The 90137-nt window shown below is 42.0% G+C and carries 84 protein-coding genes, 1 tRNA gene, 1 other RNA gene and 2 pseudogenes; 15 read left to right on the top strand and 73 right to left on the bottom strand.

What is annotated here, in order from left to right:
• Positions 1-208 precede the first annotated feature (208 nt).
• The 3 genes from hpf to I2D56_RS08000 all read right to left on the bottom strand — a co-directional run bounded on the left by hpf (position 209) and on the right by I2D56_RS08000 (position 2808).
• Positions 209-754 (bottom strand): ribosome hibernation-promoting factor, HPF/YfiA family, encoded by a 546-nt coding sequence (gene hpf, locus I2D56_RS08010; protein WP_023022375.1) that lies wholly within the window; start codon positions 752-754, stop codon positions 209-211.
• An 87-nt stretch (positions 755-841) separates the two neighbouring features.
• A complete protein-coding gene (locus tag I2D56_RS08005) occupies positions 842-1447 on the bottom strand; it encodes a ComF family protein (RefSeq protein WP_324250354.1) in 606 nt (201 codons plus the stop codon).
• A 62-nt stretch (positions 1448-1509) separates the two neighbouring features.
• Positions 1510-2808 (bottom strand): DEAD/DEAH box helicase, encoded by a 1299-nt coding sequence (locus I2D56_RS08000; RefSeq protein ID WP_195348310.1) that lies wholly within the window; start codon positions 2806-2808, stop codon positions 1510-1512.
• A gap of 55 nt (positions 2809-2863) precedes the next feature.
• Between I2D56_RS08000 and I2D56_RS07995 the strand changes: the two genes are divergently transcribed.
• Both I2D56_RS07995 and cysK read left to right on the top strand, forming a co-directional pair.
• On the top strand, positions 2864-3496 hold the full coding sequence (locus tag I2D56_RS07995) for a YigZ family protein (RefSeq protein WP_195348309.1): 633 nt from the start codon (positions 2864-2866) through the stop codon (positions 3494-3496).
• Between the two features lie 91 nt (positions 3497-3587).
• Entirely contained in the window at positions 3588-4517 is a 930-nt protein-coding gene (gene cysK, locus I2D56_RS07990; RefSeq protein WP_123160906.1) for a cysteine synthase A, read from the top strand.
• Positions 4518-4843: 326 nt separating this feature from the next.
• Here cysK and I2D56_RS07985 read toward each other — a convergent pair whose 3' ends face one another.
• From I2D56_RS07985 to I2D56_RS07925, 13 genes are all read right to left on the bottom strand, one after another.
• Entirely contained in the window at positions 4844-5212 is a 369-nt protein-coding gene (locus I2D56_RS07985; RefSeq protein ID WP_048691913.1) for a S1 RNA-binding domain-containing protein, read from the bottom strand.
• Positions 5209-6615, bottom strand: a complete 1407-nt coding sequence (locus tag I2D56_RS07980) for a bifunctional Cof-type HAD-IIB family hydrolase/peptidylprolyl isomerase (RefSeq protein WP_195348308.1) — start codon at positions 6613-6615, stop codon at positions 5209-5211. Before I2D56_RS07980 ends, I2D56_RS07985 begins: the two co-directional genes overlap by 4 nt.
• A 43-nt stretch (positions 6616-6658) precedes the next feature.
• Entirely contained in the window at positions 6659-7291 is a 633-nt protein-coding gene (locus I2D56_RS07975) for a response regulator transcription factor (RefSeq protein ID WP_048789433.1), read from the bottom strand.
• Complete coding sequence (locus I2D56_RS07970; protein WP_048691922.1) at positions 7269-8288, bottom strand: sensor histidine kinase; 1020 nt, start codon at positions 8286-8288, stop codon at positions 7269-7271. The genes I2D56_RS07975 and I2D56_RS07970 overlap by 23 nt, the downstream gene beginning before the upstream one ends.
• Positions 8285-8980, bottom strand: a complete 696-nt coding sequence (liaF, locus tag I2D56_RS07965) for a cell wall-active antibiotics response protein LiaF (RefSeq protein WP_048691924.1) — start codon at positions 8978-8980, stop codon at positions 8285-8287. Before liaF ends, I2D56_RS07970 begins: the two co-directional genes overlap by 4 nt.
• Before the next feature lie 131 nt (positions 8981-9111).
• Positions 9112-10983: a Stk1 family PASTA domain-containing Ser/Thr kinase gene (gene pknB, locus I2D56_RS07960; RefSeq protein WP_195348307.1), complete on the bottom strand. Its 1872-nt coding sequence runs from the start codon at positions 10981-10983 to the stop codon at positions 9112-9114.
• Positions 10980-11720 carry a Stp1/IreP family PP2C-type Ser/Thr phosphatase gene (locus I2D56_RS07955; protein ID WP_195348306.1) on the bottom strand — a complete coding sequence of 247 codons (741 nt, stop codon included), beginning with the start codon at positions 11718-11720 and terminating at the stop codon, positions 10980-10982. Before I2D56_RS07955 ends, pknB begins: the two co-directional genes overlap by 4 nt.
• A gap of 21 nt (positions 11721-11741) precedes the next feature.
• The gene (gene rsmB, locus I2D56_RS07950) at positions 11742-13055 is read right to left on the bottom strand and encodes a 16S rRNA (cytosine(967)-C(5))-methyltransferase RsmB (RefSeq protein ID WP_154854823.1); all 1314 of its coding nucleotides are present in this window, start codon (positions 13053-13055) and stop codon (positions 11742-11744) included.
• Complete coding sequence (gene fmt, locus I2D56_RS07945) at positions 13045-13980, bottom strand: methionyl-tRNA formyltransferase (RefSeq protein WP_195348305.1); 936 nt, start codon at positions 13978-13980, stop codon at positions 13045-13047. Before fmt ends, rsmB begins: the two co-directional genes overlap by 11 nt.
• 11 nt (positions 13981-13991) lie before the next feature.
• Positions 13992-16382 (bottom strand): primosomal protein N', encoded by a 2391-nt coding sequence (locus I2D56_RS07940; protein WP_195348304.1) that lies wholly within the window; start codon positions 16380-16382, stop codon positions 13992-13994.
• Between the two features lie 62 nt (positions 16383-16444).
• Entirely contained in the window at positions 16445-16759 is a 315-nt protein-coding gene (rpoZ, locus tag I2D56_RS07935) for a DNA-directed RNA polymerase subunit omega (protein WP_006596845.1), read from the bottom strand.
• Positions 16760-16786: 27 nt separating this feature from the next.
• Complete coding sequence (gene gmk, locus I2D56_RS07930) at positions 16787-17416, bottom strand: guanylate kinase (RefSeq protein WP_006596846.1); 630 nt, start codon at positions 17414-17416, stop codon at positions 16787-16789.
• Positions 17417-17626: 210 nt separating this feature from the next.
• A complete protein-coding gene (locus tag I2D56_RS07925; protein ID WP_154854835.1) occupies positions 17627-19234 on the bottom strand; it encodes a ribonuclease Y in 1608 nt (535 codons plus the stop codon).
• Positions 19235-19504: 270 nt separating this feature from the next.
• Between I2D56_RS07925 and I2D56_RS07920 the strand changes: the two genes are divergently transcribed.
• Complete coding sequence (locus I2D56_RS07920) at positions 19505-19987, top strand: S-ribosylhomocysteine lyase (RefSeq protein ID WP_048691946.1); 483 nt, start codon at positions 19505-19507, stop codon at positions 19985-19987.
• Between the two features lie 42 nt (positions 19988-20029).
• On the opposite strand, the gene I2D56_RS07915 is transcribed toward I2D56_RS07920, so the two are convergent.
• The 5 genes from I2D56_RS07915 to I2D56_RS07895 all read right to left on the bottom strand — a co-directional run bounded on the left by I2D56_RS07915 (position 20030) and on the right by I2D56_RS07895 (position 24032).
• Positions 20030-21469: a cell division site-positioning protein MapZ family protein gene (locus I2D56_RS07915; protein ID WP_195214364.1), complete on the bottom strand. Its 1440-nt coding sequence runs from the start codon at positions 21467-21469 to the stop codon at positions 20030-20032.
• Entirely contained in the window at positions 21466-22638 is a 1173-nt protein-coding gene (locus tag I2D56_RS07910) for a THUMP domain-containing class I SAM-dependent RNA methyltransferase (RefSeq protein WP_195348303.1), read from the bottom strand. The genes I2D56_RS07915 and I2D56_RS07910 overlap by 4 nt, the downstream gene beginning before the upstream one ends.
• A gap of 64 nt (positions 22639-22702) precedes the next feature.
• Positions 22703-23068, bottom strand: an RNA gene (rnpB, locus tag I2D56_RS07905) — RNase P RNA component class B.
• 22 nt (positions 23069-23090) lie between these two features.
• Entirely contained in the window at positions 23091-23435 is a 345-nt protein-coding gene (gpsB, locus tag I2D56_RS07900; RefSeq protein WP_195348302.1) for a cell division regulator GpsB, read from the bottom strand.
• Between the two features lie 69 nt (positions 23436-23504).
• Positions 23505-24032 (bottom strand): DUF1273 domain-containing protein, encoded by a 528-nt coding sequence (locus I2D56_RS07895; RefSeq protein ID WP_195348301.1) that lies wholly within the window; start codon positions 24030-24032, stop codon positions 23505-23507.
• A gap of 66 nt (positions 24033-24098) precedes the next feature.
• On the opposite strand from I2D56_RS07895, the gene recU reads away from it, so the two are divergent.
• The gene (recU, locus tag I2D56_RS07890; RefSeq protein ID WP_125336196.1) at positions 24099-24692 is read left to right on the top strand and encodes a Holliday junction resolvase RecU; all 594 of its coding nucleotides are present in this window, start codon (positions 24099-24101) and stop codon (positions 24690-24692) included.
• Positions 24693-26810 carry a penicillin-binding protein PBP1A gene (gene pbp1a, locus I2D56_RS07885; protein ID WP_195348300.1) on the top strand — a complete coding sequence of 706 codons (2118 nt, stop codon included), beginning with the start codon at positions 24693-24695 and terminating at the stop codon, positions 26808-26810.
• A gap of 61 nt (positions 26811-26871) precedes the next feature.
• On the opposite strand, the gene pepC is transcribed toward pbp1a, so the two are convergent.
• The 34 genes and pseudogenes from pepC to I2D56_RS07720 form a co-directional block, all read right to left on the bottom strand.
• Positions 26872-28209 carry an aminopeptidase C gene (gene pepC, locus I2D56_RS07880; protein ID WP_195348299.1) on the bottom strand — a complete coding sequence of 446 codons (1338 nt, stop codon included), beginning with the start codon at positions 28207-28209 and terminating at the stop codon, positions 26872-26874.
• 68 nt (positions 28210-28277) lie between these two features.
• On the bottom strand, positions 28278-28829 hold the full coding sequence (locus I2D56_RS07875; RefSeq protein ID WP_195348298.1) for a GNAT family N-acetyltransferase: 552 nt from the start codon (positions 28827-28829) through the stop codon (positions 28278-28280).
• Positions 28830-28924: 95 nt separating this feature from the next.
• Positions 28925-29647 (bottom strand): PoNe immunity protein domain-containing protein, encoded by a 723-nt coding sequence (locus I2D56_RS07870; RefSeq protein ID WP_195348312.1) that lies wholly within the window; start codon positions 29645-29647, stop codon positions 28925-28927.
• A 144-nt stretch (positions 29648-29791) separates the two neighbouring features.
• A complete protein-coding gene (locus I2D56_RS07865; RefSeq protein WP_195348297.1) occupies positions 29792-30394 on the bottom strand; it encodes a hypothetical protein in 603 nt (200 codons plus the stop codon).
• A gap of 316 nt (positions 30395-30710) precedes the next feature.
• Positions 30711-31535: an ammonia-dependent NAD(+) synthetase gene (nadE, locus tag I2D56_RS07860; RefSeq protein WP_129270655.1), complete on the bottom strand. Its 825-nt coding sequence runs from the start codon at positions 31533-31535 to the stop codon at positions 30711-30713.
• Positions 31532-32989 (bottom strand): nicotinate phosphoribosyltransferase, encoded by a 1458-nt coding sequence (locus I2D56_RS07855; RefSeq protein ID WP_120701198.1) that lies wholly within the window; start codon positions 32987-32989, stop codon positions 31532-31534. Before I2D56_RS07855 ends, nadE begins: the two co-directional genes overlap by 4 nt.
• A gap of 198 nt (positions 32990-33187) precedes the next feature.
• Positions 33188-34102 (bottom strand): thioredoxin-disulfide reductase, encoded by a 915-nt coding sequence (gene trxB / locus I2D56_RS07850; protein ID WP_120701199.1) that lies wholly within the window; start codon positions 34100-34102, stop codon positions 33188-33190.
• Between the two features lie 58 nt (positions 34103-34160).
• The gene (locus I2D56_RS07845) at positions 34161-34388 is read right to left on the bottom strand and encodes a DUF4059 family protein (protein ID WP_120701200.1); all 228 of its coding nucleotides are present in this window, start codon (positions 34386-34388) and stop codon (positions 34161-34163) included.
• Between the two features lie 194 nt (positions 34389-34582).
• Complete coding sequence (locus tag I2D56_RS07840) at positions 34583-35326, bottom strand: amino acid ABC transporter ATP-binding protein (protein WP_120701201.1); 744 nt, start codon at positions 35324-35326, stop codon at positions 34583-34585.
• A complete protein-coding gene (locus I2D56_RS07835) occupies positions 35323-36129 on the bottom strand; it encodes an amino acid ABC transporter permease (protein ID WP_120701202.1) in 807 nt (268 codons plus the stop codon). The genes I2D56_RS07840 and I2D56_RS07835 overlap by 4 nt, the downstream gene beginning before the upstream one ends.
• Positions 36130-36353: 224 nt before the next feature.
• On the bottom strand, positions 36354-37697 hold the full coding sequence (locus tag I2D56_RS07830; protein ID WP_195348296.1) for a DEAD/DEAH box helicase: 1344 nt from the start codon (positions 37695-37697) through the stop codon (positions 36354-36356).
• Positions 37698-37824: 127 nt separating this feature from the next.
• A complete protein-coding gene (mraY, locus tag I2D56_RS07825; RefSeq protein WP_129270649.1) occupies positions 37825-38826 on the bottom strand; it encodes a phospho-N-acetylmuramoyl-pentapeptide-transferase in 1002 nt (333 codons plus the stop codon).
• A 1-nt stretch (position 38827) separates the two neighbouring features.
• Positions 38828-41113: a penicillin-binding protein PBP2X gene (gene pbp2X, locus I2D56_RS07820; protein ID WP_129270647.1), complete on the bottom strand. Its 2286-nt coding sequence runs from the start codon at positions 41111-41113 to the stop codon at positions 38828-38830.
• On the bottom strand, positions 41106-41441 hold the full coding sequence (gene ftsL / locus I2D56_RS07815) for a cell division protein FtsL (RefSeq protein ID WP_195348295.1): 336 nt from the start codon (positions 41439-41441) through the stop codon (positions 41106-41108). The genes pbp2X and ftsL overlap by 8 nt, the downstream gene beginning before the upstream one ends.
• 12 nt (positions 41442-41453) lie before the next feature.
• Positions 41454-42404: a 16S rRNA (cytosine(1402)-N(4))-methyltransferase RsmH gene (gene rsmH, locus I2D56_RS07810; protein WP_195348294.1), complete on the bottom strand. Its 951-nt coding sequence runs from the start codon at positions 42402-42404 to the stop codon at positions 41454-41456.
• Positions 42405-42800: 396 nt separating this feature from the next.
• Complete coding sequence (locus tag I2D56_RS07805; protein ID WP_195348293.1) at positions 42801-43058, bottom strand: DUF896 family protein; 258 nt, start codon at positions 43056-43058, stop codon at positions 42801-42803.
• 33 nt (positions 43059-43091) lie between these two features.
• Positions 43092-45128, bottom strand: coding sequence for a glycine--tRNA ligase subunit beta (gene glyS, locus I2D56_RS07800; protein ID WP_195348292.1), 2037 nt, complete (start codon positions 45126-45128; stop codon positions 43092-43094).
• A 206-nt stretch (positions 45129-45334) separates the two neighbouring features.
• The gene (gene glyQ / locus I2D56_RS07795) at positions 45335-46252 is read right to left on the bottom strand and encodes a glycine--tRNA ligase subunit alpha (protein WP_000038760.1); all 918 of its coding nucleotides are present in this window, start codon (positions 46250-46252) and stop codon (positions 45335-45337) included.
• Positions 46253-46762: 510 nt separating this feature from the next.
• Positions 46763-51253: a S8 family serine peptidase gene (locus I2D56_RS07790; protein ID WP_195348291.1), complete on the bottom strand. Its 4491-nt coding sequence runs from the start codon at positions 51251-51253 to the stop codon at positions 46763-46765.
• A gap of 258 nt (positions 51254-51511) precedes the next feature.
• Entirely contained in the window at positions 51512-52354 is an 843-nt protein-coding gene (locus tag I2D56_RS07785) for an aldo/keto reductase (RefSeq protein ID WP_120701210.1), read from the bottom strand.
• Between the two features lie 11 nt (positions 52355-52365).
• A complete protein-coding gene (locus I2D56_RS07780; RefSeq protein ID WP_042507434.1) occupies positions 52366-52584 on the bottom strand; it encodes a hypothetical protein in 219 nt (72 codons plus the stop codon).
• Between the two features lie 338 nt (positions 52585-52922).
• Positions 52923-54074, bottom strand: a complete 1152-nt coding sequence (gene nagA / locus I2D56_RS07775) for an N-acetylglucosamine-6-phosphate deacetylase (RefSeq protein WP_120701211.1) — start codon at positions 54072-54074, stop codon at positions 52923-52925.
• 579 nt (positions 54075-54653) lie between these two features.
• Entirely contained in the window at positions 54654-56285 is a 1632-nt protein-coding gene (locus I2D56_RS07770; protein ID WP_023022293.1) for a Na/Pi cotransporter family protein, read from the bottom strand.
• Positions 56286-56429: 144 nt separating this feature from the next.
• Positions 56430-56780 (bottom strand): 30S ribosome-binding factor RbfA, encoded by a 351-nt coding sequence (rbfA, locus tag I2D56_RS07765; RefSeq protein ID WP_023022291.1) that lies wholly within the window; start codon positions 56778-56780, stop codon positions 56430-56432.
• A gap of 72 nt (positions 56781-56852) precedes the next feature.
• Positions 56853-59150, bottom strand: a pseudogene (infB, locus tag I2D56_RS07760) (translation initiation factor IF-2); the annotation flags it as partial.
• A 336-nt stretch (positions 59151-59486) separates the two neighbouring features.
• Positions 59487-59561, bottom strand: a pseudogene (locus tag I2D56_RS09930) (hypothetical protein); the annotation flags it as partial.
• A gap of 31 nt (positions 59562-59592) precedes the next feature.
• Entirely contained in the window at positions 59593-59892 is a 300-nt protein-coding gene (locus tag I2D56_RS07755; RefSeq protein ID WP_023022287.1) for a YlxQ-related RNA-binding protein, read from the bottom strand.
• Complete coding sequence (gene rnpM / locus I2D56_RS07750; protein WP_006596879.1) at positions 59885-60181, bottom strand: RNase P modulator RnpM; 297 nt, start codon at positions 60179-60181, stop codon at positions 59885-59887. The genes I2D56_RS07755 and rnpM overlap by 8 nt, the downstream gene beginning before the upstream one ends.
• A gap of 10 nt (positions 60182-60191) precedes the next feature.
• Positions 60192-61337: a transcription termination factor NusA gene (gene nusA, locus I2D56_RS07745; protein WP_023022285.1), complete on the bottom strand. Its 1146-nt coding sequence runs from the start codon at positions 61335-61337 to the stop codon at positions 60192-60194.
• 45 nt (positions 61338-61382) lie between these two features.
• Complete coding sequence (rimP, locus tag I2D56_RS07740) at positions 61383-61871, bottom strand: ribosome maturation factor RimP (protein WP_081698240.1); 489 nt, start codon at positions 61869-61871, stop codon at positions 61383-61385.
• 321 nt (positions 61872-62192) lie between these two features.
• Positions 62193-62828 (bottom strand): tRNA (guanosine(46)-N7)-methyltransferase TrmB, encoded by a 636-nt coding sequence (gene trmB / locus I2D56_RS07735; protein WP_195348290.1) that lies wholly within the window; start codon positions 62826-62828, stop codon positions 62193-62195.
• Positions 62825-63619, bottom strand: a complete 795-nt coding sequence (ccrZ, locus tag I2D56_RS07730) for a cell cycle regulator CcrZ (RefSeq protein WP_195214380.1) — start codon at positions 63617-63619, stop codon at positions 62825-62827. The genes trmB and ccrZ overlap by 4 nt, the downstream gene beginning before the upstream one ends.
• Before the next feature lie 40 nt (positions 63620-63659).
• Positions 63660-64715 (bottom strand): ABC transporter permease, encoded by a 1056-nt coding sequence (locus I2D56_RS07725; protein WP_023027713.1) that lies wholly within the window; start codon positions 64713-64715, stop codon positions 63660-63662.
• Complete coding sequence (locus I2D56_RS07720; protein ID WP_195348289.1) at positions 64712-65443, bottom strand: ABC transporter ATP-binding protein; 732 nt, start codon at positions 65441-65443, stop codon at positions 64712-64714. The genes I2D56_RS07725 and I2D56_RS07720 overlap by 4 nt, the downstream gene beginning before the upstream one ends.
• A gap of 67 nt (positions 65444-65510) precedes the next feature.
• Here I2D56_RS07720 and I2D56_RS07715 point away from each other — a divergent pair, with 67 nt between their 5' ends.
• Together I2D56_RS07715 and I2D56_RS07710 are read left to right on the top strand one after the other, a co-directional pair.
• Positions 65511-65924, top strand: coding sequence for an HIT family protein (locus I2D56_RS07715; RefSeq protein WP_023027711.1), 414 nt, complete (start codon positions 65511-65513; stop codon positions 65922-65924).
• Positions 65925-65937: 13 nt separating this feature from the next.
• Positions 65938-66231, top strand: a complete 294-nt coding sequence (locus tag I2D56_RS07710; protein WP_023022273.1) for a hypothetical protein — start codon at positions 65938-65940, stop codon at positions 66229-66231.
• 59 nt (positions 66232-66290) lie between these two features.
• On the opposite strand, the gene brpA is transcribed toward I2D56_RS07710, so the two are convergent.
• The 4 genes from brpA to I2D56_RS07690 all read right to left on the bottom strand — a co-directional run bounded on the left by brpA (position 66291) and on the right by I2D56_RS07690 (position 69984).
• Entirely contained in the window at positions 66291-67457 is a 1167-nt protein-coding gene (brpA, locus tag I2D56_RS07705) for a biofilm formation/cell division transcriptional regulator BrpA (protein ID WP_195348288.1), read from the bottom strand.
• Positions 67454-67987 (bottom strand): GNAT family N-acetyltransferase, encoded by a 534-nt coding sequence (locus I2D56_RS07700; protein ID WP_195348287.1) that lies wholly within the window; start codon positions 67985-67987, stop codon positions 67454-67456. Before I2D56_RS07700 ends, brpA begins: the two co-directional genes overlap by 4 nt.
• A 2-nt stretch (positions 67988-67989) precedes the next feature.
• Positions 67990-68439 carry a tRNA (adenosine(37)-N6)-threonylcarbamoyltransferase complex ATPase subunit type 1 TsaE gene (gene tsaE, locus I2D56_RS07695; RefSeq protein ID WP_123159665.1) on the bottom strand — a complete coding sequence of 150 codons (450 nt, stop codon included), beginning with the start codon at positions 68437-68439 and terminating at the stop codon, positions 67990-67992.
• A 123-nt stretch (positions 68440-68562) separates the two neighbouring features.
• Positions 68563-69984 (bottom strand): NCS2 family permease, encoded by a 1422-nt coding sequence (locus I2D56_RS07690; RefSeq protein ID WP_195348286.1) that lies wholly within the window; start codon positions 69982-69984, stop codon positions 68563-68565.
• Between the two features lie 253 nt (positions 69985-70237).
• On the opposite strand from I2D56_RS07690, the gene I2D56_RS07685 reads away from it, so the two are divergent.
• The 7 genes from I2D56_RS07685 to serS all read left to right on the top strand — a co-directional run bounded on the left by I2D56_RS07685 (position 70238) and on the right by serS (position 77698).
• Positions 70238-71050, top strand: coding sequence for a Cof-type HAD-IIB family hydrolase (locus I2D56_RS07685; RefSeq protein ID WP_195348285.1), 813 nt, complete (start codon positions 70238-70240; stop codon positions 71048-71050).
• Positions 71051-71341: 291 nt separating this feature from the next.
• Complete coding sequence (adhP, locus tag I2D56_RS07680; RefSeq protein WP_048715224.1) at positions 71342-72364, top strand: alcohol dehydrogenase AdhP; 1023 nt, start codon at positions 71342-71344, stop codon at positions 72362-72364.
• Positions 72365-73004: 640 nt separating this feature from the next.
• Positions 73005-73994 carry a PTS sugar transporter subunit IIB gene (locus I2D56_RS07675; protein WP_120701222.1) on the top strand — a complete coding sequence of 330 codons (990 nt, stop codon included), beginning with the start codon at positions 73005-73007 and terminating at the stop codon, positions 73992-73994.
• A 27-nt stretch (positions 73995-74021) separates the two neighbouring features.
• Positions 74022-74825, top strand: coding sequence for a PTS mannose/fructose/sorbose transporter subunit IIC (locus I2D56_RS07670; RefSeq protein ID WP_023022258.1), 804 nt, complete (start codon positions 74022-74024; stop codon positions 74823-74825).
• 18 nt (positions 74826-74843) lie between these two features.
• On the top strand, positions 74844-75755 hold the full coding sequence (locus I2D56_RS07665; RefSeq protein ID WP_023022256.1) for a PTS system mannose/fructose/sorbose family transporter subunit IID: 912 nt from the start codon (positions 74844-74846) through the stop codon (positions 75753-75755).
• An 80-nt stretch (positions 75756-75835) separates the two neighbouring features.
• Positions 75836-76204: a DUF956 family protein gene (locus I2D56_RS07660; RefSeq protein ID WP_123160934.1), complete on the top strand. Its 369-nt coding sequence runs from the start codon at positions 75836-75838 to the stop codon at positions 76202-76204.
• A gap of 216 nt (positions 76205-76420) precedes the next feature.
• On the top strand, positions 76421-77698 hold the full coding sequence (gene serS, locus I2D56_RS07655; protein ID WP_123160935.1) for a serine--tRNA ligase: 1278 nt from the start codon (positions 76421-76423) through the stop codon (positions 77696-77698).
• Positions 77699-77748: 50 nt separating this feature from the next.
• Here the strand turns inward: serS and I2D56_RS07650 are convergent, their stop codons facing one another.
• The 13 genes from I2D56_RS07650 to I2D56_RS07590 form a co-directional block, all read right to left on the bottom strand.
• Positions 77749-78519 (bottom strand): acetyl-CoA carboxylase carboxyl transferase subunit alpha, encoded by a 771-nt coding sequence (locus I2D56_RS07650; protein ID WP_023022250.1) that lies wholly within the window; start codon positions 78517-78519, stop codon positions 77749-77751.
• On the bottom strand, positions 78519-79379 hold the full coding sequence (gene accD, locus I2D56_RS07645) for an acetyl-CoA carboxylase, carboxyltransferase subunit beta (RefSeq protein WP_042361364.1): 861 nt from the start codon (positions 79377-79379) through the stop codon (positions 78519-78521). The genes I2D56_RS07650 and accD overlap by 1 nt, the downstream gene beginning before the upstream one ends.
• A gap of 88 nt (positions 79380-79467) precedes the next feature.
• Positions 79468-80835 (bottom strand): acetyl-CoA carboxylase biotin carboxylase subunit, encoded by a 1368-nt coding sequence (locus tag I2D56_RS07640; protein ID WP_048715214.1) that lies wholly within the window; start codon positions 80833-80835, stop codon positions 79468-79470.
• Positions 80836-80845: 10 nt separating this feature from the next.
• Positions 80846-81268, bottom strand: coding sequence for a 3-hydroxyacyl-ACP dehydratase FabZ (gene fabZ, locus I2D56_RS07635; RefSeq protein ID WP_006596902.1), 423 nt, complete (start codon positions 81266-81268; stop codon positions 80846-80848).
• Positions 81265-81747, bottom strand: a complete 483-nt coding sequence (accB, locus tag I2D56_RS07630; RefSeq protein ID WP_023027706.1) for an acetyl-CoA carboxylase biotin carboxyl carrier protein — start codon at positions 81745-81747, stop codon at positions 81265-81267. Before accB ends, fabZ begins: the two co-directional genes overlap by 4 nt.
• 1 nt (position 81748) lies before the next feature.
• Entirely contained in the window at positions 81749-82981 is a 1233-nt protein-coding gene (gene fabF / locus I2D56_RS07625; protein WP_195348284.1) for a beta-ketoacyl-ACP synthase II, read from the bottom strand.
• Positions 82982-82999: 18 nt separating this feature from the next.
• On the bottom strand, positions 83000-83734 hold the full coding sequence (gene fabG / locus I2D56_RS07620; RefSeq protein ID WP_006596905.1) for a 3-oxoacyl-[acyl-carrier-protein] reductase: 735 nt from the start codon (positions 83732-83734) through the stop codon (positions 83000-83002).
• A 12-nt stretch (positions 83735-83746) separates the two neighbouring features.
• Positions 83747-84667, bottom strand: a complete 921-nt coding sequence (gene fabD, locus I2D56_RS07615; protein ID WP_023027705.1) for an ACP S-malonyltransferase — start codon at positions 84665-84667, stop codon at positions 83747-83749.
• Between the two features lie 24 nt (positions 84668-84691).
• On the bottom strand, positions 84692-85657 hold the full coding sequence (gene fabK, locus I2D56_RS07610) for an enoyl-[acyl-carrier-protein] reductase FabK (protein ID WP_195348283.1): 966 nt from the start codon (positions 85655-85657) through the stop codon (positions 84692-84694).
• 110 nt (positions 85658-85767) lie between these two features.
• A complete protein-coding gene (locus tag I2D56_RS07605; protein WP_003003892.1) occupies positions 85768-85992 on the bottom strand; it encodes an acyl carrier protein in 225 nt (74 codons plus the stop codon).
• A gap of 55 nt (positions 85993-86047) precedes the next feature.
• Positions 86048-87022 (bottom strand): beta-ketoacyl-ACP synthase III, encoded by a 975-nt coding sequence (locus I2D56_RS07600; protein ID WP_195348282.1) that lies wholly within the window; start codon positions 87020-87022, stop codon positions 86048-86050.
• Entirely contained in the window at positions 87022-87456 is a 435-nt protein-coding gene (locus I2D56_RS07595; protein ID WP_006597415.1) for a MarR family winged helix-turn-helix transcriptional regulator, read from the bottom strand. Before I2D56_RS07595 ends, I2D56_RS07600 begins: the two co-directional genes overlap by 1 nt.
• Positions 87457-87554: 98 nt before the next feature.
• On the bottom strand, positions 87555-88346 hold the full coding sequence (locus I2D56_RS07590) for an enoyl-CoA hydratase (RefSeq protein WP_023027702.1): 792 nt from the start codon (positions 88344-88346) through the stop codon (positions 87555-87557).
• 213 nt (positions 88347-88559) lie between these two features.
• Between I2D56_RS07590 and I2D56_RS07585 the strand changes: the two genes are divergently transcribed.
• Positions 88560-89909: an aspartate kinase gene (locus tag I2D56_RS07585; protein WP_195348281.1), complete on the top strand. Its 1350-nt coding sequence runs from the start codon at positions 88560-88562 to the stop codon at positions 89907-89909.
• Positions 89910-89981: 72 nt separating this feature from the next.
• Here the strand turns inward: I2D56_RS07585 and I2D56_RS07580 are convergent.
• Positions 89982-90055, bottom strand: a tRNA-Asn gene (locus tag I2D56_RS07580).
• Positions 90056-90137 lie beyond the last annotated feature (82 nt).

The following is a 90137-nucleotide window of genomic DNA, read 5'->3' as shown; positions in this document are numbered from 1 at the left end:
GCACATTGGTTCGTCTTGTTCAGTTTTCAAAGGTCTTTGTCGCTCTCGCGCGACAACTATATTAGTATATCACGACCCTCTCTCCTTGTCAATAACTTTTTTCTATTTTTTTATTTTTTTTGTTATTTTTTTTGATTTGCGACTATTTATTTCCTACATATATAGAAAGCTCCTGTATATTCTACAGGAGCTTTCTGACTGTGTTAACTTATTTGTCTTTAACTTCAAGAAGTCCAATATCTCCATCTTCGCGACGGTAAATAACGTTAGTTGTATTGTCTTCCACATCCTTGTAGATGAAGAAGTCATGTCCCAATAGTTCCATTTGAAGAATCGCTTCATCTAATTCCATTGGTTCAATGTCAATCGTTTTTGTACGGACAACTTTTTCCAATGCAACACTTTCTTCTACTAAAGCTTCTGTAAAGATTTTGCTAGTTGCAGATTTACTACGATTTTTCTTTTCAATCTTTGTTTTATTCTTACGAATTTGACGTTCAATCTTGTCAACTACCAAGTCAATAGATCCATACATATCTTGAGAAACATCTTCTGCACGAAGTGTAATAGAACCAAGCGGAATCGTGACTTCAACTTTTGCAGTTTTTTCACGATAAACTTTTAGGTTTACACGTGCATCCAATTCTTGCTCTGCTTGAAAATATTTTTCAATTTTTTCGAGTTTAGAAACGACATAGTCGTGAATGGCTTCTGTTACTTCTAGGTTTTCACCACGGATACTATATTTAATCATATAAGTACCTTCTTTCTAAACGTTTTTCTTTTTATATCTATATTATAACGCTTTCATTTTATTTTTGCAAATATATTTTTGATTATTCTATCTTGCCAATGAAAAAGATCTTATTTCTTTCACCTCGTTTACATGTAACATTTCTTTAGCTCTTTCGATTGTTGCTCCTGTTGTGTAGATATCATCCATTATCATTATTTTCTCCGGCCAGCTTTTGTTTTCAAGCTCTTTTCGTTCAAAGGCTTGTTCTGCTTTTAATCTTTCTTTTTTATTTTTCTGTGATTGGGCTTTTGTATCCTTTTTTATTAATAGGTCTTGATAAGGGATTCCTGCAGCTTCTAAGATTGCTGTTACCTGATTAAATCCTCTCTTCTCATTTCTCTTATCGCTTAAAGGTATTGGAACAATGGTATACCCTTTATACTTTTTTAGTGCTGCCTTTACTTCTTCAGCAAAGAGACCAGCTAACAGTTGATCCCCCTGGAATTTGTATTTCTGAAAGTATTCCTTCATTTCTTCATTATAGTAGTAGAGTGCTTTATGGTTTACACTTTTCCCTTTTCGTTCCCACTCTTGGCAATCTTCACAAGAAATCTCTGAACTTTTTTTACAACAAGTTTTGCAACTAGCTTCACTAACTTGTTCGAACTTATTTTTACAGTTGTTACACATTGTGAGATTCTCTTTTTTCATTAGGATGAGATCCCTTAAGGATTCTTGATTGGATAGCTCTTGATCACATAACAGACAGTTACTCAAAACCCTGCCTCCTGATTCATTTCTTTTATTTCTTTAATAGCTTGTGTCATTTCTTGGCTGGTTCCTTCTGCTAGGAAAAGCAACTCGCCTGTAGGTCTTTCCATACTTCTTCCAACACGACCAGCGATTTGAACCAGGGTGCTCTTAGTGAACAGCCGATGATTGGCCTCAATCACAAACACATCTACTTTAGGGAAGGTAACTCCCCTTTCCAGGATTGTCGTTGAAACAAGGATGGTAATTTCTTGGTTGCGAAATTTTTCTACCAGTTCTAACCTATTTTCTGTTTTAGAGGTCACCAGTTCGATGATTTCATCCTTGAAGTTCTGTCTTAAGAGGTTAAGGAGCTTTTCTCCTAATTCAATCTCTGATACAAATAAGATCAGTGGAAAGCTTGTTTTTCGTTGCTCCTTTATTAGTCTGAGTAACTTCCCTGGTACTTGCTTCTTTTCTACTTTCTTTCGTAGATCTTTTAGCCATACTTTTCTAGGAATTACTAGAGGGTTTCCGTGAAAGCGTCTGGGTAGGCTAACGCGGTTTATTTCCTGTTTTTTGACCTTTTTATCTAACTCTTTTGTTGAGGTAGCTGTCAAATAGATGAGCTTTCCATTCTTGGTTACGGCATTTGAAACGGCATGGTAGAGAACAGGGTTATCAACAAAAGGAAAGGCATCGACTTCATCGATTATGAGGAGGTCAAAAGCTTGATAAAATTTTAGTAGTTGATGTGTGGTGGATATGACGAGAGGCGTTCGGAAATAAGCTTCTGAATCACCGTGCAACAACGAGATGGGGCAGGAAAAGTCCTTTGTCATTCGCTTATATAATTCAATACACACGTCAATCCTTGGTGTAGCAATGCAAACACATCTCCCCTTTTTTATCACTTCCGCCACCACTTGGTACATCATTTCCGTTTTACCTGCTCCTGTAACTGCGTGTACCATCATCGGCTTTCTATCTGTTAAGGATTGAACCAACTCCTGAGAAACCCGACTTTGAAATGGCGTCAGGCTCCCCTGCCATCTTAGGACTTCTTCCTGGGGAAAGGCTTGTTGGGGAAAGTGATAGAGTGTTTGGTCGCTCCTAACTCTCCCTAATTGAATGCAAGCCCTACAATAGTAGCTTTCTATCTGTAGTTTCCATTTGCTTTTATCAATCTTAGTCCCACACCGATTACAAAACAAGCCCGTCTTTTCCTCTACCATAGCTGGCAGTTCTTGGGCTTGTCCAAGCAGTTCCACCCCTAGTTGTTCTTGGGTGAACAACCTTCCATAACAATCTTCAACTTTCATACTTATATATTCGTAAAAACTCGCAGTTTTGCGAGTTTTTTTGTAAAATAAGTGTATGGAATACAAGACATTTAAAGAGGACGGCCTCGTCCAAGAAGAAATTAAAAAATCTCGCTTTCTTTGCCATGTTAAACGGGTCTATACTGAAGAGGAAGCTCGCGACTTTATAGCTGCTGTCAAGAAAGAACATTACAAGGCAACTCACAATTGCTCCGCATTTGTAATAGGCCAACAGTTTGAGATCAAACGGACCAGCGACGACGGAGAACCGAGTGGTACTGCCGGCGTTCCCATGCTAGCTGTGCTAGAAAATCATGAGTTGACCAATGTCTGCTGCGTTGTCACTCGTTATTTTGGTGGGATCAAGCTAGGCGCAGGCGGTCTTATTCGTGCTTATGCCGGTAGCGTCGCTCAGGCTGTGAAAGAAATCGGTCTCGTTGAAATCAAGGAGCAAGTTGGGCTAGGGATTACCTTGACTTATCCCCAATACCAAGAGTTTGTGAACTTTCTATCCGCTCACCAATTAGCAGAATTTCAGACAGACTTCACCGATGCTGTCTTTAGTCTGATTTATGTAGATAAAGAGCAAAAAGAAGATGTGATTGCAGACCTGATTGATTTTTACCATGGAAAAGTTGAGATTAGTGATCAGGGGCTAAAGGAAGTGGAAGTTCCTATCCAGTTATAAAAAAAGGCTATCACATCGATAGCTTTTTTATATTTTACAAACCGGATTACTGGCGGTATACTGGATACACTAACAAAGGAGTGTATATCGTATGCCAATCTATGAAAATATTACAGAATTAATCGGAAAAACACCTATTGTAAAATTGAACCACTTGGTACCTGAAGGGGCTGCTGATGTCTATGTTAAACTAGAAGCCTTCAACCCAGGTTCATCTGTCAAAGACCGGATTGCTCTTAGCATGATTGAAAAAGCAGAACGAGATGGTCTGCTTCAACCTGGTTCTACTATCGTTGAAGCAACCAGCGGAAATACAGGAATTGGTTTATCATGGGTTGGGGCTGCCAAAGGGTATAAAGTCGTCATCGTCATGCCTGAAACCATGAGTGTTGAACGTCGGAAAATCATTCAAGCTTATGGAGCTGAACTGGTCTTAACTCCAGGTAGTGAAGGAATGAAAGGAGCTATCGCTAAAGCAGAAGAAATCGCTGCAGAACGAAACGGTTTCCTTCCCCTCCAATTTAACAACAGCGCCAACCCAGAAGTCCATGAAGCAACAACAGGACAAGAAATTTTAGAAGCTTTTGGGCCAAATGGATTGGATGCCTATGTCAGTGGTGTTGGAACAGGTGGAACTATTTCAGGTGTTTCTCATGCCTTGAAAAAAGTCAACCCAGCTGTCCAAGTCTATGCCGTTGAAGCAGATGAATCAGCGATTCTTTCTGGCGAAAAACCAGGACCTCACAAAATCCAAGGATTGTCAGCAGGTTTCATTCCAGAAACGCTGGATACCAATTCTTATGATGGCGTAATCCGCGTCACTTCTGAACAAGCTTTAGAATTAGGTCGCTACATTGGTGGAAAAGAAGGATTCTTAGTTGGAATTTCATCTGCTGCCGCTATCTATGCAGCAATTGAAGTCGCTAAAGAGCTTGGAGCTGGTAAAAAAGTCTTGGCTTTGGCACCGGATAATGGAGAACGTTACCTTTCAACTACCCTTTACGATTTTGATCAAGAATAAGAAAGAGGCTACATCGTAGCCTCTTTTTGAATGTAGATAAACTATTGTTTTACATAAAACAGCTGGATGATTTTCAAAAAATGACTTTTATTTTTTAGTCATTTAAGAAGATGAAAAACTTTCCGCTGTGAGAAAAGTGCCTGAAACACAGTTGTTTCAGGTACTCGGAATTATTGAGACCTTAGGCTCAATAATTAGTCATGGAACTTCTACGAGGTTCGCTAACGTCCGTACTCACCTAAGGAAAGTTTCTAAAATTACTTTGTCTTTAAACTGAAAGAGGCTACAATGTAGCCTCTTTTTCTTATATCTGTAGAAACAAATTCTTATTTTCCCTGACTGGTGTCACTCAAAAATTCCTTACTTTCTTTAATCCAAATTGGTAATTGCTTGGCTAAAGGAGTAAAACCAATCTTATGGCGATCATTAGAAAAACGATGATGTCGAAACTGCTTTCTGTTCCCAGCTTCTAAGGTACGAAGAGACAAGCTAGCCTTCCCAGAGTATTCATCAATATCGATAACCTGGGTACAAACTTGATCCCCAATTTTTAAGATATCATGAATGTTGTCGATATATCCACTGCGGATTTCAGAAATATGGATTAAACCGGTTACCCCTGTCTCTAATTCAACAAAGGCTCCATAAGGTTGCAACCCTGTCACAACACCCTTCAGTTTATCCCCGATTCTCATGCTTCTCCCTCAATGTCAATTGATTCCATGACCACATCTTCTTTGGGTTTGTCCATGGCACCTGTCTCTACTGCCGCAATTGTATCTAATACTTGATAAGAAGCTTCATCCATCAACTGACCGAACACTGTGTGACGACGGTCCAAATGAGGTGTTCCTCCTTCTTCCGCATAAATTTCTGCGATAGCTTCAGGCCAACCACCACGGGCAATTTCCTTTTTAGAATAAGGAAGGTGTTGGTTTTGAACAATAAAGAATTGACTGCCGTTGGTATTTGGTCCAGCATTGGCCATAGAAAGTGCACCACGGATGTTGTACAATTCTTCAGAGAATTCATCTTCAAAAGATTCTCCATAAATGGATTCCCCACCCATACCTGTTCCAGTTGGATCCCCACCTTGGATCATGAAATCTTTAATGATGCGATGGAAAATCACTCCGTTGTAGTAGCCATCTTTTGCAAGCGCAATAAAGTTTGCTACTGTTTTTGGTGCTTGATCAGGAAAGAGACGAATCTTCAGATCTCCATAGTTGGTATGAATCGTCGCAATTGGTCCTGTTTCTTGATCCATTTTTGTTTGTGGTAAGTGCAATTCTTTTTCAACCATTTTTAACTCCTCTAAGGCATGTAAAATGCCATCTTCTTCTAAGGTTTTTGTGACAAAATCTGCTTTAGCTTTTAATGCATCTTGGGCGTTTCCCATGGCAATCGCTAAACCAGCATAGTCAAATAATTCTATGTCATTCAATCCATCTCCAAACGTTAAGACATTTTCTGGTTTGAGACCTAGTTTTTCGACTATTTTTGAGACACCGTGAGCTTTGGATTGCTGATCCAAGACAACATCTGATGAGATTGGGTGCCAGCGAACCAAACGCAATTCCTGCCCTAAAGCTTCTGGGAGGGCATCGAATGTTTTACCAGTCTCGAATGTCCACATTTGATAAATGGGATGCTTGGTAGCAAAGTCAGGATCTACTGGTAAATTTGGATAGATGGGATCAATGGCCCGGCTCATATCTTCTGTCCGAGCTGAAAGAGCTGCTTGATGACTCCCAACCAAACCATAATGAATCCCTACCTGCTTGGCCCATGCAATAAAGTCCTGAACAAGTGGATTTGGTAATCTTTCTTCATAAATGACATTCTCCTTACGATCAATCACATAGGAACCATTCAGAGTGACGTAGAAATCAGGTCGGAGAGCCTTAATTTCTTCTGGCACTCCAAAAATCCCTCTACCACTAGCAATGGCTGTGTAAATTCCTTTTTCTCGTAATTGTGAAAACACTCTGGTGACTGAAGCTGGAACATAGCCTGTCTCAACATTTCGTAAGGTATCGTCAATATCAAAAAATACTATTTTTATCTTTTTCGCTTTGTAGCGTGTTTTTGCATCCATGTTGTCTCCATTCAGTATGCTGTCTATTATAGCATGTTTTTGACTAAAAATCTTCCTGAGAGACCAAGTGATGTTGGAAGGCATAAACTACTGCTTGGGTACGATCGCTCACTTCTAATTTTGACAAAATATTCGACACGTGCGTCTTGACCGTCTTTAATGAAATGAATAATTCATCAGCTATCCGTTGATTTTCATATCCCTTGGTTAGCAAAGCCAAGATATCTCGTTCACGCGCGGTCAAGTCATCATGGAGTTCCACGTGGTTTTTCCGATACTCTACTTTTTGGCTGACCTCTGTCTCAATTGCCAACTCTCCTTGCTCCACCTTGCGAATGGCCCGTAAAATTTCCTCTGCACTAGAGGTTTTGAGCATATAGCCCTTGGCTCCCGCATCCAAGACAGGATAGATTTTTTCATTGTCCAAATAGGATGTCAGGATTAATATTTTTGCATCTGGCCACTCCTTTAGGATTGCGAGTGTCGCTTCAATCCCGGTCATATGGGGCATGACAATATCCATAATGATGACATCTGGTCGCTCCTTTAGGGCTAACTCAACACCCTCTTGACCATCACTGGCCTCTAGGACTTGATCAATTCCATCTTGCATACTTAAATAGCTTTTCAAGCCTAATCGGACCATTTCATGATCATCTACTAGTAATAATTTCATCATCTTCTCCTTCTACTAATGGCACTTTAATATCAATAGCCACTCCCTTTTTGGGACTGGTCAAAATCTTAATTCTTCCTGCCATGTCATCTACTCGATCCTGAATATTCTTCATACCGTAACTTAGTTCACCCAAAGATTCTGGATCAAATCCCACTCCATCATCTGCTAATTTCAGATGGAGAGATTGTTCTGTTTGCAACAGATAAACATCCAAGCGCTTCGCATGGGCATGTTTTAGTGTATTGCTCACTACTTCTTGTACAATTCGAAAAATATGCTCTTCAATAGTTTTTGGTAACTTTTGAACATCGTGTTCAAAGTATACTTCTAAATTGCTCTTTTCTTGTAGTTCTCTAAAAATCACCTGGAGACCTTCTACCAAGTTTCGACCTTCTAATTCTGTCGGCCGCAAGTGTAACAATAGAATCCGCAAATCGTTTTGAGCAGTATTTAGAATTTCTGTGACCCCCTTCAACTGTTGCCCTACTTTAGGGAGTTGAAGAACTTGATCCTGACTGGCTACACCAGACAAAATCATATTAGCTGCAAATAATTCCTGGCTCACCGTATCATGGAGATCTCGGGCAATTCGCCGTCGCTCTCTTTCGACAATCTCTTCTTCATTTTGCATGACTCGATTTTCTGTTCGTTGCAAATTTTCTGTCAGGCGTTTGAGCTTGCGATCCAAGCGTTGAAACTCTTCATTAATCTCTTTGTTTTCTCCGAGTTTTAGCTTCTTGCCTTCGAGCAAGTTTCTCAGGTTTTTTTGGACGGTGTTCATGATTGTAAATTGAATCAATTTAATCAATAGAATCATCAAAATAGTCAGAGCAACCGTCAAGCCAAAACCAATAAACAGAAAAGCACGCAGTTTGGATAAATCTTCCAATAGATAAGTCCACTGAAAGTCGAAAAGACCAAAAATAGAATGGATAATAACAGCTAGAATTAAGACCGTATAAAGGAAGATTAAAAGATAGTCTGTTCGTTTCATCCTCTGACGACCTCCACATCTCCTACAATCCCCGCAATAACAAGTTTCACTGTTCGATGGGAACTTCGATAATTCGGTGTCTCCATGCTTACTGTCTCATTTCTCAATTTCCTAGGTTTTTGAGAGAAGAGGCGCAATTCTCCATATAAGGTATTCACCTGCAAACTCAGCTCCACATCCACCGGCAAAATAATTTTCGTATTGCCAAACATCTTTCTCATGATGATGACATTGTCATGATTCACAACAATCACTTCGTCTAAATGGATCGTATCCCGCCCCACTAAACGAGTAATCGTTAAATCACGAAAATGGCAGTTTACCTTTGAAAAATGATGCAGATCCCCAATCCAAGGTGTTTTCTCTTGTCGGATTTCTACATCTTCCTCATAATCTATCTTCACTTCTTCATTTTCACGGTAAAAATAGGGATAAGCCACCAGCATGGCATAGACAACGGCAAACAAAAGCGCAGCGATGACGTAAGGATTTAACATGACAATAAAAAACAGCAGAATGCTGGATGCCACTAAAAGAAAATTACTCCGCTGTTTTCCAATGTAATAATACAATAGAAGCAAGCAAAGGACCACGATTAGGACGATACGAGATATATTTCCCGCCAAAATAGTGATTGCAGCCATGGTGAGTAACAAAGCTTCAACAAACACAAACAATTGAATCTTCCACATAATTGAACCTCTCCATTCTATTTTATCAAAATTCCAAGGGATTCGCTTCAGACTCTAGAAGGATTCGTTAACAACTCTCTCTGTACTAAAAAAACCAGACCGATTGGGTCTGGTTTTATAGAGTCATCACGTTACGACTCTGGTTCAGAAGAGGCTGAAGGCTCCGTATTGGAATGGGATTCCACTGTTGTAGAGCTTGAGCTTTCTGATGAACTGCTTGAAGCTTTCGTGCTACTTGATGGTTCCGTCTTCGGTTCGTATATAGTCAAGACAATGCGAGTCTTTTTAATATCAATGCTCGATTGAGCTTCTGGAGTCTGACTCACAATTTGACCTGGTAAGACTTCTACACCAGCCGGAAGATGCGATGTGGTTTTCCGTTCAATATTTGCTTCCTTCACCCCGTAGATTTGAACGAGATTAGAGACAGCAAATTCATAATAAGAACCAACATAACTTGGTAACTCGATCGAATTACTTTCCTTCGATACTTTCAGAACAACCTTGGTATTAGAAGTCAAATCATATTTTTGACCAGCAGCAGGAGATTGCTCAAGCACGATTCCTGGCTCCACTTCATTGGTCTCGACTTCTTCAATCGAAATCAGCTTGCTAGAAAGCTTATAGGTGGTTTTCAGATCGTTTTCCGCATCTTCTCTAGACCTACCAGTATAGTCCGGCATATCAAAGGTGCTTGGCCCTTTCGAGACAACCAAATCAACCTTGCTGTTTTCCTTTTTCTGAGCTCCTGCATTTGGATTGGTACGGATTACATAGCCCTCCAGCACCGAATCACTGTATTCTTCTTTTTCGTCTCCCACTTGAAGATCCTGATCTTCAATGATAGCACGCGCTTCTGCTACCGTTTTTCCAGATACATCCGGAACTGTTTTGTTGGCTGGACTCATATAAAGAAGAAAGGCAAAGGCAGCTAGTACCAAAGCTAGGGCTACAAACAAGACCTTGTAGCGCGTCCGCAAACGACGACGTGGCTTATTTTTTAGAGAAACTGGAGCTGTTCGATCCTCTGAAGCCACTGGTCGGTCCTCATGAACTGTAGGACGAACCTCTGATGTTGGAAGTGGAGCCGGTTTTGGAACCACATTCACCTTTGGTAGGGTCTTAGTATCCGCTTTTGAAGCGTCATCAAAGACTAATTTTTTCTCATTACGGCGTTCATAAGATAGACAACTTGACAAGTCGACATACATTTCAGCTACCGACTTATAGCGATCGGATAGTTTCTTCGCTGTGGCCTTAATCACCACATTTTCCAAAGCCTGCGGAACATTTTTGTTCTCTTCAATGATGGACGGAAGTGGTTTTTGGAAATGTTGCAGCGCAATGGTCACTGCACTATCCCCATCATAAGGGATATGACCCGTCAGCATTTCGTAGAAAATGATCCCCATTGCATAGATATCACTTTGAATAGAAGCTTTCGATCCTCTGGCTTGCTCTGGTGATAAATAATGAACCGAACCCAACATAGAGTTGGTCTGGGTGAGACTGGTCTCTGCAAAGGCTACTGCAATCCCAAAGTCAGATACCTTGGCATTTCCGTCCGATGTTAAAAGGACATTTTGAGGTTTCAAATCACGGTGAATAATGCCTTGCGTGTGCGCCAAGCGCATAGCAAGGAGGATTTGCCCCATCAAGCGAACAGCTTCTTCATTTGAGAGAGGGGCATTTTCTTTGATATAACGTTTCAAGTCCAAACCAGCGACATATTCCATCGCCAAGTATTGCTGGCCATCCTCTTCACCGATATCCGTGATCCGAACGATATTTGGATGATCCAAATCTGCCATCGCTTTGGCCTCTCGTTGAAAGCGTGCAACTGCAATTGGATCTGTTTGGTAATTGGTCCTCAGTACTTTAACTGCAACTTCTTCACCATCTAAGATTAAATCCCGAGCGAGGTAGACATCTGCCATCCCTCCACGCCCGATTTGACGGATTATCTTATATCGTCCGGCAAAAATTTTGCCGATTTGAATCATGCCACATCCTCCTCAGCAAAGCGAATCAGTACAACTGTAATATTGTCCAAACCGCCAGCATTATTCGCAAAGCGAACCAAGGTTTTTGCCTTTTCTTCAACCGATAAATCGCTAACAACGATATCACGGATTTCATCGCCAGAGATCATATTGGTTAATCCATCACTATTAATAACAATGAAATCTCCCGCTTCAACCGTAACCATACCAAAATCCGGTTGCAATTCATCTTTTTGTCCAATGGATTGGGTGATGATATTGCGTTGGGGATGATGAGCTGCCTCTTCTTCCGTAATCTGTCCGGCCTTGAGCAAGGCGTTTACTAAAGAATGGTCACTGGTTAATTGATGGTATTCCCCATTACGCACGAGTCCAATTCGGGAATCCCCTACATGTGCAAATAAGACTTGGTCATCGATAACGGCAACAGCTTCGAGAGTTGTTCCCATTCCTTTATGTTCTTCATCTTGACCAATGCGATGGATCTGCTGGTTTTCTTTTTCCAAATTCTCTGCAAACCACTCTCTGACTTCGTTAATGGTGCTGATTTCAGTCGCTACCCAAGCAGCGCCGAGATCGGTAACAGCCATCTCGCTAGCAATATTACCAGCACGATGCCCCCCCATCCCGTCAGCTAGAAAAACCATGGATTTTCCCGCTTTATTTTTATATTGATTTGCATAGTCTTGGTTATTTGTCCGTCTTTGACCTACATCGGTTAAGATAGAAATTTCCATACTGTCCGTATCCTCCTGAGATTACGATATTCTTCGAAAACGACTAATAAAGAAACCATCGCTTCCATACAATTCTGGTGTAATTAAAATACAGCCATCTTTCAGAATATCTTTTCGTTCATGATCTAATGGCACGAGTTCAAAATTTGGATGGGTTTTTAAAAACTGGTCAACCACATCAAAATTCTCTTCTCCTATAATTGTGCATGTACTGTAGACTATTATACCATCTTTCCGCACACTTTGACAAACTCCATCCAATATTTCCAATTGAATCGCCTGTAGATACGCAAAGTCAGCATTGTCTTTATTGTACTTGATGTCTGGCTTACGGCGGATCAAACCAATCCCAGAGCAAGGGGCGTCTACCAAGATTTTATCAAAAGCATCTGCTCCAAAAGCTTCAAAGACCTGGCTGGCATCCAGTTTTTTTGTCTGAATTTTATCTGCAACTCCCAGACGTTCCGCGTTTTCCTGAATTAATTGGAGCTTATGATCGTACAAGTCCAAGGCTGTGATCTTCCCATCGACTAGATAAGAAGCTAGATGGGTGGTCTTGCCCCCAGGTGCTGCACAGGCATCTAATACCTGGTCTGATGGTTGGACCTCTAAAGCCGGAGCGACCAATTGACTGGTCTCATCTTGAATGGTTAATTTCCCTTGTTTGAAGTAATCAGAGCCTGCAAAATAGCCATTTTCTTTCACAAGAGCTGTTGAGGCCAACAAGGAATCCGATGCCTGCAATTGCTCCTTGATGTCTTCTTTTTGATCCAGATCGACAACACGAACACTGGCCTTGTTGCGAACATAGAGACTCTCAAAAATCGCAATGGCCCGCTGTTCACCATACTCGTCCATCAACTTTTTCACCAACCAAACCGGAAGAGAATAGCGGATTGAAAGTCGTTTGTTGATTCGTTTAATCTGGTCAATTGATGGAAGCTCCTCTCGTAGCATTTTCCGTAAGAGAGCATTGACATATTTTTCACTCCCCTTCTTCCGTTGCTTGGCAAGCTCTACTGCTTCATGGACAACAGCATGGGGAGGAATCTTCTCCAGATAGACGAACTGATAGAGGCTCATCAATAAAAGATGATAGATCCAGGGATCTACCTGGTCTCGATCAACGACAAAGTGCGATAGATACCATTCCAAGGTTAGTTTGCGTGAAACCGTCCCATAGACGATTTCGGTTACTAGACTTTTATCCACATCTGACAAGGTTGCCTTGCCCAAGGATTTTTTGAGGGCGATATTTGAAAAAGCACCGTCCTGGAAAATCTCTCCTAGAGTAGATAGGGCCACCCCTCGTGCAGTCTGCATCTTATTTACCAAATTGATCACCTACTTGCAGTTGTCGCCCCAAACCATTTAAGAAATCTCCGACAGCCATCTTGGGTTTACCAGCTGGCTGAACAAGGGTCAAGGCTAAGGCTCCCTCACCCGTCGCAACAACGATTTCATTTTTATGGAGAGCTAAAATTTCTCCTGGTTCTCCTTGACCTTCACACGGTTTTGCTTGGTATATCTTAAAGCGTTCACCCTTCCATAGAGTATGGGCAACTGGCCAAGGATACATGCCTCGAACTTGGTTAAAGAGTTCACGGTTGGTCCGTGTCCAATCCAGGCGTTCTTCTTCTGGCTTGATATTTGGAGAGAAGGTGACTTGTTGGGGATCCTGCGGTTGTGGCTTAAGCTCTCCCGCAAGGTAAGCTGGCAGAGTTTCTAAAAGAAGATCCCGGCCAACAAGAGCCAATTTCTCAAATAGGGTTCCCACATTGTCTTCCTCTAAAATAGGGATGGCGCGAGAAGAAATCATATCTCCAGCATCCATCTCTTTGACCATTTCCATGATGGTCACACCAGCTTCTTTATCCCCATTCATAATGGCATAATGAATAGGCGCTCCACCACGGTATTTTGGAAGAAGAGAAGCGTGCACATTGACAGAAAACTTCATCGCCTCTAACAAACGACTCGGCAAAAACTGTCCAAAGGCTGCTGTGACAATCCCATCTGCTCCCAAAGCCAATAAGTCTTCTAGTTCTTGGCTTCCAGATAGTTTCTCCGGCTGGTAGATTGGCAAGCCTGCTTCTATAGCCGCTTCTTTTACTGGTGTCATTCGAATTTCTTTTTTCCGGCCAACTGCCCGATCTGGTTGGGTCACAACGGCTAGAATCTCATAGCGTTCATCAGAAATCAAGCCTTTTAAGACTGTAGCTGAGAAATCAGGCGTTCCCATAAATAGTATTTTTGTCATTTTTTCTCCTTCTACATAAAACTTTGCGGTTCATTGTCAATGCTGACTCGAAGATCTTGATTTTCCCGCTCTTGAGTATAGTCCAAAATCTGATTTAAAACCTGTGGTAAGTGGTCTTCAAACCGGTACTTCAACAGAATCTGGTAATGGAATAAATTATGCGTGCGAGCAATCGGTTTTGGCGTTGGTCCCAAGATTTGGACCTGATCGGACAGACCTGATTTCAACAGATCCATCACCTGATAAGCTTTTTTAACCACGACCTCTTCTTTTTTGTGAGAGAGGGTCAAACCTACCGTGTAATAATAAGGTGGATAACCTAACTGGTGGCGCACCTTCATTTCATAGGCATAAAACCCTTCATAATCTTGGCGTTTCGCATATTCAATGGCATAATGATGAGGATTATAGGTCTGGATCAGAACCTGTCCTTCTTTATCCGCACGACCAGCCCGCCCTGCCACCTGGGTTAACAGTTGGAAAGTCCGCTCTGACGAGCGAAAATCAGGCAAATTTAGAGCTGTATCAGCATTGAGGACACCGACTAGCGTTACATTGGGGAAATCCAAGCCCTTGGCAATCATCTGGGTCCCAAGCAAAATATCCACTTGCCCTTGACCGAACTGGTCCAACAAGGCCTCGTGACTCCCTTTTTTCCGAGTAGTATCAACGTCCATCCGCAGAATACGAGCCTCGGGGAAAATTTCTTGCAGCTCATCGTAGGCCTTCTGGGTCCCCGTCCCGTAATAACGAATCGATCGACTTTGACAATTAGGGCAGACTGTTGGAATGGCCTTGTGGTAATTACAATAATGGCAATCCATGGTCTTGGTATCCATGTGAAGGGTCAAGGAAATATCACAATTCGGACAGGTATCTACATGACCGCACTCCCGACACATCACAAAGCTGGAATAACCCCGGCGATTGAGCATGAGGACGACTTGCTCTTTTCGTTGCAGACGTTCTGCTATCGCTTCTAGCAACTTAGGTGTATAGGTTCCGGATTCTTGCTGGCCAATATAATCCCTGAAATCAATCACTTCCACCTCTGGAATACGGGCAAGAGGATTGGCTCGTTGGGTCAATTGAAGAAATTCATAGATTCCTTTTCCTGCACGGGCTCGTGTTTCTAGACTAGGTGTCGCCGACCCCAAGACCAAAACAGCCTGGTGATACTGAGCTCGTAGTAAGGCCACTTCACGCGCATGGTAGCGAGGATTGCTATCTTGTTTATAGGTAGCCTCATGTTCTTCATCGATAATAATGGCCCCTAGGTTCTTCAGAGGTGCAAAGATAGCAGACCGCGCTCCTACGACCACTTGAGCTTCTCCACGTTCAACACGTCTCCACTCATCGTATTTTTCACCGTTGGATAGACCTGAATGAAGGATGGCCACTCGATCCCCAAAGCGAGAAATGAAGCGATCCGTCACTTGAGGCGTCAAGGAAATTTCGGGAACCAACATAATAGCTGTTTTCCCCTTTTCCAGCACCTCTTGGATGATTTGGAGGTAAACTTCCGTCTTTCCACTCCCCGTTACCCCTTCTAGCAAGAAGGGTTTGGAAGGTTGCCCAATTTTGCTGGTTACCGCTTGAACAGCTCGTTCTTGTTCAGCATTTAAAACCAAGGCCTCTGTCGACTCTTTGTCTTTAAAGTAGGCAGCCGCACGATTGACTTCTTTTTCAAAAATAAGCAAGGCACCCTGGTCGATGAAATAGTTCACCACTGGACGAGAGAATTCCGCCAATAAATCACTCAAAGGCGCATCTACTTCTTGACCTTGGACAAAGTCTCGCAAGGCCAAGCGCTTTTTAGCATTCTTAGCGATTTCCAAATTTTCAAGTAGGGGTTGATTTACTCGATACCATTTTTCTGTTTTGATATGTTTACGATCCACTGCTTGGTATTCTACTTCCAACTCTCCTTTACGAGTCAGTCGCATCATTCGTGCTTGTGCATCAATATCCAAAGAAGAAAAGGCCAAGCTGGTCGCTGTTCCAAAAATGTCTTCTCGATCCTCTGGCGATAACAATTCTGTCGGATGGAGAATTTTGTCATAGGAAGAATTTAAAACACTCGGTAACATGGCTTTCAAGAGGGTGATCTTGTAGGCAAAAACCGTCTTTCGCAACTGATCTGCCAGCCAAAATTGCTCCTCTCCTAGAACTGGTTGGTAGTCTAAGACCTCCACGATACTTTTCAATTCTTGGTCTTGAGCTGCTGGAGTGGTCTGTTCAAGGCCAACCACAATCCCTTGAATGAGCCGATTTCCCTTTCCAAAGGGAACATGCACCCGCATTCCTTTTTCCAAGAAAGGAGAAAACTCTTCTGGTACCTGGTAGCTATAGGGCTTGTCTGTTTGCATCAAGGGAACATCAACGATGACTTGTGCTAGCATGCTTCCACCTCCTTCCTGTCCTAGCGCTAAATAGCAAAAAATAAGATTGAGCGAACCCAACCTTAAATTTTTTCACCATCTTCTTTTTCTTTCGCGATTTGTTCTTTAATTTTACGCTCTTCTTCTTCTTTACGCAAGCGTTCTGCTTCGATTCGACGACGAACCGCTTCACGCTTAGCTTCTGGATCTGGGTGAATCACCACATTTCCTGATTCAATCTCTTCCAAGGCACGCAAGGTAGATTTTACTGATTGAAATTCTTGAGTAGGAGTTGCACCACTCTCTAACTCATGAGCTCGTTTGGCTTCAAGAATAACCAAAGAGTATTTTGACGGTACTTTATCCAACAATGTGTCAATAGATGGTTTTAACATCATAATCTTTTTACCTAATTCCTATTCTAATTATCGTACCACTTGAGTGGCTTTGGGAAGCATTTCTTGGTAGTGACCAATGACCCGATCAACACGGAAATGTTCTGCCTCAATCACACGTTTAACACGTTCTGCAGCCAAAGGTACTTGATCGTTGACAATGGCATAGTCATACTCCCGCATGAGGGCAATTTCTTCTTTTGCTTTTTCAATCCGCTGGGCAATGACTTCCGCACTATCTGTGCCGCGTCCAACCAAACGGTCTTGCAATTCATCCAAATCTGGAGGAGTTAAGAAAATGAAGACGGCATCTGGTACCTTTTTCTTGACCTGCAAAGCCCCTTGCACCTCGATTTCAAGGAAAACATCGATCCCTTTATCGAGGGTTTCGTTCACATAGGTCAAGGGAGTCCCATAGTAATTGCCAACATATTCAGCATATTCGAGCATTTGACCTTGACGAATCAATTCCTCAAATTCTTCACGTGTCCGGAAGAAATAATCTACTCCGTCCACTTCACCTGGACGTTGTGCACGTGTTGTCATCGATACTGAGTATTGAAACTGATTATCTGAGCTTTCAAAAATCTCACGTCTAACCGTTCCTTTCCCAACACCTGAGGGCCCTGAGAAAACGATTAATAATCCTCGATCCGCCATTTTATCTCCTTCGCTGTCTTTCTATCTAGTGTAACAAAAATAGAAAGATTTTTCAACAGATTTTTCCTAGAGGCAAGGCCCTAACCACTTCTCTACCAATGAACCATTTCATCTGTGCTAACCCATTTTTAACACGACTCACAAAAAAATAGCCAACTAAGGTTGTTCCACCTTCGCTGACTATCTTTTATATATGGCTTTTAACAAGCTCTATTTTGCATAATCAATGGCACGTAATTCACGAATAACGGTTACCTTGATGTTACCAGGGTACTCCAAGTTGGACTCAATCTTCTCACGGATATCATGAGCCAAGATGGTCAACTTATCATCCTTGACTTCTTCAGGGCTGACCATAATTCGAATTTCACGACCTGCTTGCAAGGCAAAGCTTGTCTTAACTCCCTCAAAGCCATTTGCAATTTCTTCAAGATCTTGCAGGCGTTTGATGTAGCTTTCAAGAGACTCGCTCCGGGCACCTGGACGCGCTGCACTCAAGGCATCTGCTGCTGCAACAATAACTGCGATGACACTTTCTGGTTCAACATCACCATGGTGACTAGCAATCGTATTGACAACAACTGGATGCTCTTTGTATTTACGAGCTAATTCAGTACCAATTTCTACGTGGCTACCTTCTACCTCACGGTCGATGGCTTTACCAATATCATGAAGGAAACCAGCTCGACGAGCCAAGGTAGCATTTTCACCAAGCTCACTAGCAATAATACCAGATAACTTAGCAACCTCAATGGAGTGACGCAAGACGTTCTGTCCATAAGAAGTTCTGAATTGCAAGCGTCCCATAATCTTCATCAAATCAGGATGTAGATTTGGTGCGCCAATTTCATAGGCTGCTGCTTCACCATATTCACGAATCCGTTGGTCAATTTCCAAACGGTTCTTCTCTACCAACTCTTCAATCCGAGCTGGATGGATGCGACCATCTTTCAAGAGACTTTCCATGGTCATTCGTGCGATTTCCCGACGAATCGGATCAAATGCAGACAGGGTGACTACTTCTGGAGTGTCATCAATAATCACATCCACACCTGTCAAGCTTTCGAAGGTTCGGATATTTCGACCTTCGCGACCAATAATCCGGCCCTTCATTCCATCATCTGGTAAATGAACCGTTGAGTTGGTCTGTTCTGCCACAAAATCCCCGGCCATCCGTTGCATGGCTTGAACCAGGATATCTTTTGCAACTTTATCTGAACGTTCTTTCACTTCCACTTCTGCTTCTCGAATTCGAGTCTCAATCTCTTTGGAAAGTCGTTCTTCTGTTTGCGTTAAGATAATATCACGTGCTTCCGATTGAGTCAGAGAAGCAATTTTTTCTAATTCTTCTTCTTTCCTCTTTTCTAGCTCATGTAATTGTTCTTCACGCGCATCAATGTGTTTAGTTCTATCTGAAAGACTTTGCTCTTTTTGTTCAAGAGCTTGCTCTTTGCTCGTAAGATTGTCATCTTTGCGATCAAGATTATTCGAACGTTCCGCTAAGCGGGTTTCTAATTGTTTTAATTCTTGACGCTCTGATTTAAACTCAGCATCGACTTCTTCTCGATATTTTCTGGCTTCTTCCTTTGCCTCCAAAAGTGCTTCTTTTTTAAGTGAACTAGACTCGTGCTTAGCTTCTTTCAAAATCAAATCAGCTTCGCGCTCTGCCTGTCCACGTAAATTCGTTGCTTCTTGTTCAGCATTTAAAAGAGTAAGTTCTGCAGCCTCTTTCGATGCTTTCATCTTGACTGAGATCCCTACATATCCAATGACTAAACCAATGATTGCGGCAAAAACAATTGCAATTCCAAATTCCATGTTTTTACCCCTAATCTAATGAATAGTTGAATTAAAAAATTCTTTATTATTTTATCATATTTTTACAAAATTAACAAACAAATTTTCTAGCGAAAACTAATCTATTTCTGCTATTATTCTAATGCTTCTTTCCTTTGATTCTAACGGAAAAACACCCTAAAAACAAGCTTCTGAATCTTATTTCAACGGCTACTTGCCTCTCTCTTCTCTTATGTTTTCATCCACTGACAATTGTGCTATAATCAAGAAAAAAGAAATTGAGGAAGATACATGACGAAAGAAGTTATTGTGGAAAGTTTTGAATTAGACCACACTGCTGTAAAAGCCCCTTACGTCCGCCTAATCGGAGAGGAAACTGGACCAAAAGGAGATGTCATCTCAAACTACGATATCCGCTTGGTTCAACCAAATGAAGACTCTATCCCGACTGCTGGTTTACATACAATTGAGCATCTATTAGCTATGTTGATCCGTAAACGCATTGATGGAATGATCGATTGTTCCCCATTTGGGTGTCGTACTGGCTTCCATATGATTATGTGGGGACAGCACAATCCAAAAACCATTGCACAAGTCATTAAATCCTCCCTAGAGGAAATTGCTGAAGCGACTAGCTGGGAGGACGTCCCAGGAACGACGATTGAATCTTGCGGAAACTATAAAGATCACAGCCTCTTTTCTGCCAAAGAGTGGTGCAAATTGATTCTCGAACAAGGTATTTCTGACGATCCATTCACACGCCATATCGTATAAAAAACAAAAGACTTCTCTTTCAAAGAGAAGTTTTTTTAATTCTTAATAATCCAATGCATCGGAATGGCCTTTTCCGTTTCCGACAAAGTAGCCTGTTTTAGCATTGATACTAAACAAATAAGTTCCATCTGGCTTAAAGAGGTTGTAATAACCATTGCCGTTGATGATATTCACGCGTTCCAAGATGTATTGATCTCCAACGATATGCCCACGTTCCCGAGCAATCTTCAGAACTTTCTCCAAAATACCAGGGTTAAAGGTCCATGCAGGATTGTTTACATCGTCAAGCGCTGCTTGGTTGTATGGCACCCGGCTCAAGTTTCGTTGAAGTGGCACACCAGTACTTTGAAGGCCAAAGCCAGAATAGCCTGGGTTCACTCCGCCTATCGTGTTGCCTTCAGTAGCTGGGGCTGGTGTAGGAGCTGGACTGGTTACCGTTCCTGAAGAAACTGCATTTCCACCTGTAGCACTGCCACCATCATCTGTCACGGGTGCTGGAGTCGCAACTTGTTGCGAGCGTCCTTGAGAAGCTGCATCCTTCAATAATTGGTTCAATTGTGTATTAGATGTTGACACATCTGAAAAGACTGCATCACTCTTTACCTGCGCCTTGGTATCGATGGCCCCATCCTTAATAACTGGGCTGGTAAACTGAGAGTTTACTGTTTGAATAGCAGAAACCTGCTTCACCAATTCATCGTATTTACTTTTGGCTGCATCGTATTCCTTGGTGTCTTTCAATTTATCTAAACTGGCTTTTAGTTTTTCCAAATTACCAAAAGAATCATTTTTCAATTTCGTCTGCGTGTCATCTGTATAGAAGGCTGCATACTGATCATTAAAGTCCTTCAGCAAAGCCTCTGTATTCGCGCTCGTTGAGGAAGAAGAACTAGAGGACTTCTTGCTAGATGAGCTAGTAGAAGAGACGACTGTCGTTTCCCCTTTAGACTGGTTACGGATCCATTGATAAGACAACCAACTAGCCGTAGCAACTGCTGTCAGAGCTAAAACTGAAAACAAAATTGGTTTGACCCGGCTTTTTTTCGGTTCTTCAGGAATCTCAATTTCTTCATCCACATATGGTTCTGTTGGCTCTGGACCAAACTTAATTTTTGCAGGGCGTTCCCCAGGAATTGGATCTGGAATGCGAGCAGATGCAACCTCTTTTTTAGCTGCTTCTGCTGAGCTTGCTTCTGTTGCAGGTTCTTCATTTGGAATTGACTCTGTTGCTTCCACAGTGACTGCTTCCTCTGCCTCAGCCAACATTTCCTTTTGCATGACGATGGTATCAAACTTGTGAGCTTCGATTTCGTCACGGTGCTGTTTGATGTATTTATCGAGGACATTGTCTGTTTCCTTGACCCCTGCTTCGATTTCTTCAGCTTTGCGGTTCGCTTGGCCAATCGTCATCTCTTTGGCGTCCTTAAAATCAAGAACTGACTCTGCCTCTTGGCCCAACTGCTGTTTATCTTCTTTTGTCATATGTTTCCTTTCTCACTAGTCGCTTGTCGACGTACCCGCTCCCCAAAGAACTGATACAAGTCAACCTTTAAGGTTCCGTTATATAATTTTCTTTTTTTATCCGCTTGTCGCCCAAACTTCTTTTCAAAGTTTTCATCGCTGGTCAGGATAAATTTGCTCCAAGTCTTCAAGGGCTCAAAGACCTCTCCCATTTCAGCGTACAATTTTGTCACCCCTGCATCATCGGATAAGCGTTCACCATACGGCGGATTGGAGATAATGACCCCATTGATCTTATCCGAACGCAAATCTTGGACCCGCATTTGCTTAAAGGTGATATCGCTCGCAACTCCTGCTTTTTGAGCATTTTCTTTAGCAATCTCGACCATCCGCGCATCGATATCCGTCCCCATGATGTCTAGAACGAGATCACGATTTATCTTTTTAGTAGCTTCTGTACGCACTTCTTGAATCAGGCGATCATCTACCCAATTCCATTCTTCAAAAGAGAAGGTCCGTCTCAAGCCTGGCGCTATCTGGCGAGCCATCATAGCCGCTTCGATACAGAAGGTCCCTGATCCACAAGTCGGATCAACCAAGGGCTTATCTGGATACCAATTAGAAAGTTGAAGAATGGCTGCCGCCATATTTTCCTTGATGGGTGCCCCACCCTTTTCAGTCCGATAACCTCGTTTAAACAGGCTACTGCCAGTGGTATCAATTAAAATAGTCGCTTGGTCCTTCAAGATAGAAACTTCAATTTTAAATTCTGCTCCATTTTCGATCAATGGAACGCCTTCCGGACGAGCATAGTGTTTTTGCAACTTTTTAACAACTGCCTTTTTCGAAATAGCTTGTACACTCGGTTCGTTATGCAGTTTGGATTTGACGCATTTTGCTTTTGAGATAGGGAAACGCGCTCCTAAAGGGAGATATTGATCCCAATCCAAGGCAAAAACTCCTTGAAAGAGTTCTTCAAAGGTGCGGGCAGGAAAAGATCCTACGACGATCTTGATTCGGTCAGCAGCACGCAACCAAAGATTGGTTTCGATAATCGCACGAACATCGCCTTTGAAACGAACCCGTCCATTTTCCACTTGGCAATCGTAGCCTAGCTCACGCAATTCACGCCCAACTACTGCTTCTAATCCAGCAGCAGCTGTCGCGATTAATTCAAATTGTTTTTTCATTTATTCCCCATTGTTTAAAAAAGGAGGTTGAGATTTCTCTCCCCCTCGCCACCTATATGCAATTTTCTATAAGCCATGTTTTGTTCCAGAAATGACTAGGTACCATTTCCTTCGATAATCATCTGTCTACTGTTTCCAGTCAGAATGCTATGTTCGTTTCCATGCATCCTATGCCCCGACCAAAGTTTGGGTTGCTAGCTTGAGGGGTTTACCGCGTTCCACTTTTTAGGTTTCCCTAAAAACTACGTCACTGTGGCACTTTCAGAGCTAGTAGAACTTATCCTAAGACTTAGCCCGTTCGCTCGCCGTAACTTGAACATCAAGTCCCTAGGCTTATGGATTCACCTAGCACAAACACTACAGGCATCACAGCCTGTGCTAGCATGGACTTTCCTCATGAGAGAAAGCTCTCACGCGATTATCCAAAAATTGCACGATTCATCTTTTATGTCTTAAAAATCACGATCTATGACTTGTTTCCCGAAGACTTCTTTTTCAAGACGATTTAAGCGTTTCAAAATATCGAAGTTTGTCGTAGTAGTGACCTGAGGAAACTCATGCTTTGGAGCAGATTCAGGAACTGATGGACTCGGAGTTGCTTGGCTCGTTTTCTTCGCTAATTCTTCACGGAGCCGAGCATTTTCTTCTTTCAATTCCTTCACTAAGGCAGCATAGGTTTCATAGTCTTTGATGACATCATCCAAAAACTCATTTACCTCAACTTTACTAAATCCACGAACTTCTTTTTTGAAATCTTGATCAAAAATATCTTTCGCAGTAAAAATAATACTTGCCATCATTCTCTCCGTTCTAGTTAATCATAATCATTATATAAAAAATGAGGAGCAAAAATCAAGGTAAATCACTTATTTTTCGTAAATTTTTTCCGCTACTTCATTTAAGTCATCAAAGTTTAATCTTTTGACATGATACTGATCCATTTCTAGCATCATTTTGTAAAGATATTTGAGATTTGTTTCGTGTTCTGGATCGTAAAATAAATAAGCGCCATCTGTATTTTCTAACAAAAATGTATTGTATTCTTTAAATTGGCCTGGCTGGCTATAAGAGGGATAGGCATACTTGACAAAATCAACCTGCTTAAAGCGACTAAGGAGTTCTTGATTGGCCTCATTCCAGTTCTCTCCTTGGTTTTCAAACATAAAAATCGTGGCCAACTGTATCTCGTATTCTTTTTTTAATTCCTGGGCAACCTCCAAGGCCCAGGCTTCAAAACCTAGATTACCCGTAAAAATCAGCCACTTGACGCCCTCTTCCAAAAAACGGACTAAATCCCTGCGAATCGCCTCTTTAATAATGGGAAGTCTAGGGTCCTTTGCTGTCAGAATTCCCAATTCAAATGCCTTGTAACCTGTAATCAGTAAACTATTCATTATTTCCCCTCCCTTCTTCATTTTGTGATATAATAGAGTGATGTAATTGTACCAATAAGGAGAATTATGGTCAACTATCCTCACAAACTTAGCAAGAAATCTTCTTCGCCCATCCAGAGGAAGCAAAGTGTAAACTTTGCCAATCGGGGGATGACATTTGAAAAAATGATTAATGAGAGCAATCAGTACTACCTTTCTAGAGGGCTAGCGGTGATTCATAAAAAGCCGACACCCATCCAGATTGTAAAGGTGGACTATCCTCATCGCAGTCGGGCAAAGATTGTGGAAGCTTATTTTCGCCAGGCGTCTACCACAGACTATTCTGGTGTTTATAAAGGACACTACATTGATTTTGAAGCAAAAGAGACCCAGCAGAAACAATCCATGCCGATGAAGAACTTTCATCAGCACCAGATTGATCACATGGCTGCGGTCGTCCAACAGGGAGGAATTTGTTTTGTGCTCTTGCATTTTGCAAAGCTCAATGAGACTTATCTACTGCCAGCTCCTTCCTTAATCGACTTTTACAACATCGATCACGGCAGTAAATCTATGCCATTGACCTTTATACAGGAAAATGGTTATCGTATCGAGACAGATCACCTTCCAAGCGTTCCTTATCTCGATATTATCGAACAGAATCTACTAGGCGGTAATTAAATGAACAAACAAACAGTTATCCAGTGGTTAAAATATGCAGCGATTGCGGCTATTTCCTTATTTTTCCTTTTACTTATCCTGGGTGGGTTGGTATTTGGATACTATGCCTCAAAAGCACCGACTCTTTCTGAGAAAGACCTCATCGCAACGACTTCCAGTAAAATCTATGACAATCAAAACAATCTGATTGCCGACTTGGGTGCTGAGAAACGAATCAACGTAAAAACAAATGAAATCCCAATCGACTTGGTCAATGCGATTGTGGCGATTGAAGACCACCGCTTTTTCAATCACAGAGGGGTCGACTTTATTCGTATTGGAGGAGCCTTCTTCAGTAACCTCCGCGGAGGTCGCCAAGGGGGATCCACTCTTACACAGCAATTGATCAAGCTCACTTACTTCTCTACTTCTTCGTCCGACCAAACCCTATCTCGGAAAATCCAAGAAGCTTGGCTTGCGACACAATTAGAACAAAAAGCCACTAAACAAGAGATTTTGACCTACTACATCAACAAAGTCTACATGTCTAACGGAAACTACGGAATGCAAACAGCTGCTCGTAGCTACTATGCAAAAGACTTGAAGGACCTTTCTCTGCCACAAGTGGCCCTATTGGCCGGAATGCCTCAGGCACCCAACCAATACGACCCTTATACCAATCCGGAAGCTGCACTCCAACGCCGTAATCTGGTTCTTAAAGAAATGTTGGACATGAAGTCCATTACAAACGAACAGTACGAAAGTGCCGTCAATACACCTGTTACAGATGGTTTACAAAGTCTGACAGGCTCAAGCAACTATCCTGCTTATATGGATAACTACCTTAAAGAAGTCATCCAACAAGTCGAAGAAGAAACAGGCTACAATGTCTTGACAACTGGTATGGATGTCTACACCAACGTCGATACCGCAGCTCAAAAACGTCTGTGGGATATTTACAACTCTGACGAATATGTCAATTATCCAGATAATGAGTTGCAAGTTGCTTCTACTATCATCGACGTGACAAACGGAAAAGTCATTGCTCAGTTGGGATCCCGTCATCAATCATCTAATGTATCCTTCGGTACCAACCAAGCTGTCGAAACGAACCGAGATTGGGGTTCTACAATGAAACCTATCTCAGATTATGCTCCCGCGATTGAACATGAAGAATATAGCTCCACTGGAATAACCATTCCTGATACACCGTACAACTTCCCTGGTACAAATACGCAAATTTATAACTGGGATAGACAATACTATGGCAATATCAGCATGGTCTATGCTCTCCAACAATCCCGTAACGTTCCTGCGGTCCGGGCCCTTGAAAAAGTTGGTTTGAAGAAGGCTCAGAAATTCTTGAGCAGCATCGGAATCGATTATCCAGAAATGGTATATGCAAATGCCATCTCAAGTAATACCAGCGACTCTAGCAACAAATACGGGGCTAGCAGTGAGAAGATGGCCGCTGCTTATGCAACCTTCGCAAATGGCGGTACCTATTACAAGCCACAATATGTGAATCGGGTTGTCTTTAGCGATGGTACAACGAAGAACTTTGATACCTCTGGAACGCGAGTGATGAAAGAAGCCACAGCTTACATGATGACAGATATGTTGAAATCAGTTATCACAGCTGGTACAGGATACAATGCAAATATCTCTGGTCTTTATCACGCTGGTAAAACAGGTACCTCTAACTATGCCGACAACGAATTAAAAAAACTGACCAAAGACTACAATTACTCAAGTATTGTGACACCTGATGAATTGTTTGTGGGTTACACCACGCAATATTCTATGGCTGTATGGACAGGATATACCAATCGCTTGACTCCAGTCCTAGATGATGGAATCAAAGTCGCGACGGATGTCTACAAACAAATGATGCTGTATTTGTATGAGCAATACGGATCAGGTAGCGAAGACTGGACCCAACCAAGTGGCGTATACCGTAGCGGTTCCTACCTCTATCTCAATAATGGTAAGAACAACTACAATTACTACTATTATGAGCCAAGCTATACAGCTGAAGAAACGAGCGAATCAACAGAAGAAAGCTCAAGTTCATCTAGCTCAGAAGAGAATTCTGAACACACAGAATCATCTTCTAAAGGGAATGAGCAAAATCACTAATTAGACCACACTATATTAATAAAACACGATTGTTCTTAAACAATCGTGTTTTTTATGTATATTATTTAGAAGCCAAAGCCCCCATTGGATCCCAAGGAGCTAGGACAATCGGTTCTGCCTCATAAGCAGCCAATTCTTCCGCCGTCAACAGTTCCTTGCGGACGACGATTTGGTAGGTGTATTCGTCCATCCAAGCGTCAGAAGCTACAAAGTAGCCATCTGTTCCGACTTTCTCTCCCCAAGAATTTTCAACCTTCCATTTAAGAGGACGTCCAGCTTCGTCCAAATCTACACCAGTCAAGACCATGGCATGGGTCATGAGACTTTCCGCATAATCCAAACGCCCTGCCTTATCTTGAGTCAGCTGGATATCCATTCCCGCTTCAAAATCGTAGACATCTGTCGCAAGTATTCCAGCTTTCCGGTTGCTAACTTGGCCGACATCTGATCCAAACCAAACAGTTTCCCCAGCTTTCATTTGGGCAATGGCCAATTCTTTCAAGCGCTCCATCGGAACATTAAGGTAGCGGACTTCACGGCTACCGACCACATTCCCCAGCATCTCAACCGTATAGGACTGACCATAAGGCTTGTCTGCCGTAGGCGCATTAATCACAGAAACGTAATCCTCCAACTGAAGATCTACATATTTTTTGTAAAAGCTTTGAGGTGTCAAGCCAGACTCTGTGTGGAAGTTATTGTCCTTATCGCGATAAGAGAAACTAAATGTACGAGGGGGCAAGCCCAGTGACATAGCTAAGAAATTAAAGATTTCTTGGAGGAGCTCTTCTTTCTTGCTTTGAACCGTCCCTTGATCTGCTCCAGTCGCAAGCAATTCGCGCAGGATCTGCGCATCTTGACGCAACAATTTGTTTAAGTAGGTATTGAGCTCCCGGCTATTGCTAGATGAGATGGATTCTGGATAGACAGACTTGGGTACGACCCCATATTTTTCAAAAAGGGAAACGACCATATCCCATTGACCACCATCTTGTTGAGGGGTTTGAAGGAGGAAGGCCACCTTGCGGCTGGCCAAATCCTGATCCGCTGTCGCAATGATTTGTTCCAAGAACCAGTTGGATTTTTCGTACTTGTCCCAGAAGAAGGTATGAGCTTGAGACAACTCAAAATCCTCTAATTGGAAGCTGGCAATCATTTTATGACGGAAGGTATTCAGAGCCGCAAACATCCAACAACGACCAGAAGCTTTCTGGTCCGTCACCTTATCCTTGGTCAAATCAAGAGAAAAGACGGGTGTATTTTCAACCGCACTTTTGCGTGTCTCTAAAGCCGCATGAATCCCATTGTGGGTGATGGCATTTTCGAGAGCCGCAAATTTCACATTTGCTTGGTAATTCGCATAGAGTTGATCTGTAAACTCTTTTGTTAATTCTGACATAAGATTCTCCTTTGTAAAGCTACTTACCATTATAGACCATTGACCAAAATCTTCAAGTAAAAATTGTTTTAAAGGTCAGAAGAATGGATAGTGTAGATTATTTGATCTCCGGCATAGCCTTTTCTGGCAACAGCATTTGGGAGAGTTTCAAGATATTGCATTCCAGCTTTTGCCATTACCCGTCCCGAAGCAGGGTTCAAACTGACATACTTGGCCTGAACTTCCTTGAATCCCACCTCTACCAACAAAAAGTGTAAAACAGCCTGGAGGGCTTCTGTCATCAGACCTTGACCCCAGAAGTTCTTCCCTAGAATATAGCCGACTTCACACAGTTCTTTTTGTGGATCCTGAGAAACGACGCTGATATCACCTATCACTTGTGAGGGATCATCTTTCTTGCAAATCGCCCATTTGTAGGTGTTTTCCTCTTGGTAATGAAGGAGCCATCTCTCAATTGAAGCTTGAGTCACTTGAGGATTTGGATGGGGATCCCAAGTCACATATTTAAGATTATCTGTATCAGACGCCCAATTTTCAAACATTGCCTTTGCATCCTCTACAACAAAGCGTCTTAGTATTAAACGCTTGGTCCCCAATTCAATAGTACCCAATTTTCTCATCCTCTTTCCTCCTATCCTGTTTTAAAAAAGTCGGCTCAACCGACTTTTCTTTCCTATCAACGCCAGAAGTGTCAAACTTAGAGTTCATCTCACAGCTATTTTTCCGCAACCAAATCATAAGGAAAATATGGAAGTCCTTCTAATTCCTTATAATCCAAGCCCTTAAGCTTGCAGAGAGCCCCCGACTCAAAAGACCAGTAACCATAATAATTATCAATATTCTCTTTATGCAAGTCATACCAACTAGTATCCCGATGTCCAGGATACCATTTCTTAGTTACATATTCTTTGAGCAACTTGAGAGCTTGATTAGAATTATCTTCTTCAATGATTTTTCTAGTAAACCCATAGGGTCTTGGGAAATTATAGTTTATCCGAATCGTCCACTTTGGATGACGTGATTGAATCAAGTAATCTATCAAATAATCCTCTGGATCATCCTTTTTGACTAAGTCTACTAACCGATCAAAAATCCCCTCCTCAATATCTAACAGAATCCCAATAGAAAGAGCCCGAATCATTTGGAGATAGCCAGAATTGCTCTGCCAAACTGGAAGAAGGCTATTAACAAAATTAATGTATTCCTCCTTAAAATCTTCAATAGGATAACCTGCTGTATAGGTAGCTATCATTTTCTTTTCTTGATAAATAGAAATATCTTCTTTAGTTAGCCTAATAACTTCTTCAATTGGACGTTTATAAGGATTAATTCCTTGGTTAAGTTGGTCTAACTCTTGTAACCATTCCTTAATCATCATTTCATTAAATTTAATGAGTTCATTAATTTTCACTTCAATAAAAATAGTATCTCTTTTCATCATTTTTCCTCTTATGGGCAAATGCCACCTGGTTTACTCTAATAACGAATCATGCATCCCCTTTAAATTGTCACTTCCTCTGGGACAGAATATAGAATCATGGCTTCTGTAGCTATCTTCGCAGACACCTCTTTAATCAAATGGTTATTCTCCGCCTCTTAGCCAATTTTCCTGCTGAGCTTTTTCGGCAAAATCATACGCCTTATCGATATCTAGGCTTGACTCCGTAGAACCTTCATTAGACCCACTATTTTCCTGGTCATCTCGACTACCCTCCTCTTCTTTCTCAAGCCCTGAAGAGGATTCGTATTCTTCAGGCTCTTCTGTTCGATGCTCTAAAACTGATTCAACATCTCTGCTATCTTCGATAAGATTTGATTCCGTATCCATTTTTAAGATAGGATGGTAAAAAAAATGAAATCCAACAACTACAAGAGCCAGAGCTAAAAGGGCGATCATATTCCGTTTCCCAGCTTCTTCCTGAGGAATTTCTACTCCCTTTGTTGGTAAAGTCTTCCACTCAGGGTGTTCAAGCTCCGCCTCTTTTTTCGCATTGTAAACAGGTAAAATAAGAAACTGATTCATCAGAGAAAGAGCACCAATGCCAATCAGTACATAGACCATATAGCGAGAATGGTTGACTACCATCTGGATATAAAACACAGTAGCTATTAAAGCAATCAGTATATTCAGCATAAATCGAATCTTCAATTCTTTTTTTAGTTGAAGATATTTTTCTTTTGACATCCCTTTACCTCATTTCGTCTAAAAGACCGACTTAAAAGTAACTCCAGTCTCATATTTTTATAGGAGCACTCTCTTAGACTCACTCCTTTTATTCCATTCCTAAGCAACAAGAATCATTACTCTTATCATACCGGATTTGTTCCTCGATATCAAACTATTTACTAACTAGCGTTATTCTAATCTTCTCTCATAGCTAGACAATCCCTCTGCTAGCTTTTGAAATAAGAGTAAAGAAAAAAGAGAAGATCAACTCGATCTTCTCTAGGCTTGTTTTTTGACCTATCTGGTCACTTTATCTGTCGACTTTTCTTACCTATCAACGCCAGAAGGTATCAAATACCGTAATCGGTAGATGGCGTTTGTGTTGGCCTTTGTGCCACCAGTTTTCAATGGTTGCTTGAGCTTCCGGGCTAACTGATTTTCCTTCTAGGTAGTCATCAATTTCTGCATAGGTCACCCCAAGAGCTACTTCGTCAGCGATACCTGGCTTCTCCTCTTCCAAATCCGCAATCGGTACCTTTTCATACAAGGCAGGATCAGCTCCCAGCGCCTGAAGCAACTGCTTGCCTTGGCGCTTGTTAAGGCGGTAGAGAGGCAGAATATCGGCTCCACCGTCTCCAAACTTGGTAAAGAATCCAGTGATGTTTTCGGCTGCATGGTCTGTCCCAATGACGGCTCCGCTATAGGCACCCGCTAAAGCATACTGAGCAATCATCCGACTCCGGGCCTTGATATTGCCCTTGTTAAAGTCTGAGACATCCGTTCCTGTCGCTTCGACAGCACGCTCCATGGCATCGACCGATTCCTTGATGTTCACGACCAGGCTGACGTCTGGCTGGATGAAGGCCAAGGCCTTTTGGGCATCTGCTTCATCCGCTTGGACACCGTAGGGCAAGCGAACTGCAACAAACTGATAACTGGCATCTCCAGTCTCTGCCCGCATTTCCTCCATGGCTAATTGAGCCAGGCGACCCGCTAGGGTCGAGTCCTGACCTCCTGAAATTCCTAAGACAAAGGTCTTTAGAAAAGGATGTTTTTGCAAGTAATCCTTCAAAAAATCAATCGACCGGCGAATCTCTTCTTGAGGATCAATGACTGGTTTGACCCCTAATTGGGCAATAATGTCTTCTTGTAGGCTCATTCTTCTTCACCTCCCAAGGCTTTCTGACGCATCTGATCAATGAGGTCCATCTTATCTTGCCAAACATCCTTGGCCAAGTCCACGGGATAATGTTGTGGATTGAGGACACGTTTGTACTCATCCCAGAGCTTGTCAAATTCCTTCCGAGCATAGGCTTGGATATCCATCAAGGTTGGCAATTCGTAGACCTGTTTTCCATCCTTGAAAATATCGACCAAGAGCGGGATGGCATCAAAATCACGAACCGTCTTCTTGATATAGGTGTAGGTCGGATGGAACATTTTGATTTCTGTCAGTTCATTGACATCTACTCCATCGTAAGTGATGTAATCCCCTTCAGATTTGCCTTTTTCCCGACTGGTAATACGCCAAACTTGCTTCTTCCCTGGGGTTGAAACTTTTTCAGCATTGTTAGACAGCTTGATGGTATTTCGCATTTGACCATTGTCGTCTTCGATAGCAACAATCTTATAGACTGCTCCGAGGGCTGGTTGGTCATAAGCTGTGATCAACTTGGTTCCGACACCCCAGACATCAATCTTAGCCTTTTGCATCTTCAAGTTGAGGATGGTGTTCTCATCCAAATCATTTGAAGCATAGATCTTCGCTTTTGTGAAACCAGCTTCATCCAACTGCTGGCGAACCTTTTTCGAGATGTAGGCAATATCTCCAGAGTCAATCCGCACTCCTAGGAAGTTGATACGATCGCCCATCTCACGCGCCACCTGAATCGCAGCTGGAACTCCGATGCGTAACGTATCATATGTATCCACCAGGAAGACACAGTTGCGATGGGTCTCAGCATAGGCCTTGAAGGATTTATAATCATCGCCATAGACCTGCACCAAGGCATGGGCATGGGTCCCAAGGACAGGGATGTCAAAGAGTTTTCCTGCACGTACGTTACTGGTCCCGCTAGCGCCTCCAATAACGGCTGCACGGGTTCCCCAGATAGCCGCATCCATTTCTTGTGCCCTACGAGTTCCGAACTCCATCAAAGGTTCGTCTTCGATCACAGACTTGATCCGAGCCGCTTTTGTAGCAATCAAGGTTTGGAAATTGACAATATTGAGGAGGGCCGTTTCGACCAATTGACACTGGGCTAGCGGTCCTTCTACTTGAACAATCGGCTCATTGGCAAAGACCAGGTCCCCTTCTTTGGCAGAACGAACGGTCAATTCCATTTTAAAATTTTTCAAGTAATCCAGGAAGGCTCCTTCGTAGCCCAAAGATTCTAAGTAGGCAATATCCGACTCTGAAAAACGTAGATTCTTCAAATAGTTGACAATGCGCTCAAGACCTGCAAAGACGGCATAGCCATTTTTAAAAGGTTGCTGGCGGAAATAGGCTTCGAAGACCGCCTTTTTATTATGGATGCCTTGCTCAAAGTAAACCTGCATCATATTGATTTGATACAAATCCGTATGGAGAGTTAAACTATCATCTGGGTACATGTTTGATCCCTCTTCTTTTTTTACGTCATGGCACCAGTCACGCTCTGTCAACTGGCACAGTCCAAAATAATTTTAAACACATTATAGCACATTTTAAGCAGGACCACATGACTTTAATCCGGGCTAAGACTCATTTTTATCGTAAAAAAGAAGGGATCTTCGCCTCTTTCCATCAGACGAACATCCCTTTCTTCTTTCTTATTCTTCGTGTTCAGTAATATATTTATAAGCTTCTTGACCGGCGACAGCGCCATCCCCAACAGCTGTAGTGACCTGACGAAGATCTTTTTGGCGGACATCTCCAACCGCAAAGACACCCGGCACGGAGGTCTTCATATGATCATCAGTGATCACCCAACCTTGATCGTCTAGAATACCGAGGTCTTTGGCAAAGTCACTGACAGGATCCAAGCCCACATAGATAAAGACACCACCAGCTGCTTGCTCGCGAACCTCACCAGTTTGAACATCTTTTAAGACCAGACTGGTCACACGGTTGTCCCCTTTGATCTCTTCGACCACTGTATTCCAAGCAAAGTGAATCTTTTCATTGGCAAAAGCTCGGTCTTGAAGAACTTTTTGGGCACGTAGGGCATCGCGTCGATGAACAATGGTAACAGACTTAGCAAACTGAGTCAGGAAGATTGCCTCTTCAACCGCAGAATCTCCTCCACCAACAACCATGAGGTCTTCATCTCGGAAGAAGGCGCCATCACAGACAGCGCAATAAGAAACCCCACGACTATTTAATTCTTCTTCACCTGGAACTCCCAACAAGCGATGGTTAGAACCAGTCGCAATAATAACGGTCTTGGCTTGAAGGAGACCATCATCTGTCGTAATCTCCTTGTAGTTTCCTTGATCCACAATGTTTTCAGCTCTGCCGAACAAGTGTTCCACTCCTAAAGCTTCTAGAGGTTCGAACATCTTTTCAGCCAATTCAGGACCACTGATGTTGGCATAGCCTGGATAATTTTCAATGTCAGACGTGTTGTTCATCTGTCCGCCAGGAATTCCTGCTTCTAACAAGGCAACCTTGAGATTGCTGCGGGCTGCATACAAGGCTGCGGTCATTCCCGCAGGTCCTGCGCCGATAATCAGTGTATCATACATAAGCTTCTCCTTTTGTTGTAACTATCTTGATTCTAACTCCAATTCAATCATTTTGCAATTATCTTGCTCGAAGAATAAACAGAACTCCAATGACTGCAAAGGTAAGGACTGGAATTGTCATAATATCAATTAATAAAATATCATAGAGGTGTAACTGGCGTTCCTTAGCTGTTTTATCCGTCTTACGAGCTACTCGCAAGCCTATCCAAACAGCTGAAGCAACCAACACCCCAACTGAAGTGATGATTAAGCTCTCGATATAGAGAGATAGCAATTGGTTTAACATAAGATCTCCTTAGTATCCAAACTTGGAATGAGGGGACGAGATGCCGCTTCGTTTCGTTCACCGTTGGTCAACTTGAAATACCTATCTATGCGGAAAAGTAGACTACTAATCATCATCTTCTCCTGAGGCACCTACTCAAAGAAAAATCCGAGTCTGAAACATCGCGTTCCAGACTCGAGCTCTTATATATTATATCAAACAAACGTTCGTTTGTAACTAGCAAAGAATTCTTTTGTCCGCTCTTCTTTAGGAGCATTCATAATCTCTTCTGGAGTCCCAGATTCAATAATTTTTCCCTTATCAAGGAACAAGACCTTGTCCGCCACCTGGGAAACAAAGCTCATGTCATGACTGACCAAAATCATGGTTTGACCTGCCTGAGCTGCTGCTGCGATGGCTTTTTCTACCTCTCCGACCAATTCCGGATCAAGGGCTGAAGTTGGCTCATCCAACAAGAGGACTTCCGGCTTCATGGCTAGGGCACGCGCCAAGGCTACCCGTTGTTTCTGCCCTCCGGACAAATGACGAGGGTAATGGGTTTCGCGGTCCGACAGACCGACTTTTGCGAGTTCTTCTTTGGCAATCTTGGTCGCTTCCTGGTCGGATAAGCCTTTGACGACGATCAGTCCTTCCTTGACATTGTCCAAAGCAGTCTTGCGACTGAAAAGATTAAACTGTTGAAAGACCATAGCTAGCTTTCTTCGAAGGGTCAGGATCTCGTCCTTACTGATGGTTTCAAAGTCTACCTTTTCCCCATTGATCTCAATGCTACCACTATCTGGTGCTTCCAAATAGTTCAAGCTTCTCAAGAAGGTTGATTTCCCAGCTCCAGAAGAACCGATCAAAGCAACGACTTCCCCTTTTTGAACTTCCAAATCGAGATGGTCTAGGACCACTTGACCGGAAAAAGATTTTGATAATTGTGAAATCCGAATCATGCTGCTCGTTCCTCCTCTTGCAAGGTTTGGGTAACAACTTTTGGATCTTTGATAGCGAGTACCTGTTCGATCCAACGTCCCAATTGTTCAATCAAAATATTAATGGCCCAGTAGATCAATGAAACAGAGATAAAGCGCTCGAAGTAGCGACTGTCATTCCCCGACATAATCTTGGCTTGGGCAAAGATTTCCAAAACACCTGCATAAAAGGCCAGGGAAGTCCCCTTGGTCAAACCAATCAAAGAGTTGATCAAGGTCGGAGTCGCAACCACGGCTGCATTTGGAATAATAATCCGACGATAAACTTGAGCATTGGTCATGCCGAGACTCTTCGCTGCTTCGATTTCACCCGCATCAACAGATAAAATTGCTGCCCGAATGGTCTCACTGGCATAGGCTGCCTCATTGAAGGCAAAGGCTACAATGACAAATAAATGGGCTGGCACATCGTTGATATTAAAGGCTGTCCCATATTGTTGGTTAATGGCCTTCAATAGGAGCGGGATTCCATAGTAGGTCAGCATCAACTGGACCAAAATTGGTGTCCCTCTTAAAAAACTCACAAACAAGGCTTGGATCGGGTAGAGGATTTTTACCCGATTGATTTTGACAATGGCAAACAATAGGGCTAGCAATAAACCAAAAAAGGCTCCTGCCAAGGTTAACAAAATCGTATTTGGAAGCTCTTTTAAAATTCCGGGAATAGCTTCAAAAACGACGCGTAGGTTAAAGATTTCTCCTTCTGGTATCCATTTTAAAAACTCTTCGTACCAGCCAGATGCCAGATAAGTAGTTGTAAACATCTTCGTTACTTCCTCCCTCGATAATGAATCATTCTATCATATTTACAGTTAAAATGCTGAGTTTTGCTACTGATCGTTCGTAAATCATGCTTCAGGTCTGATGTGATAACAAGCAAGCATCTCCCCTAAGAGCAAAAAAATAGACTATCTATAGATAGTCTGTCACAAAATAAATCAGCGACCAAATAGTTAATTTTTATGGAAATCTTTAAATTTCTTTATCACTAAAAGGTTTGGCGTTTCGCCTTTCTTTCTGCTCGACCTCGAGCACGATTCTCAGCTCGCTTGGCTTTGCGACGTTTCTCGTCCACAGCCCATTTGATTTTTTTCTTGTAGCCTGGTTTGATTTTTTTCTTTTTCTTCTTGACCAAGCCGATCATCTCAATGTCGAGTTTTTCTTGGCGTTTTTCACGATTAGCCCGACGGTCCCGGTCATAGGTATCTTCGATAGTTCCAGCCTTCAAGACCTTAGGGACAAACTGGATCCCCAATTTTTCAAGCTCCCGAATGTCTGAGTCATCACTCGGTTGATAGAGGGTGATGGCTGTACCAGGAAGACCATTCCGACCAGTCCGGCCAACGCGGTGAACAAAGAAGGATAAGTCTTGTGGAATAGCATCGTTGATGACATGACTGACCCCTTCGATATCAATCCCACGCGCTGCCAAGTCCGTTGCCACGATATATTCAAAATCCAGATTTTTAACTTGGTTCATGATTCGCTTGCGCTCCCGTGGAGGAACCCCCCCATGGATTTTAGCGACCTTGAGCCCCTTCTCTACTAGAAAAGCATGCAAATCGTCCGCTCTGTCCTTGGTATTTACAAAGATCATAGCCAGATAAGGTTGAAGAGCCTGCGTCAGTTGATAAATCTGCTCGTTTTTGTCACGCCCCTTTGTCGATACCAACCAGTTATCAATGGTGTCCGAGATTACCGTTTTGGTTTTGATCTGCTCCATGACAGGGTTAGACAAATATTTCTTCAAGAAGGGTTGTAACTTTTGTGGAATCGTTGCTGAGAAGACTAAAAACTGAAGCTTCTTTGGAAGACTGGATGCAATCTTGTCTACCGTCGTCAAAAAGCCCATATCGAGAGTCATATCCGCCTCATCAACCACAAAAGTGTGAGCCTTATGAATAGCCAAGTCTCCAGAAGCGACCAAATCATAGATCCGTCCAGGTGTCCCAATGACAATATGGGGTTGGGCTACTTGGAGCTTATCGATTTGACGAGCCTTATCAGTTCCCCCAACGTAGTTGGCAATCCGAATTTCTTTTTCACAATGGCTAGCAATCTGACGAGCCGCTTGGTAAATCTGTGTGGCCAATTCCCGACTAGGCGCTGTAATGACCACTTCGACATTGCTACTATCCTCATTTAAGGTTTGAAAAATTGGTAAGAGGAAAGTATGGGTCTTCCCTGATCCTGTTTTAGATTCACCGACCAGATCACGGCCTGCTAAAACAATCGGGATCAGCTTTTCTTGAACTTCTGTTGCTTCGATAAAATTAATCTCTTTTAAGGCCTCTTGGATATAGTCCTTAAACTTAAAATCTGTAAATTTCATTCTCTTATCCTTTCATCATCTCCACTATTATATCAAAAAACTCCTCTTCCCGCTCTTCTTTTGGACAGCAATTCCTAGCCAGCGAAAAAGGCTGAGATAGCAATCCCAACCTTTTATGATTCATGGCTTATGAATTGATCAAATAGTAGATCAAGAGGGTCAAGGCGCTCATTCCTGCACCAACACTCCAGAGAAAGGCATCGACCTTCCACTCAGACCATTTAGGTCCATTACCTGACAGACCACCTAATTCTAAATGGTGATGGAAAGGCGTCATGCGGAAGATCCGGCGTCCTTCCCCTGTCCGTTTTTTCGTCCATTTGAAATAGGACACCTGGAGCATGACAGAGCTAGTCTCAAAGACGTAGACAATCCCAATCAAGAGCAAGGTCCACTCTACGTGGAGAGCCATGGATAGAGTCGCAAGCATCCCACCTAGGGCTAGGCTTCCAACATCTCCCATGAAAATCTTGGCCGGCTTGTGGTTGTAGACGAAGAAACCTAATAGAGCTCCAATCATACTAATCGTTACAAAAAGGATATCGATTCGTCTTTGCCAAACAGCGATGATGGAATAAGCGATCAAGCTGATGGTTACCGAAATACTTGCCAAGCCATCAATCCCGTCCGTTAAGTTGACTGCATTTGAAAAACCAACCAACCAGAACAAGGCAAAGACAATATAGAAATGTCCCAAATAGACATCCCAACCAAAGACATTGAGAAGACTACCAGCTCCATGGCGTTCAGAGAAGAGATAGAAAATGATCCCTCCCAACAATTGCAGGGCTAATTTTTGCTTGGGATTCAGCCCTTCATTAATCTTACGAAAAACTTTTAAGAAGTCATCTAAGAAACCGACGATTCCATACAAGACCAAAATAAAGAGAATTAATTGAACAGGTCGCGTAAAGTTCCCAGTTAAAAAGCTAAAAACAAGGGTGACAAAGACTGAAGTGATCAAGAAGACCACTCCCCCCATAGTAGGAGTGCCCGCCTTGGCTTTGTGTTGCTTCACATCTTCGTGCATTTGTTGCCCCGAAATATGGGCCCGTTGATAGAAACGGATAAAGGCAGGAATGCCAATAACCGTCAGTATAAAGGATACTACTAGGGTAGCAAGTAACATATCAATCTCCTAATGTAATTGTTATTTTCTTCGTCTTCTTTAAAGCAGTTTCTACTTTGACGTTTTGTTTGCTCACACGAGAACCTTCCCCTTTATAGGTGACCTCAATGCCCGTCCATTCCGCAAATTTATCAACATTTTCCTTGGTCCAGCCATACATATCAGGAACTGAATCCAAATCATCTGTCAACAATAATACTTGCTCATTTGCCTTTAATTTTGTTCCTGCTGAAACTGACATCTTTTTAATATTTTTTCCAGTTCCTAGGACGACAGGCTGGATCAGATTGCGACGCAGTTCATCTGCGAAGCCACCTGGACTGATGGTCTGCTTCAACTTCAATTCTTTCGACAAGGATTCTGCCGACGGCATCTTATAGGTATCCTCTTTCGTGACCCCATCTAAGGCCTTGGTTTCTGATACCAGATTCAATTCATCCTTCAAAGCAACCGCATCTTCTAGGACTGGATTAACCAGTTCTTGCCAACTCTTTGGACTAAAGCTGACTTCAGGCTGTTGAACCGTCACATACATAATGAAATCTGGATCTTCAGCCGGTGTCATGACAACAATCGAGTTGATATTGTCATTTTCGCCTTCCAAATATCCATTAGCTGTTGCAATTTGGGCCGTCCCTGATTTGACAGCAACATTTTGTCCAGCTACTTGAATAATAGGACCATCCGACGAGTAGAGAGTACCGAATTGAGGATCGGTCCCTACCGTAATCATGTAATTACGAGTCTGCTGAGCAGCTGAAGCAGAAACTGGATTGCCGACGACCTCTCTTTGTGATTTACGAGCGGATTCATGCTTGCCGTCGTAGATCGCACTGATAAATTTAGGCTCTAACATTTCCCCATCATTGGCAATGGCAGAGAATGCTCGCAACATCTGCGTTTGAGTAACGGATATCCCCTGACCAAAAGAAGACATGGCTTGAGTGACATAGTTATCACCTGGCAAGCCTCCAAAACTTTCGTCTCCCATACCAAACCGAGTAGGAAGTCCAAATTTAAAGAGAGTGAGGTAATTCATCCAAACATTATTACCCATCTTCTGTTCAAGCTTGGTCATCCCAATGTTACTTGAATAGGCGAAACCTTGGGCAATATTCATATAGCGACCTTCTGACAAGCCCATATTGATTTCCCAGTCTTTGATGATCGCATCTTTTACTTGTAGCTCGTTATTGTAATATACCTCATTATAGGCTGGGAAAGTCCCATGATCAATCGCTGCAGCCAAGGTCATGACCTTCATAGTCGAACCTGGTTCGTACTGGTCCTGGTAAAGAATCGTATTCCAAGTTCTCAAATTCTTGATATCCAGACCTTCTTTGGTATCTGCATTAAAGGTTGGCCGTTGCGTCGTTGCAAGGATTTCGCCTGTTTTGGCACTCACTAGGGTCGCACTGACAAATTTGCCTTTTACCTTTTCTTGGAATACATCCATTCTGGTTTCGAGATAGGTTTGCAGTTCCGCAGAAATGGTTGTATAAACATCCTTTCCATCTTCTGTCTTCACGGCAACCTTGTCTGATCCCGGCACAATATTTCCGTTACGATCCTTTTCATAGGTCACAACTCCATCCTGACCACCCAAAATACGATCCAAGGATTTTTCTATTCCCGTTGTTCCCTGTAGGGTTTTATTGCCCTCTTTATCTTCTACCAATTGAGCTTGACCGATAAATTGAGAGGCAAAGGTCCCATTTTTATAACTCCGATTTGGACTCGTCGTAAAATCAACACCTTTAATGTTGGCAGCTTCTAGTTCACTCCGGATAGCATCCATATTGCTATAGCTGATATCGTTCCCCGCCGCACCAAAAGAAACTTGGTTGAGCTTCTTTTGAGACAGTTGTTGGACGACATAATCTTTTTCCATCCCCAAATAACGATTAAAAACGTCCGCTACTTGGTTGTATTGGCTTTCTTCAACGTATAAAACTTCACCTTTTGCTGATTTATAAGTTTTGTCGATGATAGCATAAACATTATAAGTCGTCGCATCTTCAGCAATGACAGCTCCATTTCGATCATAAATTGTTCCTCGTTTGGCTGGAACAATCTCAGTTTTCTGATGGACCTGATGCGATAACTCAGATAAATTTTTTCCAAATTTGCTATCTGTGCCTATAATAACTGCAAAATTAATAAGAAAAATGAAGAAAACAAGAATGGAAAGCAAACTTAAATTCTTAGCTACTTGCCGACGATTTTGGTCTGGAAGTTTCCTTTTTTTAAGGGAATAACGAATGATTTTCTTTTTTAATTTACTCATCGCTACTTGAACTCACCACTTTTCGATTTTCTTTTTGGAGGGTCATCCCCTGAGAACTAGCTAACTTAGACAAGCGTTCATATCGAGTCAACTCATTGACTTCTTGCCGGATATCTTCTAGTTCAGTCTCTTTTGTTTTTAGTTCCGTATTGAGGTTTGTCAAATCACTTTGCACTTGTAGAATCCGCGTCTGCATAAAAATAATACTGACAGCGAGGATAATCCCTGTTAGGACAATCGAGCCATAAAAGGCTTTCTCTACTCTGGTAAAGCGACGAATACGATCTTGCAATTGACTGCCACGAGATCGTAATTGTTGATCTGCCATGTTCATTTCCTCTTACTTATGAATTTTTTGAGCAACCCGCAATTTTGCAGAATGAGCCCGGTTGTTATTTTCTAACTCTTCTTGGCTTGGAAGAATCGGTTTTCGAGAAACTAATTCCATTTTTGGTTTTAAGTCCTCTGGGATGAAGGGCAAGCCCTTCGGTACATCTACTGTAGAAGCTTCTTTAAACAATTGCTTGGTCAAACGATCTTCCAAGGAATGAAAGGTAATGACTGAAATACGACCACCAACTGCCAACAAATCCATAGCCTGCTGGATTGATTCATCAGCCGCTCCCAATTCATCATTGACTTCGATCCGAATAGCCTGAAAAATTTGTTTGGCTGGATGCCCCTTTTTCTTGAGTTCCTTGGCTGGTTTTGCCAACTTAATAATCTCTGCTAATTCTGTCGTCGTTTCAATCGGTTTTATCGCACGCGCCTGTTCGATCTTTCTAGCAATTTGTTTGGAGAATTTATCTTCCCCATACTTGAAAAAGATGCGAACCAAATCATGGTAATCATAGGTATTGACTACTTCATAAGCTGTCAAAGAAGCGTCTTGATTCATCCGCATGTCCAAGGGAGCGTCTTTTTTATAAGAAAAACCACGAGACCGCTCATCTAACTGAGGACTAGAGACTCCCAAGTCATAACAAATGCCATCAATTTCACTGACTCCCAATTCTTGGAGACGCGCTTGAAGATTCCGGAAATTGTCTTTGATGAAGGTTACCATGCCTTTTTCAACGTAAGGAGCCAATCGTTTCTCCGCATTATCAATCGCATGCTGATCCTGGTCAAAGGCATATAAATGTCCTTTTTCACTTAATTGACTTAATAAATATTCGCTATGGCCGGCTCCACCTAATGTGGCATCCACATAGATTCCATCTGGCTTTACATCCAGCATATCAATCGTTTCATGGAGCAAGACCGTTACATGATGAAATTCTTTACTCATATCTTATCTATTTTACCACAAATCTGACCAGGATGCACTTGAGATTCCTTCCTCTATCCACACACCGTTTCAGGATAATAAGTTCCTATTCTTTAAAAACCTCATCCTATCAACCAATAGACCTAGAGAAGTAAATTGTGATACAATAACTCTATGAAAGATAAGAAATACCTTCTCCTTGGCCTGCTAGTGGCCGATCTTATTGCAGTTTACTTTTTCCTACGAACTCCTGTCCCTTGGATTTTTTGGACAGCAACCTTCGTTCTTGCCGTCTCCATTTGGATATTTAAAAATCAATGGAAATACTACAAAAATAGAAATAAGGATTCAGAGTAGCCCATATAGAACCAGAAAACTCGATCAGTTCAACATCTGATCGAGTTTTCTATTGTCTATTTATGAATTGGGATCGTCAAGACTACGGCCATGCAGGCCTTTTTCCCGTTGGACTTGACGTAGTTTTTCTGGTGTCACATCATTTCCTTCTTCGTCCACAACTTTGATCCCTTCAATGTGATGACGGACGGAGCGTCTGTAACCTTCGATATACTCTTCACGAAGTTTAGCTTGTTCTACCTCTTCTTCTGGTTTCAAGCCTTCTGCTTTTTTCTTTTTGGCAAGCTCATTAATTCGAGCAATTTTTTCTGGTGTCATAATAAGTCCTACTTTCTACCTGTCATCAGGTCATTATTTTGTATTTAATTGGTTAAAGGCTGCGACTTTATTGGCTTTTGCTACTAGACTAGCAAGAAGAGCCAAACGGTTATTTTTAACAGCCTCATCTTCTGCCATAACCATGGTATTGTCAAAGAAAGCGTCAATGACTGGGCTGAGAGCAAAGAGTTGAGCCAATTTGTCGCTAGCTGAACCTGTCAATTCAAGACTTTCTGCTGCTTGAGCCAAGGCTTTTTCTTGATCATTTTCAAAGAGACTAGCATCGACCGCTACTGAAGCATCTGCTTTTTCTGCCAAGTTGAAGGCACGAGAGAGTGACTCAACAGCTGCCTTATAACCATCAGTCTTAGCAGCTTCTGAAAGAGCTTCAGCCGCTTCCAGCATATCCGCTACCACGAAGTTTGAACCAGCAAGTACAGCTTCTTTGATGTCTTTAGATGTGCGTCCCATCATCTTGTCTACACGCGCCTTGATGAAGTTGAGCACTTCTGCTTGATTGGCATACGAAAGACTATCGAATGAAAGTCCGTAAAGACTATCGATTAACTCATCCATCGGGATGTTCCAACCAAAGGCATCCAAGATACGAACAATCCCTTGTGTTGCACGGCGAAGCGCATAAGGGTCATTGGAACCAGACGGAATCAAACCGACTGAGAAGAAGGAAAGAAGGGTATCCAATTTATCCGCAAGAGCAAGGATGGCACCAACCTTGGTTTCAGGAAGGGCTCCGTCTGCTGAATCAGGAAGATAGTGCTCACGGATAGCTGTCGCTACTGCAGCATCTTCACCAGCAAGGAGGGCGTATTTTTCACCCATGATTCCTTGCAATTCATCAAACTCTCCAACCATACCAGTCAAGAGGTCAAATTTGTAGATCTCTGCTGCACGAGCTACGGCTGCTCTTTCTTCAGCAGTCAAGCCAGCTTGCTCAGCCAAGGAAGCCGCAATGACACCAGCACGGGCCATGTGTTCTGAAAGAGAACCGATTTTTTCATGGAAAGTCACGTGTGCCAATTTAGCAACCAGGTCTTCAATCTTGAGTTTTTGGTCTTCACGCCAGAAGAATTCACCATCTTCGAGACGCGCCACCAAGACTTTTTCATTTCCTCGGATAACATTTTCCAAGTGCTCAGCATTCCCATTACGGACTGAGATGAAGTTTGGTTTAAGCTTACCGTCAAGGTCACGTACAACAAAGTAACGTTGGTGCGTTTCCATTGAGGTCACCAAGACTTCTTCTGGAACGTCCAAATACTTAGTATCGAAACTTCCCATAAAGGCAGTTGGGTATTCGACCAAGTTCAAGACTTCATTCAAAAGTCCTTCTTCGATTTGGACTTGAACACCTTGTTCTGCTTCAATAGCTTTGATTTGCTCACGAATCATGTTTTCACGTTCTTTGCTGTCTGCAATGACGTAAACGGTACGAAGGTCTTCTTCGTACGAATCCGCATTGGTAATTTCCACTTCATGTCCAAGGAAACGGTGTCCGCGACTCACACGACCTGAATGGATATCCAAGAAGTCGAGATCAAGCGCTTCATCACCCAAAAGGACAATCAAGGTATGAACTGGACGAATGTATTCAAAGGTGTTGTTAGCCCAGTGCATGCTGACAGGGAAAGTCAATGAGGCAAGTACTTCTGGAACGCCGGCCAAGACTTCTTTGGCAGGTTTTCCAGCTTCATGTTTCGTCACGTAAACGTATTCTTCTCCCTTAACTTCACGGAATTCGATGTCATCTACAGTCAAGCCTTTTCCACGGACAAAGCCTTGCGCTGCTTTTGAGAAGTTTCCATCAGCATCCAAGGCTATTTTCTTTGAAGGTCCTTTAAAATCTTCGGTCAAATCGGTTTGTTGGTCAGCCAAACCAAGTACACGAACGGCCAAACGACGTGGAGTTGAGAAGGTTTGAATGTTTTCATATGAAAGGCGGTTATCATCCAAGAAGGCTGCCATTTTCTCACCCAATTGTTTTTCACTTGGTGTGACAACGTAGGCTGGTAACTCTTCAAGTCCTAGTTCTACTAATAAGTTTTTTGTCATGTTTTTTCTCCAGAAAATATCTTTTTTCCAGTTTGCCTTATGTGATTGGCACGCAAGCAACCGACTAGGTCGTTTCATTGCTAAAATTGGAGCCTAAGGTCTCCAATTTTGCCTGGTATCATTAGTTTCTCTAATGATACCTCAATCACTGCGGCAACTGGTTCTGTAGGATTATTCTATAATCCAATTCTATTAATACACTCTCTTTATTCTTCCTCTTCTGCTAGGAGTTTTGCGCGTGTGGCTTCGTCAAGAAGTGGGTAACCGAGTTTCTTACGTTCTGCGACGAAGGTCTTGGCTACAACACGAGCCAAGTTACGGATGCGGGCAATGTAGCCGGCACGTTCTGTAACGGATACAGCTCCACGAGCGTCGAGTAAGTTAAAGGTGTGTGAACATTTCAAAACGTAGTCGTAGGCTGGGTGAACAAGACCCAATTCCAAGGCACGTCCTGCTTCTTTTTCAAATTTCTCAAAGTTTTCAAGAAGCATATCTTGGTCTGAGACTTCAAAGCTGTATTTTGAATGCTCATATTCTGGTTGAAGGAAGATTTCTCCATATTTTACACCTGGAGCCCACTCAATATCATAAACCGAGTCTACTTCCTGGATGTAAGAAGCCAAACGTTCCAAACCATAAGTGACCTCAGCGGTAACAGGACCTGTTGCCAAGCCACCGACCTGTTGGAAGTAAGTGAACTGAGTGATTTCCATACCATCCAGCCAAACTTCCCAACCAAGACCAGCTGATCCAGTTGATGGGTTTTCCCAGTTATCTTCAACGAAGCGGATATCGTGTTCCAATGGGTTGATACCCAATTTTTCCAATGATTCCAGGTAAAGTTCTTGGATGTTTGATGGTGATGGTTTCATGACCACTTGGAATTGGTGGTGTTGGTAAAGACGGTTTGGATTTTCCCCGTAACGACCGTCTGCTGGACGACGAGATGGCTCTACATAAGCCGCATTCCATGGTTCCGGACCAATGGCGCGAAGGAAGGTGTAAGGACTCATCGTACCCGCACCCTTTTCATTATCATAAGCCTGCATGAGCATACAACCCTGGTCATTCCAGTATTGTTGCAAAGTCAAAATAATCTCTTGAAAAGTCAATTTTTTAGACATGTTTTACTCCATTTTCTATAATTTCTTGCGACACGAGTCTGCCTCGTCGATCATACGAGGCAAGACGAGTTAGTACTGCGTCTAGCTCAGGCACCCTAGTGCTGAGCGTGGGACAGCCCGACTGAAAGGAGGTCTCTGCCACTGACGCAGTGGAAGGTTAGTTTTTTAGACCTTGTTAACTCCTTTTTCTATAATTTCTTGCGACTCAGAATGCAAAAAGAACCGTGTCTTTCCCCCTAAGCCAAATGACCTAGGGGCGTCAGAAACGCGGTTCCACCCTAATTTATTACTTCATTTTATTCTACTGTACTCAGCTATCTACTGAGAGAAAGCGCCACTTGCCTATCTTGTTCCACTTGGCTTTCACTGTCCCAAACTCGCTAAAAAAACGCCATAAGCCTTTCTTTCTTGACTAGTATTATAGCAGATTTCTATTCGAGTGTAAACAAAAAACAAGTCCGAAACAGTTGTTTCAGACTTGTAGAAATTCCTTTCAAAGAAAGGTGACTGTTATGGGCGTTTTGCAACCTTTGGTTTTTTCCCATTTAACTTTTTCTTAGCAGCTTTAACCTCTGCTAAGGCCGCCTTGACTTCCTGTTGACTAGCACCAGGATTAGCCAGTACAGCTTGAGCGCGGATAAAGGCTTGAAGGTAGTTCACCTTCACCTTATCTGCTGCATAGATAAACTTAGCGTTCTTAGCTTGGAACTGGAGTTCTGACGCAATCAGTTTCTTAAGACTTGAAAAATCAGTTGTTTTCCCATTTAACTGTTGATCAGCAGTCTGGTAGTTCGCAAGTGCTTGGTTGATTTGCTCTTGTGTCACACCTTCACGAACGAGCAAGAGGGCCAATTCCTTAAAGCTTTGATCAAAGGCACGCCGAGCAGTATCTTTAGCATTCGCATAACGGCCTGTTTTTGAAGTCGCATCATAGGCAGCAATAGCTGATTTTAGCGCTGTGAAATCAGACTCTTTCCCATCTAATTGACTGGTTACCAATCCAAGATTTGAAAAGATTTGGTCAACTTCTGCTTGTGATAACTTAGTCGCAAGAGCTTTCTGAGCTTCTTGGTATGCTGCATCATAAGCTAAACGTTTTTCACTTGTTGCATTAAAGTACTGAGGAGTGCTGGTCAAGTTAGCTTGTTGAGCCAGCAATTGCAACAATTGGGTCTTAATGACAACAGAAAGTTTTGCGAGGTTGTTTTGATCCGCCAGAACGGTCACAGTCGGTGCATCCTCAAACAACTCATAGCCTGTTGGTAGACTGACTGAAATCGTATAGGTTCCAACTGGGACATCTTTTCCAAAGGCATTCTTACCATAGCGTTGAACTGGAAGAACAAAGGTTTCGCCAGCTTCATTTTTCAAGAAAACTGGTGTTGTTCTTGGTACTGCTTGATCAAAGACCAGACTCAAAGGTGCAGTGACAATCTCTTTAGCCAAGAATTCGATGGTCTTAAAGCTATCCTCTGCAGTGATTTCAAATTTCTGAGTTCGTTCGCTGACGAGTTTCAGATCTGATTTATCATAGGCAAAGAGTTCTGCAACATAGCTACCAAACTTAAGGAAATTGATTTCTTTCCCTTTATCTAAGTTGACATACTGTCCTTGTTCATCCTTGATACGGTAGACAAAATCAGTATCTAACTCTTGATGTGTATCGGTATCTAAGACTGATACCTTAATCCGGCCACTATCTTCAGTACCAGCAAAATCAGCAAGAGAGGCAAAGTCGCGGTTTCCAGCGTAATCTTCAACCACATAGTAAAGTAAGTCTTTACTGATTCCTTCTGGAAGAGTATAGCCACCGTCCTCATTTGCCGTTAAATAGACACGGTTTTCAAAGCGGCTAGTCTTCCCTAGGACATCTTTCCCCTCCTTAACCAGGTTTCCTTCTTCATCAAAGGCCTTGACATAGAAGACTTGCTCTCGTAAGATTCCACCGTTGCCAATATCTTTTGTTTTACAAGCATAGAAGGTTTCTACTCCATCCTTCTTGGTCGTATAACCTGAAGTCAAGACTGGTTTTTGGGTGTCAATTTGGAGGTTAAAGCGAACAACTTGCTCCTCTGCTCCTGGAACTGCTGGCGTATAACGAACCTCATAGACATAGTGACCATCCGCCACCTTTTCACCCTTGGCATCCGTTCCTTCCCAAGCCGAGTTGTCGACTAGATAAGATCGTTTCCCACGTCCATCAAAGTAATTCTTACGAGCAGAGAAAGCTCCTGTACTTGTCCAAATTGGGTTAGCAAAAGCTTGATCATCTGCCTTGTAGACAGCCGCTTTCATATTATTTAGGTTTCGCAAGACGACTGCACGGTACTGCACGTAATCTTTGTTTCCATCTCCATCTGGAGAAATAGCCAGACGGACATTGCCATCAGCATCCAAATGGAGGACGTTCAAACCTTCTGGTGTTTCCACTGTTCCAAGAACGATTGGGCTTCGTTCTGCTGTTTCCTTCTTAGCAGTCGTATAGAGCACATCATTCGTGTTTGAAACTAAAGAGGTGACGTTTGCATTCGATGGCACGTGTTTGGTTTCTGGGACATCATAGTAGAATCCTGATTTCCCTTCTCTTACCAAGTTGTAGATTGGTTTTTCAACCGCAGGGATATCTTGGAAAGAACCACGGAAGCCCATAAATGGGATGCTAACCACATCGCCATCATCTGCAGGGTCCACAAAGCGAACAAATCCTTCTAGGAAGTAACCGTTCGGCATCAATTTAGTCAATTCTTCTGCAAACTTAGATGCATCGACAGTCACCGTCACTGTCTGACTACTATGGGCTTTTACAGTTACATTTGGCCATACAGTCTCTGTTAATTTCCGTGGCTTCAAGGTAAAGTGATCGTCTTTTACATCGTCGGTAGTGGTATTCACAATCATCTTCAACTCTCTGTCAGTATCAGAAATATTATGAACGGTCACATCAAAACTGAATCGATCTTCCACATTACCAAGAGTTACGCTTGGGTATGCATCTTCATTCGTTACATATAAATCTGTTGAGACGGCTGCAGCAGTATCTACAATCCCTGCCCCTTGTTGACGTACTGAAGTGTAGGCGCCCGTTTCTTTGTTAAAGTGCGGTTTTGCAGTTGACATGATCAAGGCCTTGACCGTTGCAGATAGCTCCTCTGGTGAAAGTTCTGGATGGTGAGCTTGGAGGTATTCCTTCACCAAAGCCGATACCCCAGCCACATGAGGAGAGGCCATACTGGTTCCACTCATACTGCCATAGCTATTGTCATTTAGTGAAGAGAAGATTGATCCACCAGGTGCTGTGACATCTGGTTTCAATTGTCCATCCGTTGACACTCCCCAACTAGAGAATTCAGACATTTTTCCTGCGTCAGGGTTTGGACGGTTATCCAGACTGCCATCAAAGACTATCTTGTAGTCTTTGTCTTTGATCGCTTCTCCATAGCGCTTAGAAATAAATACCGCAGGAATCTTTCTCGCATCGCCTTCGAGGCCCATTTTGACATTCGCGCCTTCGACACTATTGTAAATGAGGGCGCCAATCGCTCCTTTTTTATAGACATTAGCGACCTTATCTGAGAAGGTGATTTCACCACGTTTGATGAGGGCGACTTTACCAGTCAAATCGAGACCTTCTAAATCACTCTCACGCCCCAAACCAGCATCCACATAGTCATATTCTTTCCCATTTTCAAAATTAGCATCTGTTTCAGCTGCTGTATAGGTAAACTTCCCTTTATCCAAGTCGGCATTGTCTTCCAAACCACGTACTGTAAAGACTTCTTCTGTTACAAATGAATCATTTACTGAGGCAACTGAAATAGACTCTTCTACGGTTGAAGGACTACCCACGACACCGTAATCAGGGTTTTCAGCACTTGGATTGTCATAACCGTATCCATAGGTATTGCTATTGCCGGCAGCGATAATGACACTAACCCCTTTTGCGCGTGCTCGTTGGATAGCTTCTCGGACAGCGGGACTAGCATTCACTGTAGAACCTGTCACAGATCCCAAACTCATGTTGATGACGTCCGCTCCCAATGCAACTGCGTCATCAATCGCTTTCACATAGACAACATCACTGGTTGATCCACTACGATCAGAGAAAACACGCATAAACATCACTTGGGCTTCTGGAGCAACTCCGTATACATAGTTGCCATCCCCAGCTTTTTTGTCAGGGTTCCCAGTCGCAATCCCTGTTACGTGCATACCATGTGAATCATGGTCTTTTTCTTTAATATTGTCATCTCCATCCATATAATCATAAGCAAAGACGACCTTATCGTTGTACCATTTTCCGTAATCAATTCCCGCTGCTTTTTTTGCAGCTTCTAATTCTGTTTGATTTTTGAACTTCCCTTTTGTCGGGTCTGAAATCCGCAATACTTCATGGTAGACATCTAAACCAGAGTCAATGACTGCAACAACAGTCCCTTCACCCTTGTAGCCTTTTTCCCAAGTTTGAGGCACATTAATAATCGTATTGCTGCTGATACTGAATGGTTTGTCTTCAGCTTTCTTTTCAGCTCTTGCTTCTGTTGCAGGTTTAGCCTCAGCCTTCTCCTCTGTTGAAGAGGGTTTAACTTCTGTTTTTTCCTGTCCCTCACTTGCTTTTTCTGCAGGTTTAGCCTCATTTTTAGTTACAGCTTCTACTTGCTTTTCAGTAGCTTTATCCTCTGTTTTTGCTTCCTGGGCAACTACTTGGCTACCTGATTCGACAGATGGACTTGTTGCCTCTTTTTCTGAAGAGGCTGGCTCGTCAACAACTTTACCATTTTCAACTACTGAGTCTCTAGTCTGCTCATTTGCCTGATCACTTACAGGAGAAGCAGACTCACTTGGCAACGCTGGATTTGCTTCTGCAGATGCAATTACTGCAGTCTCTGGTTGTTTTGTTTCATCCGCACTTACATTTCCTGCTCCAAAGACAAGGACCGACCCTAACAGCACCGATGCAACACCAAATTTATATTTTCTCAATGAGAAACGCTGTTTACTCATAAAATTCCCCCTATATACTAAATTATTCTTATTATACTCCTAATTTTTCAGAAAATTCACTCAACATTAACTTTGTTATCAAATTGTAATATTTCCGCATGATATCTTTAATTAGGTGTTTTTTGTTTGTTTTTAGTGATTTTATAATTCAAATAATTAGAAAACTAAAACCAATCATCCGTTTTTTTATCTCATTGCACAAAAAAAACAGCGAGAGCAAACTCTCACTGTCTTTTATAAATCAACTAACTTACTGTCTTAAAAGTCTTTGGTATCTGGGTCTGGCGCTCCCGCTTCTACTGGGATCTTCCGAAGGAGCTCACAGTCTTCTGGAGCCAATTCGATTGTAGTGCATTGAAGATTACTTGCAATGCGTTCAGGAGTCACTGATTTAGGCAAAGGTAAAAATTCTTCTGCTAAACTCCAAGCTAAAAGAAGCTGGGCTGGAGTTACACTATATTTTTTAGCCAATGCAAGAACTGTCTCATTTTGAAAAAGCTCTCCTTGACCAAATGGCCCCCAAGCCTCCAATAAAATTCCTTTTTCACGGCAATAACGGACTACTTCCTCTTGATAGACCCCAGGAGCCAAGCGAATCTGATTGACTGCTGGAAGAACTTTGGCACTCTCCAACAGAGCATCCAGGTGATGAGGCAAAAAGTTACTCACGCCAATCGAGCGAATTTTACCCTCTGCCTGCATATCTTCCATGGCTCTCCAAACCTCACGATTCCGTTCTTTCCAGGCCTCATTTTCTCGGTGGGTCACAGGATTTGGCCAGTGGATTAAATACAAATCGATAAAGTCTAGTCCCAATTTGTGCAAAGATTCTTCTAGGCCATTGAAAGCATCCTCATAGGTATGACGATTATTCCACAACTTGGTCGTTACAAAAAGTTCTTCTCTTGGAATACCACTATCCCGGATAGCCTTTCCGACGCTTTCTTCGTTTTGATAGATGGCTGCCGTATCAATATGGCGATAGCCCGCTTCTAAGGCTGTTTTTACTGCTTGATAAGCTTCTTCGCCATCTTTCGCCTTCCAAGTACCAAAACCTAGTACAGGAATTTGGCGTCCATCATTTAGTTTGTAGCTCTTCATCTTATTGCCCGTCACTTTCCTTTGTTTTTTTTACCAGACTTAGAAGTCTTCGCATTCAAGCGCAACTTTGGCTTAAAGATATTTTCCTTAGGTTGCACCATCGACTTACTAAAAAAGGCGTAGAGTAAAAAGGCACTACCTGCCACTAGAATGACGGGACTACGGCGTAACATACCGTAGATAAAGAAAAACAACCCCATCAATAAAAAACGTACATTTATCTTATGCATAAAACTACCTCGCGATTCAATTAATTTCATTATACCATGTATCGGAGCAAAGAGACAAATGGCTAGGCTAAGGAATCCTATTTAAATGAGAGTGGGACAGAAATCGGTCATTCGTTAGAATTCGATTTCGTCGTCCCACCTCCGCACAGTTGAGTAGGGCTGTAAAAGCTGATGTAATCAGCCTAGTAGAGCCCACTCAACCACTGCGTCTTGCTAGACAATCTAAAGACAATTAAGAGGCTAGGACTTTTGTCCCAGCCTCATGGAAGAAATTCAATTTTAAAACTGGTAAAAGAAATCAAAAGCAATCGATTCGTATTTGAACCTATTTTTCACCATTAAGCTTCAAATCGTTTTTGGCCATCCAAGAAGGTTGCTACCAACTCTAAATCTTTATCCAATACAATAAAGTCAGCGTCATAACCCTCACGGATTTGGCCACAGACATCATCAATATGGACGGATTTAGCAGGGTTGAGACTCGCCATCATGACCGCTTCATGAGGATTGGCAATGCCCCACTCAACAACATTCTTCAATCCATCTTTAAGCTTCAAGATCGAACCAGCCAGGTTCCCTGTCGATTTCAAACGGGCTGTTCCATTTTCTACGACAACAGGGAATTCACCCAACATGTAGTCGCCATCTTCCAAGCCACCAGCTGTCATACAGTCAGTGATCAAAGCGATATTTTCCACTCCTTTTTGTTTGAGGAGAATATCACAGGCTTTTGGATCAACGTGATGGCCATCACAGATTAACTCTGCATAAGTATGAGGAAGTTGGTACATAGCCCCAACCATTCCAAGCTCACGGTGCGTCAAGCCACGCATTCCGTTATAGGCATGCACCCAGACACTAGCTCCAGCATCCACTGCTTTTTTGGCTTCGTCAAAGGTTGCATTGGAGTGCCCAAGCGCAACCGTCACCCCTTCTCCTGTTACTGTACGGACAAAGTCTTCTACACCTTCCCGCTCAGGAGCAAGGGCAATTTTATTGAGCAAGCCGTTGGCTGCTTTTTGCCATGCACGGAATTCATCCATCCGAGGATCTTTCATATAGGCTGGATTTTGAGCTCCCTTGTACTTCTCTGTAAAGTAAGGTCCTTCAAAGTAAATCCCACGAATCTTTGCACCGGAAGCTTCTTGGTATCGTGCGCCAATGTTTTCAGTTACTGCTAATAATTGCTCATAAGAAGAGGTCAAAGTTGTTGGCAAAAAGCTAGTAACCCCTGTGCTCAAGAGCCCCTCGCTCATAGTATGAAGGGTCCCCTCAATGTTGTTGTCCATAACGTCAACTCCACCAAATCCATGGATGTGCGTATCGACCAAACCAGGAGCAATACTATAGCCGGTATAGTCCAAAACGGTAGCTCCCTCTGGTAGCTGATCCACATGTTTTCCGAATTTGCCATCGACAATTTCTAGATATCCTCCCTTACGAATTCCATGGGGATAAAAGAATTGATCTGCTTGTATATAGGTTGTCATGGTGATTTCCTTTCTTTTTCTACCGATATATTCATACACATTATAATCCTTTGTGCTACATTTGTAAATGGTCTAGACCTATTTTATTTAAATATATTAATATTCTTTATAAATACAATAAGAAATCCAGTTCTAAAGAACTGGATTTCAGAATATTGACAAACTTTTTCCATAAAATAGATAGATGATTTTTTTAAAAAATTATCTTTTTTGAGAAATTAGGCAGATCTAAAACTTTCCGCTGTGAGAAAAGTGCCTAGATCAATTAAGGTCTAGGTACACGGAATTATTGAGACCTTAGGCTCAATAATTAGTCATGGAACTTCGAAGAAGTTCGCTGACGTCCGTACTCACCTAAGGAAAGTTTTAAAAAAAATGTTATACCAATCTAAAGAGAGTGGGACAAAAATCGGTCACTCGTTAGATTCGATTTCGTCGTCCCACCTCCGCACAGTTGAGTAGGACTGTAAAAGCTGATGAAATCAGCCTAGTAGATCCCTACTCAACCACTGCGTCTTGCTCGACAATCCAAAGACAATTGAGAGGCTAGGACTTTTGTCCCAGCCTCTTTTTGCTTTTTTAGATCTGCTCTAATTGTACCTTCTCTGCTAAATTCATGGCATGGTCTGCAACACGTGTATAGTGAGAGATCATATCAATAAAGTTGACACCTGCTTGAGGTGTACACTCGCCCTTGTTTAGACGAGAAATATGGGTCTTCCGCAATTTCTTTTCGAGCTTTTCAATTGCCTGATGGCGCTGTTCCAACTCTGCTGCCAACTCTTGGTTATCCTCTTCTACACTTCTAAGTGCATCTTTAACAAAAGTAGCAGTTTGTTGGTAGATATCTTCTAATTCAGCCAAGGCATTATCAGAAAACACAACTTTCTTCCGAATGAGGTAGTCCGTCAGGTTGATTAAGGATTCCGCGTGGTCTCCAATCCGCTCTAAATCTCGAGAAGAATCCAAAATATTAGTCAAGGATTCACTTTCTTTTGGACTCAGAGCTTCACTAGACAAGCGGATCAAGTATTTGGTCAACTGATCATCGATGGTATTAATGGCTTCTTCTGTTTTATGGCCTTTTTCAGCTAGCTTTTCTTCTTGATTTACAATGTAGCGATAGGCCAAGTCGAAACTCTTTTCAGCATAGGTTCCTAAATGCAATAGTTCTTTTTTGGCATTTCCTAAAGCAATCGAAGGAGCTTGGGTAATCAGATTTTCATCCAAGTAAAGTGGTTCGTATTTGACCACTTCATCCTCACCAGGAATCAATTTCGTCACAAAGTAAGCCAAAGCTCCAATGAAGGGGAACTGGATGATGGTATTGGTAATATTAAAGGTCCCGTGAGCAAAGGCTATGGTCATCTCGGGAGACAAATGAAGAGTCGTTTCAAACCATTGAATCAAAGATGTAAACGGAACAAGGAAGACAAGACAGATAATGGTTCCGATAACATTAAAGGCTACATGGGCACCCGCCACACGTTTGGCCGCAATATTTGCTCCCAAGGAAGCAATGATGGCTGTAATGGTCGTTCCGATATTATCACCAAAGAGAACTGGGAGAGCCCCTTTAAGGTCAATCAAATGACTAGCATAGAGATTTTGTAAGATACCAATGGTTGCAGAGGAAGCCTGAATCAAAAGAGTTAATCCTGATCCGACAAAGACACCCAAGATAGGACTTTTACTCAACTCCACCATGTAGTCACGAAAAACTTGCAAATCTTTAAGAGGTTCCATAGCCCCACTCATCAAGTTGAGGGCAAAGAAGATACCACCGACACCAAAAACGATTCGTCCAACATTATTAACCAAACGATTTTTGGTAAAGAAGAGACAAATCGCTCCGATAAAAAGCATAGGCAAGGCGTAGTCTCCTAATTTAAAACCAATGATAAAGGAGGTAACAGTAGTTCCAATATTGGCCCCCATAACAATACCAATAGCTTGACGGAGGGTTAGAAGTCCAGCACTCACCAGACCGACCGTAATCACTGTAACCCCTGAACTAGACTGAATCAAAGCAGTCATCCCAATCCCTACTAGAACCCCTAGAAAGGGATTACTCGTATATTTATCAATATAGTATCGAAGGCGATCCCCTGCAGCCTGTTGCAAGCCTTCTCCCATGGTTTTAATACTATAGAGAAAGAGACCCAAGCCACCTAAGAAGTTAAATAAAATGTTCTGCCAATCAATGGACATTTCTTTCCTCCATCATCATTCGATAAAAGTTTACTCACTCTATTTTAAAACATCCACCACTTGGACACAAGTTTTTTTTTGAAATTTCTTCTGAATTTTGTCCTAAAAAAACGATAGACTCTACAAAATCTATCGTTTTGTTCATTATTTTTTATCAAGCTCTCGTAACATTTGATCAATTTTGTTTCCATATTCAATGGATTCATCTTTGATAAAGGTTAAATCCGGAATCTTATATAATTTTAAATTCCGACCTAATTCGCGCTTGATGGTTCCTGTTGCTTTTTCAAGCCCTGTCTGAGCCTTCTGATTATCTGAAGCCAGGTCACTCATAATCGAATAGTAGACCTTAGCCATAGACAAATCGCCTAGCATCTGAACATCCGTAATGGTGACACCTTGAACACGTGGGTCACGAACTTTTTTTTGCAAAATTTCGTTGACTTCACGCTTGATTTCCATCCCTACTCGGTCTGTCCGAAAATGACTTGCCATAGGAACTCCTTTCTGATCTGTCTTTAAAACTAGGAAATGGGAGATTTCTTCTCTTCTTTCCTAGTTAACAGTTTATTTTTTAATTTCTTCCATGATGTAAGCTTCGATGGTATCATCCGTCTTGATATCATTGTAGCCTTCGATCATCAATCCACCTTCGCGACCGTTGGTTACTTCTTTGACATCATCTTTATAATGTTTCAAGCTAGCAAGAGCGCCATCATAAATCACGACACCGTCACGAATGACACGAACTTTGGAATCACGAGTGACCTTACCACTGAGGACCATAAATCCACCAATGGTACCCACTTTAGAGACTTTGAAGGTTTCACGAATAACCGCTTCCCCGATGACTTTCTCTTCAAACTCAGGATCCAACATTCCCTTCATGGCATCTTCCATTTCTTCAATCACTTTGTAGATGATTGAGTGAAGACGGATTTCTACCTCATCAGCTTCAGCTTGCTGACGCGCTTGAGGAGTAGGGCGGACGTTAAATCCAATGATGAAGGCATTTGAAGCTTCTGCGAGGGTAACGTCTGATTCGTTGATAGCACCAACCGCTGAGTGAACGATGGTAACCTTGACACCTTCTACTTCAATCTTTTGAAGGGAAGCAGCAAGGGCTTCAACCGAACCTTGTACATCAGCCTTGATAATGACATTAACAGATTTCACTTCACCAGCCTTCAAAGTATCAAAGAGGTTTTCAAGGCTGACACGATTAGTTGCTTGCCGTTGTTTCAAGAGGGCACGTTTGGCACGTTCTTCACCCGCTGCACGCGCTGATTTTTCATCTTCATAAACCGCAAAATGGTCACCCGCCATCGGCGCTTCGTTTAGACCAGTAATCGAAACTGGTGTGGAAGGACCTGCAACCTTAACCCGACGTCCAAGGTCATTGGTCATGGCACGGACACGCCCGAAAGTATTCCCGACAACGATTGGATCTTGGACATTCAAAGTACCTTGTTGCACAAGAAGAGTTGCAACCGCACCTTTTCCTTTATCCAAACGCGCTTCGATAACGGTACCAATAGCACGGACTGTTGGGTCTGCCTTGAGTTCTTGGATTTCAGCTACAAGAAGGACCGTTTCCAACAACTCATCGATGTTTTGGTTGAACTTGGCTGAGATTTCTACAAATTCAGAATCTCCACCCCAAGCAGTTGACATAACGCCGTGTTCTGCCAATTCTCCAATAACACGTTCTGGATTGGCACCTGGTTTATCAATCTTGTTAATGGCAACGATAATTGGAACGTTAGCCGCTTTTGAGTGGTTAATGGCTTCAATCGTCTGAGGCATAACCCCGTCATCCGCTGCTACGACCAAGATGGTAATATCGGTAACAGATGCACCACGTGCCCGCATAGAGGTGAAGGCTGCGTGTCCAGGTGTATCCAAGAAGGTAATCTTCTTGCCGTTTTCCATGATTTGGTAGGCTCCGATATGCTGGGTGATCCCACCGGCTTCTCCTGTCGCAACCCGTGAGTTACGAAGGGTATCCAAAAGGGTTGTTTTACCATGGTCAACGTGTCCCATAATGGTAACAACTGGTGGACGCTCCACCAATTTATCTGGATTCAAATAACCATCTTCGACGAAGAAGCGCTCGATATCCGCATTATCCACTTCAACCTTTTTCTTAGCTTCAATTCCATAATCCACTAACAGAAGTTCAATGGTATCGCCATCCAAAGATTGGTTTTGTGTCGCCATCACGCCCATCATGAAGAGCTTCTTAACGATTTCTGCCGGCTCACGCTTAATCCGTTTTGCGATTTCCGCAACCGTCATTCCATCTGTGTACTCCAATTCACTTGGCAACTCATGGAATTTACGCTCTGTTACTGGTTTTGGAGCTTCATTGCGGTTATTCTTTCCTTTTTTATTCTTTTTGTTGTTATTCCAGTTACTATTTCTTTGATTTCTCACTTGGTTTTGACTACTTCGATTCTTTTGTTGTTTTCTTGGACCATCTTCTTCACGATCAAAATCTTCACGTTTTTTGTCTGGTCTAGCTTGCTTTTTCCGACGTGTATCAACTGCTGCAGGACTTGGACTCGCTACTGGAGTTGCTTTCACTGGCTCCGCCTTTGGTTGTGAAGCGACAACTTCAGTGGCAACCACTTCTTCGCGCTTACGACGTTGTTGTCGTTCTTGCTCAACCTTGGCTGCCTGGTTTTGCTTGTAGCGTTCTTCACTACCACGTGCATATTCCGCATTTTGCTCTGCCTTTAATGCTGCAGCACGGGCTTTGAAATCAATCTTGGGTGCACCGTTTACTGGATTTGGACGTCCTTGACCATTTCCAGCTTGATCGCGACGACGATCATTCCCTTGATTTCGACGGTCATTCCCTTGATTCTTTCGCTCATTGCGATTTTGGAAACGATCTCCGTCCCGACGGTCGTTTTGTTGTTTTTTAGGTCGATTTCCTTGTTGTTGACGACGTTCAGCTTGCTCTTTCGCACGGGCTTCACGTTCCGCCTTGAAATTACGACTCTTTGGCTTCACAACAGGTGCTACAGCTGTTTCAGTTGTTTTTTCTGTATTGTTTGCAACGGGTTCTTTTGCAACCGGCACAACTTTTACTTGTTTTTCTTCCGTCACTTTAGGAGTTTGAGGAGCCTTTGATGCAAAACTATTCACCAAACGCTCAACAGCTTCACCTTCAATACTAGAAGCGTGACTCTTTACCTCCAACCCTAATTCTTTCGCACGTGTGACGACTTCTTTACTTTCCTTGCCTAGTTCTTTGGCAATCTCATACAATCTTTTCTTAGACAATTGCTGTCCTCCTCTTCTATTCCATAAGAGACCTCATTTTCTTTGAAAATCCAGCATCTGTCACGGCCACAACCTTTCGTGAGCGACCAATGGCAGTGCTTAATTCTAGTGTTGAAAACACGGTTAATACCGGAACGCCATAATAGTGGCATTTATCTGTGATTTTTTTTGTAAGATTGGGAGCGGCATCATCTGCTAGAAAAACTAAGCAAGTCTTTCCTTCTTGAACAGACTTGATAACCAATTCTTCCCCAGAGATAATTTTCCCTGCTCGCTGAGCCAATCCCAATAAATTACTGACTTTTTGCTTATTCAAGGCCTAACTCTCTTCTCTTCACCTTATGATCCACATAAGCAATCAATTCGTCGTAAAAAGCTTCATCCACTTCCATGCTAAAGCTGCGATTGAAGACTTTCTTCTTTTTAGCTTGAAGTGCTTCCTCATTATCCAGTTTGATATAAGCACCACGACCATTTGCTTTCCCAGTCGGATCGATAAAAACTTGACCTTCTTTATTTTTTACGATTCGCAAGAGATCTCGTTTATCGATGACCTCGTTTGAAACAACAGACTTGCGTAAAGGGATTTTTCTTGTCTTTACCATGATTCCCTCCCTATTCGTCTACAGAATCCAAATCACTTTCTACTTCTTCAAAAGCAGGTTCTTGACTTGCTTCCATTTCTTCGTACTCACTAGCTGATTTGATATCAATCCGGTAGCCAGTTAAGTGAGCCGCCAAGCGTACGTTTTGACCCCGACGACCGATCGCAAGAGATAGTTTGCTATCTGGCACTACCACAAGGGCATGTTTGCTGTCTTCTTCGTCAAAGATAACTTGATCGACCTCAGCAGGAGCAATGGCATTGTAGATAAATTCTGCTGGATCTGGGACCCACTCAATGACATCAATATTTTCTTCTGTTGGAACCATACGATCCAATTTCTGATCATAGCGAGCTGGGTGGAACTTGCTGGTGATCTTTTTAATATTCGATCCACCACGACCAACGATGGTTCCAATCGCATCCACGTTTGGATTATGGCTACGAACAGCAACTTTGGTCCGGTCGCCAGCTTCACGCGCTACGCTCATGATTTCAACCGTTCCATCGTAAACTTCCGGAATTTCTTGCTCCATTAAACGTTTGATCATTTCTGGATGGCTACGGCTTACGAATACGTTCACCCCACGAGGATTGTCTTCTACTTTGTAGACAAATACTTCGATGCGATCATGAGATTGGAAAACTTCTCCTGGAATTTGATCTTGTTTAGACAATTGAGCTTCGATAGATCCTAAATTCACATAGATAAAGCGATTATCAAAACGCTCCACAGTTCCACTCATAATTTCATTTTCATGTTCTTTATAAGTGTTATAGGTAATCGCACGAGTTTGCTTGCGCATTTTTTCCATGATGGTTTGTTTGGCAGATTGTGCTGCGACACGGCCAAACTCAGCAGGAGCCTCTTCAAATTTGATTTTGTCTCCCAATTCATAGGCAGAGCTAATCGCAAGAGCATCTTTCAAACTAATTTCTAACCGGCTATCAAAAACTTCGTCTACTACTTCACGAACGGTATAAACACGGAAGTCACCAGTCTTTTCATTAAACTCGATAGCAGCACTCTCGGCTTGGCCATACCGTCTCCGGTAAGCTGAACGCAATGATTCTGTGACAGCTTCAATGATATCTTCTTTTTTGATTCCTTTGTCTTCTTCTAAGATGCGAAAAGCATCTAGCATTTCTTTACTCATTCTTTTCTTGCTCTTAAGCTACTAAGAGCCTTCCTTTCTTTTCTGCTATAATTTGACAGCTAATCTTGCTTTCGATACAAGACTATAGGGGATTTCAATGGTTTTCTTTCTGGTTTTGTCCATGTATTCCATGGTCAATTGGTCATCTTCGAACTTAACGAGTGTTCCTTCAATAACCTTTTGTTTGTCAACTGCCTTGTACAAGCTGACATGGATATATTGACCCAGAGCTTTTTCCACTGCATCTTTGGTTTTTAAGGGACGCTCCAAACCAGGACTCGTCACTTCTAGGAAGTACTGTTCCGGGAATGGATCTGGTTGAATCTGATCCAACAGAGGACTAATCACTTCTGTTAAATCTGCTGTATCGTTCAGGGTAATACCACCTGGCTTATCAACAAAGATACTTAGAACATAATCTCCTACAACCTTTTCATATTCAACATCCACTAATTCAAAGGGAGCTTGGATGACCGGTTCAATAATTTCTGTTACTAATTCAACAATTGTTGCGATAGGACAACACCTCCTCACAGATAAGAGGCGAAGATATGTCTTCGCCTCTCCTTTTCTATTCATTTTAAACATTTTAGCACAAGTTCCGTCGAAATGCAAGAATTTCGCCTTCCTCATTCTTACAGCTATCATCAAAAAGAAAAACGAGAGTGGGATAGAAATCGGTCATTCGTTAGAATTCGATTTCGTCGTCGCACCTCCGCACAGTTGAGTAGGGCTATAAAAGCTGCTGAAATCAGCCTAGTAGAGCCCACTCAACCACTGCGTCTTGCTCGACAATCCAAAGACAATTGAGAGGCTAGGACTTTTGTCCCAGCCTCCTTAATCCTTATCTAGACTTTAAAATTGTGCTTCAACTCGATAAATAACCTGACCCTTACTTGAGAATTTCTTTTCATATTCGGTCATGACATTGCCCTCAAAATCACTCGCATGAAGATCTAACCAGACACCCTTTAAAGTCATTCCGTATTGAGAAAAACTCACCAAACTATATTCAAAGAGTCCTCGATTGTCCGTCTTAAAATGAATCTCCCCATACTCTGGCAAAATCTGTTTGAAGGTATCTAAGAAACTCTTATAAGTTAAGCGACGTTTTTCATGACGTTTCTTCGGCCAAGGATCTGAGAAATTGAGATACAATTGATCAATTTCACCATCTTCAAAGTAATTGGTCAGGCTATCTCCATCTACCCAAAGCAACTTGATATTCGGAACATCGGCTTCTAACACCTTGTCCAAAGCGTAGCTCAATACCGATTTTTGAATATCGATCCCAATATAGTTGATATTTGGATTTTGTTTAGCCATTCCAGTGATAAAGGCTCCTTTACCGCTTCCCACTTCAATATGAATCGGATGGTCATTTCCAAAAATCTCATGCCACTTCCCTTTGGCTTCTTCTGGTTTTAAGATGACATATTGCGGATTGGCTTCTAATAATTCGGTTGCACCTTTGCGGTTTCTAACTCTCATGCTTCCTTCCCATATTTTGACCGGAAATTACGCAAGGCATAAATTTCCCGGTTAACATTCTCTAAATCATTATTTTCATAGTATTTTACAATCTGACAAAGGAAAGAGTATTGACCAAACCAGTACAATTTACCAAATACAGTTTCGTTGTACTTATAGCCGTAATAGACCAACCAATCCTGCCACTGAAAGTCTGGAATGTAGTGACTTAAAACATGAGCCACGTCCATCATCCGATCTGTTAAGCGGACAGAATCCCAATCAACCAAGTAGATAAATCCACTGTCCGTTTCAATCCAGTTACTGTGGCGTACATCTCCATGAACAATGGTCGCATAATCTTCTCGAAAAGCTGGAACAGTCTGTCTTAAACTCTTTAACACAGATTGCAAATAATTGTTTTGACGCAAAGCGATTGGCAACTGACTGCTCAGAGAATTCAATAAATCCAGCGGAGATTCTGCCGTATAGCCCAATTTTCTCAACTGCGTCATCAAGGGGCGTGAACGGTGCAAACGAGTCAGGATATGAACCACTTGCTTTTTCCCCATCCCATTTGGAGTTAGAATTTCTCCATTTAACCATTCTTGTGCGCTCATCACATTTCCGTCAGGTAAGCGTCGGCTCCATAAGAGTTGTGGAGCAATTTGTTCTTTAGCTAGCCCCGCTAATATTGGAGTTGTATTCATTTTGACAAATACTTTCCCCCCATCCGGGTAAGTCCCCATAAAGGCTTTCCCGCTTTTACCAGCAATTGGGGTCAACGTTAGCTCTTTTTCGTTCGAGTCCATCTATTCCTCCGTAAAAAGTTTCCCATCTATTTTACTAATTTTAAGGCGTTTCGTCAACTAATCGTCTCACCTTGAAAGGTGCATAAACATAGGCTAAAAAGGCTGTGAAAGCTAGCAAGGCCAAGACAAGAAGTTTGTCTTCAAAGACCACCAATCCTAGGCCTCCCTCGATGAGAGCCACAAACAAAGTCACCGATTGAACTGTTTGAAGAAGCCCTCGTGTCTTAGCACGATTTTCCAAGGGGAAAAGTCGCGTTAAATATTGATAGTCAAAGGCCTTGTAGAGTCCAAGCAATTGAAAAACAAGTAAATAATTCAAGAGCCCAGTGACAGCCACTGCTACTAGTGTTTGCGGGATGAAGAGAAAGACCGCTATTGATAGTCCTAATAGACGCAGGCTCATGGAAAACAGATCCCCATTTCTGAGATAAGAACGGAGATACAAGTTGTTCCAGGTCTTGTCGCTGACTTTCGGAACCATTTTTGTCAGCTTATCTAAATAAGCCCGCCGTTTTACGCTATTAGTCATTCCTTTTACTGTTGTAAAAAGGGCAAAAAACCTTAGAATACTTTGCTTTCTCAGGTTTTCAAGCTCTACGATTCGCTTCCAATCAAGACCCGCCTGGTTATAGAATCTTTTCCCCTTCCCTTGAAAAACAAGAACTTTCAAGAGAAAGAGAGCAACCAAATAAACCCCTACAATGGCAAGAGACAGTCCTAAAGCCAGAGCCAAAGGGACAAACAGGACAAGCACAAAGGTTTGCACAATTCCCCAGAAAATAGTCGCTCGTAAGGTTTGTTGTTTCAAATAGCCCTTCAATTCCTCTTCTTTTACTAGGAGGAAAATCATGTCTGGCTTCTCAACATAGGTTGCGATTGAACCAACAGGAAGCAGGAGAAAGGGAGCTAGGACAAGTACAAGGAGGAGAAGGCTCTTATCTTCTGGTAGAGAGCGCAAAAATTGGCTGTACTGAACTGCTAAAAAACCTAGAAAAATCAAGAGAAAGAGAACAAAGTGATCATTAAACACATAGCGAGAATATTTCAAACACTGATTGCGAAAGCTCGCTTTCCTCTTTTTTAGTACTTCTATCATCGGTCAGCCTCTTTTGTTAGTGCAAGGTAAATCTCATTCAAATCCGCATCTGCCATTCCAAACTCTTTTCGCAATTCCTCTAAAGTCCCCTGGGCACGGACCTGTCCCTTATGGAGGATGACAAAGGCATCACACATTTTTTCAGCAGAATCCAGAACATGGGTACTCATTAAAATAGATTTTCCTTTTTCTTTCTCTGCATTCAATAGTTGAATTAAATCTGAGATTGCAACTGGATCTAAGCCTAAAAAGGGCTCATCCACAATAAACAAACTTGGATCAACAGCAAAGGCACAAATGATCATGACCTTTTGTTTCATCCCCTTAGAAAAATGGACAGGAAACCAATCCAATTTTTCCTCTAGTCGAAATTGCTTCAGGAGAGGAGTCACACGCGCAAAAACAGCTTCTTGATCCAAATCATAGGCCATAGCTACTGTCTCAATATGCTCACGTAAAGTTAATTCTTCATAAAGGCTAGGGGTTTCTGGGATATAACCAATTTTTTTGCGATAAGCACTTGGAGAAGCCACTAGAGTCAAGCCATCAATCCGGATTTCACCAGCATAGGGACGCAGGAGACCTATAATTTCATTAATGGTCGTTGACTTTCCTGCTCCATTCAAGCCAATCAATCCAATCAATTGACCATCGCCAACCTCAAAACTAACATCTTTTAAGACAGGGATATTGACATAGCCTCCTGTCAGGTTTTTTATTTCTAACATATTTTCTTTGCTTTCTGGTATAATGTTCTTATATTATAACAAAATCTAGCTAAATTGAGGTATATTTATGGTTTCGGATTGTATTTTTTGTAAGATTGTTTCTGGAGATATTCCTGCTTCTAAGGTCTACGAAGACGACCATTTTCTTGCTTTTTTAGATATCTCTCAGGTCACTCCAGGCCATACCCTTGTGATTCCAAAAAAACATGCCCGCAATCTGTTGGAAATGACACCAGATGAAACGGCTGATCTCTTTAACGTCGTTTCAACAGTCACCAAAAAAGTGGAAAGTGCTACGCAACCTCAAGGGATGAATATCATTAGTAATATGGAAGAAATCGCAGGACAATCTGTCTTCCATACTCATGTCCATATTCTTCCACGCTACTCTCAAGATGACGACTTAAAGATTGATTTCATTGCCCATGAACCCGATTTTAATCACCTTGTCCAATTAGCCAAGGATATCTCAAACCATTAAAAAGGAGCTTACTATGAAATTAAGAGATCTATTTTGGTTTGCGACTGGAGCAACCATCAGCTATCAGCTTGTTAAAAATCGCGAACCTCTGAAAAATGAATTCAGTGAAACCAAACAACTAACCGAAGGAATCCAATCAAACCTTTCTAACATCAAAAAAAATATTGAAATCATCCAAGATCAAAGAGTCCTTTTAAATCAATTACTGGAAGACTTTTCCTATAAAGCAAGGGTCTTCTCTCAGCAAGCCAATGCTTCTGTAGAACAAATCCAAACTATTTGGTCTGAGAAATCAAATCACGAATAAGCAAAAAAGGTTTTGAGACAGTCGTCTCAAAACCTTTTTATTTTTAGAAGAGAAATGATTTAGTTTCCTCCAGCACCAGCTACCGTTGTATCCGCAGAAGGAGTGGTAGGTTGGTATTGTGTAATTGCTTCTGAGCTTACAGTAGTTTCTGGAACATAGGAAGGTTCATAATATCCTCCACCAGTATCCTGGCTCGATTCTACTGAAGCTTCACCACTTTCTGATGAAACAGTTCCACTAGCTTCGTCTCCATCTAATAAAACAGCACTCGTTTTAAGCTTGCGCAAAGGCGATAAACCAAGACTTTTACGCAGTATATTCTGCATCTTCAACAGGTGTTCTGAAGTAACAATTTGGTAACTTCCGCCATCGGCAAGGGTAGCATCTTCACCTTTCAACTGTTCCATACGAATGTTCTTCAAGGCATCTCGATAGCCCATCAACTGCATCAAACTATCCGTATCCAAGGAGATATTGGTCTGCATATTATCACTAACCGCTTCAATAATTCCTTGATAATTGCTCAGACCATCCAAAGTCAATATTTTCTTGATGATCTTTTCGATGACTTCTCGTTGACGTTTTTGACGACCATAGTCTCCTTCTGGATCTTGATAACGCATCCGTGAGTATACTAACGCTTGTTCTCCGTCAATTTCTTGACGACCAGGTGGAATTTTAGCTGTATACTCCGGTTCATTTTCTTCAATCGAAATATCGAAATCAAATGGATTGTTTACCGTTATTCCGCCGACCTTATCAACCAGTTGGACTAGGCCTTTCATATTAATCATCGCATAACGGTCAATATGAATATTCATCAAATCTTGGATGGTTTCAATGGCCAACTCGGCCCCACCTTGAGCATAAGCTGCGTTCAGCTTAGCTTGAAAAGTTTCTCCATCCTGCGTAATATTGGTTAAGATATCTCGTTCCAAGCTCATAATGGTTGTTTCACGGGTCTGTGGATTCACCGTCACCAGAATCATCGTATCACTGTTTCCTACCCACTGATCCTCTCGTGAGCCTGATCCAGTATCAACCCCCATGAGCAAGATGGTCATTGGTTTGTTTTCTGCAATGACATTGTTTTCACCGCCAATCCCTTTGTAGGTCTTACTCAACGTATTTGTTGACTGATTAAGGATGGTCAACCCGTACGCCCCAATCCCAATCGTCGTTACTGCTAACAAACTAAAAAACATTAATAGAATTTTTTTAATCATTGATTCTGTCCATCTATCAGTTTGCCCATTAGGTAAACATCCAGATATTCCCCTTCCTTGTACAGGCCTCTCTTGCGGAGACCTTCAATTTCAAATCCTAGCGTTTGGTAGAGATGGATAGCCCGTTCATTTCGAACTTGGACACTGAGGTCTAACTTCCGAAGGAGGTTGGTACCTTCCGCCCATGCGATTCCTTCTTCTAGAAGAAGGCGACCTAAGCCTTTATTCCAGTATATCTTCCGGATAACAATAAAGAGATCTCCAATATGGCGCAAGGCTCTATTTTGATCCGCGACAATATTTAAGACGCCTACCAGATCCTCACCCAAGTATAACAAGAGACATAATTGATTGTCTGTTTGCGCTTGTTTTTCCACAAACATTTCCAACTCTTGCTTGGTCATCCCAAGTCCTTCTGGAGCCAAGGTCGTAAAATCAGATTCAGTCGCTACATCTTTAAAAAATTCAAGTAAAGACTGTGCATCCGAAGCTTCAGCCTCTTTCAAAAAGAGATCTAGTACCTGTTCCATCTTCAAGCTCCTACAGAAGTCAGAAATGACTCCCTTAATTGTTCTGCACGTTCACCGACAGCTGACAAGCGTATCTCACGTCCGTCACCGTCCTTGAGCAGTTCAACCTTTAAATATCCAGCAGGAAGACTGGTCTCTAGCAACTCTCCCCATTCAATGACGGTAACCCCTTCACCAAATAAAAAGTCATCCAAATCAATCGAATCTGGATCGTCCCCAATACGATAGACATCCAGGTGATACAAGGGCAAGCGTCCTTCATATTCTCTCACGATAGTATAAGTAGGACTTTTGATCATCTGGCGAATGTCCAAACCTTGAGCAAGGCCTTTTGTAAAGGTTGTTTTTCCTGCCCCCAAATCTCCAGTAAGAATCACTACATCCTGTTTTTCTAATCGTTGACCCAACTGTTTCCCAATCGCAATCAACTCTTGTTCATTTTGACTTTTCATTCCACCATTATACCAAAAATAATTGATTCTTGCCCACAATTTTTAGTCAATCATCCTTCTAGCTCACATGAAACAATAAAAAGAAGCTTGGACTATTTGTCCAAGCTTTCCTCTATTTCCATTCTAGTGCAAGGCCATACTGATAAAGTTCAGGATAAACAAAGCATCTAAAATCCAAATCATACTGTGAACATCTTTGGCTTCACCTTTGACAAGTTTGGTCACTGTATAGGTAATAAAACCTGCTGCAATCCCATTTGTGATTGAATAGCTGAACCCCATAAAGATAGAGGTGAAGAAGGCTGGTACAGCTTCTGCCATATCATCCCAATGGATGTTTTTCAAGCTACTTAACATCATGATCCCAACGATAATCAAAATTGGTGCTGTCGCAGCAGTTGGAACAATGGCAAGAAGGGGACTAAAAATACTTGACACAGCAAAACAAAGGGCTACTACGAGGGCTGTCAGACCAGTCCGTCCACCAGCTCCAATACCCGCAGCTGACTCAACATAAGTCGTCACATTCGAAGTACCCGCAATTGCACCAACAGATGTCGCTACTAGATCTGAATAAAGGGCTTTATCCAATTTAGCGGATTGGTGATTTTCACCATTTGTGGCAACAATACCAACTTTTTCACCTGTTCCAATCAAGGTACCAATAGTATCAAAGATATCTGTCAATGAGAAAGCGAGAATAGCCATCAAGGTTTCAGGAAGACGAGAAGTATTGGTAATCAAAGAACCTAATCCTTCTGAACCAAGTGCAGCTCCAAAAATTTTGCCAAGATCATTGACAGCTGCTCCAAGATGGGTACTACCAAAGTCAATCGTTGAAAGATCAACAATTCCAAACACAATACCGAGGATTGTTGTCGTAAGGATAGAAAGGATAATTCCTCCTTTAATGCCCTTGATGACAAAGAAAACAGTAATGGCTAAGCCAGCCAAGGCAAGGAGGACTGTCGGACTATTGAAACTAACAAGTCCTGGGACCGCTGCAGAATTTGCTGTAATCGCTGCATTCGCTTTGTCAGCCCCTTCTCCTGCCACCGTATAGGTATGCGGATCAATCGAAAACTTCAACAAGCCAGCATTTTTAATTCCAACATAGGCCAAGAAAATTCCGATACCAGCTGAAATAGCTGAACGCAAAGCATTTGGAATGGACTCAATAATCATTTTCCGAACATTGGTTAATGTGATAACCAATGAAATTAGTCCGCAAATAAAGACCATTCCCAAGGCTTCTTTCCAAGAATAGCCCATCCCAAATACCACTGTAAAGGTAAAGAAGGCATTCAAGCCCATTCCTGGTGCTTGGGCATAAGGCAGATTCGCGTAGAAAGCCATCATGAGAGTCCCGACGACTGACCCAATAATGGTTGCTAGAAATACTCCTTGAGCAGGCATTCCTGTTTGGGAGAGCATTTGAGGGTTTACAAATAAGATATAAGACATGGCAAAGAAGGTCGTTAAACCAGCTAATACCTCTGTACGAACCGTCGTTCCGTGTTCAGATAGTTTAAAAAACTTATCCATTTTTCTAATAAACTCCTTAAAAAAAATAAATCTGCTCGCGACTCAATCACGAACAATACTAATATCTTATCAAATATCATTCACTTTTACAAGAGATTCATCTGAACAATCTTTTCTGCCACATTATTTACCATTCGAAAGACTGAAATTTTCCTATTTATCTGGTATAATGGTAGCATTCTTCTTAAAATATGGCACTTCTATACTCCTTATTTAGAGTTCGAAAAACCATACAAATGAAAGGATTCTTCCTATGAATAAAAAACTAATTGCTGTCGATTTAGATGGCACCTTATTAAATTCTGAGAGCAAATTATCATCCTATACGATTGAAACCATCCAGAAAGTCAGTGAACAAGGCCACCAGGTCATTATTACAACTGGGCGTCCCTATCGAATGGCAGATCACATCTATAAGGAATTGGGATTGGAAAGTCCCATGATTAACTTTAACGGCGCTCTCACTCATATTCCAAATAAAAAATGGTCGAAAGAACTATCCATGACCCTTGATAAAAAATACCTCCTCGATATGGTCGAGAGAGAAAATGACATCCAGGCGGACTTTATTGCAGGAGAGTACCGAAATAAGTTTTATGTCACCCATACCTACCACCATACGATTGATCCCGCCTTATTTGGGGTTTCAAAAATCTCCTCCAAAACAAAATTCGAAGCCCGTAAAGTTACCGAAAACCCAAACGCCATCCTCTTTCAAACACGCGCTGAAGATAAGTATGCTTTAGCCGAAGAAATGCGTGATTACTACCATCACGATCTAGAAATCAATAGCTGGGGTGGTCCCCTCAACATTCTTGAATGTGCTCCAAAAGGCGTCAATAAGGCCTTTGCCCTCAACTATCTCCTCGAGACTTACGGACTTAATCGGAAAGATCTGATTGCCTTTGGAGACGAACAAAACGATACAGACATGTTGGCTTTCGCAGGAACTGGTTATGCAATGAAAAACGCCAATCCTGTCCTCCTCCCCTATGCCGATAAACAAACCGAGTATACAAATGATCAGGACGGCGTTGCTCGTCAACTAGAAAAACTCTTCCTATAAATAAAGTGAATCGCTTGAATCACCTTTTACAAGAAAGGATTCAAGCTTTTTTGTTTTCTCAAACATACGAAACTTTATAGGGACTTTTTCTGAAAATAATTTAACCAGTTAAGTTTATTTTCAGAAAATTTTTCTATGTAAACGCTTGCTAACTGATGGAGTTTGTGATAAAATTAACATAACAAAAATAAAAAAGGAGCCTAGCTCGTTTCATACGATAATGATTCAAGTGATGTTACTTCTCGTTTTATTACCGTCTCTAATTCAACTAAGCTCTTGAGGAGGAAAACTATGAAAGCTGTTGTTGTAAATCCAGAAGGTACTGGTGTTGAAATTGTTGCAAACAAGGAGATGCGCCCATTAGAAACAGGGGAAGCTCTTGTTCAAATCGAATACTGTGGTGTCTGCCACACGGACTTGCACGTTGCTCACGGAGACTTCGGTAAAGTTCCAGGCCGTGTTCTTGGACACGAAGGAATCGGGATTGTTAAAGAACTTGCTCCAGATGTGACAAGTTTAAAAGTTGGTGACCGTGTCAGTGTTGCTTGGTTCTTCGAAGGATGTGGCACTTGTGAATACTGTACAACTGGTCGCGAAACTCTTTGCCGTACTGTAAAAAATGCTGGTTACTCTGTTGATGGAGGAATGGCTGAACAATGTATCGTAACTGCAGACTACGCAGTAAAAGTACCAGAGGGATTAGATCCAGCCCAAGCTTCTTCTATTACCTGTGCCGGTGTTACAACCTACAAAGCTATCAAAGAAGCCAAAGCTGAACCAGGCCAATGGATCGTTATCTATGGAGCTGGTGGCTTGGGTAACTTAGCTGTTCAATATGCCAAGAAAGTCTTCAACGCTCATGTCATCGCTGTTGATATCAACAATGATAAACTCGAATTGGCTAAAGAAGTTGGGGCAGACTTTGTCATTAATGGTCGTGAAGTCGAAGATGTCCCAGGATTGATCAAAGAAAAAACAAATGGTGGAGCTCACTCTGCTGTCGTAACAGCCGTTTCTAAAGTAGCCTTCAACCAAGCAGTAGATTCAGTTCGTGCGGGTGGTCGCGTTGTTGCAGTCGGACTTCCTTCTGAAATGATGGAGCTCAGCATTGTGAAAACAGTATTAGATGGTATCCAAGTCATTGGTTCTCTTGTTGGAACTCGTAAAGACTTAGAAGAAGCTTTCCAATTTGGTGCAGAAGGTTTGGTAGTGCCAGTCGTTCAAAAACGTCCAGTAGAAGATGCTGTTAAGGTCTTTGACGAAATGGAAGCCGGAACCATTCAAGGACGTATGGTACTTGACTTCACTAACTAAATAAACGAACCTACAAGACTAGTCCAAGAGGGCTGGTCTTTGAATTTAGACAAACTATTGTTTTACATAAAATAGCTAGATGATTTTCTTAAATGACTTTTACGTTTTAGTCATTTAAGAAAAGGAAAAAACTTTCCGCTGTGGGAAAAGTGCTTGAAACACAATTGTTTCAGACACTCGGAATTATTGAGACCTTAGGCTCAATAATTAGTTATGGAACTTCGAAGAAGTTCGCTGACGTCCGTACTCACCTAAGGAAAGTTTTTCATAAGACTATGGCTTCAATCTGAGACCAACCCAATTGGGCTGGTCTTTTTCACTTTCTCATAAGCAGGGCCTACAAGGAGTTTCTATATCTTTATTTTACCCCTCAGAAGCTACTACTTATCTTTTCAGAAACTTCGAATCCCCTTCACTCCCATTTTGTCAAGGATTTCCAAAGGCTTTTCGAGTTCAGTCGTAAAAAACTCTGCTAGCACTCGAAGATAAATATTAACAAATTAATATATTAAAAAACCTTCTTTTTCCTTTAATTTAGTACTGAAAAATTGACTTTATGATGAAAACGTTTTATAATAAATTAGCTTAAAGTTTTCTTAAACTGAAAGTCAAACAAATTTTATAAGGAGGAATGTCAATAATGAGTATTGGTATCATTATTGCTAGCCACGGTGAATTTGCAGCTGGAATCCACCAATCCGGCTCGATGATCTTTGGGGATCAAGAGAAAGTTCAAGTGGTTACGTTCATGCCAAGTGAAGGCCCAGATGATCTCTATGCTAAATTCAATGCTGCTGTTGCCGCATTTGATGCAGAAGATGAAATCTTGGTTTTGGCTGACCTTTGGAGTGGTTCTCCATTTAACCAAGCTAGTCGTGTCATGGGGGAAAATCCAGATCGTAAATTTGCGATCATCACTGGATTAAACCTTCCGATGTTGATTCAAGCTTATACAGAGCGTTTGATGGATGCAAATGCAGGCGTTGATCAAATCGCTGCAAACATCATCAAAGAATCTAAAGATGGAATCAAAGCTCTTCCAGAAGAATTGAATCCTGTCGAAGAAGCAAGCACTGCTTCAGCTGCTCCTGTTGCCCAAGCTGCTATTCCAGAGGGAACAGTGATTGGAGATGGCAAACTCAAAATCAACCTTGCTCGTCTCGATACTCGTCTCCTTCATGGACAAGTCGCTACTGCTTGGACTCCTGATTCAAAAGCAGATCGCATTATCGTTGCTTCAGACTCAGTTGCCAAAGATGAACTCCGTAAAGAGTTGATTAAGCAGGCGGCACCAAATGGTGTAAAAGCAAACGTAGTCCCAATTCAAAAATTGATCGACGTCGCAAAAGATCCACGCTTTGGTGAAACACATGCTTTGATCTTATTTGAAACACCTCAAGACGCTCTTCGTGCCATCGAAGGTGGTGTTCCGATTAAAACCTTGAACGTTGGTTCAATGGCCCACTCAACTGGTAAAACCATGGTTAACAATGTGTTGTCAATGGATAAAGAAGATGTGGCTACATTTGAAAAAATGCGTGATCTTGGAGTAGAATTTGATGTCCGTAAAGTGCCAAATGACTCTAAGAAAGATTTGTTTGACTTAATTAACAAAGCTAACGTTCAATAATCGATTACTTACGAAAGGATTTTAAACATGTCTATTATTTCTATGGTATTAGTGGTCGTTGTTGCCTTCTTAGCAGGTCTTGAAGGTATCCTTGACCAATTCCAATTCCACCAACCACTTGTTGCTTGTACCTTAATCGGTTTGGTAACAGGTAACTTGACTGCCGGTGTGATGCTTGGTGGTTCCCTTCAATTACTTGCACTTGGCTGGGCAAACATTGGAGCTGCCGTTGCACCCGATGCTGCTCTTGCATCTGTCGCTGCTGCGATTATCTTGGTTCTTGGTGGTGACTTTAGTTCTAAAGGAATCGCTGTGGCTCAAGGTGTGGCTATTCCACTTGCAGTCGCTGGTCTTTTCTTGACCATGATCGTCCGTACTCTCTCTGTTGGTTTGGTCCACACTGCCGATGCTGCTGCTAAAAAAGGTGATATCAAAGGGGTAGAACGCGCTCACTTTGTAGCTCTTCTTCTTCAAGGTCTTCGTATCGCTATTCCTGCAGCCCTCTTGTTGATGATCCCTGCTGAAACTGTTAAAGGTGCGCTTGAAGCGATGCCTGCTTGGTTGTCAGACGGTATGCAAATCGGTGGAGGTATGGTTGTAGCCGTTGGTTATGCTATGGTTATCAACATGATGGCAAGCCGTGAAGTTTGGCCATTCTTTGCCATTGGTTTTGCACTTGCTGCCGTCAGCGAATTAACTTTGATTGCTCTTGGAGCGATTGGTGTTGCCCTTGCCTTGATTTACCTTTCACTTTCTAAGAAAGGTGGCAACGGAGGTGGCGGAGTCGCTACTTCTAATGACCCAATCGGCGATATTCTCGAAGACTATTAAGAAAGGTGTGACACTATCATGACTGAAAAATTACAATTATCTAAATCAGATCGTCAAAAAGTTTGGTGGCGTTCAACCTTCTTGCAAGGTTCTTGGAACTACGAACGGATGCAAAACTTGGGTTGGGCTTACTCATTGATCCCAGCTATCAAAAAACTCTACACCAAGAAAGAAGACCAAGCGGCTGCTCTTGAGCGTCACATGGAGTTCTTCAACACTCACCCATACGTAGCTGCTCCAATCATCGGGGTTACTCTTGCCCTTGAAGAAGAAAAAGCAAACGGTGCTGCTATTGATGATGCTGCTATCCAAGGGGTTAAAATTGGTATGATGGGGCCTTTGGCTGGTATCGGAGATCCAGTCTTCTGGTTTACAGTTCGTCCGATCCTTGGAGCACTTGGTGCATCTCTTGCCTTGACTGGTAATATCCTTGGTCCACTCATCTTCTTCCTTGCATGGAACGCAATTCGTATGTCCTTCTTGTGGTATACCCAAGAACTTGGATACAAAGCCGGTTCTGAAATTACCAAAGATATGTCTGGTGGAATCTTGCAAGATATCACTAAAGGAGCTTCTATCCTTGGGATGTTTATCCTCGCTGTCTTAGTAGAACGTTGGGTATCGATTAAATTTATCTTCAATGTCTCATCAGTTAAGCTAGACGATAAAGCTTATATCCACTGGGATAAACTTCCTGAAGGATACAAGGGAATCCAAGAAGCCTTCGCTCAAGTTGGTTCAGGCCTATCTCAAACACCGGAAAAAGTTACGACTTTCCAACAAAACTTGGATTCATTGATTCCTGGTTTGATGGGCTTACTTCTTACTTTTGCTTGTATGTGGTTGCTTAAGAAGAAAGTATCTCCTATCACTATCATCATCGCCCTCTTTGTCATCGGTGTCTTGGCACACGTTGCGGGCTTGATGTAAGCAAAGATCAACAAAAAAGAAGGTTTCGACCTTCTTTTTATTATGATATAATGAAATGAACATAGTTACAGGAGGAGCACATGGCGCAATCACAGAATAAAACCGTGGAATTCCATACCACTGGTGTCTCTTATCTAGGGGTTGGAGGAAAGGTTGGAAAAATTTTAGTTGGGAATGCTGCTTTCGAATTTTATGCGGATGCAAATGTTGAAGACTACATCCAAATTCCCTGGCAGGATATCGAACAAATCGGAGCTAATGTATCCGGACGTAAAATTAGCCGCCATTTTGAAATCTATACCAAAGAATCAAAATTTCTCTTTGCTTCTAAAGACTCGGGAAAAATCTTGAAAATTGCACGAGAACATTTAGGAAATGATAAAATTGTCAAGCTACCGACCTTGATCCAAACCATCGTAGCTAAAATTAAAAATCTATTTGCAAAATAATTGCTTTTCTTGTATAATAAACGAAAACGGATAAGTAAATTAAGAAAATCTTTCAGAAAGTCTGCGGTTGCTGCGAGCAGATAGAAATCTTAATTGAATTCTACCGTTTAGTTAAAATACAATATCGAATCAAGTGCACACCTGTGAAGTTGGATGGAACCGTGGCTCTGCCACTCCAACACTCTGACAGGTGTGTTTTTTGTTAAAGGAGAAGCTATGTTAGATATTAAACGGATTCGTACAGACTTTGATGCAGTTGCTGAAAAATTAGCGACACGCGGTGTAGATGCTGCCATCTTGAACGAAATGAAAGAAATCGATGCCAAGCGTCGTGACATCTTGGTCAAAGTAGAAGGCCTCAAGGCTGAGCGTAACACCGTTTCTGCTGAAATCGCCCAAGCCAAACGCAACAAAGAAAATGCAGATGATAAGATTGCTGCCATGCAAACTCTTTCTGCAGAAGTCAAAGCACTCGATGCAGAATTGGCAGAAATCGATGCGAAATTGACAGAATTTACCACTACTCTTCCAAACATCCCAGCTGACAGTGTTCCTATTGGAGCAGACGAAGACGATAACGTAGAAGTTCGCCGTTGGGGAACTCCTCGTGAGTTTGACTTTGAACCAAAAGCCCACTGGGATCTTGGCGAGGACTTAGACATCCTTGACTGGGAACGTGGTGGGAAAGTTACTGGTGCACGCTTCCTTTTCTATAAAGGCCTGGGAGCTCGTTTGGAACGTGCCATCTACAACTTTATGCTAGATGAGCACGGTAAGGAAGGCTATACGGAAGTCATCACCCCTTACATGGTCAACCATGACTCTATGTTTGGTACTGGGCAATATCCAAAATTTAAGGAAGATACTTTTGAACTCAGCGATACTAACTATGTCTTGATCCCAACTGCTGAAGTGCCTCTAACGAACTACTACCGTGATGAAATCATCGATGGCAAAGATTTGCCAATCTACTTTACTGCCATGAGCCCATCTTTCCGTTCAGAAGCTGGTTCTGCCGGTCGAGATACTCGTGGCTTGATCCGTTTACACCAATTCCATAAGGTTGAAATGGTCAAATTTGCCAAACCGGAAGAATCATACGAAGAATTGGAGAAAATGACAGCCAACGCTGAAAACATCCTTCAAAAACTAAACTTGCCATACCGTGTCGTTGCTCTTTCTACAGGAGATATGGGCTTCTCAGCTGCTAAGACTTATGACTTGGAAGTTTGGATTCCTGCTCAAAACACCTACCGTGAAATCTCAAGCTGTTCCAATACAGAAGATTTCCAAGCCCGTCGTGCGCAAATCCGTTACCGTGATGAAGCAGATGGTAAAGTGAAACTTCTTCATACCTTGAATGGTTCTGGATTGGCTGTTGGACGTACCGTCGCTGCTATTCTTGAAAACTATCAAAACGCAGATGGTTCTGTAACCATTCCAGAAGTCCTTCGTCCATACATGGGTGGAGCTGAAGTTATTGCACCAAAATAAGATAAGATAAGATAAAAAAACTGAGTCTTGCATCTGCAAGCCCAGTTTTTTTAATATTTACGAAAACGCTGGTAGCGTTGCTCTAGCAGATCTTCGAGAGACAAAGCTTGTAGTTCCTTCAATTCTGCTTGAATTTCCTTCTTCACTTGAGCTAGTAGTTCTCCATTTGAGAAACCATGCTCCGGAATCACCTTGTCCACAATATCCATATTTAACAACTCATGCGAAGTAATCTTCATCAACTCAGCAGCTTCCATGGCACGGCTTCCATCTTTCCATAGAATAGAAGCAAATCCTTCTGGACTCAAGACGGCATAGATAGAGTTCTCCAACATCCAGACCTTGTCCGCTACAGCCAGAGCAAGGGCGCCACCTGAGCCTCCTTCTCCGATGATAATTGCAATAATCGGAACCTTTAAATCACTCATTTCCATGAGGTTACGCGCGATAGCCTCACCCTGTCCCCGTTCTTCAGCGCCAACACCCGGATAAGCACCCGCGGTATTGATGAAGGTTACTACTGGACGACCAAACTTCTCCGCCTGTTTCATCAGACGCAAAGCTTTTCGATAACCTTCAGGGTGGGGTTGACCAAAGTTTCTACTTAGGTTATCCTGAAGATTCTTTCCTTTTTGAATCCCGACAACCGTTACCGCTTGATCTCCAAGCCAACCAATTCCACCAATCACTGCACCGTCATCTCGGAAATTCCGATCTCCATGTAGTTCGATAAAGTTTTCAAAAATTCCATGAGCATAATCAAGAGCTGTCAAACGTCCTTGGTCACGAGCTTCTTTAATAATTTGTGTTATTCTTGTCATTACTTCCCTCCATGAAAGGCTAACAAGTCTGCGATTGTTGAACGCATATCACTACGCTGGACAATCACATCCACAAAGCCATGCTCTTGTAAAAATTCAGCCTTTTGGAAATTATCCGGCAACTGTTCCCGCACGGTTGACTCGATCACTCGACGACCTGCAAATCCCACAAGGGCTTGACTCTCTGCAATGATGATATCCCCTTCCATTGCAAATGACGCCGTTACCCCTCCTGTTGTTGGGTCTGTTAGAACGGTAAGATAAAACAAGCCTGCTTTTGAGTGTCTTTGAACAGCTGCAGAGATTTTAGCCATCTGCATCAAACTGACGATTCCTTCTTGCATCCGAGCACCACCAGAAGCTGTAAAGAGCACGACTGGGAGCTTTTCTTCTGTCGCCAATTCAAATAGGCGGGTAATCTTTTCACCGACCACAGAGCCCATAGAAGCCATGATAAAATTGGAATCCATAATACCAAGAGCGACTTTATGGCCCCCAATCTTTGCAGTTCCTGTTAACACAGCCTCATCAAGCCCTGTTAATTCACGAACAGTCGCCAATTTCTTCTTGTAGTTTGGAAACTTAAGCGGGTCCTTGGTCTCAATACCCGTAAACAGTTCAATAAAGCTTCCTGGATCAATTGTCAATTGAAGCCGTTCTACAGCAGAAATACGGAAGGTATAGCCACACTTAGGACACAGACGTTCACTTCCTAGATCCTTTTGGTAAATGGTATGTTTACAGCCCGGACACTGAGAAAACAACTCATCTGGAACCTCTGGTTTCGGCTGAGGTGCTTCAATGGCCGACCGATTGGGATTAATTCGAATGTACTTATCTTTTTTAGAAAATAAAGCCATCAACTTCTCCTTACTTGGTAAAAGAACTTTGTAATTGTGCGCGTTCATTCCTTGTGAAAATGAATCTCACATTTACAAAGTTCAATGTTTATTGATTTTTCTGATAATTTGGTAAAAATGTCTCCATCAGAAAGGCGGTATCGTAATCACCAGCAATCACATTCGAATCTGAAATCAAATCCAATTGGAAATCACTGTTGGTCATTACACCGTCAATTTCCAACTCATAGAGGGCGCGTTGCATCTTCATCAAGGCATCAAAACGATTCTCTCCATGGACAATGATCTTGGCAATCATACTATCGTAGTAAGGTGGAATCGTATAGCCAGGATAGACAGCTGAATCCACACGCAAGCCGACTCCTCCACTTGGAAGATAGAGATTGGTGATTTTTCCTGGGCTAGGTGCAAAGTTAAAGGCAGGATTTTCTGCATTGATCCGGCATTCAATGGCATGGCCAGAGATTTGAATATCTTCTTGGCTTACAGACAATTCTTGCCCAGCAGCAATTTTAATTTGCTCTTTCACGATATCAATTCCAGTAACAAATTCTGTCACAGGATGCTCTACTTGAACCCGAGTGTTCATCTCCATGAAGTAAAATTCGCCTTTTCCTTCATCGTAAAGAAACTCGATTGTCCCAGCATTTTCATAGCCAACAGATTCTGCTGCTCGGACAGCTGCAGATCCGATTTGGTCTCGAATTGTCTTACCGATTGCTACGGATGGAGATTCTTCGAGGACTTTTTGGTTGTTTCTTTGAAGGGAACAATCCCGTTCACCCAAATGAACCACATGTCCAAATTGGTCAGCCAAAATTTGAACCTCAATATGACGAGCTGGGTAGATGACACGTTCAAGGTACATAGCTCCATTGCCAAAGGCCGCCTTAGCTTCTGTCGAAGCAGATTCAAAAGCTGGAACTAGGTCCTCTGCCCGTTCTACTTTACGGATACCTTTACCGCCACCTCCAGCTGACGCCTTCAGCATAACAGGATAGCCAATCCGATCAGCAACTTCCAAGGCTTCTTCAGCTGTATGAACTTCACCATCTGATCCTGGAATCACAGGTACGCCTGCTTTGATCATTTGTGCTCGGGCATTAATTTTATCACCCATCATATCCATAACAGATCCTGATGGTCCAATAAACTTAATCCCTACTTCTTCACACATGGTGGCAAACTTCGAATTTTCACTCAAAAATCCAAATCCTGGGTGAATCGCTTCTGATCCAGTCAAAACTGCTGCAGATAAAACAGCATTCATGTTCAAATAAGACTCGGTTGACTTGGCAGGCCCAATACAAACTGCTTCATCCGCTAGTAAGGTATGCAAGGCTTCTTTATCAGCCGTTGAATAGACAGCGACTGTTTCAATTCCTAATTCACGAGCAGCTCGAATAATCCGGACCGCAATTTCACCACGATTCGCGATTAAAATTTTTCGGAACATAGAAACCTCCCTAGTTACCAATTGCAAATGTTAGGGTCCCGCTAGCAGCTAATTTCCCATCGACTTCCGCTTTTGCTTCCACGACCGCAATCGAACCACGACGCTTGACAAAGGTAGCCGTCATCACGAGCTGATCTCCCGGAACGACTTGTTTTTTAAATTTAACCTTATCCATTCCAGCGTAAAAGACTAATTTCCCTTTATTTTCTGGTTTGGATAATTCTAAGACACCGGCAGTTTGTGCCAAGGCTTCCATAATGAGGACACCTGGCATTACTGGGTAGCTTGGAAAGTGCCCATTAAAGAAGGGCTCATTGATCGTCACATTCTTAATGGCTACAATCGTATCCTCACTTGTTTCAAGGACGCGATCCACCAACAACATCGGATAGCGATGCGGAAGAGCCTCTTTAATAGCTTGAATATCGATCATTTAATCCGTACCAATCCTTTCCCAAACTCGACCATTTCTTCATTTGAAACAAGGATTTCAGTGACGATTCCATCTCTTGGCGCAGGAACTTCATTCATGACTTTCATTGCTTCAATAATCAATAAAGTTTGGCCTTTTGAAACGCTATCTCCAACCTGAACAAAAGCTGGTTTATCTGGACCTGAAGCTAAATAAGCTACACCGACAAGAGGACTTTCAACTACTTCCCCTTCTGCTGCTACTGTTGGAGCAACTTCTGGAGCTGACGGAGCAGCTGGTTCTTCTGCGAGAACAACAGGGCTTTCAACAGCGGGCGCCACTTCCTGAACTACAGGAGCTGGCGTAGCAGGTTGCGAGCTAGCTACACTGCCAGTATTTTTACTAAATGATAGCACATCCGTTGCATTTTGATAGCTAAATTCACGAAGACTGGATTGGTCAAATTGACTCATTAGGTCTTTAATTTCTTGAATATTCACTTTATCCCTCCCAACGTTTAAAGGCTAAGACAGCATTGTGTCCTCCAAATCCAAATGTATTGGAAATAGCATAGGAAATCGGACGTTCTTGCCCTTCACCAAAGATGACATTGGCTTCAATATAATCTGATAACTCTTGTGTTCCAGCAGTTTTTGGAACATATTGATGGCGAATTGCTTCAATTGTCGCAATAGCTTCAACTGCCCCTGCTGCTCCCAAGAGGTGACCTGTAAATGATTTTGTAGAAGATACTGGAACTTCTGTACCAAATACAGAAACGATTGCACCACTTTCTCCTTTTTCATTTGCTGGAGTAGAGGTTCCATGGGCGTTGACATAATCAACTTGAGCTGGTTCAATTTCTGCCTCATCCAAAGCCAACTTCATTGCCTTGATAGCACCTTGACCTTCTGGATGTGGAGAAGTCATATGGTAAGCATCACAGGTATTACCGTAGCCCACCACTTCAGCAAGAATGGTTGCACCACGTTTTTCAGCGTGTTCCAAACTTTCAAGTACCAACATACCTGATCCTTCACCCATTACAAATCCATTCCGATCTTTATCAAATGGAATAGAAGCACGAGTTGGATCTTCTGTTGTTGAAAGAGCTGTTAGGGCTTGGAAACCGGCAATTGCAAATGGCGTAATAGAAGCTTCTGAACCACCCACCAACATCAAATCTTGGAAACCAAACTTAATAGCGCGGAAAGCATCCCCAATTGCATCATTGGAAGAGGCACAAGCAGTATTGATCGATTTACAAATTCCATTAGCTCCAAAACGCATCGCAACATTACCAGATGCCATATTTGGCAAAGCTTTTGGAAGTGTCATTGGTTTGACACGTTTTGGTCCTTTTTCATGCAAGCGAATCACTTGATCTTCGATTTCTTTAATACCACCGATACCAGAAGCAACAATGACACCAAAACGATCTTTATCAATAGTTTCTACATCTAAACCTGCATGATTCACAGCTTCTTGAGCGGCATACAAGGCATACAAAGAGTAGTTGTCAAAGCGGTTTGTATCTTTCTTGATAAAGTACTTATCAAATGGGAAATCATGGATTTCAGCTGCATTATGAACAGCAAAGTCACTGTGGTCAAATTTTGTAATTGGACCAATTCCAATCTTTCCTTCTTTTAAGCTATTCCAAAATTCTTCTGGAGTGTTTCCGATTGGAGATGTCAAGCCATAGCCTGTTACAACAACACGATTTAATTTCATTTCAAAACCTACCTCTTTTTATTGCATGGTTAAGCCACCATCAATTGCGATGACTTGCCCTGTTAGATATTCTTGAGTCGCAAGAAAGACTGCAACATCTGCTACTTCTTCTGTATTTCCAAATCGTTTCATTGGAATTTGAGCGAGAGACATTTCTTTAATTTTTTCAGGAAGTCCTTCTGTCATATCAGACTCAATGAAGCCCGGCGCAATGACATTGACTCGGACATTTCTACCAGCTACTTCACGTGCTACCGATTTAGAAAAACCAATCAAACCAGCTTTTGAGGCAGCATAGTTGGCTTGTCCAACATTTCCTGTCAGACCGACAACACTCGACATGTTAATGATAGCACCTTCACGCGCCTTGGTCATCGGTTTTAAGACTGATTGTGTCATATTAAAAGCACCGGTCAAATTCACCTTCAAGACTTGCTCGAAATCTTCTTCCGTCAATTTCAACATGAGCTTGTCATTGGTAATCCCAGCATTGTTGACAAGGATATCTACTGAACCAAGTGCTTCAATCGCTTCCGCGACCATTCGTTTCGCTTCCGTAGCTTGGGATACATCCCCAGTAACGCCAACTACCTTCACACCGTATGAGGCAAATTCATCCACTAGACCTGCTGGGAGCTCTCCACGACTATTTAAGACAATGTTGGCACCTTTTGACGCAAATTTATGCGCAATAGCCAATCCAATGCCTCGACTTGAGCCAGTAACAAATACATTTTTATTCTTTAGTTCCATAGTCACCTCATCTTATTCGTTCAGTAGGGCATCAAGGCTGGCTTGATCCTCCACATTTTTCGTTGGAAGAGTTTTATCAATCTTTTTCAAGAAACCAGTCAAGACCTTACCTGGACCAATTTCAATCACTTCATCTACTCCAAACTCTTGAATCGTCGCAATCGAATCATAGAAACGAACAGGCTCCATCACCTGGCGAGCTAATAAAGCTTTGATTTCGTCTGATTTCATGATCTTTGCTTCTGTATTCCCAACCAAAGGCAAGCTAAAGTCCTTAAAAGTAACTTTTTCAAGTTCAGTCGCTAGTTTTTCACTTGCAGAAGCAAGCAAGGCCGTATGGAAAGGACCAGAGACATTTAGAGGAATCAACCGTTTTGCCCCTGCTTCTTGTAAGAGTTCAACTGCATAATCCACAGCTTCAACCTCTCCACCGATCACAATTTGGGCAGGAGTATTGTAGTTAGCTGGTGTTACAACTCCCTTTTCAGAAGCCTGTTGACAGATTTCTTCAATCAAGGCAGGATCAGTATTCATAACAGCTACCATCTTCCCGCTTCCAGCAGGCGCAGCTGTTTCCATAAATTCACCCCGCTTGGCTACCAAAGCGACTGCTTCTTCAAAAGAAAGAGCACCTGCAGCAACCAAAGCAGAATATTCTCCTAGGGAGAGACCGGCAACAATATCCGGTGTCATGCCCTTTTCTGCTAATAGACGATAAATAGCTACTGAAGTTGTCAAAATAGCCGGTTGGGTAAAGCGTGTTTGATTGAGCTTGTCTTCATCAGAATCAATCAATTCTCGTAAATCATAGCCCAAAATCTGACTTGCAGTATCAAATGTCTCCTTAACAATCGGATAAGTTGCATACAAGTCACTAGCCATCCCCAATTTTTGGGCACCTTGACCAGCAAATAAGAAAGCACGTTTTGTCACTGTCCTCTTCCTTTCCTTTACTTGTTAGAATTTGACATCTGCCCAGCGAGCTGCTTCTTTCTGAATGACTTTAGCAGCTCCAAAATAGATATCTTCCAAGATTTCAGCACAGGTTTCTTCTTTACCTACGAGACCTGCAATTTGTCCTGCCATCACAGATCCGTTATCAACGTCTCCGTCCACAACAGCATTGCGAAGAGCACCTGCTCCTAATTCTTCAATTTCTTCTTGAGTCTTCTTACCTGCCAAGAAATCTTTTTCCGCTTGGTTATAGGCAGAAGCCAATTTATTCTTAATCGCACGAACTGGATGGCCAACAACTGACGCAGACACTACTGTATCAATGTCTTTAGCTTTCAAGATTTTATTCTTAAAGTTTTGGTGAGCATTTGATTCTTTAGCTACGACAAATCGTGTTCCCACTTGAACAGCAGCTGCTCCAAGCATGAAGACTGCAGCTGCTCCAGCACCATCAGCCACACCACCAGCACCAATAACGGGAATAGAAACAGCTTCGACCACTTGACGAACCAGGGTCATGGTAGTCAATTTACCAATATGCCCACCTGCTTCCATTCCTTCAGCAATCACAGCATCCGCACCTAGTTTTTCCATCCGTTTTGCTAAAGCTACTGAAGGTACAACTGGAATAACGGTAATGCCAGCTTCGTGGAAACGATCCATATATTTCCCAGGATTCCCTGCACCAGTGGTAACAACTTTAACCCCTTCTTCGATAACCAAGTCAACAATGTCATCTGCAAAAGGAGAGAGGAGCATGATATTCACTCCAAAAGGTTTGTCAGTAATGGATTTGACACGATCAATATTCGCTTTGACAACTTCTTTAGGTGCATTTCCTCCACCGATGATCCCAAGACCACCTGCATTGGATACAGCTCCAGCAAGATCTCCATCTGCTACCCAAGCCATACCACCTTGGAAAATTGGATATTTAATGTTTAATATTTCTGTAATTCGTGTTTGCATAGTACCTTCCTCATTTTCGCTTAAGTAATAGTTTGAAAGCGGTTCTTTGCTTTGAGCGTCAAACTATTACCTAAACAAGAGAGAATATCTTTCGATACTCTCATCCATTATTATTTAGTTTTTTCTTCTACGTAAGCAACAAGGTCACCTACAGTAGACAATCCTTCTTCAGTTTCAATTTGAATGTCGAATGCATCTTCAATTTCTGAAATCACTTGGAACAAATCCAATGAATCAGCTTCAAGATCTTCAAAAGTAGACTCAAGTGTTACTTCTGATGGTTCTTTACCAAGTTCTTCAACGATAATTTCTTGTACTTTTTCAAATACTGCCATGATTGGCCTCCTTAAAATAATAAAAAATTTTTAAAATGTGTTACCACATGTTTAACTAGATTGTAACAAGAAGTGAGCCCCATGTCAAACCTCCACCAAATCCAGACAGAAGAATTGTTTGACTTCCATCCAATTTGATCAGTCCTTGGTCGACACACTCCGATAATAAAATTGGAATACTTGCGGCACTCGTGTTACCATATTCCATCATGTTTGCAGGAAGTTTTTCCCGATCAACCCCGATTTTCTTAGCCATTTTATCTAAGATACGGTCATTTGCTTGGTGCAGAAGAAAAAAATCAATCTCTTCAACAGGCACTGGAGCATCTGCTAACGTATTTTTAATACTCTTAGCCACATCCCGAATGGCAAAATCAAAGACTGCTCTCCCATCCATTGACAAATATTTTTTATCTTCTTCCTTATCAGAATATGGTGAAGATAAACCAACAGATGATGATTGAAGAACTTCTCCACGGGAACCGTCTGAAAACAGACTTTCTGCTAAAAAAGTTTGTTGCTCGGAAGCTTCCAATAAAACACCGCCAGCACCATCCCCAAACAAGACTGCTGTTGTCCGATCTTCCCAATCGATCACTTTCGATAAGGTTTCACTTCCGATAACGATTCCTCGTTTGTACTGGCCAGAGCGAATATACTTTTCAGCAGTCGCAAGCGCAAATACAAATCCACTACAAGCAGCGGTCAAATCAAAAACAAAGGCTTTAGAGGCACCAATTTTAGCTTGAACACGAGCAGCTGTAGATGGCATCATAGAATCCGGAGAAATCGTTGCAACAATGATAAAATCTATCTGATCCGCATGTAAACCACTCTTTTTAAGCAAGCGACGAGCTACTTCCGCAGCTAAATCGCTGGTTGACTCCGACTTGGATATATGGCGCTTTCGAATTCCCGTCCGACTTGCAATCCACTCATCGCTGGTATCCATCCGTTCAGAAAGATCTTGATTGGAAATCACTTGGCTAGGCGAATAATGGGCTACTTGACTTATTTTTGCAAAAGTCATTATTTCAACTCCTCCAAGAAACGATAAAGGTTCTGCAAACCTTTTTGCATCACTTTCCGTTCATCTGGAGACATCCCATCGATAATCTGATTGACCATCCGCTTGTGAAATTGTTGGTGAAGGCGATACAAGAGCTTTCCTCTTTTTGTCAAACTCAAATGGACAACACGACGATCAACTTCAGACCTGGTTCGTTCAATATAACCTTTTCGTTCAAGATTATTTAAACTGGTAGTGACTGTACCTAACGTTACCATTAACGAACGCGAAATATCACTTGGAGTTGCGTTTGGTGTTGAGCCGATCACATCAATTGTGTGCATTTCCTTGATAGAAACATCATTAAATCGACTGCTACGTAAACTAGTTTCTTCGATGACTAATACGTTGTTAAAAATGGATGTAAGATAATCATTGACTAGTTGAAAATTCAAAAACCACACCCCCTATTCATTACTTTGATAATCGAATTTTATCAAAATTCAAACCAAATAGCAAGCCTCAACAACAAAAACATAGAAATTTTACGTTTTTATTTTCCTTGAAATTTTGGCCGCCGACGCTCTGAATAGGCTATCACTCCCTCTTTGAAGTCTTCTTTTAGAGATAGATTTCTTTGTAACTTCAACTCAATTTCGGCATAGCGATCCCAGTCAATCAACATACTAGACCATGCCAACTCCTTAATCGCAGCAAAAGAATTGTCTGAGCTACGTCTTAACTTCATGAGAAGTTGATTGGCAGTCTTATCTAATTTTTCTACTTCAGAAACCTTATAAACAACTCCATATTCCAGAGCCTTTTCAGCACCTAATGGTTCACCAGTCATCGCTAACTGAGTTGCTCTACTCAAACCAATCGCTCTTCCTAAAAGGAAAAGACCACCTGCATCAGGAGCTAAACCGACTCCAACAAAGGCTTGAATAAACTTCGCTTTATCAGACGCAATACAAAAATCTGCCGCTACTGCCATATTAGCAGTTGCTCCTGCAACCGCACCATCTGCAACCATAATCACTGGTTTTGGAATTTGCTTCATTCTTTTAGAGATTTGATTAACCAATTCCGCAATTTGCGTTAAAGAATCGATATCATCGGCATCGACAGCCCGTTTCATCTCTGCTAGATCACCACCGACTGAAAAAACCTTTCCGACTGCTTTAAATAAAATAAAACGAACGTCTGCGTTCTGCTCAGCTAATTCTAATGCTTCAAGAATTTCCTGACACATTGGAATGTTAAAACCATTTGAAACCTCAGGCCTATTTAAAATAATGGATGCGAGATCCTCTTCTACAGAAAATATAATCGTTTCGAACACCATAAGCTACCTCTTTACTAATTAGCTATTCAAATTATTTGATAGTTGAACTTGTTTATTTTTATATTATTTTAGCACAACTACTTTGAGAAGTAAATTACATTTTCATAACAAAGTGTCTCATCCGAAAGACTCCCTTGATAACAGTGCTATTTTAGATTGTAACAAGGCCCTATCTTTGGTATAATTTAAAGAAAGTTGTGTAAAGGAGTCCACATGAAAGTAGTTAAATTTGGTGGTAGTTCATTAGCATCTGCTACCCAGCTAGAAAAAGTATTCAATATCGTTAAAGAAGATGAAACCCGTAAATACGTTGTCGTCTCTGCCCCAGGAAAACGAAATCCTGAGGATACAAAAGTTACAGATGCCCTCATTAAGTATTACAAAGAATATACCAACGGAAAAGATACTAGTCAAAGTCAAGAATGGATTATCAATCGCTATCGTTCTATTACAGAGGAGTTAGACTTGGACGAGGAAATAATTGAAGAGATTTCTAGAGATATCAAGTCTCTTGCAACACTTCCCAAATCCGATAACACCTTCTTATATGATACCTTCTTGGCAGCTGGAGAAAACAATAATGCAAAACTGATTGCAGCCTACTTTGTTAAAAAAGGCTTAGAAGCAAAATATATCCACCCAAAAAATGCAGGTATTTTTGTAACAAGTGAACCTTGCAATGCCCGTATTCTCCCTTCTAGTTATGACAAGATTGAAGAACTGATAAACCATAATGAGATTTTAGTTATCCCAGGATTCTTTGGAATTACAAAAGAAGACCAAGTATGTACATTCTCAAGAGGAGGATCTGACATTACAGGATCCATTATCGCAGCCGGAGTTAAAGCAGATCTCTACGAGAACTTTACGGACGTAGACGGTATTTTTTCAGCCCACCCAGGAATCATTAAACATCCTCATTCTATTCCTGAATTAACTTATAAAGAGATGCGAGAATTAGCCTATGCTGGCTTCAGTGTCCTCCATGATGAAGCACTCGTACCTGCATATCGTGGAAAGATTCCAATGGTCATTAAAAACACCAACAATCCAAAACATCCAGGTACCAAGATTGTGCTGAACCATACCGATGAAAAAGTTAAAGTTGTTGGAATAGCAGGAGATTCTGGATTTGTCAGCATTAATACCACAAAGTACCTAATGAATAGAGAAGTCGGTTTTGGTAGAAAACTATTACAAATTTTAGAAGATTTGAATATTAGTTGGGATCACATGCCAACAGGAATTGACGATTTATCGGTCATTCTACGTTCGAAAGAACTAACCCCAATTAAAGAACAAGAAATCCTAAAACATTTAATCCAAGACTTACAAGTGGACTATGCAGAAATCGAACATGATCTTTCTATTATCATGATAGTAGGAGAAAATATGAAAAATCAGATCGGTGTAACTGCAACAGCTACGAAAGCTTTATCAGAAAACAACATTAATATCCAAATGATTTCCCAAGGATCCAGTGAAGTTTCTATCATGTTTGTAGTTAATCAAGAACAAGAAAAACAAGCCATAAAAGCTCTATACAATGTATTCTTTAACTAAAAAAAGGTTCGAAAGAACCTTTTTTACTTATCTAATAAAAAAGAAAAATAAAAAAACCCTTTCGGGCACTTACTCCGCCAGTAGGACTCGAACCTACGACATCATGATTAACAGTCATGCGCTACTACCAACTGAGCTATGGCGGAAAAAAGCTAAGCGACTACCATATCTCACAGGGGGCAACCCCCAACTACTTCCGGCGTTCTAGGGCTTAACTTCTGTGTTCGG

This window comes from Streptococcus australis (assembly GCF_015553625.1).
GTDB classification, from domain to species: Bacteria; Bacillota; Bacilli; order Lactobacillales; family Streptococcaceae; genus Streptococcus; species Streptococcus australis_B.
Note: the sequence above shows the minus strand (reverse complement) of the source record. Positions and strands in the feature narration are given on the sequence as shown.

Coding starts and splice junctions, on each gene's coding strand:
- I2D56_RS07790 (WP_195348291.1), bottom strand. CDS start 51,253: ATGAGTAAACAGCGTTTCTCATTGAGAAAATATAAATTTGGTGTTGCA.
- I2D56_RS07660 (WP_123160934.1), top strand. CDS start 75,836: ATGGCGCAATCACAGAATAAAACCGTGGAATTCCATACCACTGGTGTC.
- accD (WP_042361364.1), bottom strand. CDS start 79,379: ATGGCTTTATTTTCTAAAAAAGATAAGTACATTCGAATTAATCCCAAT.
- I2D56_RS07780 (WP_042507434.1), bottom strand. CDS start 52,584: ATGCATAAGATAAATGTACGTTTTTTATTGATGGGGTTGTTTTTCTTT.
- ftsL (WP_195348295.1), bottom strand. CDS start 41,441: ATGGCAGATCAACAATTACGATCTCGTGGCAGTCAATTGCAAGATCGT.
- I2D56_RS07940 (WP_195348304.1), bottom strand. CDS start 16,382: ATGCTAGCACAAGTCATCGTTGATGTTCCCTTGATGCAAACAGACAAG.
- I2D56_RS07870 (WP_195348312.1), bottom strand. CDS start 29,647: ATGAAAAGAGATACTATTTTTATTGAAGTGAAAATTAATGAACTCATT.
- trmB (WP_195348290.1), bottom strand. CDS start 62,828: ATGAGAGTTAGAAACCGCAAAGGTGCAACCGAATTATTAGAAGCCAAT.
- I2D56_RS07975 (WP_048789433.1), bottom strand. CDS start 7,291: ATGAAATTATTACTAGTAGATGATCATGAAATGGTCCGATTAGGCTTG.
- hpf (WP_023022375.1), bottom strand. CDS start 754: ATGATTAAATATAGTATCCGTGGTGAAAACCTAGAAGTAACAGAAGCC.
- I2D56_RS07875 (WP_195348298.1), bottom strand. CDS start 28,829: ATGAGAAAATTGGGTACTATTGAATTGGGGACCAAGCGTTTAATACTA.
- I2D56_RS07840 (WP_120701201.1), bottom strand. CDS start 35,326: ATGATTCGGATTTCACAATTATCAAAATCTTTTTCCGGTCAAGTGGTC.
- I2D56_RS07700 (WP_195348287.1), bottom strand. CDS start 67,987: ATGGAACAGGTACTAGATCTCTTTTTGAAAGAGGCTGAAGCTTCGGAT.
- fabZ (WP_006596902.1), bottom strand. CDS start 81,268: ATGATCGATATTCAAGCTATTAAAGAGGCTCTTCCGCATCGCTATCCG.
- serS (WP_123160935.1), top strand. CDS start 76,421: ATGTTAGATATTAAACGGATTCGTACAGACTTTGATGCAGTTGCTGAA.
- I2D56_RS07925 (WP_154854835.1), bottom strand. CDS start 19,234: ATGGAATTTGGAATTGCAATTGTTTTTGCCGCAATCATTGGTTTAGTC.
- cysK (WP_123160906.1), top strand. CDS start 3,588: ATGCCAATCTATGAAAATATTACAGAATTAATCGGAAAAACACCTATT.
- nusA (WP_023022285.1), bottom strand. CDS start 61,337: ATGAGTAAAGAAATGCTAGATGCTTTTCGCATCTTAGAAGAAGACAAA.
- I2D56_RS07910 (WP_195348303.1), bottom strand. CDS start 22,638: ATGAAAAAACAATTTGAATTAATCGCGACAGCTGCTGCTGGATTAGAA.
- trxB (WP_120701199.1), bottom strand. CDS start 34,102: ATGTATGATACACTGATTATCGGCGCAGGACCTGCGGGAATGACCGCA.
- I2D56_RS07855 (WP_120701198.1), bottom strand. CDS start 32,989: ATGTACCCAGATGATAGTTTAACTCTCCATACGGATTTGTATCAAATC.
- liaF (WP_048691924.1), bottom strand. CDS start 8,980: ATGTGGAAGATTCAATTGTTTGTGTTTGTTGAAGCTTTGTTACTCACC.
- gmk (WP_006596846.1), bottom strand. CDS start 17,416: ATGGCGGATCGAGGATTATTAATCGTTTTCTCAGGGCCCTCAGGTGTT.
- I2D56_RS08005 (WP_324250354.1), bottom strand. CDS start 1,447: ATGAAAAAAGAGAATCTCACAATGTGTAACAACTGTAAAAATAAGTTC.
- I2D56_RS07955 (WP_195348306.1), bottom strand. CDS start 11,720: ATGGAAATTTCTATCTTAACCGATGTAGGTCAAAGACGGACAAATAAC.
- I2D56_RS07715 (WP_023027711.1), top strand. CDS start 65,511: ATGGTTTCGGATTGTATTTTTTGTAAGATTGTTTCTGGAGATATTCCT.
- rpoZ (WP_006596845.1), bottom strand. CDS start 16,759: ATGATGTTAAAACCATCTATTGACACATTGTTGGATAAAGTACCGTCA.
- I2D56_RS07675 (WP_120701222.1), top strand. CDS start 73,005: ATGAGTATTGGTATCATTATTGCTAGCCACGGTGAATTTGCAGCTGGA.
- fabG (WP_006596905.1), bottom strand. CDS start 83,734: ATGGAACTAAAGAATAAAAATGTATTTGTTACTGGCTCAAGTCGAGGC.
- adhP (WP_048715224.1), top strand. CDS start 71,342: ATGAAAGCTGTTGTTGTAAATCCAGAAGGTACTGGTGTTGAAATTGTT.
- I2D56_RS07895 (WP_195348301.1), bottom strand. CDS start 24,032: ATGAATAGTTTACTGATTACAGGTTACAAGGCATTTGAATTGGGAATT.
- I2D56_RS07785 (WP_120701210.1), bottom strand. CDS start 52,354: ATGAAGAGCTACAAACTAAATGATGGACGCCAAATTCCTGTACTAGGT.
- I2D56_RS08000 (WP_195348310.1), bottom strand. CDS start 2,808: ATGAAAGTTGAAGATTGTTATGGAAGGTTGTTCACCCAAGAACAACTA.
- I2D56_RS07725 (WP_023027713.1), bottom strand. CDS start 64,715: ATGATAGAAGTACTAAAAAAGAGGAAAGCGAGCTTTCGCAATCAGTGT.
- I2D56_RS07590 (WP_023027702.1), bottom strand. CDS start 88,346: ATGGTGTTCGAAACGATTATATTTTCTGTAGAAGAGGATCTCGCATCC.
- I2D56_RS07805 (WP_195348293.1), bottom strand. CDS start 43,058: ATGACACCAGAAAAAATTGCTCGAATTAATGAGCTTGCCAAAAAGAAA.
- gpsB (WP_195348302.1), bottom strand. CDS start 23,435: ATGGCAAGTATTATTTTTACTGCGAAAGATATTTTTGATCAAGATTTC.
- pepC (WP_195348299.1), bottom strand. CDS start 28,209: ATGTCAGAATTAACAAAAGAGTTTACAGATCAACTCTATGCGAATTAC.
- fabK (WP_195348283.1), bottom strand. CDS start 85,657: ATGCAAACACGAATTACAGAAATATTAAACATTAAATATCCAATTTTC.
- I2D56_RS07835 (WP_120701202.1), bottom strand. CDS start 36,129: ATGTTTACAACTACTTATCTGGCATCTGGCTGGTACGAAGAGTTTTTA.
- glyS (WP_195348292.1), bottom strand. CDS start 45,128: ATGACAAAAAACTTATTAGTAGAACTAGGACTTGAAGAGTTACCAGCC.
- nagA (WP_120701211.1), bottom strand. CDS start 54,074: ATGACAACCTATATACAAGCAGATCAATTCTTTTATCCCCATGGAATT.
- I2D56_RS07865 (WP_195348297.1), bottom strand. CDS start 30,394: ATGTCAAAAGAAAAATATCTTCAACTAAAAAAAGAATTGAAGATTCGA.
- mraY (WP_129270649.1), bottom strand. CDS start 38,826: ATGTTACTTGCTACCCTAGTAGTATCCTTTATACTGACGGTTATTGGC.
- fabF (WP_195348284.1), bottom strand. CDS start 82,981: ATGAAATTAAATCGTGTTGTTGTAACAGGCTATGGCTTGACATCTCCA.
- I2D56_RS07650 (WP_023022250.1), bottom strand. CDS start 78,519: ATGACAAGAATAACACAAATTATTAAAGAAGCTCGTGACCAAGGACGT.
- I2D56_RS07920 (WP_048691946.1), top strand. CDS start 19,505: ATGACGAAAGAAGTTATTGTGGAAAGTTTTGAATTAGACCACACTGCT.
- I2D56_RS07770 (WP_023022293.1), bottom strand. CDS start 56,285: ATGTCCATTGATTGGCAGAACATTTTATTTAACTTCTTAGGTGGCTTG.
- I2D56_RS07640 (WP_048715214.1), bottom strand. CDS start 80,835: ATGTTCCGAAAAATTTTAATCGCGAATCGTGGTGAAATTGCGGTCCGG.
- I2D56_RS07970 (WP_048691922.1), bottom strand. CDS start 8,288: ATGAAACGAACAGACTATCTTTTAATCTTCCTTTATACGGTCTTAATT.
- recU (WP_125336196.1), top strand. CDS start 24,099: ATGGTCAACTATCCTCACAAACTTAGCAAGAAATCTTCTTCGCCCATC.
- ccrZ (WP_195214380.1), bottom strand. CDS start 63,619: ATGGACTCGAACGAAAAAGAGCTAACGTTGACCCCAATTGCTGGTAAA.
- fmt (WP_195348305.1), bottom strand. CDS start 13,980: ATGACAAAAATACTATTTATGGGAACGCCTGATTTCTCAGCTACAGTC.
- I2D56_RS07830 (WP_195348296.1), bottom strand. CDS start 37,697: ATGAAATTTACAGATTTTAAGTTTAAGGACTATATCCAAGAGGCCTTA.
- I2D56_RS07600 (WP_195348282.1), bottom strand. CDS start 87,022: ATGACTTTTGCAAAAATAAGTCAAGTAGCCCATTATTCGCCTAGCCAA.
- rsmH (WP_195348294.1), bottom strand. CDS start 42,404: ATGAGTAAAGAATTTCATCATGTAACGGTCTTGCTCCATGAAACGATT.
- tsaE (WP_123159665.1), bottom strand. CDS start 68,439: ATGAAAAGTCAAAATGAACAAGAGTTGATTGCGATTGGGAAACAGTTG.
- pbp2X (WP_129270647.1), bottom strand. CDS start 41,113: ATGAGTAAATTAAAAAAGAAAATCATTCGTTATTCCCTTAAAAAAAGG.
- I2D56_RS07915 (WP_195214364.1), bottom strand. CDS start 21,469: ATGACAAAAGAAGATAAACAGCAGTTGGGCCAAGAGGCAGAGTCAGTT.
- I2D56_RS07995 (WP_195348309.1), top strand. CDS start 2,864: ATGGAATACAAGACATTTAAAGAGGACGGCCTCGTCCAAGAAGAAATT.
- brpA (WP_195348288.1), bottom strand. CDS start 67,457: ATGATTAAAAAAATTCTATTAATGTTTTTTAGTTTGTTAGCAGTAACG.
- I2D56_RS07720 (WP_195348289.1), bottom strand. CDS start 65,443: ATGTTAGAAATAAAAAACCTGACAGGAGGCTATGTCAATATCCCTGTC.
- I2D56_RS07605 (WP_003003892.1), bottom strand. CDS start 85,992: ATGGCAGTATTTGAAAAAGTACAAGAAATTATCGTTGAAGAACTTGGT.
- pknB (WP_195348307.1), bottom strand. CDS start 10,983: ATGATTCAAATCGGCAAAATTTTTGCCGGACGATATAAGATAATCCGT.
- I2D56_RS07670 (WP_023022258.1), top strand. CDS start 74,022: ATGTCTATTATTTCTATGGTATTAGTGGTCGTTGTTGCCTTCTTAGCA.
- I2D56_RS07665 (WP_023022256.1), top strand. CDS start 74,844: ATGACTGAAAAATTACAATTATCTAAATCAGATCGTCAAAAAGTTTGG.
- I2D56_RS07845 (WP_120701200.1), bottom strand. CDS start 34,388: ATGTTAAACCAATTGCTATCTCTCTATATCGAGAGCTTAATCATCACT.
- I2D56_RS07585 (WP_195348281.1), top strand. CDS start 88,560: ATGAAAGTAGTTAAATTTGGTGGTAGTTCATTAGCATCTGCTACCCAG.
- I2D56_RS07985 (WP_048691913.1), bottom strand. CDS start 5,212: ATGAGAATCGGGGATAAACTGAAGGGTGTTGTGACAGGGTTGCAACCT.
- rnpM (WP_006596879.1), bottom strand. CDS start 60,181: ATGGTAAAGACAAGAAAAATCCCTTTACGCAAGTCTGTTGTTTCAAAC.
- I2D56_RS07980 (WP_195348308.1), bottom strand. CDS start 6,615: ATGGATGCAAAAACACGCTACAAAGCGAAAAAGATAAAAATAGTATTT.
- rbfA (WP_023022291.1), bottom strand. CDS start 56,780: ATGGCAAGTCATTTTCGGACAGACCGAGTAGGGATGGAAATCAAGCGT.
- I2D56_RS07710 (WP_023022273.1), top strand. CDS start 65,938: ATGAAATTAAGAGATCTATTTTGGTTTGCGACTGGAGCAACCATCAGC.
- I2D56_RS07685 (WP_195348285.1), top strand. CDS start 70,238: ATGAATAAAAAACTAATTGCTGTCGATTTAGATGGCACCTTATTAAAT.
- pbp1a (WP_195348300.1), top strand. CDS start 24,693: ATGAACAAACAAACAGTTATCCAGTGGTTAAAATATGCAGCGATTGCG.
- I2D56_RS07690 (WP_195348286.1), bottom strand. CDS start 69,984: ATGGATAAGTTTTTTAAACTATCTGAACACGGAACGACGGTTCGTACA.
- nadE (WP_129270655.1), bottom strand. CDS start 31,535: ATGAGCCTACAAGAAGACATTATTGCCCAATTAGGGGTCAAACCAGTC.
- glyQ (WP_000038760.1), bottom strand. CDS start 46,252: ATGTCTAAAAAATTGACTTTTCAAGAGATTATTTTGACTTTGCAACAA.